Genomic DNA, 81,069 nt, shown 5'->3' on the forward strand with positions numbered 1-81,069 from the left:
CACACCTTCCTCATTTAAGCTATTCTTCATCATTGGCACATTCTCTTTCATTCATACATATTTTGCTTTTTTCACACATACATTTAGTAGCAACTTGTCCAAGGCGGAGGGGTAACATGAGGTTGATGCGTTACTTGTTTTTTTTCATGATCGTAGCTCTGGCATTGTATGTCATTTCAAACGTATTCCATCGCCCAGCACGCGAAAGCATAATGTTTTTTCCAATCGATCCAGCCGTACAATTTACTCAAGCAAAAACAGAGTTATCGTTGCAGTCTAAAAAAAACGATGATCGCTATATAATCGATTGGCTCGTTACTTCAAACCTAGACCGTCCCGCATATTTGCGCCAAGATATTTCGCTTTTATTTGCGAACGGACGATTGCTTGCTACTCAATCGAAATGGAAAGAAAACGGGCAAATGTTAATTCAAGAAAAAAAGATCGAACAAAAAGACAGCCGCTTATTTCAAGCGATTTCTTACCACCAAGGGGAATTGCACAATAACAATGACATTCGCAGCAGCCAAAAAATGAGCGGAGATCGACTGTATGTGATCGATTCTCCCTTTATGCCGCTTCAATCATTTCGCACGCCACGATCACCAAGCGAAAAAGAATGGGAGCAAACGTTAAATAAAACAACAAAATCGCTTCTTGAATATACAACGAAAAAAGCGAGCGATCATTTTTCGTTGCAAAAAGATCAATACTATCACCTGTACTTGCCGGAGCTCATTGCTTATAATGAGCAGCCGTTTATGGATTTAACATTAGAACAAACCGAAAGAATGATCGGAAACCTTTGGGAAGGTCTTTATAAAAATTATTTCTTAGGCATAAAAAAAAGGAACGGTACGACCGTTTCCCCGATTGGCAGCACCATTCCGCTTATTTTAATAAGTAAAGATTATCGTTATTTACTTGTCATCACTGAAACAGCAGATGGCGAGCCGATTCGATTAATCCAATTGCTCCAATTCCCGCAATAACCGCTGATAGCTTTTATTGTTCGGTTCTAAGCGCGCTGCACGGCTCGCCGCCTCTTTGGCTTGCTCATAATTTTTCTCTTCTAAATAAAGAAGCGCTAAATTATAAAACGCCTCATGAAATTGCGGATTTTTTTTGATCGCTAGCCGCAAATGTTTTTTTGCTGCTTCATATTCCTTGCGTTGGATTTCAATATAAGAGCGCAGAAAATAGCTTTCTGCAGCAAACGCATCATCCACATCAATGAATTTTAACAATTCATAGGCACGATCATATTGTTTCTGCTCAATGTATTGTTGTGATAGGGCAACAAGAAGTTTTGGATCTTCCGAAAACGGGCGGTGAAAACCGATGTACAAACAAAGCGCTGTCAATAAAGCTGTCACACCAAAAGACAATAGCCGTAATTTGTGCCATCGTTGCTTAGGGAGATGAACAACGCCCGATGCCAAAAATCCGCCAATGAGCCCACCAATGTGTCCAGCATTATCAATTCCCGGAACGACCAAACCGAATAAAAGGTTAATGCCAATAACCGTCAAAATATTGACGCCGATCGTTCGAAAAAAAAGGGGAGGATGGACAATTCCAAAATAAAGCAAAGCGCCAAAACAGCCAAAGATCGCACCCGATGCACCAGCCGAAACAGAAGAAGTAAATAAAAAGCTAGCAAGCGAACCAAAAAAGCCAGCGAATAAGTAAATGAATAAAAAGCGCAATGGTCCGTAAAGTTTCTCAACCATCGGCCCTAAATAATATAAAGCGAGCGTGTTCATAAACAAATGAGCAAATCCAATATGTAAAACGATCGGCGTAAAAAAGCGCCACCATTCTCCTTCTAAAATGAGCGGATTAAATTTCGCTCCATATTGAATTAAAGTAAGCGTATTTGTACTCCCGCCCTTCCACTCTAAAAAAAAGAACATTGCGATTTGTGCAGCCATAAATAGATATGTAAAGAACGGTTTGCCGTGTTCAAATATCTTTTTCTCTCTTTCCAATTGTTCTTCGGCAAACGACAATGTCTTTTGCTTTAGCCATTCCAGTTCATACTCTATATAAGGAGACTCTTCTGGAAGCTGGATCGAAAAAGAATGTTGAAATAGATGGCTTAATTGTTGAAGCATCGCGTCCATATTTTGATGGTGAATGACCATCGTTTGCATGACGATGCGTCGCTCACCTGCGACGATTGGCCGAGCGATTCGAAACGTCCAATCATCCACTGGCGGATAAGTGGTTATGTATATGTTCAGCACGTCCATCCTTCTGCGAAACTGCTTTTTACGAAGCTGTTCCGCGGCATGTGCCGCATATTCCATATCTCGCTGCAACCAAGAACTCCAATCGATATCGTAACGAACGAGCCGGATGACGGGAGCTTTTCGATTTCGTGTCGACTCCAGCCAAACTTCATGGTCATGATTGGCCATGCGAATGATTTGATAATGTTGGTGGAGAAACTGGAGAATCAATTGCCAATAAACAAAATCAAATCGAATGTTCAAATTTCCCTCTCCCTTCGTTTTGACGCAAAAACACCATGTTACCCTTCTTTTATCACACTATTGAAATGATCGCAACTATTTATACCTGCTGGAGAACAGCTGTACAACCATTCGTTGACGAACAAAAGGAATCCCCATCACCATGCCAACCAATGTTTTTCGCATCGATTCATTTCGCAACAAACAGTTCAACAACCGGTAGCGAAAATAGTACATGATCAAAGCAATGCCAAAACTAACCCAAACCGATCTTTTCATCAATCTTGCCACCTCCTCTTTTTATTACATTTCCCTTTTTCGAGGCAATTATAGAAAAAAGGTTGCCTCTTTATGAGACAACCTTGCCATTTTATAGACCGACGCGTTTCATCACGTCTTTTAACACAGATGCTGAATGATTGAATTTCTCTTTTTCCTCATCATTTAATTTCAATTCAACCACTTCGCGAATGCCGTTACGATTCACAACCGCTGGAACGCCGATATAAATATCGTTTTGACCGTAATGGCCATCCAGATAAGCTGAAACCGTTAAAATGCTATTTTCATCTTGCAAAATCGCTTTTGTCAGACGGGCTAATCCCATTGCAATTCCGTAATACGTCGCCCCTTTACGTTGAATAATATGGTAAGCGGCATCGCGCACATTAATAAACAATTGATCTAAATCCTCTTGTTTATATTCTGAATTTTCTTTCATAACGTCTGAAATTGGACGGCAACCGATGAAAGCATGGCTCCAAACCGGCAATTCTGTATCGCCATGCTCACCAATAATATAAGCATGAACATTGCGTGTATCGACATTGAAATATTCGCCCAATAAATAGCGGAAACGTGCTGTGTCTAAAATCGTTCCTGAACCGATGACTCGCTCTTTTGGTAAACCAGAGAATTTCCAAGTTGCATATGTTAAAATATCAACCGGATTCGCAGCGACTAAGAAAATGCCATTAAATCCGTTCTCCATGACTTGATCAACAATTCCTTTGAAAATCTTTGTATTCTTTTCGACTAAATCCAATCGTGTCTCACCAGGTTTTTGGTTCGCTCCTGCTGTTAGCACGACAATGTCGGCATCTTTACAATCGCTGTAATCACCAAACCAAATTTTTGTCCGCGATGGAGCAAAAGGCAAACCATGGTTTAAATCCATCGCGTCCCCTTCGGATTTCTCTTTGTTAATATCAATTAATACAAGCTCCTCTGTAATTCCTTGGTTTAAGAGAGCGAACGCATAGCTAGAGCCGACGAATCCTGTTCCAACTAAAACGACTCTATTTACTTTATTTTTCATAAACATTCCACCTTTCACCATATATGTATTTTTTAACATAAAAACTGTTTCTTTATTGTTAATCTTTTACACAATTAAATTGTACACTATTTCACAAACTTTTAGAGCGATCAATTATTAAAATTTTGTTAAACATACATCCAGAAAATGTTATATTCCCATTAAAAGTAAAAAAACTATAAACGACATCATTTATTTTGCTAATTGTTCGCATTTTTTATGCATTTTTTATGCATTTCCGCAAATGATCACTTCTTCATTCGCAATAATCATTTGCACAGGCAAATCATGTTCTTCGATTGGTAACGACGAAACAAGCTGCAAAGAATAAGCAAGAGATAGCGTTTGATTTTTGAAATCTTTCAAATAACGATCATAATATCCGCCGCCGTAACCGAGGCGATATCCTAATCGTGTAAATGCGATTCCCGGAACAATAAGAAGGTCGATATCGGCTTTCGCAACTTCTTCAGTCCATTCTTCAATGGGTTCATATAAATCAAGATATGTACAGTGTAGCTGATCAAAAGAATGAATGATGCGAAAGGTCATCGTTTTCGTAGATGGGTGACATTTTGGGACAGCAACCTTTTTATTCTCTGACCACGCCCTCTTTATAATGGAAATGGTATCGACTTCCCATTTCCTTGAAACGGTAATCCCAATGGTCTTTGCTTCCTTCCAAAACGATTGAGCATACAATGTGTTTGCAATGGCTTCATTTTGCCGGTTTCTTATTTCATCTGTCATATTGGCAATGATCATTTTCATTTCATGACGAAGCGCTTTTTTATCCATTTTTTCTCCCCCCCTAATAAAAAAGCAGCAGGAAATCGACTCCTACTGCTTACTTTGTTTCACGATGAAGAGTTGCTTTTCTATCTCTTGGGCAATATTTTTTTAGCTCCAGACGATCTGGATTGTTGCGCTTATTTTTTGTTGTAATATAGTTGCGTTCGCCGCATTCTGTGCATGCTAACGTAATATTTACACGCATGTTCTTTTCCCTCCAAACAATATTATATTGTAATCAGACCATTCTATGATACCATTTTTCTAAGGCAATTTCCATATTAAATTTTAGGCATTTTGATATTGACGAATTTTCTTTATATAATATTTTGCCGTTTCCTTTGCTTTTTGTAAATCGGCTGCTTGCGAATAAATGGTTAATACAGGTTCATCTAATTCCGGCAAAATCAATGTCCACCCTCCATCTTCATGATATACCTTAATTCCATCGATGAAGTCAATTTTTCGCTCATGCATTTCCGAAATTAATTTTCGCATGACCATTCCTCGTTCGCTCCATGGACAAGGAACGTGATGGCGCAGCAAATGAATGTTTGGAAGCAAAGCAATAAACGAGGACAGCGAGCATCGCTCAATCGATAAAAGCTGAATCATTTGTACACACGCATATAAGGCATCGAAACAAAAGTGAAAAGGATGTGAATTCATCTTCAACATGTCTCGTCGCGTTTCGTTTACATAAACCACTTGACCGTTCAAACGCTCCGCCAATAGTTCCAACGCAGAAGAAGCATAAGAAGGAACAGCCACAACCCTATTCATGTTTACAAGCAATGAAGCAATGACATACAGAGATAATTTCTCCTCCGGCGTTATTTTGTTCCCTTGATCATCAAAAAGGTCAAAACTTTCCCCGTTTTTACAAAAAATAACAGCGAAATCTGCTTGTACTTCTTTCATTTTTCGTGCGATTTGCTCATCGCTTTCCTGTTCCATAAAAACAACGTCACAATTTAATCGGTTTAACGTGTTTACAATTACTTCTTTCATTGCAAAATGGCTGCAAACAAGCGCCTTAAACCTCTTATAAGGGGAGAGATCAACCTGTTTGATCAAAGCGCGAACATACTCTTCATCCGTCTCAAATCCATCCACACATGTTCCGATTCTCTCAAGAGATATGCGTCGAATATTTTCTTGAGCGAGCATATTCTCTAATTTTTTTTCCGTTGTTGAATCGATTGGATATCCGTTCTCGTCATAAAAATCAATAATCACTTCGTTTTCTCGTTCGTTTGTAAAAAGAAATACTCCTCCTCGATAATTTTTTTTTGCTAACGTATAACGAAACGCTGGTAATAGCGTAGAACCATATTCATTTGTATCAATTCCGCATGCATGCATCGCTTGGGTAAATACCGTTTGAAGCAGTCTCGAAAATGGATGATGATCCGAACCAATAAGCACTTGATCTCCAACATCGTGCATACTTCCATAAGCGGAAGCGATTTTGGCAACAAACTCGGGAGTCATTTCAATATTGGCGCTTCCCTTTATCCCAAATTTTCCAAACAGTGAAGGTTTAAATTTTTTTCCCCACATGAGTGATTGGTTAACGGTTGCCCCTTTCGTCAATAATTTTCCCGGCCAAATTTTAACGGATGGCTTTACTTTTACCTTATCGTTTAATTTGCATTGCGTTCCAATCACGGTATCATCTAAAATTTCGCTATTTTTTCCGATGTACACTTTGTCCGCAACAATTGTACCTCTCAATTCGCTATTTCGATCCACATACACATTTGGCCAAAGAACGCTTCGCTTGACGGAAGCATGTTCGCCAATGACCGAACGAGGACCAATCACCGTACAAGGTTCAATTTTTGCATGTTTGTGAATGACCACATCATCGCCAATGAAAACAGGCCCATTGATCGTTGCTCCCTCTTCAATATAAACGTTGTTCCCCACCCATACGTTGGGAGCAATCTCTTTTCCGCTCAACGGAATACAAATTTTTCCTTGAAAAACATCAAGGTGTGTTTGATGATATTGTTCAATGGCGCCAATGTCCGACCAATATCCATTACCAAGAAAACCATATAGGTTTTCTCCGCTTTCGAGTAAAGTCGGGAATAAATGTTGACCAAAATCATAGTGGATGGCTTCTTCCATATATTCAAAAATCTTCTGTTCAAAAATGTAAATTCCCGTATTCACCGTATCACTATATACTTCATTCCATTTAGGTTTTTCAACAAAACGCTGGATTTTTCCGTTTTGATCTGTGATGATTCCACCGTACGAAAGAGGATATGCTTCATGGTGCATTAAAATTGTGGCGATTGATTTTTTGGAGAAATGAAAGTGGATGGCTTCTGCTAGGTTAAAGTCGGTAATGGTATCTGCACTAATGACAACAAACGTGTCATCTAAAAAAGATTGGGCGTGTTTCACACTCCCTGCTGTGCCAAGCGGCGTCGTTTCTTCAAAATAATAAAGATGCACACCAAAGCGGCTTCCGTCCCCGAAATAATGCTGAATTTTGTCGCTTAAATATTGAACCGTTACAGCAATTTCGGTAATGCCAAATTTTTTTAACCACTCGATGCTATATTCCATAACGGGTTTATTCATAACCGGTACCATTGGCTTTGGAACATGACAGGTAAGCGGGCGCAGTCGCGTTCCTCTCCCTCCCGCCATAATGACCGCTTTCACTAAAAATCCCCTCCCACGATCCGTCATCTTGCGGTTTAGCATTTGTTTCATCATATCATTGTTCCAAAAGTCGAACAATATATGAAAATTGTCGATTGAAAAACAAAATGGTGCAACGTTACATTACTTATATGTATAATGGAATGGGGTGGAAATATGAACAGTATGATGGAATATACAATCTTTGCGCTCATTGGCTTTTCCATTATTCTTTTATTCGTTTCTTTTTTTCGAAAAGACCGTGTGAAAGAAATTGAAGAGCAATTGGATCAGCTCACGTTATCGACCATGCAAGAAATATATCAAATCAAAAAACGATTAAAAGCGTTAGAAGAAGAATTATTGATGAGCGAAGAGGATTGGATCAAACCAACTCACACGTATTCCAAACAAGAAAAAATTTTTTTACTGTACAAGCAAGGGCTGTCTAATGAACAAATTGCTCGACAAATTGGATTGCCAATTGAAGAAGTGAACATGATCATTCAACGAATGATGGCGAGGAATGAGAAATGAACAAAACAACCATTCGTGCGTTTGCTGCCGGGATTTTATTTGCGACAACCGCGATCGGAACCGTTCAATATTATGTGAAACCCAGTTCGATCAATGAAAAGAAAACGAACGATCAGCTTGTAACCATCAAAAAAGAAGAATACGAAAAGTTGCTAAGGATAAAGGAAGCAAGTGAAAAACACCCGAAACCGTCCGAACAAAAAACAACCTATGTGTACACGTTAATCATTAAAAAAGGGGAAGCGAGCCGCGAGATCGCTCATCGGCTTGAACAAGCAAAAATCATTCAAAACGCAAAATCGTTTCTCACCTATTTAGAACATAAACATTTAACGCGAAAAATTCGCCCTGGTACATATACAGTAATAAGCGAAATGACGTATGAAGAGATTGAAAAACTCATTACAAAATAACCGAGCTGCCTTTTATTGCGAAGGCAGCTCGGCATCTTGGTTAGTCATTTAAATCGTAATGTCTTCCTTTCACCAAATAAAACACATTTTCCGCAACGTTTGTTGCATGGTCTGCTACACGTTCAATATAGCGAGCAACGAACGATAATTGTGTAATTTGTGACATTGCATCTGGATGAACTTGTGTCCGCTCAAGCAATTCGCGAATCGTTTCACCGTACAATCGATCGACTTCATCGTCCATATCCGCCACTTTTTTCGCTGATACAACATCTTCTTCATAATACGCTTTTAACGAAAGAGAAAGCATTTCCACGGCAATACGATGCATCTCCTCAATTTTTTCCAACGAAATAATAAACGGTTGTTCACCGATGCGAATCGCTGATTTTGCAATATTGACGGCAAAATCGGCCATCCGTTCAACATCGGTTGAAATTTTAATGGCAACAATGATTCTCCGTAAATCAATTGCCACTGGCTGTTGCTTTGCAATAAGCAAAATCGCAAAATCGTTAATCTCTTCATCAAGCAAGTCTATTTTCGAGTCGTTGTCTAACACTTGCAAGGCTAAATCGATATTTTTTGTTTGCAAAGCCTCAAACGATTGGCTTAACGCAATTTCCGCCAAACTCCCAATTTCCAATAACTTTTCTCGCAACGTATTTAAATCATAATGAAATTTTTCACGTACAGCCATCAAGCTCCCTCCTGTAAAATAGTTTTGAAAAAATCGTGCGAATGGCTCGCACGATTTTTTATCCGAATCGTCCTGTAATATAATCTTCTGTTCGTTTGTCAGATGGATTGGAGAACAATTTGTCTGTGTCGCTATACTCAATGACTTCTCCGTTTAAGAAGAACGCTGTTTTGTCAGAAATACGTGCCGCCTGCTGCATGTTATGTGTAACAATGATGATGCTGTAGTTTTTCTTCAACTCTTGAACTAGCTCTTCTACTTTCAGCGTCGAAATTGGGTCGAGCGCTGATGTCGGCTCATCCATTAAAATAACATCCGGCTCAATGGCTAAACAGCGCGCAATGCATAAACGCTGTTGCTGTCCACCTGATAAGCTGTAAGCGTTGGCATGAAGACGATCTTTCACCTCATCCCAAATCGCTGCCCCACGTAGGCTACGCTCAACGATTTCATCTAAAATTTTCTTATCGCGAATTCCATGAATACGCGGACCGTAAGCGACGTTATCGTAAATAGATTTTGGGAATGGATTTGGCTTTTGGAATACCATCCCTACTTGTGTGCGCAATTCTTCAACACGGTAAGACTTATCAAAAATGTTGCGCCCGCGGTACGTAATCTCTCCTGATATGCGCACATTTGGAACTAACTCAATCATTCGATTTAACGTTTTAATGTACGTTGATTTTCCGCAACCGGAAGGACCGATGATCGCTGTCACTTCATTTTCGTAAATATCTAAATCAATATTTTTTAACGCATGATGTTCACCATACCATAAGTTTAAGTTTTTCGTACGATATACAATATTTTTTTCGCATTTTTCCTCTTCCGTCTTCTTGTTCTTTCTTTCTTTCGCAACCGCTAATTCCATCAATAAAGTCCCCTTTCATTTCACCCAAGGATTAATAACGCTTTTGAAACTTATTGCGAATGAACACGGCAATGGAGTTCATAAAAATTAACACGACAAGCAACACGACAATCCCCGCTGCGGCAACATGTTGAAACTCTTCCTGCGGTCTTCCTGTCCAGTTATAAATTTGCATTGGCATAACCGTAAACGTATCAAGAATTCCGTTTGGCAAGTAAGCAATGAACGTCGGAATTCCCAATACAACAAGAGGCGCTGTTTCACCAATGGCACGGGATAATGCTAAAATACTGCCCGTTAAAATCCCTGGAATGGCTGCAGGTAATACAATTCGATAAATCGTTTGCCATTTTGTCGCTCCCATTCCATATGAAGCTTCGCGCAATTGATTCGGCACCGCACGAATCGCTTCTTGTGCCGCTACGACGATGACAGGAAGAACCAACAAGCTCATTGTCAAACCAGCGGCAAGAACGCTACGACCAAGTCCTAGTTCACGAACAAAAATCGTTAACCCTAACAACCCAAAAACGATTGACGGAACACCGGCTAAGTTCGAAATATTGGTTTGAATAAAATCCGTAAAACGATTTTTCTTCGCATACTCTTCTAAATAAATGGCTGTACCCACGCCTAAAATTAAAGAAACCGGAGCAACGATCACCATCAACCAAAGAGAGCCAACCAATCCCGCTTTAATTCCCGCTCGCTCCGGTCGACGGGAAGGGAAATTCTGCAAAAAGTCAGCATCGAGCCAGCCAATTGCTTGAGTGAATATCCGATATAGAAGTACGACTAAGACGATCAGTCCAAACAATGTCGAAAGAAAGAAAATAAATTTAAAAAAGTTGTTTTTTATGATCCGACCCATCATGTTTTGAACAACTTTTTGTTTATCCACTAACTTTTCCATGATTAATATTCCTCCCTAAAGCGACGAGAAATATATTGCGCAAGCAAGTTCATCAACAACGTAAAGACAAACAACGTCATCCCTACCGCATAAATGCTGTAATACACTGTTGTACCGTAACCCGCATCACCTGTCGTCACTTGCACGATATAAGCGGTTAACGTTTGAATCGATTGCGTGACGTCAAACGTAAACACCGGAGATGAACCGCCTGCGACTGCGACGATCATCGTTTCACCAACAGCGCGTGAAATCGCCAGCATGAATGATGCCGCAATACCTGAAGTCGCTGCAGGAAGGACCACTTTAAGCGCTACTTCCAATTTGGTTGAACCAAGTCCAAGCGCTCCTTCGCGAATGGCATTTGGTACCGAACTCATCGCATCTTCTGATAATGACGCAACCATTGGAATAATCATAATTCCCATGACAATTCCCGGACTTAATGCATTAAAAATCCCTAAATCCGGAATAAATTTTTGCAACAGCGGTGTAACAAACGTTAACGCAAAAAATCCGTATACAATCGTCGGAATTCCAGCTAGTACTTCTAATATCGGTTTAATGATCCGCCGCGACTTCTCAGATGCATATTCACTCAAGTAAATCGCTGACGCTAAGCCAACTGGGATGGCGACAATCATCGCAATTCCCGTCGTTAACAGCGTACCTGTTACGAGCGGAGCAATTCCAAACGAACCTTCTTCCTCATTCCATGGCAACCACTCTTTGCTTGTCAAAAATTCGACGATCGATACACGCTCAAAAAAGATGAATGTTTCAAATAAAAGCGTAAATAAAATACCAAGAGTTGTTAAAATCGAAACGATCGCCGTCAACAACAATAATTTGGGCATTAACCATTCAACAAACTGCTGTCCGCCTTGTTTTTTTTTATTCTCTTTAATCATTTCACGGACAGAATACGAACGATGATCATCTGTCATAGCCATTTAGTGAAAACCCCTTTCCATTTCATGGCAAGATGAGAAGCAATACGATATTGCTTCTCATCTTTTACAACTTAATTATTTTAATCCTTCAAGCTTTTTCAATTGTTCTTGATATTGTTCTTCAGGAAGAGCAACATAACCAACTTCTTCCGCAAACTCTGCACCGTTTTCTAAAATAAATTTAGCAAAATCATACACTTGTGCTTTTTCTTTTAACGATTTGACGTTCACATATGTGAACAATGGACGAGAAAGTGGCGTATATTTACCGCTTTGAATCGTTTCATGTGTCGGCTCAACAGGTCCGTTTCCAGCATCGATTGGAACGACTTTTAATTTATCTTTATTTTCAAGATAGTAAGCAAAACCGAAGAAGCCGATTGCGTTTTTATCGCCTGCGACACCTTGAACAAGAACGTTATCGTCTTCCGATAACTGCGCTGTTTTATTTAATGGTTTTTCTTCAAGAATAACTTCATTAAAATAGTCAAATGTACCAGAGTCATGTCCTGGAGAGAAGAACTTAATTTCTTCATCTGGCCACCCTTCGCGAATGTCTGACCATTTTACTTTGTCATTGCCGCTTACTGCGCCAGATGTCCACATTTTCTTTAATTCCTCTACTGTTAAATGATCAACCCAATCGTTCTCTTTGTTCACAACAATAGAAATACCATCGAACGCAACTTTGAACTCTTCAAACTCGATCCCATTGTCTTGTGCTGCCTTTTTCTCTTCGTCTTTAATCGGACGAGAAGCGTTGCTGAAATCTGTTTCGCCTTTTGTAAACTTTTCAAAGCCGCCGCCTGTACCAGATACACCGACAGAAACTTGTACATTTGGTTGCTCGATCATATATTCTTCTGCGATTGCTTCCATAATAGGGAATACTGTTGAAGAGCCATCCATTGCGACATTCCCTTGAAGTTGTTTTTGATCCGCTGCCCCTTCATCTTTTCCTGCATCTTGGCCGCCTCCACATGCCGCCGTAAATGCCATCACCGTGCTCGTCATTGCTGAAAGTGCTAAAAACTTAAATTTTTTCATCGACAAATTCCCCCTAATTTCTCTGCGTTTTGTCCCACGAGTTTTAGCATAAAGGAAGCGTATTAAATCCGTTTTAATCAAATGTTAAGCTTTTGTAAATTTAAACTCCCTATGTTTAGATTGCCTATCACGATTCAATGTTATTCTATTCTTGTTCATGGTCTGTTTGTGAAGGTTGCTCTACCTTCTCAGCTTGGCGTTTTTCTTTCAATTCAAAATAAGCGTCTAAAATTTTTCTGCCAATGTACTTGTTAATCGGAGAATTTGAATCTTGAACCCATGGGACAACAACAGAGAAAGCAACTTCAGGATCGTCATAAGGAGCATATCCAACCAACGTTAAGTTATAAGTAGGGGTCATTCGTTTTGATTTAATTGGACCGTCATAAAACGATTGGGCTGTTCCTGTTTTGCCGGCTGGTTTATATGGAGCATTCGCAAAAAAGGCTCTTGCCGTTCCGTTTGCTCCTTGCATCACCCGGCGAAATCCTTCTTGCACGCGCTCGATATATTCCGTTTTCATATCGACGCGATTTAACACTTTCGGCTCAAAGGAATAAATGATGTTCCCTAGTTCATCTTTATCGTTATTCGGTTCACGAATTTCTTTCACAATCTGCGGTTTCATTCGATATCCACCGTTCGCAATGGTGGACACATACTGCGCCATCTGCAGCGGCGTATACGTATCAAACTGACCGATCGCCAAGTCAAGCAAATGCCCTGGCAACGTGCTGTTTCCTGGCCACCCGATAATTTCGCCAGGCAAATCAATTCCCGTCTTCACGCCGAGCCCAAATTGGCTGAAATAATTGCGGAAAATCGAAAAAGCTTCCGGATTAATCGGTAACGATTGATACGGTCGATACTTCGTGCCGGCAATAGCAATCGCTGTTTTAAACATATAGACGTTTGACGACATTTCCAATGCTTTTAAATCATTAATCGCACCCATTGTTTTATATGATTTTTTTTCTGGTGTCCCTTTAATATGCAGCGGTTCGTCAATCAGTACGGTTCCCGGCTTAATCACTCCTGTTTGAAACCCTGTTAGGACTGTCGCGCCTTTTACAGCCGATCCCATCGCATAAGCAGAAGTCATTGTGCCAAGCGCATAGTCTTTTAATTGTACTTTGCCATTTTCATCTTTCGTATACTGCTTTCCAGCCATCGATAAAATTTCGCCTGTTTTCGGATTCATCATGACGACAAACGCGCGGTCTAACAATTCTCCTCCGCCACGCCGCTTCGCCGCCATTAATTCTTCCTCAATAATCTGTTCGACGCGTTGCTGCAGCTCCATATCGATCGTTAACACAATATCTTTTCCGCGCTGTCCTTTTGATACTTCGATTGTTTCAATGATGTTCCCGGCTTTATCCGTTATATTCTTAATTTTCGCTTTTTTTCCACGAAGCACATCTTCGTATTGTGCTTCAATATAGCTTTTGCCAACCCGATCGTTTCGGCTATAGTCCCGAGATAAATAATAATCGAGTTTTTCACGCGGTAAGCCTTCTTCAGAAGAAGTAATGTTGCCAAGGACCGTGCGCAATGTATTTCCATAAGCATAATGTCGATTCCAATCGGTTGTGACATCGACTCCCGGCAATTCTTCCAAATGTTCGCTTACAATCGCATATTCATCATTGGTGACTCCTTCATTTTTAATCATTTGCGGCGTCAATGCATATCCGCTATTCATTTCTCGAAAAATCGCTACCACTTCTAATTCATCCGAAGTGATTTCTTTTAAATCTTCATCCGTAATTCGTCTCAATTGTCGTTGATAAATATCTTTATCCGTCAATTCTTTATTTTTAAACTGTTTCCATTCTTTTTTCGTAATTTTTGCTTTTGCTTTTTCTTCTCTTGTTAAAATCCAGTAATCTTTTAAATCCCGTTCCGTTACTCGGTCTGTCGGTTTATCAATATATTTCGCCAACTTTCGTGCAACATCCAACATCTCATCCGGTTTTGTTGTTTGCGTTCGGGTATACGTAATCGCATTGAGCGGTTCGTTATCAACGATAATTTGATGGTTTCGATCATAAATTTTTCCGCGAGGAGCAGGGGTATTGACCGTCACATTTTCCGTTCGCTCAACCTCTTTTCGATATTGTTCTCCATAGACAATTTGTACGACACCTAATCGTAAAATGAGAGCAGAAAACAATAAAAAGACGACGAAGAAAAGAATATTTAATCGAAACGGAATTTGCGCTTTTTTCTTTTTCTTCTTCAATTGAGGAAGCACCTCCTTACTTGTCATCTTCCTCATTGTAAAAGAAACCCCACTAAATTTCTACCTTGAAACTCGAATGTTTCGTACAAAAAAATAAATGATCAAATGACCTGCGCCGACAATCAACATTAAAACGGGAATGCTTTTTTCAGGCTGAAATAACATAACCGCCAACAAAAACAGAACGACTGAAACGGCTCTCCCTCCGTTTAAAAATAGTTCCCGTACAACAATGTACTCCACGCGTTGCGTTTTTGCATGTGCGCTTTGACCAATCACATCAAATGTAAGTGATAAATATGGAACAAGTAAAATTGGATAACCAATCGCAATCAAAACACCATACAGTAACAACCTTATGTAAGAAGGGTCAAAAAATAATAAAAAAACAGAACTATACAGCAACAAACCGCCGAATAAAACCGCTTTCATTCGCCATTCTTTTTTAATCAATCTAGATGCCATGTAATAAACAACGAAAGAGGTCAGTGAATTAATAAATCCGAATACTCCTAATGATTTTTCGCTCCCTGTCGTAATAAAAATAAGGACGGAAACAACAAATACAAATGTCCCTTCGCGAATTCCTTGAAAAAAATGAGCGGTTGTAATCGCTCGCCAATTTCGATTCTCTTTTCGTTCTTGCAAAACGGATTTAAGTGAAAAATGCCCCGAAGATGGACGGCGATGTAAAAAAAAGCTAAATGCCACTGCAACAATAAATAAACAGAGGGAAATTACAAAAATAACCATATACCCTTTAAATTGCTCTCTTGAAGAAATGATCCATCCTGCTAGAGGTGGTCCAATCATTCCCGCAACAGATGTCAGCACTCCTAAAAATCCGTTAAAAAAATCGCGCGTATCCGGCTCGGTAATTTCAAAGGTTAGCACATTAAAAGCAAGCCAATAAAACCCGTAACCGATGCCAAGCAATCCGCCAAGCAAAAACAAATAATGCATCGCGTGATCACCGGTAAACAAAACCGTCAGAAAGAAAAGCGCTAGAAATGACACGCCAAAACGTAAAACGATCACGCGGTCGACTTTTTTGGCGATTCGTCCGGCAATCATAAAAGCAAGCGGTTGAAATGTAACCACCGCTAAGTTGTATAAGCCAAGCGCTTGAAAATCATTCGATTTTTTCCATAAGTACACATTGACAAAGGTGTTCGATAAGGCAATGCTCAATGAATAAAATCCCCCTATAAACAACAAAAGAAGTAAATCACGATTAACGCTTACATCACCAATTAACTTTTTCCATACACTCATAGCAAACTCTCCTTTATTCTTAAAAGGTAGTTTGCCACTTCATGCTTTTTCATATACGAAATAAAAAGAGCTCGACAAATGTCGAGCCCTTTTCGATTACTTCGCCTCGTTGTAGCGTCTTGCAACTTCTTCCCAGTTTACAACATTCCAGAACGCCGCAATATAGTCTGGACGGCGGTTTTGATATTTTAAGTAGTATGCATGCTCCCAAACATCTAAACCAAGAATTGGTGTTTTTCCTTCCATAAGCGGTGTATCTTGGTTTGGTGTGCTTGTAATTTCTAATTCACCGTTATTCACAACAAGCCAAGCCCAACCAGAACCGAAACGAGTTGCAGCTGCTTTTGAAAATTCTTCTTTAAATTTTTCAAAGCTGCCAAACTTTTTATTAATCGCTTCTGCTAATTCACCTGTTGGTTCGCCGCCGCCATTTGGTGAAAGAATCGTCCAGAAAAGAGAGTGGTTCGCATGTCCGCCTCCGTTGTTGCGAACAGCCGTGCGAATATTTTCAGGAACTGCATCTAAATTCGCCAATAACTCTTCAATTGTTTTATTTTGTAACTCTTCATGTCCCTCTAATGCCGCGTTTAAATTTGTCACATACGTATTATGATGTTTTGTGTGGTGAATGTTCATCGTTTCTTTGTCAATATACGGCTCCAATGCGTCATACGCGTAAGGCAATTGTGGTAATTCAAATGCCATACCAATTCCTCCTTTTAAAAATTTATGTAGTCGCTCGCTTACGAAACCGTTTTTCATCATTAAGAAACAGGAATGTTTCGTAAGTTGGCTTAATTTAAGAGTACCAAAATTGCTAGAATGTTTCAATTTATTTGCAAAAAAACCTCGCTGTAAAAACAGCGAGGTTCATGATGGACCCTGCAGGACTCGAACCTGCGACCAGACGGTTATGAGCCGTCCGCTCTAACCAGCTGAGCTAAGGGTCCATAATTTTTATTATGTTTTTTCTTACCTCTTAAACGTTCGTCCCAATCTCGGTATGTTTACTCAAGCTACGGCTCGATGGTACGCTGATGCTCTTCCTTTGCAGCTTATTCGGACACGCTCTGACCAGCTCAGGGAGCGATTTTCCGTTGCTAATTTTAACAAAAAATTGATGAGGCGTCAACGCACTTCACTTAAAGACAAAACTATTGTACGATTAGCATCAAAAGCAGTAGAATGAACATGGATGATTGTAAAAGGGTGTGTGAATCGATGACAATGTTTAAGCAACTGTTTGTAAGCCTCTATTCTCCTGTACATATCGCACGTTTTCGCTTTCAAAAAATCGGAAAAGCCATCGGATATGTTTTCTTTTTAACCTTTATTGCTGCGCTTCCAATGGGTGCTTACTTTGCTGTCAGTTTAAATAAAACGATTGTCAATGCAAGTGAACTGCTAAAGGATGAATTGCCTCCTTTTGAAATTATCGATGGCAAACTCGTCTCTTCTGCTACAGAACCCATTGAAATTTTTAAACCCGGACTGACGATCGTCTTTGATAGTACAGGAACATTAACAAAGGATGACGTGGAGCGATATCCAAATGCGATTGGCTTATTGCAAAAAGAAGCTGTTCTCGTCGCCAATACACATGCTCAATACTACAGTTATGCCATGTTGCAAGATAGGCAAATAAATGCTGAAGACATTCACGCCTTTATTCGCACCGTACAGTCGCTTTTACCAGTTATTATTCCGGTGTCATTTCTCGTTTTATATCTTTTTACAAGCGCCACGAAATTTGTTCATATTACCATTTTAGCTTTTATCGGCCTCATTTTGAAAGGCACTCTCAATAAACGAGGAAACTATCGGCAAATGTGGACACTATCGGCCTACTCCATTACGTTATCGACCGTTTTTTTCACCATTATGGAATCGCTGCAAATTGTCGTTCCGTATGCTGTGGCACTCGACTGGTTTGTATCCATCACGGTTTTGTTGCTCGTTATTAAAGAACTTCCATCGCTAAAGCAATAAGCAGGCTTCGCAAAAAAGCCTGCTTATTTTTATAACCGAAACGATTTTGTTAAATCAGACAACGATTGTGATAACGCATTTAATTTTAAACCAATTTCATATGTACCTTTCATTTGTTCCATTTGATGCTCAGAAAACGAAAGCATTTGCTCCGCGCTTGCTAATGTTTGTTGCGCGACCGATGCAAACTCAAGCGTCGCTTTCTCCATCATCGGCAGTGAGTCGCTGAATATTTTTAACTCTTCTTTCATTTTCGCTAAGTTCCTGCTGACGCGAGAAATTTCGTTCATTAAATGATCAAATGACTGTTTGGCTCCATTCGCATTCGTTAAATGAGCATAAAGATTGGTTGCCATTTCTTCAAACTGTGAAGTTGCTTTTCCCGCAACCTCTTCCATTGCAAAAATCGATGTTGTAATTTCTTCTGTTGCGGTTGCTGATTGCTCGGCCAGTTTTCGCACTTCATTCGCCACGACAGCAAACCCTTTTCCTGCTTCACCTGCTCTAGCCGCTTCGATCGCCGCGTTCAATGCAAGCAATTTTGTTTGTTCGGCAATTTGACGAATTAAATCCACAATTTTCGTAATGGAAATCGAATGTTGTTTGACTCCCTCAATCGTTATTTTCATTTTTTGAAAATCGTCAGCAAACTCATGAATTCCCTCAATTAAATTCTCCATTCTCTTTTCGCCATCAATAGCAGATACATCCATATCTTTGGCGCTACCAGAAATTTTATCCATACTTTTCCACACAACATTCATCCGCTCTTTCATCTGCTGAAAATGATGAACGCTTTCATCGGATGATGCTGCCGTTTCTTCCGCTCCGTGCCTGACCATTGAAATCGCATTCATTAGCTGATCATTGGACTTCAGTGCATACTCTGAAGTTTGTTTCAATTCATCGCCTGTTTCGGAAAGCTGTAAAGTCGTCTGGCCAATTTCTACAATGATTTTTTTCATGCTTGTTAGCATTCGATTAAAGCTTCTCACAAGCGACTCAATTTCAGGAGTCGTTGAATAAATATTCTCCGTAACGCTTAAGTCTCCCCTTGACAATTTACTCATCGCTGCGCGCAATCGGGAAAGCGGATTGGTCAAGCTGCTTACTAACCATTTAATCATAAGAGCTGATACAATCATGCTGACAATAATTGTCGTAATGGTTAATCTCGATAATTCATAAATCGGTTTCATAAATAATTCATCTGGAACAACAATAATGTATGTACCCTTGAGCTCTTGAATCGCTTTGTAAGCAAACGTATAGTTTTTACCATTCACTTGAAAATGGGATACGCCATTTTTTTGTTTACGGATGGTATCGATCATTTCTTTCGTAAATGAAAATGTTGTTTTTTTATTTGCCTCAAACGGTTGAACTCCCTTTTCATCTAATAAAAAAAATTCTGCCGCCAAACCATCTTGCATTAATTCTGACTTTTGTTGATTAACGCTAAAGTTAAATTTTTTTTGAAAAAGCGTTTGATCTCCTGCGTGAATGTACATTAAGCTGCGAGCAATTTCGTACATCATCGTTGCTTCGCGCTCTAAACGATTTTCTATTGCGCTTGTGATCGCTTGTTTCGCTTTATCATATGCAATAAACCCGACCACACTAATCGAAACAATGAGCGAGCCCAAAAATAAAACAAACAATCGATTTTGCAAGCTAACTTTTAACAGCGACTGTTTTACGTTGATGATTCGCCCCTTCACTCCAATTCCTCCTTTTCGACAATCACAGACAAATTGTACCAACGAAATGTTAACGCCATGTTAAGGTTGTTTAAATTTTCAAGCGCATATTTTCGTTGGACGGGCCATAAACATGAACCAAATCGTTTTCTTTGGGGGATTGTGGTGTGAAAAAACTATTGCTTTTGCTCACAATATGTTTTATTTTCTATATCGTTTATCACGATTTAACGAAAGGGACGCTCCCAGTTGCAACAACCGCAGCAACGCCACCGAAGGAAAACATTCCTGTTCCATATAAAATCGTCAAGGTGAACGCAGGGGATACGCTTCTATCCATTGTTGAGGAAGAATTGAATCAATCTCTTCCTGTTTCCATTGATCGTCTGATCCGAGATTTTCACTCGTTAAATCCGGGAGCGAAAGCCGAGTCATTGCAAATCGGGAAGAAATACCGAATCCCAATCTACACAAAATAATTGTCAATTTCACAAAAACATTGTTACAATAATTCAGAAAGAAAATTTGAGCCATATTTTCTTGGCATGAACGAATATGTATGATAAAAGATGTCGGAAACTCAACTTTAATTTATCCCGATTTCAAAGGAGAGAATCATGCGTGAGTGAAATCATTCATCGTTCCAAAACCCGCCCTGTTCGTGTTGGTAACATTACAATCGGCGGAAATAACGAAGTCATTATTCAAAGCATGACAACAACGAAAACACACGACGTTGAAGCAACGGTTGCTCAAATAAAACGTTTGGAAGAAGCCGGATGTCAAATCGTCCGCGTCGCTTGCCCGGATGAACGCGCAGCAAACGCGATTGCTGAAATAAAAAAGCGCATCAACATTCCGCTTGTCGTCGATATTCATTTTGATTATCGTCTCGCTCTAAAAGCGATCGAAAACGGTGCGGATAAAATTCGGATCAATCCAGGAAATATCGGACGCCGCGAAAAAGTGGAGGCGGTTGTAAAAGCGGCAAAAGAACGCGGTGTTCCAATTCGGATTGGCGTAAACGCCGGTTCGCTTGAAAAGCGAATTTTAGACAAATATGGCTATCCGACGGCTGATGGAATGGTTGAAAGCGCATTGCACCATATTCGCATTTTAGAGGAACTCGATTTCCATGATATTATCGTTTCCTTAAAGGCTTCCGACGTTCGTTTGGCGATTGAAGCATACGAAAAAGCAGCAAGAACGTTTGATTATCCGCTTCACCTCGGCATTACCGAATCGGGGACATTGTTTGCCGGAACAGTGAAAAGCGCGGCTGGTCTTGGCGCCATTTTAAGCAAAGGAATCGGCAATACGATTCGCGTTTCACTGAGCGCGGATCCTGTTGAAGAAGTAAAAGTGGCTCGCGAGCTGCTCAAAGCATTTGGCCTTGCTTCCAATGCGGCCACGCTGATTTCTTGTCCAACATGCGGCCGAATTGAAATTGACCTGATTCGCATCGCAAATGAAATTGAGGAATATATTGCAAAAATTAAAGCGCCAATTAAAGTAGCTGTTCTCGGTTGTGCTGTTAACGGTCCGGGGGAAGCGCGTGAAGCTGATATTGGAATCGCTGGGGCGCGCGGTGAAGGATTGCTTTTCCGTCACGGAAAAATTGTACGCAAAGTACCAGAAGAAACAATGGTCGAAGAATTGAAAAAAGAAATCGACAAATTAGCAGAAGAATACTACGCTAAACAAAAATAAGAGGGGAAAACTCCCCTCTTTTTTCACTAAAATATATTTACCAAAATCTAAAAAAGAAACTTAAAATGATGGAAACTGCTCCTATCCCGATCGCCCACGATCCTAACGTTTCTGCTCCTCTTCTTCGAGCGATGAAACCGAAGATAATTCCTGCAGCTCCCATAATTATTGGCATAATGAAAAGTGAAACAACAGATAAAGCAAGCGCTAGCCAACCAAATCCTCGGCCGTTTTCTGTCTCTTCCGCATATTGACGCCTTTCACCGAATCGAATCGGTTCTGATACCTCTCCCGCCGTTTCTTCCATAAAATCTGCTTCCATGTTTGGCACTGTATCGGCTTGAACTGAACTTTCGTTATACTGATTACGCTCATTCGCCATCATTGTTCCCTCGCTTTCGTTAAATGAGGAGCAATATTAGTATGAAACGATCAAAGCGGAATTATAGATGCTACTTTATGTAAGTGCTATAATAGCATGAGAAACATGATGGAGAGGAAGTGTAGTAATTTTGCGAAAACGACGACTAGGCATTGACATCGATGGAACCGTGACATGTCCGAGCACATTTATTCCGTATTTAAATGAATCATTTAATAAAAATTTAACGCTTGAGGATATTACTGACTACGATTTGCTTCCATTTTTAGAAACAACCGAAGAAGAACTCAATCGTTGGATGGAAGAATATGAACCAATCATTTATAGCCGGGCTCCTTTAGCTCAACATGCACTCGATGTCATTAATGAGTGGAAAAATGAGTATGAATTATATTATATTAGCGCCCGAGGAAAACATTTATACGAAATTACAGAGAAATGGTTTAAAGAGAATAACGTTCATTACCATCATATTGAATTGATCGGTTCACATGATAAAGTGGACGCAGTAAAAAAGTACAAAATTGATGCTTTTTTTGAAGATAAGTACGATAACGCTTGTGCCATCGCTGAGCAATGCAACATTCCGGTTATTTTATTTGATACTCCGTACAATCGAGGACCGCTTCCAAACGGTGTCATTCGGGTTTATAACTGGCTTGAAGCCAAAAAACATATCGAGCATTTTTTTGAAAAAACAAAGCTGACTTGAACTGTTGTTCAGTCAGCTTTTTCCATTACATAACAGGACGGGCATTTTCCGTATATTTCAAATTTATGTCCGGATATTTCATATCCTTGCAAATCCTCTAACAATTGATCCATTGGACAAGTAATGATTTCTTTCGTTTTCCCGCACGTCATACAAATAAAGTGATGATGATGGTGAGTATCGCATTTAAAACGAAAATGTTTTTCCCCTGAAAGCTCGGTCATTTCCAATATTCCCAATTCCACAAATACCGATAAATTCCGATAAACCGTATCGAAACTTAACCCAGGATAACGTTCCTTCATTACATCAAGCACATCTTTTGCCGTTAAATATTTATCCGTTTGTGCAAATAATTCAAGCATCTCTTCGCGTTTTCCCGTATGCTTAAACCCTTTCTCTTTCATAAGCCGAATGGCTTCAGCAACGTTCACGCTTTTCATCCTCTCTTCCATTTTTTCCATCCTATTGAACCCATTAAAATAAGAACGGCCAATAACACAATTGTTCCGCCGGGTGCTAAATCTAAATAGTAAGAAAGCATGAGCCCGGCAATGACCGCAACTTCGCCAAACAACACAGACAGCCACATCGCTTGCTTGAATCCGCGCGCTAGGCGAATGCTTGCAGCAACAGGAAGCGTCATGAGCGAAGAAACGAGCAAAATGCCAACGATACGCATCGATGCGGCAATGACTAAAGCGACAAGCACAATAAAAATGAAATGAAGCGCCTTCACTCTCACTCCAGAAGCTTGTGCATATTCTTCGTCAAAAGAAAGAAGAAAAAGTTCCTTATACAGCGCCATAATAACCATGATCACTAAAAGCGAAATGAGTAAAATCGTCCAAACATCTTCTCGGCTTACCGCGCTAACACTTCCAAACAAATATGAAAATAAATCCGTATTAAACCCGTCCGCCAGCGAAATAAAAATAACGCTTAACCCGATTCCTCCTGATAAAATAATCGGAATCGCTAATTCTTGATAATGTTTATACACGGTGCGCAGTTTTTCAATGAACAATGAACCCGCTACTGAAAACGCCATGCCGATATATAGAGGATTAACGGTTGAAAAAGCAAATACCTTTTTCTGTAATAAAAGGCTTGCGGCGATCCCCGATAACGTCACATGGCTAAGCGCATCAGCGATGAGCGACAAGCGGCGGACGACAATAAACACTCCTAATAACGGAGCAATCAAACCGATTAAAATACCGGCTAAAAAAGCATTTTGTAAAAATTGATATTGAAACAGCGCCTCGATCATTCACAGTCCCCCTCTTATGCATGATCATGCGTCAGCAAATGGAGATGATGCCCATAAAACATCGATAAATCTTCCGTTTTTAATTTTGCAAACTCGCTGACGCTGCCATGGAAATGTAAATGCTTGTTTAAACAAGCAACGTGTGTCACTTTTTCTGTGATCGTTCCGATATCATGCGTCACAAGCAAGAGGGTTATGTTCAACTGTTTATTTAAACGCTCTAACATATTATAAAAATTTTGAACGTGATGAACATCTACCCCAACCGTCGGTTCATCTAAAATAAGAAATTCAGGTTGGGAAACGATCGCACGAGCGATAAACACACGTTGTTGTTGCCCGCCAGAAAGCTCACCAATATTCCGATGAACAAAATCGCTCATCCCGACCGCTTCGATCGCCTCAAACACAGCTTCTTTATCCTTTTTTTTCAATGAGCGAAACAAACCGATTTTTCCTGTTAAACCGCTGGCGACTACTTCATAAACCGTCGCCGGAAATCCTGTATTGAAGCTGTTCGCTTTTTGCGAAACGAACCCAATTTTGTGCCACTCTTTAAATTGGGCAATCGGCGTTTCAAACAAAAAGATTTCTCCCTCTTGTGGCTTTAATAATCGTAAAATGCACTTTAATAATGTCGATTTTCCTGATCCGTTTGGACCGACTAAGCCAACAAAAGCACCTTTTGGAATCGACAAGTTAATGTCTTGTAGCACATACTCGTCATCATAACGGAAAGACAAATGGCGAATTTGTAAAATAGATTGTTCGTTCATCTCCGAATCACCTAAATTAAGAATGGTTACGATTTAACTACAAACGTAGTATACATGAGCGTGGTCTGTTTGTAAATAAAACGGTTTCGATTAATGAACAGCCGATTTAAAATTCCCGTTTCCTTTCTATAATATGATAAGCTTAATTTTCCAACATGAACAAGCTTTTCTGCCACTCCCCAGAACGAAAACGCCATCAGACAAATGAATTTGTCTGCTATGCGTTTCACGTTCGGGATCGGCATGCTAGAAGCATGCCGAGGCGGCAAGAAAAATCTTGCCGCCTATGGCAGAAAAGCGGTCTTCTATTCATGATGAAATATGTCGGAAACTCAACTTAAATCTATACATGCTGTCCGCTGTATAACATCTTCCCCCATTGTTTTTTTCGTTATACCACGACAAAAATGGGCGCACGCCTTCTCTTTCTTTTCATATCGTGAAGAAGAGGAGGGGAAAGCATGAACATTTATCACAAAATTGTTCAACAAAAAATAAAATCGCTCACGGCGGACGAGTTAATGACATATGGGAAAGAATATGGCATCACGCTTTCTAAAGAAGAGGCGATAAAAATCATTGAACTCATTCGCAAAGAGACGATCGATGTCTTTAATGCAGAGGAGCGAATCAAATGGATTCGAGAATTAGCAAAACTGACATCGCCACAAATTGCCAAACAAGCAAATGAGCTATTGCGCCAATTCGTAAAGTAAAAGGCTGTCCGCTTCGACAGCCTTCGATTATTCCATCATTATTTTTTCTCGGAAATCCGGGTCAAATTGTTGAGCGCGCAACATGGCAATTTCGAATTTATATGGCGGCTTTTGTGAGTTTTTATCTTCGCCTACATATGGCGTTTCTAAAATTTTTGGAATGTGTGTGAGCTGTGGATGATGAACGATATAATTTAAAGCAGCAAAACCGATATGACCAAAGCCGATGTTTTCATGCCGGTCTTTTCGGCTGCCGCACGGATTTTTACTATCATTAATGTGCAACACTTTTAAACGATCGAGACCAATAATTCGGTCAAATTGTTCTAATACACCGTCAAAATCATTTACGATGTCATAGCCGGCATCATGTGTATGGCACGTATCAAAGCAAACCGATAGCTTGTCATTATGGGTCACGCCGTCAATAATTTTCGCTAATTCTTCAAAGCGACTGCCGCATTCAGATCCTTTTCCTGCCATCGTTTCAAGGGCAATTTGCACATTTTGATCACGCGTTAACACTTCATTTAACCCTTCAATAATTTTCTGTAATCCCGCCTCAATTCCAGCACCGACATGGGCTCCTGGGTGGAGAACAAGCTGTTTGGCTCCAATCGCTTCTGTTCGCTCAATTTCCGAGCGCAAAAATGAAACACCGAGCGAAAACGTATCTGCATTGACCGTGTTTCCGATGTTAATAATGTATGGAGCATGAACAACAATTTCTTCAATGCCATGCTCTTTCATATGGGCGAGTCCAGCGGGAATGTTTAATTCTTCAATCGGTTTTCGACGCGTGTTTTGCGGTGCACCTGTGTAAATCATAAACGTATTCGCACCATAAGAAACGGCTTCTTCACTCGCCGCAAGCAACATTTTCTTCCCGCTCATCGATACATGAGAACCAATTTTTAACACTTTCTTCTCTCCCTTATTTTATTTCTTTTTTCATCCCTTACCTTATTTCTTTTTCATTCGAAGCAATCGTTTTCTCTGTTTTTCTAATTGTTCACGCAATTTTTTCTTATAACCAGGTTTTACTTTTTTCTGCTTCTTCGCTAATTTTTCTACAAGCTCCTCTACTTCATCTTGTTTCTTTTCTTTTTTTCGACCGTTCCATGCATCTAGCTCTACCCATTCGCCATCGCGAAGATCGCGATGAAGGAAGTGGATTCCTTTTTTCTCTAATTTCACTAACGTATGCTGATCAGATGGTTCATAAATTGTTGCCGCAATACCCGAATAGCCGGCGCGCGCTGTTCGACCGACGCGATGAACGTAAAAATCAAGGTCGGTTGGCAACTCATAGTTAATAACATGGCTTACACCTTCAATATCAATTCCACGTGCGGCTAAATCGGTCGCCACAATATATTGAAACTCCAAATCACGAATTTGTTTCATCATTTTTTTGCGCTCACGCGGTGTTAAATCACCGTGCAACACGCCCACTTTCAACCCTTTTTCAATAAGCTGATTCGCCACTTCATCCGCCATTTTCCGCGTATTGACAAACACGATCGCTAAATACGGATTGTAAGCAAGCAATACGTCGTGTAAAAGCTGCAAACGATCACGATGACGCAACGGAATCAAAACATGTTCAATGTTTGCGGCGGTTACTTGCTTTGGTGCGACATGAACATATTTTGGATTTTCCATATACTTTTTCAAAAACGGTTTTAGCTTTTCTGGAATCGTTGCGGAAAAGACAAGCATTTGCAGTTTTTCAGGCATTCTTCCTGCAATTTGGTCGACATCGACAATAAATCCCATATCGAGCATTAAATCTGCTTCATCGACAACCAATGTATGTGCTGTATGCACAAATAACGCTTGCTCGCGAACGAGATCGTTAATTCTTCCTGGCGTGCCGATGACAAGATGAGGTTGTGTTTTTAATTTTTCAATGGTGCGCAATTTATCCGTTCCACCGACAAAACAACGCACTTTTATTTCTTGGCCTGATGGACAAAATTTTGTAATTTTTAACGCTTCATGATAAATCTGTGTTGCTAGCTCTCGCGTCGGAGCAGTAATGACCGCCTGCACTTCCGCTACATTTGGATCGATGTTATGAAGAATGGGCAATAAATATGCGTGCGTTTTTCCTGTCCCTGTTTGAGACTGACCGACCACGCTTTCCCCGCGCATAACAGCAGGAATGACGCGCTCTTGAATTTCGGTCGGTTTATAAAACTGTAAACTTTTAATCGCCTCTATGATAAACGGTTGAAACGCAAAACGCTCAAACAATGTTTTTTCCATGTTTTTCAACTCCTTTCCGATCCTTTTTCACGGAAAAAACGAACCAATTAAATATTATATAGGATTGCGAATCGCTCATTCAACTCTATAGACAGTTGCGCATATTGTGTAGGTAGAAATAAAAGAAAGGAGGGATCGATTTGCGACATCCTTTTATGCCCCCGTTTCCACCGCGAATGACACCGATGTTTCCGCAACCAATGATGCGGCAGCCAATGTTTCCGCAACCAAGAATGGGCGGAATGTTTGCGCGATTGTTTGGCAGCCAAACACCTCTTCAAGGGATCGGCGGAGGTGCTGGCGTAACCAATATTGAGACAATGCTCGCAAACGTACAAAAGATGTTAAACATGGTTCAGACGGTTGGCCCAATGGTACAACAATACGGCCCATTAGTCAAAAGCTTGCCATCCATGATGAAATTGTTTCGCGAATTAAAAACGAATGATGAGAGTGAGAAAAAAGAAACAGAACAAAAAGAAACGGAAAAATCAAATAAAACGGAAGAAAACAAAAAACGTGACATTCCAAAACGAGAACAAGAAAGAAAAACAGAAGAAAAAGGAATATCCAAACCAAAACTTTATATTTGATGACATCGTTTCTTTGTATTCTTGCTTCTTCTCTTATATAATAAAGAAGATTACAAGAGTTACGCGAGAAGGAGCGATGAAATAGAGATGGAAGTCATTAAAATTACACCTCGTGGATATTGCTACGGGGTCGTCGATGCGATGGTGATTGCTCGCAACGCTGCTTTAGACCCAACGTTGCCAAGACCGATCTACATTTTAGGGATGATCGTTCATAATAAACATGTGACCGACGCCTTTGCTGAAGAGGGAATTATTACGCTCGATGGCCCGAATCGCCTGGAAATTTTGGAGAAAATTGATAAAGGAACCGTTATTTTTACGGCGCATGGCGTTTCACCCGAAGTAAAACGCCGCGCGCGCGAAAAAGGTCTTGTAACCATCGATGCAACTTGCCCAGATGTGACAAAGACACACAATTTAATTCGTGAGAAAGTCGCTGACGGATACGAAGTCATTTATATCGGAAAAAAAGGACACCCTGAGCCAGAAGGAGCGATCGGGGTTGCTCCGCATGCCGTTCATTTAGTCGAAACGATCGAGGACGTGGAACGATTAACCATTCAAAGCGATAAAATTATTGTCACGAATCAAACGACGATGAGCCAGTGGGATGTCGCTCACATTATGGAAAAAGTGAAAGAGAAATATCCACAAGTCGAAATGCATCGCGAAATTTGTTTAGCGACTCAAATTCGTCAAGAAGCAGTAGCTGAGCAAGCGAAAGAGGCAGATGTGACCATTGTCGTCGGCGACCCTCGCAGCAATAATTCGAACCGACTTGCTCAAGTGTCTGAAGAAATCGCGGGAACAAAAGCGTATCGCGTTGCCGATGTAACCGAAATTGAAATCGAGTGGATTAAAGACGCCAAAAAAGTAGCGGTCACCGCCGGAGCTTCAACCCCAACACCAATAACGAAAGAAGTCATTGATTTCCTTGAACAATTCGACCCGAACAATCCAGAAACATGGAAACGAGAACGAAAAGTGCCGTTATCAAAAATTTTACCAAAAGTAAAACAAAAAAGAGGCGAATAGCAATCGCCTCTTTTTTAAATAAACGTAAACGGCTCTGTGTTTACTTCTGATTCATATACGTCCACTGCAAAACGCTGCTTTGCAAATTGTGTTCTCAATACTTCAGCTAATCCTTTTTTCATCACTTTCTCGACATTATGTCCCGGATCGACAATATTGATCCCTAACATCATCGCATCGTGAGCAACATGATAATAAAGATCGCCTGTTACATAAACATCCGCACCGCTCATTTTCGCTTGATGGATATATTTATTTCCATCACCGCCGATGACCGCTACTTTTCGAACACGGCTTGATCTGTCGCCAACCACGCGAACAGCAGGAACTTCGAATGATTTTTTGACATGTTCAGCAAACTGCTCTAACGTCATCTCTTCTTTTAACTTTCCTATTCGTCCAAGGCCAAATACATGCCCTTCGTTGTCTAATGGATAAATATCATAAGCGACTTCTTCATATGGATGGGCCTTCAGCATGGCTTGAATGACTTTGCGTTGAATCGATGCTGGAAAAATCGTTTCAATTCGCACTTCCTCAACCATCTCTAGCTTTCCTTTTTCACCGATAAACGGATTCGCTCCTTCTTCCGGCAAAAATGTGCCAATGCCGCGACTATTAAAGGTGCAATGACTGTAATTACCAATATGTCCTGCACCCGCATCACCAATGGCTGCACGAACGGCGTCCGCATGCGTTTCCGGCACGTAAACGACCAGCTTCTTCAATTTTTCTTCATATGTTGGGACAAGCACTTGAACATCTTCTAATTGAAGCGCTTCCGCTAACCAATCATTTACGCCGCCTTCAGCGATATCTAGGTTCGTATGGGCAGCATAAATCGCAATGTCATGTTTGATGCATTTTTCAATCATTCGACCATATGGCTGATCGGTAACAATTTGTTTAAGCGGACGGAAAATGGGCGGATGATGCGCAATAATTAAATCAATCTTCTTTTCAATTGCCTCATCGATCACTTCCTCCAAAACATCCAAAGCGATCATCATCCGCTGAATCGGTTTATTTAACGTGCCAATTTGCAAGCCGATTTTATCCCCTTCCATCGCTAAATGCTTCGGCGCAAATTGTTCAAGTAATTGAATAATTTCATATCCATTTGGCGTTTTCACCGCAATGCCTCCTCAACCATCTTTAATTTTCGTGTTAGCTCGCGTTTTTTCTCATCCGCTTCTTTCGTTGTTGCATGTTTCAACTGCTCAATAATTTTTCGCCACTGATTCATTTCCATCGTCCATTTTTTTCGAAACGCTTCGTTTTGTTCTTTTATTAAAAATGGTCCGAGCAATAATTCTACTTCTAATTGTTCATACGGCTTTTTTCCGTCACCTTTTTCAGCGACTAATACTTCATAAATTCTCCCGTCTTCTTCTAAAATTCGTTCAGTGATGAGCTCCCAATCGTGTTCAAGCAGCCAGCGTCGAACGATATGGGCACCGACATTTGGCTGTAAAATAAGCCGCTTGACACCAATCAATTTTTCTTTCCCGGCATCTAAAATATTGGTGATTAACGTTCCACCCATACCGGCAATCGTAATGCAATCGACTTCATTCGGCTCAATTACTTGCAAGCCATCCCCTTTACGAACGGAAATGACATGCGCTAAACCCGATTTTTTTACTTGTTCTTGTGCAGAACGAAGCGGACCGTCTGCCACCTCTCCAGCAATCGCTCCCTTAACATACCCATGCAAATAGGCATAACAAGGCAAGTACGCATGGTCAGATCCAATATCCGCCAACATGCATCCTTTCGGAATAAAAGAGGCGACCGTTTCTAGCCGTTTCGAAAGCTGTAATTCATTCATGACGTTCACCACTCTATTTTTTCTCAGTTTAACATATTTTTTATGGAAAAGGAAAAAGCCCTTCACCGAAGTAGGGCTTTTACCGTTTCATTATTTTAACTCAGCAAGCCATTTTGCCATTTCTTCCGCTTTGTCAGCAGGAACTAAACCCGCTGGCATGTTGCCGCGTCCGTTTACTAAAACGTCTTTAATTTGGTCTGGAGATAGACGATCACCAACACCTTTTAATGCTGGACCTACGCCGCCTTCATAGTTTGCTCCATGACAGCCAACACAGCTTTGTTTGTAAATATCCTCTGGATTTGCCGCCGCTGCTTCTTCTGTCTTTGCTCCGCCTTCTTTCTCAGCAGCAAGCTCTTTCATATCCCCTAATCCTTTGAAGGACAAGAAAAAAATTAGGCCGATCCCAAACACCATAATAAGAGCGAATGGGATTAACGGATTTCGGTTCATATCCTTACCTCCCTTATGTATAAAGCATACTTTCCAAAATGAAAACGTTATAAACAACTTTATTTTACTGTAAATTGTCGAGAAGGAAAAGCCCTACACCTCAAAATTTTTCAAAGAAAGAATGAGAAGAGAACAAGAAAAAGCCCCAGAGCTCCGGAAATAGAAAAATATAAAAATTTTAACCGCCACCCAACAAAAAGCCACAACAAACAGTTGAGCGTAATCGCAAGGCGCAACACCATCGTTTCTCCTGGAAAATACCATTCGCATATTCGAACGGAAAGAAGAAGTAAAATAAGCGCTCCGATCATTAGCGGAATATGGATGAATGCGCGCTGCTTTGCAAAAAAAAGTACGGCACTCAAACAAATTATGACAAAAAGTGACAAAAGGAGCATTTGCAAAACGAAAGACAATTCAGTAAAATAAATGACAAGTAAAGTAATCGGTACCAACAGACAAATCGTTACAAGAAGTGATAAGCGCAGTAAACGCATAAAATTTTTGTTTCTTTTCTCTTTTTTTGTATATTCATGCTCGTTTCCTTCCGTATATAACGCTAATAAATAATCGCAATATTGTTCTGGTAAAAGGCGCGTCTGTTTCCAATACTTAATTTCATTGATGATAATTTCTTTACGCTTTTGTTCCATTGAATGCGCATTCCTTCCTAAAAAAAGAAATAGCTTACTTCTATTGTAAGAAGTAAACTATTTCTTGTAAATGTTTATTCTAAAAAGTCTTTCAGGCGCTTGCTTCGGCTCGGATGACGCAATTTTCGCAACGCTTTTGCTTCAATTTGGCGAATGCGCTCACGCGTCACGCCAAATACTTTTCCAACTTCTTCAAGCGTCCGCGTCCGTCCGTCATCTAATCCGAAGCGAAGACGAAGAACATTTTCTTCACGATCTGTTAACGTATCAAGCACATCTTCTAACTGTTCTTTTAACAGTTCATAAGCTGCATGTTCAGCAGGAGAAGTTGTATCTTGGTCTTCAATGAAATCGCCTAAGTGAGAGTCGTCCTCTTCACCAATTGGGGTTTCAAGTGAAACAGGTTCTTGAGCGATTTTCAAAATTTCGCGAACTTTCTCTGGCGTTAAATCCATTTCTTCCGCAATTTCTTCTGGAGTTGGTTCGCGGCCAAGATCTTGCAACAATTGACGCTGAACGCGAATAAGCTTGTTAATGGTTTCAACCATATGAACAGGGATGCGAATTGTCCGCGCTTGGTCAGCAATCGCTCGCGTAATCGCTTGACGGATCCACCAAGTGGCATACGTACTAAATTTATATCCTTTGCGGTAGTCAAACTTTTCAACAGCTTTAATTAAGCCCATATTTCCTTCTTGGATAAGGTCTAAAAAGAGCATTCCGCGACCGACATAGCGTTTTGCAATGCTTACAACAAGGCGAAGGTTTGCTTCTGCCAAACGACGTTTCGCTTCTTCATCGCCTTGTTCGATTCGCTTCGCTAATTCAATTTCTTCTTCAGCAGACAACAACGGAACTCGACCGATTTCTTTTAAATACATGCGGACAGGGTCATTAATTTTTACACCTGGCGGAACACTTAAATCATTTAAGTCAAACTCTTCTTCATCTTTCACGAGATCATCTAAATCAGAATCGTCTAAATCAGGGTCATCTAAATCAGATTCACCGACCACTTCAATTCCTTGTTCATTTAAATATTCGTAATATTCATCCATTTGGTCAGAATCTAATTCAAATGGGGATAATCGTTCAGCAATTTCTTCGTACGTGAGAACACCGCGTTTTTTTCCTAATTCAACTAATTGCTCTTTTACTTGCTCTAACGTTAATTCGGAATGTGTTGACTTTTCAGCCATCGATTCCCCTCCTTCCAAAACTTGAAGAAATAGAATGTAATGATTTTTTAATCATTAAAATTTCGCTGGCAATCATCGCTGCTTGCTTGTAGTCCTTTTGTCTTTCTGCTTCGCGCAACTGCTCCTCTTTTTGTTTGAGCATTTGCCATTTCGGATAATTTAATACACATTGAATGTAGTCTCGCAACTCTGCTTCGGACACATGTTCATTGATCAATAACATCGATAATTCCGTGGCAACTCCCTTTAAGTGCGAATCCGGCAACCGCTCGATAAATGAACTAACATCCGGTTCGTTTCCTTCTTCGTAAAAAGCGTATAAATAAGCGACAATCGCCCGATGCTCTTCAATATTAAAAGCGCCTTGGATCGCATTTTGAACCGTTAAAGCAATTTCCTTATCGCGCAACATGTGCGCAATCAACATTCTTTCCGCATTGTGGAAAGCGGGGAGCAATTTCGTATTAGCTACAGGCCGCGGAATTTCAATCTTTTTTTGCGCCTTTTTTCGAGTGCGCTCATACGATTTGATTTGTTCGCGTAACACATCAAACGAAATGGAAAATTCGTTTGCTAATTGGCGCAAATAATGATCAACTTCAATCGCATTGTTTAATTGACTAATCTCTTTCACAGCGTCTTCTATATAGCGAAGGCGTTCGCTCTCATCTTGAAGATTCCGACCTTTTTTCAAGTAATTTAGCTTAAACGCCGTTAATGAGATACTTGCGTCAATTACGTCCGCTTTGAAGCGTTCAGGACCATATTGACGAACATAGTCATCCGGATCTAGCCCTTCCGGCATTGTAGCAACTTTAACATAACATCCGGCTTCTGCAAGCATTTCCGCTGCTCGAAGCGTGGCATCTACACCTGCTCGATCTCCGTCGTAGCAAATAATAACAGACTCTGCATTGCGACGAATCGTCCTCGCTTGTTCTTCTGATAATGCGGTTCCCATCGTGGCAACTGCATGATGGATTCCTGCACGTACAGCGGCAATGACGTCAGCAAATCCTTCAAACAAAACCGCTTGTTGTTTTTGCCGAATATGTAGCCGTGCTTCATGAAAATGATAGAGAATTTTTCTTTTATTGAAAATAGAAGTTTCTGGGCTATTTACATATTTCGGCTCACCGCTACCAACAATTCTTCCTGAAAAAGCAACCGTTTCGCCTTGGTGATTATGAATCGGAAACATAATGCGGTTGCGAAAACGGTCAAAGTAAGAACCATCTTCCTCTTTTTTACTAACAAGACCAGCTTTCTCCATTAGCTGCAACGAAAAACCTTTGCTTGCCAAAAATTTCGTTGCTGCATCCCATGAATTCAACGCATAACCAATTTCAAACTGATCGATGATTTCACGGGTGAAGCCGCGGCTCAACAAATAATCAAGGGCAACTTGCCCTTCTTTCGTATGAATAAGCAAATGATGATAAAATTTTTTCAGAAGATTATGCGCTGCAATCATTGCAGCCGTCTCTGTTCCATTTGCAGTTGGGCGATCATCAATATGCGACAGATCGATGTTCGCTTTTGGGGCTAAACGCTTGACCGCCTCGATAAAAGTGAGGCCTTCCATCTCCATCAGGAAAGAAAAAACGTTGCCGCCTGCCCCGCAACCAAAGCAATGGTAAATTTGTTTTTCTGGTGACACGGAAAACGACGGTGTTTTTTCGCCATGGAAAGGACATAGTCCAAAGTAGTTTCTTCCTTGTTTTTTTAACTGAACATATTCGCTGACGATTTCAACAATATCGACGGAACGACGAATGGATTCAATCGTTTCCTCAGGAATGCGATATCCCATGGCTTACAACAGCTCCACGATTTTGACATATTTTTTCATTTTTCGACATGATCGCTTCTTATAACAGAAGGGTCACCTTTGTTTAACAACCGTGCTTTCTTTATTCTACACGGTCGAAAAGAATCCTTCTTTTTTTCAAAAAATCTTGTCGAAAATTCCGATGCATCGTTACTTGACAATCAGCTATAAATAGTTTATTCGTCCTATCTTAAGTCTAAACCTATTTTATCACAATTTTTTATTATAATATAAAAAATTGAACTTGGCTATAGAAAAATAAATAGCACATCTCACCTTTTGCGATGTGCTACAACAATGAACGCTTACTTTCGTCGCTTTTCTATAATGTTCATAATGACATTGGCTGTTTCTTCCACTGCCTTATTTGTCACATCGATCACATCACAGCCAATTTTAGCTACAATTTCATCAAAATAGTTTAACTCCTCTTTAATGCGATCAATGTTGGCATAAATAGCTCCATCATCTAAACCAAGCGACTTCAAGCGTTCTCTCCGAATATGGTTAAGCTTTTCAGGGCTAATTTTTAAACCGAAACATTTTTTTGGAGAAACTTTAAACAGTTCTTCTGGCGGTTCAACTTCTGGAACAATTGGTACGTTAGCGACTTTAAAACGTTTATGTGCCAAATATTGCGAAAGCGGTGTTTTTGAAGTACGCGATACGCCGATTAACACAATATCGGCACGCAAAATTCCACGAGGGTCGCGACCGTCATCATATTTGACAGCGAACTCGATTGCTTCGATTTTTTTGAAATAGTCTTCATCAAGAACGCGAACAGGCCCCGGCTCGCAACGTGGCGTCATTCCAAATCGATCTTGCATTTTTTCAATAAGAGGACCGATGATATCATAAACTTCTACTCCTTCGCGGGCCGCTTCGGTCAAAAGAAACTCACGCATTTCTGGAACGACCAGCGTGAAGGCGATAATCGCTCGATTCATTTTGGCCAAAGCAACGACTTCGGCAAGCGTTTCTTTATCCTCTACATACGGGATGCGTTTAAACTGAATCGATGCAGCATTAAATTGGCTCGCTGCCGCCTTTACGACAAGCTCGGCCGTCTCTCCGACTGAATCGGATACGACGTACACTAAATGATTCATTTTATTCCCCCTCTAAAGCACATCTTCTTTTGCTAGTGCAACTAATACTTTCGTCATATTCGTTTTCGTAATTCGCCCCACCACTTCGTAGCCTTTGTCCGTTTTTTTCACAACGGGCATCGCATCAATTTGTTTTTCAATGAGCTTTTGTGCGACATCGATTAACAAATCATCTTTTTCACAAAATGTAATATTCGGCATTCTTGTCATAATGATATTAACAGGAATGGACGTTAATTCTTGTTTTCCAATACTTGCACGAAGCAAATCTTTGCGCGAAAGCACCCCGACGAGTAACGAATCATCATCAACAACAAACAAAGTACCAACATCTTCCAAAAACATCGTGACGATCGCATCATACACACTGACATTTTCATTAACGACAACAGGAATGGATTGATAATCGCTCACTTTAATTTTTTTTATTTTATCAGCTAACAGTTGTGAGCCTGTTTTTCCTGTATAAAAATAACCAACGCGCGGCCTTGCTTCTAAATAACCGGCCATCGTTAAAATCGCCAAATCCGGACGCAACGTTGCCCTCGTTAAATTTAACTTCTCAGCGATATGCTCTCCAGTAATCGGTCCGTGATCTTTGACGATTTGCAAAATTTGTTCTTGGCGTTTGTTCAGTTCGATTGTCGCTCACCACCTTCAAATAGGTTATACTTATAAGACAATAGTATATCTCAATTATGTATTTTGCAAACAAAAGTCGCAAGCGGACGAAGTGGTTTGTCCGCTTGTTTCATTGTGCTATTTCCATGTTTGCTTCAAAGAATCGATTTGTTGCAAAAACCGCTTCGTCTTCAACGTGAGTCCAGAGTATTCATCATAATATGCCGAGATGATTTGATTTAGTTCTCGTTTTGTTTCTTCCTTCACGTTGATTTTGCCGAGACGCGATAAATCAAAATAATAAAATAGACGAAGCAGCTTTAATGTGTGAACAGACATCGGCAGACGGTGTGGATCATGCTCGAAGCAACGATGGCAAAGAAATCCTCCTTCTTTTAAGGAAAAAGCAAACGTCCCTTCCGTACTTCCGCAAAGGGCACATCCATCCAATTTCGGATATAACCCTAGCACATTTAACATTTTCATTTCATAAATATACGTTAATATTTCGGCATCTAACCCTTCATTGATGTACGTTAATGTTTGTAGAAGAAGTTCAAACAAATACGGATCTGGACGTTTTTCTTCTACCGCTTTGTCCGTTAGTTCAACAATGTAAGAGGCATAAGCCGTTAAAAAAATATCTTCGCGAATGTTGCGCATCGTTGCAATCATTTCGCCTTGTTGTAAACTTCCTATTCCGCGGCTTTTTTGAATGAGAAAATATCCATATGTAAACAGCTGTGTGACAGCGGAAAGGCGGCTGTTTGGCTTTTTTGCCCCTCGAGCCATCACAGCCACCTTTCCCCACTGCCTTGTCAAAAGCGTCACAATTTTATTGGTTTCACCGTAATCGATCGTTCGAATCACAATTCCTTCACACTTTTCAAACATCGCCACATAACCTTCCGTTTAACAGCTTAAAAAACCGGATAATCCGCTTGTGTCAATGTCTGTTCTTCATCATCCAATTTCTCCTGCTTTTCCCGCTCCAACTCCTTAAAAAGGAGATACGTATCAATATTGCCTGTTTGGCTAAAAAGTTTCCAGGTGAAATCGAGCATCGAACCACACCTTTCCGCCGTAAAGGCATATGATTGAATCCATTATCTATGGTGAGTAAACCGCTCAAACTTATTTTACCCTCGTATACTCACAACGATGTTGCATAAAATTTAACAGCTCAATATTGATCTTCTCGATAACCGAGATCCCGAAGTTGCGATAACTTGTTGCGCCAATCTTTTTGAACCTTTACCCACAGTTCTAAAAACACTTTCGAACCTAAAAGAGCTTCAATATCCATTCGCGCGCGCTGACCAATTTCTTTCAACATTTGCCCGCGCTTACCAATAATAATTCCTTTTTGTGAATCACGCTCGACAATAATCGTCGCTGCCACATAGACCGTATCGCTGTTTTCGCGGCGCTCAATTGACTCAACGACGACAGCAACCGAATGCGGCACTTCTTCGCGCGTCAAGTGAAGCACTTTTTCACGAATTAATTCCGCAATAATAAATCGTTCTGGATGATCTGTCACTTGATCTGCTGGATAATATTGCGGTCCTTCTGGTAAATATTTTTTAATTTGCTCTAACAATGTTTCAACGTTGTTTCCTTGGAGAGCAGAGATCGGAACCACTTCTGCAAACGAGTGGCGTGAACGGTATTGGTCAATAAGCGGCAACAGATCATCTGGATGCACTTCGTCGATTTTATTGATGACTAGAAAAACAGGAGTATCCACCTGTTTCAAGCGCTCCATAATAAATTCATCGCCACGTCCAAGTCCTTCGACTGCATCGACCATAAATAAAATCAAATCAACCTCTTGAAGGGCGCTTTGAGCGACCTTCACCATAAAATCACCAAGCTTATGCTTTGGTTTATGAATACCTGGCGTATCAATAAAAATGATTTGTGTATCATCCGTTGTATAAACACCTTGAATTTTATTGCGCGTCGTTTGTGGTTTATCGCTCATGATCGCAATTTTTTGCCCAATGACTCGATTTAAAAACGTCGATTTTCCTACGTTCGGTCGTCCGATAATCGCTACAAATCCTGATTTATATCCTTCCTTAATCATGGAACCCTCCATCGATTGATTTATTTCGCTGTATTATTTATTTTATCAAAAAATGAACGCGATTTCATCATTATCACCAAAAATGTAAAGAATATTTAAAAAAATGAACAAGGTGCGGAATAAAAATAACGACTCCAATGATGATCGAAATGAAAGCAAAAAGGAAGACAGCTCCTGCTGCTATATCTTTCGCAGCTTTCGCAAGCGGATGATATTCATCAGTTGCTAAATCAACCACTCGCTCAATCGCTGTATTGATCATTTCTAAACTAAGCACAATTCCAATTGTGATGAGCAAAATGAGCCATTCGATTTTTGAGATTTTGAAAATGATGGCTGCTATGACAACGATCGCCGCCATCAGCACATGAATTCGCATATTTCGTTCCGCTTGAATGGCCGCTTTCACACCCGACCATGCGTGCGAAAAACTTTTGCGCAATCGCTCCCGTTTTCGCATCATTTCTCATCTTTTCAATCCATATTTTTGAAGAATTTCTTCTTGCTTCGCAAACATGACTTTCTCTTCTTCTTCCGTCTCATGATCGTAACCAAGCAAGTGTAAAAAGCCATGAACAGCTAAAAAACCAAGCTCTCGCATAAAGGAGTGCCCATACTCTTCTGCTTGCTGCCGCGCTTTCGGTACCGAAATAATGATATCGCCTAAAACAGGGGGCAAATCGACACCGACCACCTCAATTTCTCCTTCCCCCATTTCCTCAAGGGCAAACGAAATCACATCTGTCGGTTGATCTTTTCCGCGATAATCGCGATTAATTTCGCGAATTTTTTCGTTATCAACAAAGGTAATGCTCACTTCGGCACCGTCACGGACATTTTCTCCATCCGCTGCCGTATTTAACAATTGCTCAAGCAAGTCCATTTGCTCCTCTGTAATTTCGTTTGTTTCATCAATAAAGTCAATAATAAGACCCATTTTTTCATCTCCTTTTAATGTGATGAATATTCAATGAACGAATGAAAGTAACGCATAAAGCATAAATCATTGTTAGGACAAGTGCAAGCGACGGAGCCGCTCCCTTAAACAACATGCTTTCAATCATTAAAATGACAAATTTCGTAAATGATCATACCGATCGATCTAAAGCAAATTGAAGCACAAAAATGACCCATGCTATAAAGATGGGTCATTTTTTAAATTCCTGCATTTTCATATGCATCAATAATTTTTCCGACGAGCGGATGACGTACAACATCCGTTTGTTCTAGAAAAACGAATGAAATTCCGCTGACATTGACCAAAATTTCTTTGGCAACGGCTAAACCTGATTGAACTCCTTTCGGTAAGTCCACTTGTGAAATGTCCCCGGTAATGACCATTTTTGATCCAAAGCCGAGTCGCGTTAAAAACATTTTCATTTGAGATGGAGTTGTATTTTGCGCCTCATCCAAAATCACGAACGCATCATCTAATGTTCGTCCACGCATATAAGCGAGCGGAGCAATTTCAATGGTTCCGCGTTCAATTAAACGCTGTGTATGATCTTGTCCAAGCACATCGTGAAGCGCATCGTATAACGGTCTTAAATACGGATCGACTTTTTCTTTTAAATCTCCCGGCAAAAATCCCAGATTTTCTCCAGCTTCAACAGCTGGACGCGTTAAAATAATCCGTTTAATTTGTCCGTTCTTCAATGCTTGTACAGCCATCACAACCGCTAAATACGTTTTTCCTGTTCCAGCTGGTCCAATACCAAAAATCAAATCATGATTTTTAATCGCAGAAACGTACTGCCGTTGACCGAGCGTTTTGACGCGGATCGATTTACCTTTTGCATTTTTTGCAATTTCTTCATCATATAATTCCGGAAAGTAAGCAATCGTTCCGTTTTTTGCCATTTTAATCGCATAAAGCACATCTCGTTCTCCGATTGAAACTCCTTTGCGAATCACAGCTAATAAATGGCGAAAAAGCTCATCCACAAGTTGAACGTGTTGTTCGCTTCCTGAAACGCTCACGGACTCCCCGCGGGTCACAATTGATACGTTCAATTCTTGTTCGATTCGTTTTAAGTGAACATCGTGAATGCCAAAAAGAGCAATCGCTTCATTTAAGTTTTGGATGTGCTGATTGATCGTTACAAATTCCTGCGACATTCTTCAGTCTCCTTGAATAATTGGTTGTGGTGTAGCAATATTTTCAATGATTTGATAGTGCATTTCTATTTTTACTTTACCATTCTCTTTCGTTTGGTGCAAAACTTTTTCACCTTTAATAACAGCATCATCAGGAAGTTTCCTTTTTAGTTCTTTTCGCGCAGCCTCTTTTGCCGCACGAAACGCCTCTTCTACAGAATAATGGCGAACAACCTCTTCTTTTTCGCGCCATACAACCTTTTCATAAGACAACGGCAAGGTCCAATGAAGAAAACGAAAATGTCTTTGCGTCGTTTCTTTTTCATAGCTAGAGAAACCATTTTTATTTTTCCACCAAATTGGAATTTGCAGCTGACCGATTCGTAAATAATGCGTTTCTTTATAGTTTCCCGTCAATACATAAAATGTTGTTTGCAACGGAAGGACGACCGTAGACTTGTACCATGTTTCTCCTAAAATTTTGCCGCGCGCTGGCACGGTCTTCGTTTGACCTTCCTTACCGATAATTCCTGACACTAAAAGTTGGCCTCGAACAACGTGATCATGCACAGTGACGATCGGCTGTCCTTCTTCGACAAAGAGATGCGTAATGACCGCTTTCTTCTTTGCAACGAGATGTTGCGGAGATAATGGTTCAATACGTTTCGGTTCTTTTTTTTCAACGACTTGAAAATGAAGCGTCGTTCCTTGTTGTTCGACGCCGATCCACGTAATCGCTTCAATGTTATTGGTTAATTTTCGCTGAATCGTTTCAACATCATCAAGCTTAAATTGGAGAGCCCCACGTTCAATTCCCATTTTTTTCAGTTCTTGACGCAAACGATGCTCTGTTTCTGGCTTGGCACCATCAATTTGAATACTCCATATAACATTGGAAAGAAGAAAAATAATCATCAAAAAAGAGAGCGTTCCAAAGAGAATTCCGACATTTCGCCATGTTTTTTTCAACAAAAACGGAACGCCATTTTTTTCGATAAAATAAAGCTTACATTCAGATTTTCGCATAAGAACGCGCACTTTTTTCACATCGCTTAAAAGAATAAAAAATGAGGCAACGGTTGCTTCTTCCTTTTGAACATTCCAAATGTAAACACCATTGCGTATCAATGTATTGAGAAAACGTTCAACACCTTTTCCATGCACGCGAACACGAACGCTGCCCGACAAATAGTTTAACCATTGATTTTTCACGATCTCCCCCCTATTCGTTCAAATAAACAACTTGATCAATTTTTCCCTCAAGTAAAATTTCTTCAGGCAAAATCGTTTTAATGACAAATGCCTCCCCTTTGACAAGGAGTTGGCCTTGCTTTAATAAAAGCCGCAATTCATGATCTGTAAACACAAGCAATCCACGGTGATTCTCTATATAAATATGAATTTGTCCAATCATTGTGATTCTTGGAAGATCCATCAACACATCTGCGGGCAGTTCCATTTTGTTTGTCAACCAATTTCGCATTTTGCTTTTCCATCTTCTCATCATAAAAAAGAACCCCCTTTCATCTCATATGTATGAGTTGAAAGGGGATTGTAGCACTTTTTTTAAATCGCTAAAAACGATCGGAACGAAACGGCTTTTTCGCTCGAGGCGGTCCAATGATTTCGGAAAAAATAATTCCTTGAATGATCGCTTTTGAATGAACAGACACCTTCGGCTTTTCACTTTCCTTTGAGATGGGTACAGCTGCTTCTTTACTTTTTTCTTCGCGAACAAGTAAAGGCTCTACCTTTTCTTCTTCATGTTTGTCATTGATTTGAACTTGAATGGACGGCGATTGTTTTTCTTCTCTCGTTTTTTGATTGAATTGATTCATCCATTTAAATACGCTTGATATAAACGCAATCACAACAAATACTACAAATAGGTTGCTAAACACCCATTCCATTATCGCCATTTTTCAATCCTCACTTATGTTCATCTTCGTTTTGTTCTGTCAATTTTCCAATGGAGTTGCGCATATTTGTATCCGCCATAATATTTTTTAAGTTCATGTAATCCATCACACCAAGCTTGCCAGAACGAAGGGCTTCCGCCATCGCAAGCGGCACTTGCGCTTCAGCTTCGACAACCTTTGCACGCATTTCTTGAACGCGGGCCTTCATTTCTTGTTCAAGCGCGACCGCCATCGCACGGCGTTCTTCTGCTTTCGCTTGGGCAATCTTTTTGTCCGCCTCCGCTTGATCCGCTTGCAACACGGCACCGATGTTTTTACCGATGTCAATGTCGGCAATATCAATCGAAAGAATTTCAAACGCTGTTCCAGAGTCCAATCCTTTGGCTAATACCGTTTGCGAAATCATATCTGGGTTTTCAAGCACTTTTTTATGATCATTTTGCGAACCGATCGTGGAAACAATCCCTTCGCCGACACGAGCAATAATCGTTTCCTCACCTGCACCTCCGACTAAGCGATCAATGTTTGCGCGAACGGTGATTCTTGCTTTTGCTTTCACTTCAATTCCATCCATCGCCACTCCTGAAATGAACGGTGTTTCAATCACCTTCGGATTGACGCTCATTTGTACCGCTTCCAGTACATTTCGGCCCGCTAAGTCAATTGCTGCACAACGTTCAAACGAGAGCTCGATATTGGCGCGTTGAGCGGCAATGAGAGCATTCACAACGCGATCGACATTTCCTCCGGCTAAATAGTGGCTTTCCAATTGATTCGTGCTAACGTTTAATCCCGCTTTTACCGCTTTAATAAGCGGATTGATCACTCGTGACGGGATCACGCGGCGCAACCGCATGCCGATCAGCGTAAAAATGCTAATGCGCACACCGGAAGCGAGCGCAGAAATCCAGAGCATAACCGGAACAAATGAAAAGAAAATCGCAAGCAATACAAGTCCTAAACCAATGGCAATAATGAGTAAAATTTGATCAGGTGTCATTAGATTACCTCCTCATGTTCTATTGCTTTATTTCGCGAACGACAACTTTCAAGCCGTCTACTCGAACAACTTCAAGCGGACGGTTTCGTTCAATGTATTCTCCTTCTGTCACGACATCTACCCGTTCATTTTCAATCCATGCTGTTCCGGAAGGGCGCAACACCGTTAATGCATATCCTCTTTTGCCAACTAAATCGAAACGAACAGCATGAGAAACATATCCTTTTTCATTCGATTGTCTGTCAGTGAGAACGATTTTTTGAAATAAAACCATCCGTTTTTTAAACACTTTGTTAAGCAATAACATCGTAATCAAAGCACTCGCAATCGCAACAGCGAGAGAAAGAGTAATAAAAGGAGAATGTTTTGCTGTCAAAAAAATGCTAGCAACCAATGTGCCGAGTCCGACGAATCCGATAATTCCCCCCGGTACAAACAGCTCGATCGTTAATAAAATTAAGCCGATCGCAAATAAAATAAAAGCACCTATTCCCGTTAACCCTGCCGCTAAATGTGTGGAAAAGAATAGTAAAAAACAAAGAAAACTAATCGTCCCTTTCCAACTAAAGCGGGCATCATATAGTTGCCAAACAAATGTGACGCTTCCGACAATAAGCAAAAAAGCGACAACCCACGCATTCGTCAAGGCTATGATGAGTCCGTCCACACAAGAAAACCTCCTTTCTTGTTTTATTATTACGTAACACCGCTTGAAAAGTTTCGCAAAACAAAAAACACCTTACGAAGACGTAAGGTGTTTTAAGACAAATGTTGTTGCACTAACTTATTGACAAGGGAGCCGTCTGCCTTTCCTCTTACTTTCGGCATGATTGCACCCATCACTTTTCCCATATCAGCTTTAGAGGAAGCGCCTACTTCTGCAATCGTTTCTTTAACGATTTGCACAAGCTCTTCTTCGCTTAGCTGTTTTGGCATATACAATTCAATGACAGCGATTTCTGCTTTTACTTTATCGACAAGGTCTGAGCGACCAGCCTTTTCGAATTCTTGGAGGGAGTCTTTACGTTGCTTTAATTCTCGAGAAAGTACTGTTAACTCTTCATCTTCGGACAATTCTTTACCTAGCTTAATGGCCTCGTTTTGCAATGCGGACTTGACCATTCGAATGACCGAAAGTTTGTCTTTCTCTTTATTTTTCATCGCTTGCTTCATATCATTATTCAAACGTTCGAGAAGACTCATAAATACACCCTCTTTTAATATTTGCGCTTTCTAGCCGCTTCAGACTTTTTCTTGCGTCTTACGCTTGGCTTTTCATAGAATTCGCGCTTTCTTGCCTCTTGTAACGTACCTGTTTTAGAAACAGCACGTTTGAAGCGACGAAGAGCATCTTCAAGCGACTCGTTTTTACGAACGATCGTTTTTGACATCCTACTTCCCTCCCTCCGAGCAAAACCGCTAACAATTTCCTGTGCACATGTTAAACATGTACTTCCAAAGTATAATATAACCAGCGTTACAAGTCAACCGCTTTTTTTAATAGCTGGCCGTTCCTGTTTTTCCTTGAACAATGGCAACGCCAGAGCTTGTTCCGATTCGCGTAGCTCCCGCATCGATCATCGCCTGTGCTGTTTGCGCATCACGCACGCCACCAGATGCTTTCACACCGATTTCTGGGCCAACCGTTTTGCGCATCAACGCAACATCCTCAACAGTCGCTCCGCCTGTTGAAAAGCCTGTTGATGTTTTCACAAAATCCGCTCCAGCTTTGACCGCTAATTCGCATGCGCGCACTTTTTCTTCTTCTGTCAACAAGCATGTTTCAATAATCACTTTGACAAGCGCTTTTCCTTTTGCAGCTTCCACAACCGCACGAATGTCTTTTTCAACTAACTCATCATCTCCGCTTTTTAACGCGCCGATATTGATGACCATATCGACTTCTGTTGCACCGTTTTCAATCGCATTTTTCGTTTCAAATGCTTTCACTTCTGGTGTATTCGCTCCTAATGGAAACCCGATCACCGTACATACTTTCACATCGCTGCCTTTGAGCAGCTCAGCTGCTGTTGCCACCCATGTCGGATTCACGCAGACAGAAGCAAAGTTGTATTGTTTTGCTTCTTCGCAAAGCTTCACAATTTGTTCTTTTGTTGTCTCTGGTTTTAATAATGTGTGATCAATCATTTTTGCAATGTTATTCATACAAACATACTCCTTTCCGAAGAGGTCTGACATCTATCATCATACCATTTTTTTTGTGCATGTACACTATCTATTGTATACAAATGATGAAAAGAAAAAACTCGGTTGTTTCTCAACCGAGCTTTTTATGAACTTATTTTCATCTCGTCGACTGCGTCATCAAGAACGCGGACAAATTCTCCTTCATTGTATGGATAGCCCGCTTTTGTAATTTTTACTTTCACCAATTTTCCAACCATTTCTTCTGTTGCTGGGAATTTCACTTTTAAGTAGTTATCTGTATAACCGACATATAATCCGCTGTTTGGCTCTTCTTTATATGGCTCTTCCGGAATCACTTCAAGCACTTCCCCTTCAAATTGGGATGCATACTCTTTCGCTAATTGATCAGATAAGGCGATTAAGCGATGAACTCGCTCATTTTTTACCTCTTCAGCTACTTGATTTGGCATTCTTGCCGCTGGCGTACCTGTTCGTTTTGAATAAGGGAACACATGCAGTTCAGAGAAACGCTGTTCGCGAATAAAATTGTATGTTTCCATAAATTCTTCTTCTGTTTCTCCCGGGAAACCAACGATGACATCCGATGTTACCGCCAATTGCGGAAACACTTCTCGCAAACGCTGAAGACGTTCAGCAAAAAATTCGGTTGTATATTTACGACGCATTCGTTTCAGCACGCTATTCGAGCCAGACTGAAGCGGAATGTGTAAATGACGAACAATTTTATCCGAATTTCTTAACACCTCAATCACTTCATCCGTGATTTGACTTGCCTCAATGGAAGAAATGCGAAGACGCTTTAATCCAACTACTTGTTCGTCAATGTCGCGTAATAACATCGCAAAATTGTAATCTTTCATGTCTTCGCCATAACCGCCTGTATGAATGCCTGTCAAAACAATTTCTTTATAGCCTGCATCAACTAATTGTTGCGCTTGACGAATGACTTCTTTCGGATCGCGCGAACGCATAAGGCCACGCGCCCAAGGGATAATACAGAACGTGCAAAAGTTGTTGCAGCCTTCTTGAATCTTTAGTGATGCACGCGTACGATCGGTAAAAGCAGGCACATCTAATTCTTCGTATACACGGGTTTTCATAATGTTTCTTACACCGTTAATCGGCTGCCGTTGTTGTTTAAACTGTTCAATATACTCAAGAATTTTCCCACGATCTTGCGTTCCAATGACAATATCCACACCAGGAATCGCCATCACTTCGGCTGGAGATGTTTGCGCATAGCAACCTGTAACGCAAATGACCGCATCCGGATTTCGGCGAACGGCGCGTCGAATCACTTGACGGCTTTTTTTATCGCCTGTATTCGTGACGGTACATGTATTAATGACATAAACGTCCGCAATACTGTCAAAGTCTTTTCGTTCATATCCAGCTTGTTTAAATAGCTGCCAAATTGCTTCTGTCTCATAATGATTCACTTTGCATCCTAAAGTATGAAAAGCAACAGATGGCATGTTTCTCACCTCACTTAAATTCCAATTCATACGAAACAGCTGAAAGAAAATAAAGCGGAGCCGTTTCTGCTCGTAAAATACGCGGACCGAGACTGCAAGAAATAAAACCATTTTCTTTTAACATAGCCACTTCCTGCTCAGAAAAGCCTCCCTCAGGACCGAACACAGCGACAATGGACTGTCCACGTTGCAGTTGTCGCAATATGTTCTTTAATTGCTTCCGTTCTCCTCGCTTTGCTTCTTCTTCATACGCAATGATTTTATAGTCAACGTCGCGAGACCATTCAATCAATTGTTCGATCGAAAGAGGAGAAAAAATCGATGGGATGCGCGTGCGATGCGATTGTTCCGCCGCTTCCTTCGCAATTTTTTGCCATCGCTCGATCTTTTTGTCACCTTTTTTCTCATCCCACTTTACAACAGAACGTGCCGCTTTCAATGGAATGAACGAAAATGCACCAAGTTCCGTTCCTTTTTGGATGACAAGTTCAAATTTGTCTCCTTTCAATAACCCGTTTGCGATATACACATGGGCAGGAAGCTCAACATCAACTTGAATCCATTCTATAATACGACAACGAACAAAATCATTGGAAATTTCTTCTATTTTACAGAGAGCGGTTTGTCCATCTTCGTTACAACAAAGAAGACGATCGCCGGTGTTCATTCTCATCACACGCGCAATGTGATGAACATCATCGCCGCGAATATCAAGGCGATCGCCATAAATCTGCTCATTTGAAATAAAATACTGCTGCAAACGAACACCCTCTTTTATCCTTTTCTTGCGATGAAGGCAACCCAGTCTTCCATCGTTAACGTCTCCTCAATCGTAAAGCCGGCACGAATTAATCCTTCTTTTACTTCTTGTTTTTTCGTCTGGATAATTCCAGACGTAATGAATAAGCCTCCGCTGTTTAAAAGGCGATAAGCATCATCAACAAAACGCAGAATAATTTCCGCCAAAATGTTGGCAACAATAATATCGGCAGACCCTTCAATACGATCAAGTAAATTATTTTGCGATACAGTCACAATATGCTGCACTTTATTTAATTTCACATTCAACTTCGCGCTGTCTACCGCAATCGGATCTAAATCAAGCGCTCTTACTTCTTTTGCCCCAAGCATCGCTGCAGCAATGCTTAAAATGCCTGAACCCGTACCAACATCAATGACCGTATCACCTTTTTTCACCGTTTTTTCTAGCGCTTGAATGCACATCACCGTCGTCGGGTGCGTACCTGTCCCAAACGCCATACCAGGATCCAATTCAATGATTAATTCATCGCTCGAAACAGGTTCGTACGTTTCCCAAGTTGGAACGATCGTAAACTTTTCAGAAACTTTGACCGGATTATAATATTTTTTCCAAGCGGTTGCCCATTCTTCTTCGTTTACTTCGCTAATCGTGATCGAATTTTTCCCTAAGTCAATATCGTACAACATTAAATTGTTAATCGCTTGCTTAATTTCTTCAATCGTTTCTCCTAAAAAACTATTCACTGGAAAGTACGCTTTAATGATGACGCCTTCTTCGGGGTAATCATCAGGATTGAGTTGGTAGATTTCCCCGTAGGAAGTATCATGCTCCTTTATAAGATCAAATGGATCTTCAATGACAACCCCGCCGGCACCCGCTTCATGCAAAATATTTGAAATTGCCTCAATCGCTTCGTGTGTCGTATGAATACTGATTTCCGTCCATTTCATCATCTACCAACTCCATTCCTAAGATTACTCTCCTTTAAACGCTCTTTTTACTTTTGAAAAAAAGCTATCTTCATGCTGATGTCCTTGACTTATCTGCTCAAATTCACGCAGCAATTGTTTTTGTCTTTCGGTTAATTTCGTAGGCGTAACAACACGAACGCGAATATGCTGATCGCCTTGTCCGTAGCCGCGCACATTCGGCACTCCTTTTCCTTTTAAACGGAATTTTGTTCCTGTTTGCGTACCAGCTGGAATTTTTAATTTTACTTTTCCATACAGCGTTGGCACTTCAATCTCGCCACCTAACGCTGCTTGTGTAAATGTGATTGGCATTTCGCAATAAATATCGTCGCCATCTCGTTCAAAAAACTCGTGCGGCTCAACATGGAACACAATATATAAATCGCCTGGAGGACCTCCGTTGATACCCGGTTCACCTTGACCAGCGAGGCGCAATTGTTGTCCATCATCAACACCTGCTGGAATCTTCACATGGATCTTCTTCCGCTTCTTCACGCGGCCAGTTCCGCGACATGTTGCACATTTTTCTTTAATAAATTGCCCTGTCCCACCGCAATAATGGCAAGTTCGGCTGTTAACAATTCGCCCAAACGGTGTGGCTTGTTCGACTGTGATTTGCCCTGTGCCGTGGCAATGTGCACACGTTTCTTTTCGCGTTCCTGGTTTTGCACCTGAACCGTGACAAGTACCACAAGTTTCCTCACGAGGAATTTCAATCTCTGTCTCTTTTCCAAAAACAGCTTCTTCAAACGTTAATCGCATCGTATACTGCAAGTCTGCTCCTGCGCGCGGAGCGTTTGGATTCCGACGGCGACTGCCGCCAAAAAAGCTGTTGAAAATATCTTCAAAACCGCCGAAGCCGCCGAAATCAAAATCAACATTGCTTCCAAATCCGCCGAAGTTTTGGTTTGGATCGGTATGTCCGAATTGATCATAATGCGCCCGTTTTTGATCATCGATCAACACTTCATACGCTTCTTTAATCTCTTTAAATTTTTCGGCCGCATCGGGTTCTTTATTCACGTCTGGATGATACTTTTTCGATAGCTTTCGATATGCCTTCTTGATTTCATCTTTTGTGGCATTTCTGCTGACACCGAGAACTTCATAGTAATCTCGTTTGCTCATGATCACCCACTCCCGATTCACTCACATGAACGTAATTTTATCATTGTCTTATCTTTTCATGCAATATATTTAATGTTCGTCATAGCAAAAAAGTCAAAGCCAAGACAGGCCTGACTTTGACTTTTTCGACTTCTTTTACTTATCGTCTTTTACTTCTTCGAATTCCGCATCAACAACGTTGTCATCTTTTTTCGTCGCGCCGTCTGTTTGTGCGCTTTGCTGTGCTTGCGCTTGTTTTGCCGCTTGTTCATACAGCTTGACAGAGAGCTGTTGAACGATTTCTTGAAGCGCATTTTTCTTCGCGCGAATTTCTTCGATATCCTTTTTCTCTAAAGCGGCTTTCAATGCATCTTTCGCTTCTTGCGCTTTTTTCAGTTCTGCTTCGTCTACTTTGCCTTCAAATTCTTTCAATGTTTTTTCTGTCGTAAAGACGAGATGGTCTGCTTCGTTGCGAAGTTCCGCTTCTTCTTTACGCTTGCGGTCTGCTTCAGCATTTTCTTCCGCTTCTTTAATCATGCGTTGAATTTCCTCTTCAGAAAGGCCTGAAGAAGATTTAATTGTAATGGATTGTTCTTTATTTGTTCCTAAATCTTTCGCGCGAACATGAACGATTCCGTTTGCGTCAATATCGAACGTTACTTCAATTTGCGGTACGCCGCGTGGAGCAGGAGGAATATCCGTCAATTGGAAACGACCGAGCGTTTTGTTATCGGCTGCCATCGGACGTTCCCCTTGCAAGACATGAATTTCAACCGATGTTTGGTTATCGGCAGCTGTTGTGAAAATTTGTGATTTGCTTGTTGGAATGGTCGTATTGCGCTCAATCAATTTTGTAAAGACGCCACCCATCGTTTCGATACCGAGAGAAAGCGGTGTTACGTCAAGAAGAACAACGTCTTTCACATCACCCGCAATGACGCCGCCTTGGATCGCAGCACCGATCGCTACAACTTCATCTGGGTTAACCCCTTTATGCGGCTCTTTACCGATTTCTCTCTTAATTGCTTCTTGTACAGCAGGAATGCGTGTTGAACCACCGACAAGAATGACTTTATCGATATCAGCTGGCGTTAATCCGGCATCTTTCAACGCTTGACGCACAGGTCCCATTGTACGTTCAACAAGATGGGCAGATAATTCTTCAAATTTTGCACGTGTCAACGTCATTTCTAAATGAAGCGGACCGTTTTCGTTCGCGCTGATAAACGGCAAGGAAATTTGTGTTTGCATTACGCCGGAAAGTTCTTTTTTCGCTTTTTCCGCAGCATCTTTTAAGCGCTGTAATGCCATTTTATCTTTCGTTAAGTCGATGCCGTGTTCTTTTTTGAACTCTTCTACTAAATAGTCAATGATTACTTGGTCAAAGTCGTCACCGCCGAGATGGTTATCTCCAGCTGTTGCTTTTACTTCGAATACACCGTCTCCCAATTCAAGAATCGATACGTCAAACGTACCGCCACCAAGGTCATAAACGAGAATCGTTTGATCTTCTTCCATTTTGTCCAAACCATAAGCCAATGCAGCAGCTGTCGGCTCGTTGATGATGCGTTTAACATCTAATCCTGCGATGCGGCCAGCGTCTTTTGTCGCTTGACGTTGTGCATCGTTAAAGTAAGCAGGAACAGTAATAACCGCTTCTGTAACTGGTTCTCCTAAATATTCTTCTGCATAAGATTTTAAATATTGTAAAATCATTGCTGAGATTTCTTGCGGTGTATATTTCTTTCCTTCAATTTCAACTTTGTAATCCGTACCCATGTGACGTTTAATAGAAATGATTGTATTAGGGTTTGTAATAGCTTGGCGTTTAGCAACTTCCCCTATTAGACGCTCACCGTTTTTGAACGCAACAACAGAAGGAGTTGTACGGTTTCCTTCTGGGTTCGGAATAACTTTTGGTTCACCGCCTTCTAAAACGGCTACGCAAGAGTTTGTTGTACCTAAGTCAATACCGATAATTTTGCCCATTCATAATCCCTCCCGTACTTTATTGATTTACTTTGACCATTGATGGACGAATCACACGGTCTTTTAGTTTATATCCTTTTTGAAGTTCTTCAACGACCGTATTCGGTTCATAGTTGCTGTCTTCTACTTGCATAACTGCTTGATGAACATGTGGATCAAACGGTTTTCCAACCGCTTCGATCACTTCGACCCCTTCTTTTTTCAGAGCTTCCATAAGGGATCGATAAACCATTTCCATTCCTTGTAAAAGAGATTTTGCTTTTTCATCTTCTACTTCTATCTTCAACGCGCGCTCAAAATTATCTAAAGCTGGTAAAATATCAGTTACTAAACTTTGCGCACGATATTTCTCCGCTGCCTCCAATTCTAAACGCATGCGCCGACGGAAATTTTCAAAATCGGCATGCAAACGCAATAAACGGTTTTCCGTTTCAGCCAATTTTCCTTCTAATTCAGCGATTTTTTCGTAAGCAGCTGTCAATTCATCTTTCTCATTTTCTGCTTTTTCAGCCTCTTCTGCTTTCTCTTCTTGCTTCATTGTTTCTGCTTGATTTTCTTCTGAAACGATTTCTTCAGTTTTTGTTTCAGTTGGTTGTGCATATGTATTTTGTTCTTTTTCTTTCTCCATTGTTTCTCACCTCCCTTAAAAGCCTTAAAATTGGATGGGGATGCATAGGATGCATACCCCATCCATCATTAACATAATATTGACACTGCTAATACTTTTGATACCATTGGGTCAAGACGTTTGATAAATCAGAGGCGACCCGATTTAAAATGGAAATCACGCGTGAATATTCCATTCGTGTCGGACCGAGAACGGCAATCGTTCCTAGTTTTTCATCGCCAACCGAGTATGTGGCTGTAATTAAGCTACAATCTTCCATTCCTTTTACTTCGTTTTCTTTCCCGATTTTCACTTGAATTCCCTGCTGTTGGTGTTTGCGCAACAAACGGTAAAATTCTTTTTCTTGTTCGATAATGTTCATAAGAGAACGTACTTTTTCAATATCGCTAAACTCTGGTTGACGAAGCATGTTCATCTTTCCGCCGAAAAACATTTGGGCGGGAGCGTTTAAATCTAAATCTAAAGAAGCAGAAATCGTTTTTAAAATGCTATCGTAGCTTTGAATGTGCGCACGAAGCACATCGGCTACTTCCGTATATATTTTTTCATTGAGATCAATCAACGGAACGCCAATTAGACGTTCATTTAAAATGTTAACCATTTTTTCCAAATCTGATGGATGAATCGTCGGTGGAATTGTAATCACATGTTTTTCAACATGCCCTGTATCTGTAACGATAATAGCGACTGCCGTCTCTTTATTCAAAGGAACGATTTGAATCGTTTTCAGCTTATGATCCTTGACAGAAGGACCTAAAACAACCGTCGTATAGTTTGTTAAATCCGATAAAATTTGCGCTGATTTTTGAACAATTTTTTCAAGTTCATATATTTGCTCGTTAAAGATGGATTGAATCTTCGCTAAATCTTCTTTCGTTAAACGGACAGGCGGCAATAAATGGTCAACATAGTAACGATACCCTTTTTGCGATGGAACTCGCCCTGAGGAAATATGCGTTTTTTCAATATATCCCAACTCTTCTAAATCAGCCATTTCATTACGAATGGTCGCAGAGCTAAACGCAATTTTATCCTTTTTTGATAACGTTCTTGAGCCAACTGGCTGAGCGGATCGAATAAAATCATCAATAATCACTTGTAAAATTAATAGTTGGCGATCTGTTAGCAAAGCTCATCACCTCTGTTAGCACTCTCATTAACCGAGTGCTAAATCTATTATTAAAGTATCAGATCGTTTATGAGATGTCAAGGTTTGTTTCATTGTCGATCGCACCGATAAACGCTTGAAACACTTCGTTTCCAAGCAATTTCCCGCGGTGTGTGAGCCGAATATAATCGTTCGTTTCCTCAAGCAATCCGTTTTGTTTTTGTTCTTCAATTTGCTTTCCAAATACATCCTCCATCGAGCAAGCATATTTTTTCTCAAATACTTTTTTGCATACTCCTTCTGTTTTTCGCAATCCGAGAAACATTTCTTCTTCCATTTGCTCGACACGTGTGACCATGTGGCTTTCTATATAAGGAAGGCCGTTCTCTTCAACAAGTTCGATATATTTTTTTATTGGACCTGCGTTGGCATTTCTTCTCCCCGCTACATAACTATGGGCACCAGCGCCGATTCCGTAGTATTGTTCATTATTCCAATACGTCAAATTATGACGGCTTTCAAACCCTTTTTTTGCATAATTGCTTAATTCGTATTGATGATATCCGTTTCGCTCCATTTGTTCCATGATTTCTTCATACATTTCAGCCTCTTCTTCCTGACTTGGTAAAGAAAGTTGCTTTTTTTTCATTAAATTATAAAACACCGTTTTCGGCTCAATGATGAGTGAGTAAGCAGAAAAATGTTGAACATCAAGCGAAAAAGCAATGTCTAACGTTTCCTTGAGCTGCTGAAACGTTTGCGTCGGCAGTCCATACATCAAATCAATGTTAATATTTTCAAAACCGATCTTTTTGGCTAGTTCAATCGTTTGAATCGCTTCTTTCTTCGTATGCGAGCGTCCAATCCGTTTCAATAAATCATCATCAAATGTTTGCACCCCAAAGCTGAGGCGGTTGACCCCCGCTTCTTTCAACAGCCGCAATTTCTCTTCGCTGACGTTGTCTGGATTGGCTTCAAATGTAAATTCAACATCTTCTGCAAGTGAAAAATAACGATGAATGCTTGATAAAAAATATTCAAGCTGATTCATTTCTAAAACCGTTGGCGTTCCCCCGCCGACAAATACGGTGCGGAGTTCGTTCATTTGAAACGTTTCGACTGTATGCTTCATTTCTTTTTCCATCGCTTGCAAATATTCATCAACAGGCTGATTTTGAAAAAAGACTTTATTGAAATCGCAATAATGACAAATTTGTGCACAAAACGGGATATGAAAATAAGCTGCTTGAATCATCGTATTTCACACCTTTTTGGTTTAATAAAAAACCGCAGAAAAATCTGCGGTCATTTTTTATCGTCCATTTTTAATACAGCCATAAACGCTTCTTGCGGCACTTCAACAGAACCGACTTGCTTCATTCGTTTCTTTCCTTCTTTTTGTCTTTCAAGCAATTTACGCTTGCGGGAGACGTCTCCACCGTAACATTTTGCTAATACGTTTTTACGAAGCGCTTTAATGGTAGATCGGGCGATAATTTTGTTGCCAATCGCCGCTTGAACAGGTACTTCGAACTGTTGGCGCGGAATTAAGTCTTTCAATTTTTCAACAATCGCTTTTCCGCGCTCATACGCGGAGTCACGGTGAACAATAAACGATAATGCATCGACTTTTTCGCCGTTTAGTAAAATATCCATTTTCACTAATTTCGATGGTTTATAGCCAATGAGTTCATAATCGAATGAAGCATATCCTTTTGTGCTTGATTTTAAAGTATCGAAGAAGTCATAAACAATTTCGGACAACGGAATTTCGTAAATTAGGCTAACGCGCTTTTCATCTAAATACTGCATATCGCCGAAAACGCCGCGCTTATTTTGACAAAGTTCCATCACCGCACCGACGTAATCATTAGGCACCATAATCGTCGCCCGCACATACGGTTCTTCGATGCGGTCAATTTTTTGCGGATCAGGCATGTTGGATGGGTTATCGACAGATACTTCTGTTCCATCGGTCAAGTATACTTTATAAACAACGCTCGGTGCAGTTGTTATGATTTCGATATTAAATTCGCGTTCAATCCGCTCTTGAATAATTTCCATATGAAGCAATCCTAAAAAGCCGCATCGGAAACCAAATCCAAGCGCTTGCGACGTTTCTGGTTCAAATTGCAATGCCGCATCGTTTAATTGAAGCTTTTCAAGCGCTTCACGCAAATCGTTGTAGCGCGCCGTATCGATCGGATACATGCCGCAAAAGACCATCGGGTTTAAGCGGCGATATCCTGGCAGCGGTTCTGTTGCTGGATTGTCCGCATCGGTAATCGTATCCCCGACACGCGTATCGCTTACATTTTTAATCGATGCCGTCAAATAACCTACGTCGCCGACGGTCAGCTCATCGACAACTTTTGGTTTTGGCGTAAAGACGCCAACCTCAACGACTTCAAATTCTTTTCCTGTCGACATCATTTTAATTTTTTGTCCTGGTTTGACCGTTCCATCGACAACGCGAATGTATGCAACAACCCCGCGATAGGAATCATACAATGAATCAAAAATAAGCGCTCTCAATGGTGCATCAGGATCGCCTGTTGGAGCAGGGATTTTTTTCACAATTTGCTCTAAAATTTCATCGATACCAATTCCTACTTTCGCCGAAGCTAATACGGCTTCTGACGCATCTAAACCGATCACATCTTCAATTTCTTGACGCACTCGTTCTGGTTCAGCGCTTGGTAAATCAATTTTGTTGATAACCGGTAAAATTTCCAGGTTATTATCCAACGCCAAGTACACATTTGCTAACGTTTGCGCTTCAATTCCTTGCGCAGCATCAACGACAAGGATCGCCCCTTCACAAGCGGCTAAACTGCGCGATACTTCATACGTAAAATCGACGTGCCCTGGCGTATCGATTAAGTGCAAAATGTATTCTTCGCCATCTTTTGCTTTATACTTCAGTTGAACAGCATTCAACTTAATCGTAATTCCGCGTTCACGCTCAAGTTCCATCGAATCGAGCGCCTGTTCTTTCATTTCGCGTTCTGACAAAGCACCTGTTTTCTCAAGAATGCGATCCGCCAACGTCGACTTACCATGGTCAATATGAGCAATAATCGAAAAGTTACGAATGCGATCTCTTCTCTTTAATCTTTCCTCACGATTCATCTTTTTCACTCCTACTATACATGCCGGACTACACTAGATTTGATTATAGCAACATCAATACAAAGATTCAATGCATACAAAAACAAAGTGTGAATCTAGTTTTTTAGTTTTTGTGAAAGATCCTTCCCCATTCGTTTTCTGCCACGGTCTGCCAAAAAACTCCCTTTCCACAAACATTTTGCTCAGTCAAAAACAAAAAAGCCGGGGAAGCACTCCCGACTTGATCGAGCAACGAAAACATTTGTTGCACAACGGAATGAACGAAAAAGGCTAATTTTTTCCCGAACTCCGAAAAAATATTCAATGTTTCCATCCGTTGCAACTGCTCCTTTTTTTCTTCAATCGACTGCCCAAATAGAACCGTTTCTTCTTTCGAAATATGAAAAACTTCTTGAAAATCCGGATCTTTGTATCCCTTCATTTTCATCATTCCTTCATTTGCTTGTTGCATCCCTAGCAAAACACCGAACAAAAAAATCACAAGCGTTAATAAAAATTGAATCGTAAATTTAATCATCCTCGTTCACCCATTACTGCTTTTGTGCTGGAGTGTTCGCATTCACTTTTTCTGCTTGCCAATAATATTCGCTAAATACATCCGCGACTGCGGCAGCCGTTCGATACAGCTCATTAAAATTGTTATCAACGCCGCCAAACTCAATTAAAATCGCATTTTCCGATAAATCTTGATTGAATTTTCCATTTGTCCCTACTCCCTTTTTCTCAAACGTGCCTCGACTTAAACCCGGATATTTTTTTTCAAGCAACTGATGCAATTCCGTCACGACTTGCAAATTTTTTTGATATTTCGCGTTTTCTCCTCCGATAATAAAGGATACCCTTGCATAATCGACTCCGTTAATCGTGACCGTCGTAGCATTGCGCCGTCTAGAGTCGCGATGAATATCGATTAAGTACTTGACATCGCGATGGGTAGCCATCGCTTGAACCACGGCATTTCTTGAAACATCGTAAGCTTGATAGTATTCCATCTTATTTTTCAACAACTTGCTAATAAAGTCTGTTGTGTCAACAACGGCGCCAATCCCTCTTTTTTCCAATTCTTCCGCTAATTTTTTCCCGACTTTTGTTACGTTCATCGTTGGGTGATGAGCAAAATTCGGATTGGTTACGCTCTTTAAAGCAGGCAAATACGATTCTTGCGTATGGGTGTGATAAATATAAACAACTTTTTTCCCGTTTGTTGTCAGCGATGGCGGAGCAGATGGAGCTTCCTCCTCTTCTAAATTTTCGGATGCCGCTTCGCGTTCGGCTAATAACACTTCAAGCGGCGGTGAAGATTCATAAGGAATGTTTGTATAGTTTGTTCCTTCTCCAGCTAAAATAATTTCACTATCGTACAACGAAAATCCGGGAAGCTCTCTGCCAAGCAAACTGCGCGGATCATTTGGATTAATGCTTGTTAACATTTCAAAAAAATAATTTGAATATTTCAATGTTTTTCGATCCTCTGGCAATATTTGCTTAAAATAGTGATTCTCAAACGCAAGCAAATGAACAAGCGACTCGGTTGAAAAATGGTTCGTTACATGATGAATCGAAGAAGAAGAAATGCGATACTCCGGTTTTAACGATGTCATCATGGCAACCATAGTCAATGTGACCATAAAAATAAATAACAATAATAAAATCATTTTTTTTAAACTTGTCCCATTTACGGTCACGATCATTTGCCGAGAACGAATCGATTTCATCGTCTCACCCTTTCAAAGCTTGTCTACCTAATGTAACAATATGACGAAGCTTTGAAACATAGAACTCATTAGTGTGTATACGCCCCTGTGTTATATTGATCAATTTGGTGATGAAGCGCAGCGTTTAATCCGCTCGCAAGAAGGTTGGCCATATCTTCAATAAATACGTCCACTTCTTTCGGCGTCACCATTAAATTATGGCCAAGAGGGGCGAGAACTTCGTGAATTAAGCGTCGCTTTTCATCATCGCTCAACGTTCCAATCATTCCTAAAAAAACCGATCGTTGCGACTCCGACGGTAAATCTTCTTCCGTTAATTTCTTTTTCTTTCCAAACACGAAGCTAGAAGGGGCGAGAGCGCTTGCCGGCTTTTTTCCTTCTCTCATTTCTCTTCCAAAATGCTTTAATAAAAAGTCAATCGTATCGCTTGTAATCGAAACGGCATCAACAACGGTCGGTACCCCAATCGCAATGACAGGGATTCCAAGCGTATCTTTACTTAATTCCTTTCGCTTATTTCCTACACCTGAACCCGGGTGAATGCCCGTGTCCGAAATTTGAATGGTCGCATTGACACGCTCGATCGATCGAGCCGCTAGCGCATCGATCGCAATAATGAAATCGGGCTTTGTTTTTTCGATAATCCCATGAATAATGTCGCTCGTTTCAATGCCCGTCATCCCCATGACTCCTGGAGCAATCGCGCTCACTGGACGAAATCCTTCTTGAACGCTTTCAGGCTGCAGATGAAATAAGTGACGTGTGACAACTAAATTTGAGATCGCAATAGGTCCAAGCGCATCTGGAGTCACTTGTGCGTTTCCTAATCCGACAACGAGACAACTCGCATCTTCACGAATTTGAAGCTTTTGCAAAAATGCATAAAATTCTTTCGCGAATAACGCTTCCACTTTTTGTTGCAATTGCGTATCTTGCTCTCGAATTCCTTGCGCTTCAATCGTCAAATATTTTCCTGCCTTTTTGCCGATCGATTGTGCACCTTTTTCGGTTACTTCAACATAAGAAAGGCGAATGCCATCTTGCTCTCGGTCTTGAATAATGACTCCTTCGATTTCAGAGGATGTTTGTTTTTTTTGTTGTAAACGTTCTTCTAATGCAATTTCGTGCGCTTCAATTGCTAAATCGGTCCGAATCGAATACGGGCGCAAATCTAACGGTTGTTCCATTTCTTTATACCCTCCAACTTGTTTTATTATTGGTTTTCCCATCTTTTTCCCTTTCCATACCATTCATGCTTTTATGGAGTAAAATGGTTATGGGAAGGTGTTTTTTTGGCAGACCGTGTCAGAAAAACGAAGGGGGAAGGATCTCTAAAAACTTGACTCACACTTTTATGCCGCGAACTATTGCATAATTAAGTTCTGTTTGGTAGAATATCACTTGTTCTCATTGTTCATTGAACTGTCGCATATTGAACGTATATATTTCCGATGGTTTGACGGAGGTGAAAAGGATGCCAAATATTAAATCTGCGATTAAACGTGTAAAAACAAGCAATAAACGTCGCGCACAAAACGCATCAATGAAATCTGCAATGCGTACAGCGATTAAAAAATTTGAAGCGCTTGTTGAATTAAAAGATGTCGAAAAAGCACAAGAAGCGTTCATTTTAGCTTCTAAAAAAATCGACAAAGCTGCTAGCAAAGGTTTAATTCATAAAAATACAGCTAGCCGCTACAAATCTCGCTTAGCGAAAAAATTAAACAGCATTACTGCGTAACATCCAAAAATAAAAAAGAGGCTCAAGCCTCTTTTTTATTTTGCAACTTCATAAAAAATAACTCTAAAATCAATTGTTTGTCTATTCCGCTGCTTTTCATTCGGTAATCCGCTTCCGCCAATTCATTCATAATATCCATAAGCTCATTTTCTGAAAATCCTTTCGCATATCCCGCTGCTACTTTCACACGAAACGGATGAACTTTTAACATTGAAGCAATCTGTTGTTGTCCGTACCCTTTTTTCATTAATTCCTTCACTTGATAAATAAGGCGAAATTGGCTTGCAAGCAGCGCTAAAATTTTAATCGGTTCTTCATTTTGGCGCAATAAATCGTAGAGCGTGCGCAACGCCGCAGATAAATCGCGAGCAACAACTTGTTCAATTAAAACAAATATATTTTGCTCTAACGACCGGGCAACAAGGGAATAGACATCTTTGGCTGTAATCGTGCGGTCACCGACAAATAGTGTCAGTTTTTCAATTTCATTCGCTAATGTCATCAAGTCCGTACCAGCCAGCTTTAAAAGAGCCTCCACTCCTTCATCGTCAATGCGGCAACTCCCCCGAATCCATTCTTTCAATTCTTTTTCGTTTAACGGATTAGCAACGAATACGTTGGCCGTTTTTAACAGCATTTTCGTTATTTTTTTTCGCTCATCCAATTTATCGTAAAAGCCAACAAAAATAACAACAGAAAAAGGAGATGGCTGCTCAATATATGCCTCTAATTTTTTTAAGTCATGTTCCACTTTCTCTTTTCCTTTTTCTGCGGTAAGAAAAAAAGGGTTTTTAATGAGCACCACTTTTCGTTCTCCGAAGAAAGGAAGCGTTTCAGCGTCTTCCAACGCCAATTCGATCGGCGTTTCTTCACAATCGTATGTACATAAATTAAACTCCCTTTCTTCTTCCGATAACGCCTTTTTGATTAATCGTTCATACGCTTCTTTTATTAAAAAATGTTCCGTTCCATACAATAAATATAATGGTTCCATTTTTCTCGTCTCCATTCTTTGTTCGACCAGCTTCCATAAAGAACATACAATGTTTTTATATATTTTACAAGGGAATCGGTCGACGAGAAAAACCGACTCCCATTTATTTAAACGTTGGACAATAAGTCCTAGGAGCCTTATTGTCTAACGGTATCTTTATGTTTTCCCGTACGATGCGAACTATTTGTGACAACTCTTGTCAACAATAACAAAGCAATATAGATTTTTTCTCCTTTTTCCCTTATACTAAAAGTGAAAAAATAGGAGGGATGGTCATGAACGAATTTGAAAAAAACATCCAATGTAATCGAAACGATGCAGTCGATTCAGCAGTTGGCTTTATCGTATCGTTCGGTTTTTTTGCAACGATGTTCATCATTGCTACGCTCGTTAAATTTTTTGGCGCGTAATCGTTTACATAACGCCAATGAAAGAGATTGCCGCGTGCAGTCTCTTTTTTATTTGCTGTATTTTATGGCGGAAACGTCGTAAAGGTGCTTATCTTTTTTCTGTAACGAATTTGAATGGCTCCATGCTCGTCGGTACGAAAAATCGTTACACGTTTTTGTTGCAACCGCTCAATAACATCGCCGTGAGGATGATGATAACGATTATTTCGCCCAACCGAAATCAGAGCCACCGTTGGATGAATATGCGTTAAAAATGGTTGTGAAGTCGATGTTCGACTTCCGTGATGCCCCACTTTTAAAATATCGACCGGTAAAGCTGAAAAAGTTGAAGTAATGCGCTGCTCTCCTCCCTCCTCTAAATCACCCGTAAATAGCCAACGAGCTCCCCCCATTTGCACATAAAGAACAATGGAACCATCATTCGTCCCTTTTTCTTCTCCATTCGGAGAAAGAACGTAAAAGATGGCATCGTTCACTTTCCAACGATCTCCTCTCCCCACTTCTCGAACGAGGATGTTTTGTTTTTTCGCTTGCTTCACAATTTGTTGTTCAAGTTCATTTCGTTCGTTTCGTTTTCCGACAACCAGTTCGCGGACATTCAACGAATGAAGAACTGTTTCTGCCGCCCCTACATGATCGTAGTCGCCATGCGTCAAAATGAGCTTATCAAGCGTTCGCACTCCTTTTGCCTTCAAAAACGGAACAACGACATCTTCCCCAATATCAAATTCATTTTGACGTTTTTTCCATTTTTCTTCAGAAAACAAAAACGTCCCGCCTGTATCAATTAAATAAACAGCCTTCCTGTACGGAAGCTCGATATAAATGCAATCGCCTTGCCCAACATCAAGCATGACCACTTCCCCAACTGGGTTAAGAAAAGGAAACGCGAAATGAAGAAAAGTGACAAAGCCAAACGCATACCAATGCAAACGATGACGAACCTTTTTTTCAAGACAAACGAAAAAAAAGAAAATCACAACATAGTAAAAAACAACTAACCATACAGGCGGTCGGCCTAACGACAATGTAAACCATTCAATGGTTGAAATCATTTCTACCACATCGTTTGTTATATTTAATATCTTTGTTAGCAAGAAAATGATCCATAAACCCGCTTTCGGAAGTAATAAATGAATAAAAAAGGAGAAAAGAGAAAGAGGCAAAATCAGCAATGAATAAAGCGGAACAAACAATACATTAAGCGGGATGGATAAAAGAGAAATTTCATAAAAGTGGTACAATAAAAGCGGCCATGCGCTCAGTTGGGAAATGAGCGATGTAAGAAAAAGCTGCTTAAACGTCGAATTTTCTTTTGAAATGATGGAGGAAGATAAAATAAGCGAAGCGGATACAATAAACGAAAGCTGAAAGCCAATATGAAATAGCGTATAAGGATCTTTTGCAAGCATCACTAAACATGCGAGACTGACAGCATCAAGCGCGCTTAACGAAAAATTTCTTTTCATCGCTATTAACACGAATAACCCCATTAATGAAGCGCGCACAACAGAGGGAGCTCCTCCTGCAACAACAACATAAAATGGCAGAAGAACAATCAAAATCGTTCCTGCTCGTTCCCTTGTTACTCCCAGACGAATCAAAATATAAAAACATCCGCCTGTTAACAGCGTAATATGCAACCCCGAAATCGCCAACAGATGAATAAGCCCTAACGTTTGATAATCACTCATCAACGACGGGTCGATATCACGCCTTTCTCCATAAATAAGCGCTTGAACAAATCCAGATGCTTCGTTAGGAAAATGCGCGCGAATATAATCAATTCCTTTTTGTCGAGCCACTTGCAGTTGTTCGATCAACGAAAGGGGCGATCGGTGACAATGCGCCATATCAAGATGATTGGGCTTAACGAGCCAATGGATTCGCTGCCGATATAAATATTGCTGATAATCAAACGCATACGGATTCGTTGCGCGCTTCGGTTTTTCCAACTGCCCTGTAAACGAACAATTCATGCCAATGGACAGTCGTTGCCATTGCGCCTGTTCATGTTCAGACGATAGTCGATAAATGAGTTGAAGCTTCTCTCGGCCGGAGCGAACAGTTGTCTTTAGCTGATCTCCATCGATTTGAACAGGGGAAATGATGCGGACATAAAAAGAGGTTTGGTTTGAAGAGAAGGAAGTGACATTTCGTTGTTCAGCAACGAAACTGAGCGCGAAAAAAACAATGAATACAAGCGTGCAAAAAGGAAAAATGTTTCTTTTTCGCAAAATGATAAACAATCCATACAAACACGAACCGATTCCCGCTAGCCATGCCGTCTCAGCCAGTAAAGAGGCGATCCCACAAATCGCTGCGAAAGCGAAATACAAACCATTTCCCTTTATTTTCACCCACCTCATTTCACGAAAGCGGCTGTTGAGAAAGCAGCCGCTTATCGCTTCTGTAAAAATAAATAAATGTTTTCAATATCAAACGGAACTTGTTTCACAAGCACGTTCGCTTGTTGAAACAACTCGAGCGCAAACGGGTGGTTTTTGTAATCTTGCGCATAGTATACCGCTTTAATGCCGCTTTGAATGATCGCCTTGCAACAATGCAAACACGGGAAATGAGTGACATAGATTTCTGCACCTTCTGTCGGAATTCCAAATTTCGCGCATTGTAAAATCGCATTCATTTCTGCATGAATGGTACGCATACAATGATTGTCAATAACGTAACATCCTTCATCGGTGCAATGAGCCCCGCCTGCGATCGAGCCGTTATATCCGCCTGCAATAATTCGTTTATCGCGCACAATCGTCGCACCAACCGCCAGGCGTGTACATGTGCTGCGCAGCGCAAGCAAATGGCTTTGCGCCATGAAATATTGATCCCATGTAATCCGTTCCATCCTCATCGCTCCTCTCCCCAGATTTGTCCAATATGCTTTTAGTTTAGCGAGGATGCAAAGCATTCGTCAATTTCATTTCACGATAATTTGCTCTTTGATCTTCTCCAGCGATTTTTCGCCAATCCCGCTCACATTTAGTAGATCTTCTATTTTTTGAAACGGACCATTTTCTTCCCGATAAGCGATAATCGCATCCGCTTTTGCTGGACCGATTCCCGATAACGTTTGCAATTCTTCGGCTGTTGCTGTATTAATATTCACTTTTTTCTCATTTCCAGCAGCGGTCGTTTGTTCACTCATGACCGTCGGCGTTTCTTCTCCTTTCTTTGGGACATAAACCATCATTTCGTCTTGAACTTTCGCAGCTAAATTCACTTTCGTACGGTCGGCCTCTTCCGTAAATCCTCCTGCCAATTGAATGACATCTTTTATTCGGCTCGATTCATCCACTTCATAAACTCCTTCGTGTACAACTGCTCCTTTGACATCAACAAAAACCGTTAACGGCTTCGCTTCCGCTTCAACTGATTCAGCCGTTTCATTCTCAATCGGCGGAGAAATCATTTCTTTTTCGCTGTCCTTGTTGATCCAGAAAAAAATGAACGCTGTTAGCACCATTCCGCCTATATATAGCCATCGTTCATATTTTTTTATCCACTTCATTCTCTTCATCCTTTCATAAACGAATGAATAAAAGCATACATATGATTTATAGGAAACAGTGCTTACATAAGGAGGGACTTATGCATTGAATATAGGGTTCATTGGAACAGGAAACATGGGGAGAATTTTGATTGAAGCGTTTATTGGCGTAAACGCTGTTCAACCGAATCAGTTCATCATTACAAACCGAACGCTTTCCAAAGCTTATGACATACAGAAACAATATAAAGAATTAACCGTTGTGCCAACAAACGAAGAGGTTGTAAAAAAAGCAAACATCATTTTTATTTGCATCAAGCCTTTAGACATTTACCCTGTTTTAAGCCAGCTTTCTTCTCATTTGACAGAAAGTCATTGCATCGTCTCGATTACAAGTCCCATTACGGTCGAACAGCTTGAATCGCTCGTTCATTGCCATGTCATTCGGGTTATCCCAAGCATTACAAATCGAGCGCTTGCCGGCAGTTCATTAATCACTGTCGGAAAAAGATGTACAGAACGATATCGTTCGTTCGTTGAGACCTTGTTTGCCCAAATCTCTCGTCCTATTCATATAGACGAGCCTATCACAAGAGTTGCTTCCGACTTAACAAGCTGCGGTCCTGCATTTTTCAGCTACCTATTGCAAAAGTTTATCGATGCCGCCGTGCAGGAAACAGCGATTACAAGAGAACAAGCAACGATCATGGCTAGCGAAATGATGATTGGATTCGGAGAACTTTTGCAGAAAAGACTGTACACGCTTCCGTCCTTGCAAGAAAAAGTATGCGTAAAAGGCGGAATTACAGGCGCAGGAATTGAAGTGCTTGAGAGGGAGATTGGCGACTTATTTGTGCACGTGTTTCAAAAAACGCACGAAAAGTTTTATGAAGAGGTGCAGAAGGTGAAAATCCAATTTGATGATACGATTCGCTAAAAAAGGCAAAATCCCTTCTATTTAAGCGATAAAAAATAGCGGACATGAAAATGTCCGCTATTTCTTTGCTATGAAAAAAATTCGCTCTGAACGTTCAGAAGGAGGCTCGTTTTTAAAATCGGCACAAATCTCTAACAGGTGAAATCCAGCCTCCTCAAGCCACTTCCTATATTGGTCAATTTCGTACGTCCGCTGCACATGGCATTCGTCATAGCGTTCGTACGTTCCATTTTCATTTTTCACAAAAAACGTTAAATCATGCTCAACACTATGCTTCCATTCGCCAGGGAAGCAATTCCATATATAACTCACCTGTTCATCATTGCTAGCAAATGTCCCTTGCCCCAAGAAAAGGTGATCGATTTTAAAAGGCGAATGAACGTCGAATAAGAACAGTCCTCCATCTTTTAAATGAGCATATACACGTTGAAAAGTTTCGAATACATCTTTTTCCGTTTGCAAATAGTTAAGGGAATCACAAAAGCACACAATGTGGTCAAACGGTGAAAATCCGTTTAATTCACGCATATCTTGCTGAAAAAACGGAATCGTTAAACCGATCTCTTCCGCTTTTGCTTGCGCCACGGCTAACATATGCTCAGATAAATCAATTCCCGTTACAGCAAACCCTTTTTGCGCAAGACGAATCGATAATTCTCCCGTTCCGCACCCAAGATCAAGCAACGACTTCCCTTTTCCGTACTTTGCAACTTTTTCTTCGACAAACGTACACCATTCATCGTATGGCGCGTCGCTCATTAAGTAATCGTACCAATTGGCAAATTGCTCATATGTCATGCGCCTAGATCACTCTCTAAATTTTCAAGCGGCGCATCGCCCCAAAGTCGCTCTAAATCATAATATTCGCGGTCGTCTTTATGAAAGACATGAGCGACGACATCGCCCAAATCAACCAAAATCCATTTCGCCTCGTCAAATCCTTCTAGGCGCTTGACAGGAATTTGATGCTCTTCCGCCTTTTCTTTAATTTCTCGAGCGATGGCTTGCACTTGTTTTTCTGAGTTTCCGTGGCAAATCATAAAATAATCCGCCACAAGCGAGATCCCTTGCATGTTTAGAGCGACAATATTTTCCGCCTTTTTTTCATCCGCCGCTTTTACAGCGACACTCAAAATGTCACGTCCCGTCATTCAACAACTCTCCTCCTTTAATTTTTTTTGCTAAATCATTATATGTGTAAAACGTATCAGGATAAATCGCCTCATTTTTTTTCATTAGAAAGCTGATCGTATTTTGCAAGGCTTTCAATAAAGCGAGATCTAAATTTTGTTGAGCAAGCTCGCGCACTTCATCTACGCCAGGAAACGCCCTTCCCGGCTCAATATAATCTGCTAAATAAACGACTTTTTCGAGCACGGTCATGTTGGCCCGGCCTGACGTATGATAACGAATGGCGTCTAAAATGTCCACATCATCAATGCCTACTTCCGTCTTCACTAAATATGCGCCAACCGGAGCATGCCAAAGCTCTGCATTATATTGTAACAAATCGCTTGGCATATTTTGTTCAATAATGATTCGCTTCATCTCTTCTTTTGGCCGAAATTTTGCGTAATCATGAAAAATAGCGGCTAACTCTGCCTTTTTTACATCGGCTCCATACTTTTTAGCGAGCTCAATGGCCGTCTCCATCACGCCAATCGTATGTTGATAGCGATGTTCCGTTAGTTGTTTGCGCACAATCGCTAACGCTTCATGACGCTCCATATAATCCCTTCTCCTCAATATAAGATTGAACCGCCTCTGGCAACAAATATTTAACGCTCTTTCCCCTCTTTATTCGTTCTCGAATAAGAGAAGAGGAAACAGAAAATGTAGGTACTTCCACTTCAATAAGCGGATAAATGGTACAAAGCGAATAACCGGGGCGTTTCACCCCGACAAATTGAACAAATGCAATCAGCTCATCGATTTTGTACCATTTTGGCAAATATTCAACCATGTCTGCTCCAATAATAAAATAAAATTGAACATGCGGATATCGTTCTTTGAGCATTTTCATCGTTTCATACGTATAGGACGGCCCTTGCCGCTCTAACTCAATCGTTTCAAGGCGAAACTGCGAATGATCGGCAATCGCCAGCTCAATCATGGCGACACGATGGCGGCTGTCCGTCACCGCCTTTTGTTTATGAGGCGGAATGTTGTTTGGCATAAACCATATTTCATCTAACTGAAGCTCCGTTAACACTTCATTGGCAATTAATAAATGACCGTAATGCGGCGGATCAAACGTCCCGCCCAAGATTCCAACCTTTTTCACCGTTCATCCCCATTTTAGTTCGGCAAAATGATTTGTTTATTTTCGCGCGATTCTTTATATAAAACGATCGTCTTTCCAATAATTTGAACAAGTTCTGCTTTTGCCCCTTTTGCAAGCAAATCAGCAACAACTTCTTTGTCTTGCTCACAATTTTGAAGCACGCTTACTTTAATTAACTCACGCGCTTCAAGGGCATCGGCAATTTGTTTTATCATATTTTCATTAACTCCTCCTTTTCCAACTTGGAAAATCGGAGTTAAATGATGCGCTTTTGCGCGTAAAAAACGTTTTTGCTTACCCGTTAACATATTTTTCCTCCTAACTGTTTAAGTACGATTTGTTCCATTCTTTTTACATCTGGAAAGATTCCTGTCCATTTTTCAAATGCTAATGCACCTTGATACACAAACATCCCGACTCCATTTTGAACGAGCGCCCCTCTTGCCTTCGCTTCTTGCAGCCATTTTGTTTCAAGCGGATTATAAATAATGTCGCTCACGATCGTCCCCTTTTGTAAATTGTGTAGGGAAATCGGCATCTCTTCGATATTTGGAGTCATGCCGACGGATGTCGTATTGATAATGATATCATAGTTTTCCAATCGCTCCTCTGCTTCTTGAAGAGAATAGGCTGTCGATGAAACATCACTTTTCGCCTCAGCAATCACTTGGACCGCCTTTTCCACTGTCCGATTGCAAATGTCTATTTGCGAAACCCCTTGCCTTGTTAAAGCAAAATAAATTCCGCGAGCCGCTCCTCCTGCGCCAACAAGTAAAATTCGTTTTCCCGAAAGCGAGATCTTCATTTGTTCACACAATGCGCGAACAAATCCTTCACCATCGGTATTATAACCGATGAGCCTTCCGTTTTCATTCACAACCGTGTTGACGGCTCCCATCTCTCGAGCGGTCTCATCCACATCATCTAAAAAAGGAATAATCGCTGTCTTATGAGGAATCGTCACATTAAATCCCGCCACTTGGAGCGCCTTTAAACCAAAGACCGCTTCCTTTAATTGCTCACGCTCGACATGGAAAGCGTGGTAATAGGCGTCAATTCCCAATGACTGCAATGCATCGTTATGCATGAGCGGCGATAATGAATGATGAACAGGACAGCCGATTAACGCAAATAATTTTTTCAATTCCTCTCCCCTGCCTTTGTTAAATCAGTGAGCGCCTCAACATCACAGCGACGCCTTTTGGCGCATAAGCAACAATTTGTGCGCCTTGATCATGACATGTGACCCATCCGAGCCCCGAAAAGACGATATCTGTTTTTGGTTCTTTCAGTGTAAAATGGTGCGCAACAAGCGGCGGCAGCTTCTCGCTGTAACTGCTTCGCGGCGGTTGCAATAAATCGCCAAGATGCTTTTTATACAATTCATCCGCATTCTCGAGCTTCGTTCGATGAATATGCAATTCATTCGACATATAACATACAAACGGACGACGTCCGCCTTTCACATAATCTAAACGGGCAAGTCCACCAAAAAATAATGTTTGCTTTTCGTTTAATTGGTACACTTTTGGCTTAATTTCTTTTTTTGGCGTAATGATTTTTAAATCCTTTTTGTCTACATAATGAGCCATTTGATGATGATTAATAATTCCCGGCGTATCGTATATCGCCGCTCCATCTTCGAGCGGAATTTCAATCATATCAAGCGTTGTTCCTGGAAAATACGAAGTCGTAATGACATTTCCTTCGCCGGTCACTTCTTTAATAATCCGATTGATAAACGTTGATTTCCCGACGTTTGTACATCCAACGACATACACATCTTTTCCTTCGCGATATTGTTCGATCGCTTCCATTACCTCCCGCATTCCATGCCCTTTCGATGCGCTCACTAAAAAGATGTCGACCGGTCTTAAACCAAGCTCTTTCGATGATTGTTTCATCCAATGAATTAATTTTTCATGTTTAACGGATTTCGGTAACAAATCGACTTTATTTCCGACTAACAATACTTTGTTTTTCCCAACGAAACGATGAAGACCTGGCAGCCAGCTTCCGTTAAAATCGAAAATATCAACAATTTTAACAACCAGTCCTTCAGCATTGCCAATTCCATTTAAAATTTTAAGAAAATCATCGTCTGTCAACGCCACATCTTGCACTTCGTTGTAATGCTTCAAGCGAAAGCAACGTTGGCAAATAATCGTTTCTTTTTCTAATGCCGACGGCGGAGCATAGCCGACTTTTGTTTCATCCTCTGTTTGAATTTTTACACCGCAACCGATACAGATCATTGTCTTTTCTTCCATATCATTATCCCTCCCAATGAATCATTCCTTTTTTGCGCATAACATCTAAAATTCTCCGTTCAATTTTCCGATTAATCCGCGTTACCCAGCCATCTGTCTCAGAAACAGGTACGACTAAAATCGTATGTAACCCAAGGAGATTGCCTCCGAATATATCGGTTAACAGCTGATCGCCAATAACAACCACTTCTTCTTTTTTTAGCTTCATATCGCGAATGGCTTGTTGAAACGCTCGGGTCAACGGTTTTCTCGCCTCGAAAATGAACGGGATCTTGAGCGGATCGGCAAAGGCTTTGACTCTTTTTTCGTTATTGTTTGAAACAATGGTAACTTGAATACCACTCGCTTTCATTTGCTCAAACCAGCGCACAAGCTCCGGCGTAGCAAGCGGCCGGTCCCACTCAACAAGCGTATTATCCAAATCCGTTATAATTCCTTTAACTCCTTTTTGCAGCAAACTTTCTGGCGTAATCTCAAAAATACTTTTAGCATGTTGATTTGGCAAAAAATATTTTAGCATACATCTCTCACCCTTTTGTTTCATTTTGAAGCCAAAACATCAAACAACAAATTGTAAAATTTTTCGACAAATCCAGCCTTTTTTCACATCTTGTGGATAAGTTTATTCACATTTTCCACTTTGTTCTTATTTGACTTTTAACATTTATAAACAATTCATCCACAATTTATCCACCGATACATGTGGATAACTAGAACAATTGTTCTCTTTTTAAATTTATGGTAAAGTTTTCTTAAACCTAACATTATATGTATACAACACCATTTGTATACGAAAGGAGGAAAAATAATTTGAGGTGTTTACCCGATCAGTTGTTGATTGAATCCTACCATAAGGCAAAAGAATTGGAATTAAGCCCTGATTTTATCAAGCTGATTGAACTAGAAATTTTTCGTCGTTCGTTAAGCCACAAAATTAAAGTATCATCTTAAGCGATGAGCCCTATTGGCTCTTTTTTCTTTTTTGTAAAAAACCGAGCCGCTGCCCCATTTTCACTTCCAATGGCGGGACAATTTGTTCATCCAGCGCAAACACTCCCGATTCAAACAAAAGAACAACGGTGGAGCCAAAAGAAAAATAAGCGATTTCCTCTCCTTTAACAACCTGCTCATGTTTGTGGGTTAGCTCGATGCTATTGACAAACATCGCTCCCACTTTCACAATGGCTGTATAGATTCCATCTGCGCAAAGTTCTGTAATCATTCGGTAATTTTTTGAAAGAGGAGCTTTGCCATACTTTAATCCTAAGCGATTGACAGGGTATGATTTATTTCCTAGCGACCATTGGTTCACAACTTGTCCAGATATTGGACTGTGGATACGATGATAATGGCTAGGGCTTAAATACAAAATAATAAACGTTCCATTTAAATATTTGTTCGCTATTTCATCGTTGCCAAGCATCTCGCGAATCGAATACGTCTTTCCTTTAACCATTATTTCCTTTGTGTCTGTAATGATTCCAATCTCTTCAACCACCGCATCAACTGGGCTAATGACACTGTCTGGATGGTCATCGATCGGCCGAATCCCTTTTTTTAATGTACGGATAAATAATTGTTGCAATGTTTTGTACTCATGTAAACTTTTTTCCATCTCTTCTTGATTTACTTTATAAATTTTTGCATAAGATGGAATAAACAAACGACTCCATTTGGAACGAGTAAATGATGCAATCCATTTCGAAGTCAACGAATGATTCGTCAATTCAATAAAAAAACGATAAAGCCATTTTAACAACGATTTTCCCTCCTGAAGCAAAGAATATCCTTTACTAGTTTACATATTATAAATAAAATATTAGTAATTGAAGTATGTTTTTTTCGCAAGTAGCCCGCCACGATCCATTAATTAAGGAGTGAAAAAAATGTTTTTATCCGATTATTTCGATCATACCATTAAAAAATTGAAAGCGCACACGGCAAACGTATTAACATTAACAAACCTTAGCTTAGGGGGATTCTCCATTTTATTCGCAACAAAGGGACAGTTAAATGTCAGCGTATTGCTTATTTTCTTGGCGGCACTTGCCGATCGCTTTGATGGAACGGTCGCTCGAAAATTAAACATCGAATCAGAGCTCGGAAAACAATTGGACTCAATGAGTGATATTATATCATTTGGAGTGGCGCCAGCACTATTACTTTATCAAGGATTGTTGTACGAATTTGGCGCTCCAGGCTTTTTCTTCACCATTTTTTATATCGGATGCGGAGCGTTTCGTCTAGCGAAATTCAATATTTCTGAAAACAATGGCTATTTTACCGGTTTGCCAATTACAGCCGCTGGATGTTTGCTCACGCTGAGCTACTTGACGATTCATTACTTCCCGCCGCACTTTTTCATCTTTCTCATATTTACTTTGTCGCTGCTAATGGTTGGAACATTTAAATTGAAAAAAATTTGATGCGGCCAGCTCCCTTGAAGCTCAAAGCTTCAAGGGATTTTTTTCGTACAAATTTCCCTTTTCAAACATTCTTATCCATTATATGATAGGTTTGGACTCGTTTTTAAATATTAGAAAATCTAGAGGTGATAACATGGATCGTACATCCGTTATCGGATTAATTCTCGGAATTATCGCCGTCGGCCTCGGAATGTATTTTAAAGGAGTCACTCCGGAAGTGTTAATCAACCCTGCGGCGATTTTAATCATTCTTTTAGGAACAGCGGCGGCTGTCACAATCGCCTTTCCAACAAGCGAGATTAAAAAGGTCCCAAAATTATTTGGTGTAATATTTAAGGAGTCCAAAACCCCAACAATCGAAGAGCTTATTCCTCTTTTTGTTGAATGGGCAAACGTCGCTCGTCGCGAAGGATTGCTTGCGTTAGAAACAAAAATTCCCGAAGTTGAAGACCCTTTTTTACGCAACGGATTAATGTTAGCGATTGATGGACAATCGCAAGAATTTATTCGCGATGTTATGACGGAAGAGATTCAAGCGATGGAAGAGCGGCACCAAGCAAATGCCGCCATTTTTACACAAGCAGGAACCTATGCACCAACACTTGGAGTTCTTGGGGCGGTTGTCGGTTTGATCTCAGCACTCAAAAATATGGAAGATATTAATCAATTGGGATATGCCATTAGTTCTGCATTCGTCGCTACACTAATGGGAATTTTCACTGGATACGTCCTTTGGCATCCATTTGCCAACAAACTAAAACGCAAATCGAGAGAAGAAGCAAAGGTCCGTCAAGTGATGATTGAAGGGGTTTTGTCCATTATTGAAGGGCAATCACCGCGAGCGATTGAACAAAAACTCGCTTCCTATCTTCCATCGAGCGAACGCCAAAAAATTTTAGCGCAAGGAGATCAAAGAGATGTCGAAAAAGCGTAAGCATCGTCACGATGACCACATTGATGAGAGTTGGTTAATTCCGTACGCTGACTTGTTGACGCTTCTATTAGCTTTATTTATCGTTTTATTCGCAAGCAGTCAAATAGATGCGCAGAAATTTCAACAAATTGCTCGTTCCTTTAACAGCGCTCTAACCGGTGGAACAGGGGTGCTTGAATATCCTAGTCCGATTGAGAAAGAACAGCTTGAATCGCTATTAAAAGAGGACCAAAACAATAAGCCACATCCCAAAATGTCGCTGAAAGAATACGAACAATTAAAAGAAATTCAAGAAAAATTCAACACATACATAAACAAAAATCATTTAAGCGGAGAGTTATCAACTGCACTGACCGAAGAAGGATTACTTGTTACCGTCGCTAACGATGTTCTTTTCGATTCTGGAAGCGCGGATGTGAAGCCGGAATATCGACAAATCGCTCAAAAAATTTCCAACTTGTTGGTGATGAGTCCGCCGCGCAGCATCGTCGTTAGCGGTCATACCGATAACGTTCCGATTCACAACGCAAAATTTGCTTCAAACTGGGAATTGAGCGTCATGCGTGCGGTTAATTTTATGAAGCTGCTGTTAGAAAATAAAAAATTGGATCCTCGTCTCTTTAGTGCGAAAGGATATGGGGAATTCAAACCGGTCGCTTCAAACTCTACACCAGAAGGACGAATGAAAAACCGCCGTGTGGAAATCTTAATCATGCCTAATGAACCTGCCCAAACAAATTAAAGGGTTGTCCTCTTTCTTCGGACAACCCTTTTCCGTTATCACCCCGTGATCACATCTCCTTCCGGGTAACGAATATTCATCTTTTCAGGTTTCGAAATGGAATAAACAAGTGTCAATGGTCCCATTTTTCCCAGAAACATAATAAAAATAATGATCACTTTTCCTGCAAACGAAAGATGAGGAGTGAAATTCATCGACAATCCGACCGTTCCAAACGCTGAAACAACCTCAAATAAAATCGGCATCAATCCCGCTTCTTCCGTCAATGTCAAAAGCATTGTCGCAATAAAAATAAACAGGACGCTAACCGATAAAATGGCGAGCGAACGCAAAATCGTTGTATTGCGAATCGTCCGCTTAAGGATCACCGTTTCCTCTTTCCCTTTTAAAAAGTTCATCACCGCAAAAATAATGACGATAAAGGTCGTTAATTTAATTCCGCCACCTGTGGATGCACTTCCAGCCCCAACGAACATCAATAAAACAATGAGCATTAATGTCGGCTGTTCAAGCGCGCCAATATCAATCGTATTAAACCCAGCTGTCCGCGGCGTAATTCCTTGGAAATAAGCAGCCCACATTTTTTCAGACATCGTCAATTTTCCTAGCGTATTCGGATTGTGATATTCAAAGAGAAAAATGGATACAATCGCAATCATATTCACAATTAATGTACTAATCAGCATAATTTTCGAATGAAGCGATAACTTTTTAAAACGACGTTGATAGTAGAGATCAAAAATAACCGTAAATCCGATCCCACCGATCATGATTAAAAACGTGATCACAAGATTCACAAGCGGATCGCCGACGAATTGCGATAAATTATCGGGCCATAACGCAAACCCTGCATTGTTAAACGCCGCAATCGTATGGAATAAACTGTAATAGATCCCTTTACCTAATCCCATTTCCGGTACCCAACGAATCGATAATAAAATAACTCCTATCAATTCCGTCAAAAACGAAAAAATAAAAATATTGCGGGCAAGGCGAATGACTCCGCCGATTGATGGCTGATTCAATGCCTCTTGCATTAACAGCCGCTGCTTAATTCCGATTTTTTTTCCCATCATAATAACGACAAGCACCGCAAACGTCATCACACCGAGACCGCCGACTTGAATTAAAAACATTATCACGATTTCTCCAAAGAGCGTAAATGTCGAACCCGGGTCAACGGAAGTTAATCCCGTAACGGTTGCTGCCGATGTGGAAATGAAAAAAGCATCGATCCAACTAATTTCATGTTCAGTGGCAATCGGTAACTTCAACAAAATGCCTCCAACCATCACAAGAGAGAGAAAAATAAGCGCAAGAAATTGCGGTGGTGTCAGTTTAATCGGTTTATACATCGCTCTTTTCATCGTGCTTTCTTCCTTCCTTCATTGTTGGAAATGTACCTTATTTATTTTTCCGCAATCGATAAAGCACGTATAACGCAGTTAAAACAATAGCACCAACAATGATTGGTTTTAAATACGGACGAGCCATTTCATCGATTTGTTGCCAATTCGACCCGAGCTTTTCACCTAAATAAATAAAGAAAATCGACCATGGAATGACCGCACATGTTGTATAAAAGGTAAATCGCGTCCACGACATTTTCGCAATGCCTGCCGGAATCGAAATCGCATGACGGACAACCGGGATAAAACGCGCTGTAAAAATGACGCCAGTTCCATACTTTCGAAACCATTCTTCCGCCAAATCCAAATGTTTTTGATGAATCAACAAATACTTTCCGTATTTATCTAAAAACGGCCTTCCCCCATAGTACCCCATCCAATAAAGGAACAACTGCGCCAACGTTCCGCCGATCGTTCCAGCAATGACTGCGCCGATGAATGAAATTTCTCCCCTTGATACCAAATATCCCGCATACGACAAAACAATTTCGCTTGGAATGACCTCAATCATAAGCGCCAATGCCACTCCAACATACCCTAAGTCCGCCAGAAATGTAAAAATGGTTTGAATCCATTCGTTCATATGTATCCCTCCATACCACACCATTATATACCATATAACAAAATCGGACGAGTCATTCCCTCTCTCCACATTATACTCATGAAAATAAAAGATATATGTCCAAACACAAACAAGTTTTCATTCGCATATATATACGTTTATAGGTAACTACCTAAATGAGCATCCGCGAGGTGAAAGGCCATGAGTAGTATTTTATCAGCATTTGCTTTATTTGTAAAAGAGCTTATCTTCCTAGTGTCGTATGTGAAAAACAACGCCTTCCCCCAACCTTTAAATGCGAAAGAAGAGGAAAAATATTTACAATTAATGGCGAAAGGTGACGAATCCGCCCGCAACAAACTCATCGAACATAATTTACGCCTTGTCGCCCACATCGTCAAAAAATTTGAAAACACCGGAGAAGAGCCCGAAGATTTAATCTCAATTGGAACAATCGGGCTAATTAAGGCGATCGAAAGCTACTCCCCTGGAAAAGGGACGAAGCTCGCTACGTATGCGGCCCGGTGTATTGAAAACGAAATCCTTATGCATTTGCGCTCATTGAAGAAAACAAAAAAAGATGTATCTTTGCACGATCCGATCGGGCAAGATCGCGACGGGAACGAAATTAGCCTAATCGACATTTTGAAATCCGAAGGCGATGATGTGGCGGAAATGACTGAACTCAACATGGAACTCGAAAAAATTAAAAAATATTTGGACGTATTGGACGGCCGCGAAAAAGAAGTCATCGTCAGCCGTTTTGGACTCAACATGCAAAAAGAAAAGACGCAGCGCGAAATCGCCAAAGAGCTCGGCATCTCCCGCAGCTACGTCTCCCGCATCGAAAAACGCGCGCTCATGAAAATGTTTCACGAATTTTACCGGAATGAAAAAAAACAAAAGGACTAGCGAGAGCTAGTCCTAGTTTATTTCATACCACTACGTTTAGATAAAACTTGCTCGTTATGAGTCCGAGTTTGGCGACAGTCGCAACTTTATATCCCACTACGTTCAGATAAAACATCGTTGTAATCAATCCAACCACACCCCTACAAACATCTTTATATCCCACTACGTTCAGATAAAACTTGTTCACCTCTTCTCGCTTTCTATGAAACTCCCGTTCGTCTTTATATCCCACTACGTTCAGATAAAACTGTCCCGCCCAATTTGTAGCTTCAGTTGTGATTGCGCCTTTATATCCCACTACGTTCAGATAAAACTCGCTATTCAGACGACATTGTGAACGACATTGTGGTCTTTATATCCCACTACGTTCAGATAAAACATGAACAATACGGAGAAGGGGCGGCTGTTCCATTCAACTTTATATCCCACTACGTTCAGATAAAACTAATAGGAAGTGAAGTCCGACAGACCAACAGACTTCAACTTTATATCCCACTACGTTCAGATAAAACGCAAATACTACGGAGGCGAAACATCATGAACATTCAACAACTTTATATCCCACTACGTTCAGATAAAACTTTGACGCGCTTGTTTGTGAGTTGCTCGATGAGTGATCTTTATATCCCACTACGTTCAGATAAAACTTGAACGAAGAAGGAAAGCCAGCATTTTGGGTGGATCTTTATATCCCACTACGTTCAGATAAAACTGAGGTGAAATGATACGAGAAAGCAAGGGAGTTAAAAAGCTTTATATCCCACTACGTTCAGATAAAACTCAGCATGTAATTCCTGCTACACGAGTAAAAGATGAACCTTTATATCCCACTACGTTTAGATAAAACGCGTTTGATACTTTTTTCAATTGTGCGGTTTTAACAGCTTTATATCCCACTACGTTCAGATAAAACCCAACCGATAATCCAGCGAGGTCATTTTTCATACCTCTTTATATCCCACTACGTTCAGATAAAACGGGAGCTTTCCCTTATCCAAGTAAACGTGCCGCCAATTCCTTTATATCCCACTACGTTCAGATAAAACACACAAACGCCGCGGAAAAAGACAACACCGGAAGAAACAACTTTATATCCCACTACGTTCAGATAAAACACTGAGAGCGTGTCGATCGGAAGAGATGCCTTTTTCTTTATATCCCACTACGTTCAGATAAAACCCCCCTGTTGAAAAGTAGGGGGGGTAGGGGGGGCATCTTTATATCCCACTACGTTCAGATAAAACTATTCATTTGATTTCATCTTCTCAAAGATTTATTTTTGACTTTATATCCCACTACGTTCAGATAAAACGTTAAATTGTCGAATAGTTCCAATTTGACAAAACCGCTTTATATCCCACTACGTTCAGATAAAACGTAGATGGAATGATCGATACTTTGTGAACAGAATGATCTTTATATCCCACTACGTTCAGATAAAACTCGAATGACAACCATTAAAGTAGTTGATTCCATCACTTTATATCCCACTACGTTCAGATAAAACTTAACAAATTTCACTACATTAATACACGTATTGCCGACAACTTTATATCCCACTACGTTCAGATAAAACATAGTTTTGGATTTTTTATTCAGCATACTTTTTCTTCCTTTATATCCCACTACGTTCAGATAAAACCGTAGACTTTGAACACAGACGTAAAGATGGCTTATATCTCTTTATATCCCACTACGTTCAGATAAAACCTGTCCTGTCTGTGAATCTTCTCGCGTTTTTCTTGACTTTATATCCCACTACGTTCAGATAAAACGGTCTAACAGAATAAAAAGCGTCTCTCCAAGCTACCTTTATATCCCACTACGTTCAGATAAAACTTTCGGTTAGCGCCGTAATAATCATGTCGTATAATGTTCTTTATATCCCACTACGTTCAGATAAAACGAAGCTACAAGAGAAAATCGAAAAAGCCGACAACGCAACTTTATATCCCACTACGTTCAGATAAAACGCAGAGAAAGTATTTTAAATTATGTCGGTTTATTCTTTATATCCCACTACGTTCAGATAAAACAAATGCTTCTTTCATTTCAGGAGTGAATGAACGGTGCAACTTTATATCCCACTACGTTCAGATAAAACCGGTGTGCGACGTTCCGGTTCCGCCTTTGTTATCGCCTTTATATCCCACTACGTTCAGATAAAACCCAGCGTAAAATAAGCTTCGTCAACTATTAGAATTTTCTTTATATCCCACTACGTTCAGATAAAACGACCGTACCGCGTGCGCCGCCTTTAATTTGTGCGACTTTATATCCCACTACGTTCAGATAAAACCGGAAAGTTATGAACGAAATTAAGAAAATGGATTTACCGCCTTTATATCCCACTACGTTCAGATAAAACTTACGCGGAAGAAGTCGAGCCTGTTATTGATCGATTATCTTTATATCCCACTACGTTCAGATAAAACGTTGAATTTATTACAATTTTAAAGGAGCATTCCTGTAATGAGGAAAAATGAGGTTTGAAACAAAAAAAGTCCCCTTGGTATGATACAGGGTGTCAAGGACTTGACCCCTAACTAATAAACCAAGGAGGACCTGATATGAATTATAACCGAAATTCGAAAATTAGGCAAATCACTGAACACACGTTAATCATTGGCGTTGATATCGCGAAACACAAACACGTGGCAAGAGCTCAAGATTACCGGGGATTCGATCTATCGAAGGCCGTTATAGTTGAAAA

General features: G+C 40.5%; 89 protein-coding genes, 1 tRNA gene, 1 pseudogene and 1 CRISPR repeat array. Of the genes and pseudogenes, 19 read left to right on the plus strand and 72 right to left on the minus strand.

The window, feature by feature from the left end:
* Nucleotides 1-125: 125 nt before the first annotated feature.
* The gene (locus EDD69_RS08900) at nucleotides 126-992 is read left to right on the plus strand and encodes a hypothetical protein (protein ID WP_132948700.1); all 867 of its coding nucleotides are present in this window, start codon (nucleotides 126-128) and stop codon (nucleotides 990-992) included.
* Here the strand turns inward: EDD69_RS08900 and EDD69_RS08905 are convergent.
* From EDD69_RS08905 to EDD69_RS08930, 6 genes are all read right to left on the minus strand, one after another.
* Nucleotides 963-2,498: a rhomboid family protein gene (locus EDD69_RS08905; RefSeq protein ID WP_132948613.1), complete on the minus strand. Its 1,536-nt coding sequence runs from the start codon at nucleotides 2,496-2,498 to the stop codon at nucleotides 963-965. The two genes, EDD69_RS08900 and EDD69_RS08905, sit on opposite strands and share 30 nt — an antisense overlap.
* A 75-nt stretch (nucleotides 2,499-2,573) precedes the next feature.
* Nucleotides 2,574-2,756, minus strand: a complete 183-nt coding sequence (locus tag EDD69_RS08910; protein ID WP_132948614.1) for a hypothetical protein — start codon at nucleotides 2,754-2,756, stop codon at nucleotides 2,574-2,576.
* Nucleotides 2,757-2,847: 91 nt separating this feature from the next.
* Nucleotides 2,848-3,795 (minus strand): L-lactate dehydrogenase, encoded by a 948-nt coding sequence (locus EDD69_RS08915; protein ID WP_132948615.1) that lies wholly within the window; start codon nucleotides 3,793-3,795, stop codon nucleotides 2,848-2,850.
* A 228-nt stretch (nucleotides 3,796-4,023) separates the two neighbouring features.
* A complete protein-coding gene (locus EDD69_RS08920) occupies nucleotides 4,024-4,593 on the minus strand; it encodes a 5-formyltetrahydrofolate cyclo-ligase (RefSeq protein ID WP_132948616.1) in 570 nt (189 codons plus the stop codon).
* Between the two features lie 49 nt (nucleotides 4,594-4,642).
* Nucleotides 4,643-4,792: a 50S ribosomal protein L33 gene (rpmG, locus tag EDD69_RS08925; RefSeq protein ID WP_132948617.1), complete on the minus strand. Its 150-nt coding sequence runs from the start codon at nucleotides 4,790-4,792 to the stop codon at nucleotides 4,643-4,645.
* A gap of 83 nt (nucleotides 4,793-4,875) precedes the next feature.
* Nucleotides 4,876-7,269: a sugar phosphate nucleotidyltransferase gene (locus tag EDD69_RS08930; protein WP_132948618.1), complete on the minus strand. Its 2,394-nt coding sequence runs from the start codon at nucleotides 7,267-7,269 to the stop codon at nucleotides 4,876-4,878.
* A 165-nt stretch (nucleotides 7,270-7,434) separates the two neighbouring features.
* Between EDD69_RS08930 and EDD69_RS08935 the strand changes: the two genes are divergently transcribed.
* Both EDD69_RS08935 and EDD69_RS08940 read left to right on the plus strand, forming a co-directional pair.
* Nucleotides 7,435-7,785: a DUF6115 domain-containing protein gene (locus EDD69_RS08935; RefSeq protein ID WP_132948701.1), complete on the plus strand. Its 351-nt coding sequence runs from the start codon at nucleotides 7,435-7,437 to the stop codon at nucleotides 7,783-7,785.
* Nucleotides 7,782-8,198 carry an endolytic transglycosylase MltG gene (locus tag EDD69_RS08940; protein WP_132948619.1) on the plus strand — a complete coding sequence of 139 codons (417 nt, stop codon included), beginning with the start codon at nucleotides 7,782-7,784 and terminating at the stop codon, nucleotides 8,196-8,198. Before EDD69_RS08935 ends, EDD69_RS08940 begins: the two co-directional genes overlap by 4 nt.
* 40 nt (nucleotides 8,199-8,238) lie before the next feature.
* Here EDD69_RS08940 and phoU read toward each other — a convergent pair whose 3' ends face one another.
* The 9 genes from phoU to EDD69_RS08985 form a co-directional block, all read right to left on the minus strand.
* Entirely contained in the window at nucleotides 8,239-8,898 is a 660-nt protein-coding gene (gene phoU / locus EDD69_RS08945) for a phosphate signaling complex protein PhoU (protein ID WP_132948620.1), read from the minus strand.
* 58 nt (nucleotides 8,899-8,956) lie between these two features.
* Nucleotides 8,957-9,772, minus strand: coding sequence for a phosphate ABC transporter ATP-binding protein PstB (pstB, locus tag EDD69_RS08950; RefSeq protein ID WP_132948621.1), 816 nt, complete (start codon nucleotides 9,770-9,772; stop codon nucleotides 8,957-8,959).
* A 31-nt stretch (nucleotides 9,773-9,803) separates the two neighbouring features.
* Nucleotides 9,804-10,685: a phosphate ABC transporter permease PstA gene (gene pstA / locus EDD69_RS08955; RefSeq protein WP_132948622.1), complete on the minus strand. Its 882-nt coding sequence runs from the start codon at nucleotides 10,683-10,685 to the stop codon at nucleotides 9,804-9,806.
* Between the two features lie 2 nt (nucleotides 10,686-10,687).
* On the minus strand, nucleotides 10,688-11,638 hold the full coding sequence (gene pstC, locus EDD69_RS08960) for a phosphate ABC transporter permease subunit PstC (RefSeq protein WP_132948623.1): 951 nt from the start codon (nucleotides 11,636-11,638) through the stop codon (nucleotides 10,688-10,690).
* Nucleotides 11,639-11,713: 75 nt separating this feature from the next.
* Complete coding sequence (locus EDD69_RS08965; RefSeq protein ID WP_132948624.1) at nucleotides 11,714-12,685, minus strand: PstS family phosphate ABC transporter substrate-binding protein; 972 nt, start codon at nucleotides 12,683-12,685, stop codon at nucleotides 11,714-11,716.
* Nucleotides 12,686-12,830: 145 nt separating this feature from the next.
* Entirely contained in the window at nucleotides 12,831-14,957 is a 2,127-nt protein-coding gene (locus tag EDD69_RS08970; protein WP_132948625.1) for a peptidoglycan D,D-transpeptidase FtsI family protein, read from the minus strand.
* Nucleotides 14,958-14,990: 33 nt separating this feature from the next.
* Nucleotides 14,991-16,205, minus strand: coding sequence for an MFS transporter (locus EDD69_RS08975; protein ID WP_132948626.1), 1,215 nt, complete (start codon nucleotides 16,203-16,205; stop codon nucleotides 14,991-14,993).
* Nucleotides 16,206-16,301: 96 nt separating this feature from the next.
* The gene (gene sodA, locus EDD69_RS08980) at nucleotides 16,302-16,910 is read right to left on the minus strand and encodes a superoxide dismutase SodA (protein ID WP_132948627.1); all 609 of its coding nucleotides are present in this window, start codon (nucleotides 16,908-16,910) and stop codon (nucleotides 16,302-16,304) included.
* Nucleotides 16,911-17,081: 171 nt separating this feature from the next.
* Nucleotides 17,082-17,155, minus strand: a tRNA-Ile gene (locus EDD69_RS08985).
* 271 nt (nucleotides 17,156-17,426) lie between these two features.
* On the opposite strand from EDD69_RS08985, the gene EDD69_RS08990 reads away from it, so the two are divergent.
* Entirely contained in the window at nucleotides 17,427-18,194 is a 768-nt protein-coding gene (locus EDD69_RS08990) for a DUF1189 domain-containing protein (protein WP_132948628.1), read from the plus strand.
* Between the two features lie 29 nt (nucleotides 18,195-18,223).
* On the opposite strand, the gene EDD69_RS08995 is transcribed toward EDD69_RS08990, so the two are convergent.
* Complete coding sequence (locus EDD69_RS08995; protein ID WP_243643083.1) at nucleotides 18,224-19,915, minus strand: methyl-accepting chemotaxis protein; 1,692 nt, start codon at nucleotides 19,913-19,915, stop codon at nucleotides 18,224-18,226.
* 146 nt (nucleotides 19,916-20,061) lie between these two features.
* On the opposite strand from EDD69_RS08995, the gene EDD69_RS09000 reads away from it, so the two are divergent.
* Both EDD69_RS09000 and ispG read left to right on the plus strand, forming a co-directional pair.
* A complete protein-coding gene (locus EDD69_RS09000) occupies nucleotides 20,062-20,373 on the plus strand; it encodes a hypothetical protein (RefSeq protein ID WP_132948630.1) in 312 nt (103 codons plus the stop codon).
* A 142-nt stretch (nucleotides 20,374-20,515) separates the two neighbouring features.
* Nucleotides 20,516-21,604 (plus strand): flavodoxin-dependent (E)-4-hydroxy-3-methylbut-2-enyl-diphosphate synthase, encoded by a 1,089-nt coding sequence (ispG, locus tag EDD69_RS09005; RefSeq protein ID WP_132948631.1) that lies wholly within the window; start codon nucleotides 20,516-20,518, stop codon nucleotides 21,602-21,604.
* A gap of 37 nt (nucleotides 21,605-21,641) precedes the next feature.
* Here ispG and EDD69_RS09010 read toward each other — a convergent pair whose 3' ends face one another.
* Nucleotides 21,642-21,986, minus strand: coding sequence for a DUF4190 domain-containing protein (locus EDD69_RS09010; RefSeq protein ID WP_132948632.1), 345 nt, complete (start codon nucleotides 21,984-21,986; stop codon nucleotides 21,642-21,644).
* Nucleotides 21,987-22,116: 130 nt separating this feature from the next.
* On the opposite strand from EDD69_RS09010, the gene EDD69_RS09015 reads away from it, so the two are divergent.
* Nucleotides 22,117-22,698: a 5' nucleotidase, NT5C type gene (locus EDD69_RS09015; protein ID WP_132948633.1), complete on the plus strand. Its 582-nt coding sequence runs from the start codon at nucleotides 22,117-22,119 to the stop codon at nucleotides 22,696-22,698.
* An 8-nt stretch (nucleotides 22,699-22,706) separates the two neighbouring features.
* On the opposite strand, the gene zur is transcribed toward EDD69_RS09015, so the two are convergent.
* The 4 genes from zur to EDD69_RS09035 are packed head-to-tail and all read right to left on the minus strand — an operon-like array spanning nucleotide 22,707 to nucleotide 25,016.
* Nucleotides 22,707-23,132, minus strand: coding sequence for a zinc uptake transcriptional repressor Zur (gene zur, locus EDD69_RS09020; protein ID WP_132948702.1), 426 nt, complete (start codon nucleotides 23,130-23,132; stop codon nucleotides 22,707-22,709).
* A gap of 5 nt (nucleotides 23,133-23,137) precedes the next feature.
* Nucleotides 23,138-23,971 carry a metal ABC transporter permease gene (locus EDD69_RS09025; protein WP_132948634.1) on the minus strand — a complete coding sequence of 278 codons (834 nt, stop codon included), beginning with the start codon at nucleotides 23,969-23,971 and terminating at the stop codon, nucleotides 23,138-23,140.
* Between the two features lie 14 nt (nucleotides 23,972-23,985).
* On the minus strand, nucleotides 23,986-24,747 hold the full coding sequence (locus EDD69_RS09030; protein WP_132948635.1) for a metal ABC transporter ATP-binding protein: 762 nt from the start codon (nucleotides 24,745-24,747) through the stop codon (nucleotides 23,986-23,988).
* A gap of 26 nt (nucleotides 24,748-24,773) precedes the next feature.
* Nucleotides 24,774-25,016 (minus strand): hypothetical protein, encoded by a 243-nt coding sequence (locus EDD69_RS09035; RefSeq protein ID WP_132948636.1) that lies wholly within the window; start codon nucleotides 25,014-25,016, stop codon nucleotides 24,774-24,776.
* Between the two features lie 192 nt (nucleotides 25,017-25,208).
* On the opposite strand from EDD69_RS09035, the gene EDD69_RS09040 reads away from it, so the two are divergent.
* Nucleotides 25,209-25,463 (plus strand): DUF2624 domain-containing protein, encoded by a 255-nt coding sequence (locus EDD69_RS09040; RefSeq protein WP_132948637.1) that lies wholly within the window; start codon nucleotides 25,209-25,211, stop codon nucleotides 25,461-25,463.
* A 27-nt stretch (nucleotides 25,464-25,490) separates the two neighbouring features.
* On the opposite strand, the gene EDD69_RS09045 is transcribed toward EDD69_RS09040, so the two are convergent.
* The gene (locus EDD69_RS09045) at nucleotides 25,491-26,384 is read right to left on the minus strand and encodes a deoxyribonuclease IV (protein ID WP_132948638.1); all 894 of its coding nucleotides are present in this window, start codon (nucleotides 26,382-26,384) and stop codon (nucleotides 25,491-25,493) included.
* A 42-nt stretch (nucleotides 26,385-26,426) separates the two neighbouring features.
* Nucleotides 26,427-27,734: a DEAD/DEAH box helicase gene (locus EDD69_RS09050; protein ID WP_132948639.1), complete on the minus strand. Its 1,308-nt coding sequence runs from the start codon at nucleotides 27,732-27,734 to the stop codon at nucleotides 26,427-26,429.
* Nucleotides 27,735-27,874: 140 nt separating this feature from the next.
* On the opposite strand from EDD69_RS09050, the gene vrrA reads away from it, so the two are divergent.
* Together vrrA and EDD69_RS09060 are read left to right on the plus strand one after the other, a co-directional pair.
* A complete protein-coding gene (vrrA, locus tag EDD69_RS09055; protein WP_132948640.1) occupies nucleotides 27,875-28,327 on the plus strand; it encodes a VrrA/YqfQ family protein in 453 nt (150 codons plus the stop codon).
* 87 nt (nucleotides 28,328-28,414) lie between these two features.
* On the plus strand, nucleotides 28,415-29,365 hold the full coding sequence (locus EDD69_RS09060) for a 4-hydroxy-3-methylbut-2-enyl diphosphate reductase (protein ID WP_132948641.1): 951 nt from the start codon (nucleotides 28,415-28,417) through the stop codon (nucleotides 29,363-29,365).
* Nucleotides 29,366-29,379: 14 nt separating this feature from the next.
* Here EDD69_RS09060 and EDD69_RS09065 read toward each other — a convergent pair whose 3' ends face one another.
* The 34 genes from EDD69_RS09065 to gpr form a co-directional block, all read right to left on the minus strand.
* Nucleotides 29,380-30,498 (minus strand): Nif3-like dinuclear metal center hexameric protein, encoded by a 1,119-nt coding sequence (locus EDD69_RS09065; protein WP_132948642.1) that lies wholly within the window; start codon nucleotides 30,496-30,498, stop codon nucleotides 29,380-29,382.
* Nucleotides 30,495-31,196 (minus strand): tRNA (adenine(22)-N(1))-methyltransferase, encoded by a 702-nt coding sequence (locus EDD69_RS09070; protein WP_132948643.1) that lies wholly within the window; start codon nucleotides 31,194-31,196, stop codon nucleotides 30,495-30,497. Before EDD69_RS09070 ends, EDD69_RS09065 begins: the two co-directional genes overlap by 4 nt.
* A 90-nt stretch (nucleotides 31,197-31,286) precedes the next feature.
* Nucleotides 31,287-31,649, minus strand: coding sequence for a cytochrome c550 (cccA, locus tag EDD69_RS09075; RefSeq protein ID WP_132948644.1), 363 nt, complete (start codon nucleotides 31,647-31,649; stop codon nucleotides 31,287-31,289).
* Nucleotides 31,650-31,759: 110 nt separating this feature from the next.
* The gene (locus EDD69_RS09080) at nucleotides 31,760-32,302 is read right to left on the minus strand and encodes a hypothetical protein (RefSeq protein ID WP_132948645.1); all 543 of its coding nucleotides are present in this window, start codon (nucleotides 32,300-32,302) and stop codon (nucleotides 31,760-31,762) included.
* 74 nt (nucleotides 32,303-32,376) lie between these two features.
* The gene (gene rpoD / locus EDD69_RS09085; RefSeq protein WP_132948646.1) at nucleotides 32,377-33,501 is read right to left on the minus strand and encodes an RNA polymerase sigma factor RpoD; all 1,125 of its coding nucleotides are present in this window, start codon (nucleotides 33,499-33,501) and stop codon (nucleotides 32,377-32,379) included.
* Complete coding sequence (gene dnaG, locus EDD69_RS09090) at nucleotides 33,494-35,314, minus strand: DNA primase (RefSeq protein WP_132948647.1); 1,821 nt, start codon at nucleotides 35,312-35,314, stop codon at nucleotides 33,494-33,496. Before dnaG ends, rpoD begins: the two co-directional genes overlap by 8 nt.
* 323 nt (nucleotides 35,315-35,637) lie before the next feature.
* The gene (locus EDD69_RS09095) at nucleotides 35,638-36,444 is read right to left on the minus strand and encodes a pyruvate, water dikinase regulatory protein (protein ID WP_132948648.1); all 807 of its coding nucleotides are present in this window, start codon (nucleotides 36,442-36,444) and stop codon (nucleotides 35,638-35,640) included.
* 12 nt (nucleotides 36,445-36,456) lie between these two features.
* Entirely contained in the window at nucleotides 36,457-37,086 is a 630-nt protein-coding gene (gene ccpN / locus EDD69_RS09100) for a transcriptional regulator CcpN (protein WP_424565349.1), read from the minus strand.
* 117 nt (nucleotides 37,087-37,203) lie between these two features.
* Nucleotides 37,204-37,959, minus strand: coding sequence for a DNA repair protein RecO (recO, locus tag EDD69_RS09105; RefSeq protein WP_132948650.1), 756 nt, complete (start codon nucleotides 37,957-37,959; stop codon nucleotides 37,204-37,206).
* Nucleotides 37,960-37,985: 26 nt separating this feature from the next.
* The gene (locus EDD69_RS09110; RefSeq protein WP_132948651.1) at nucleotides 37,986-38,129 is read right to left on the minus strand and encodes a YqzL family protein; all 144 of its coding nucleotides are present in this window, start codon (nucleotides 38,127-38,129) and stop codon (nucleotides 37,986-37,988) included.
* Between the two features lie 119 nt (nucleotides 38,130-38,248).
* Entirely contained in the window at nucleotides 38,249-39,157 is a 909-nt protein-coding gene (gene era, locus EDD69_RS09115; RefSeq protein ID WP_132948652.1) for a GTPase Era, read from the minus strand.
* A gap of 73 nt (nucleotides 39,158-39,230) precedes the next feature.
* Nucleotides 39,231-39,617, minus strand: a complete 387-nt coding sequence (locus tag EDD69_RS09120) for a diacylglycerol kinase family protein (RefSeq protein WP_424565348.1) — start codon at nucleotides 39,615-39,617, stop codon at nucleotides 39,231-39,233.
* Nucleotides 39,618-39,623: 6 nt separating this feature from the next.
* Nucleotides 39,624-40,094 (minus strand): rRNA maturation RNase YbeY, encoded by a 471-nt coding sequence (ybeY, locus tag EDD69_RS09125; RefSeq protein ID WP_132948654.1) that lies wholly within the window; start codon nucleotides 40,092-40,094, stop codon nucleotides 39,624-39,626.
* Nucleotides 40,095-40,312: 218 nt separating this feature from the next.
* Nucleotides 40,313-41,275, minus strand: coding sequence for a PhoH family protein (locus EDD69_RS09130; protein WP_132948655.1), 963 nt, complete (start codon nucleotides 41,273-41,275; stop codon nucleotides 40,313-40,315).
* A 3-nt stretch (nucleotides 41,276-41,278) separates the two neighbouring features.
* Nucleotides 41,279-42,466: a sporulation protein YqfD gene (yqfD, locus tag EDD69_RS09135; RefSeq protein ID WP_132948656.1), complete on the minus strand. Its 1,188-nt coding sequence runs from the start codon at nucleotides 42,464-42,466 to the stop codon at nucleotides 41,279-41,281.
* A gap of 10 nt (nucleotides 42,467-42,476) precedes the next feature.
* Nucleotides 42,477-42,761 carry a sporulation protein YqfC gene (gene yqfC / locus EDD69_RS09140; RefSeq protein WP_132948657.1) on the minus strand — a complete coding sequence of 95 codons (285 nt, stop codon included), beginning with the start codon at nucleotides 42,759-42,761 and terminating at the stop codon, nucleotides 42,477-42,479.
* Nucleotides 42,762-42,828: 67 nt separating this feature from the next.
* Complete coding sequence (locus tag EDD69_RS09145) at nucleotides 42,829-43,173, minus strand: hypothetical protein (RefSeq protein WP_132948658.1); 345 nt, start codon at nucleotides 43,171-43,173, stop codon at nucleotides 42,829-42,831.
* A gap of 10 nt (nucleotides 43,174-43,183) precedes the next feature.
* Nucleotides 43,184-44,173 carry a flotillin-like protein FloA gene (floA, locus tag EDD69_RS09150; RefSeq protein ID WP_132948659.1) on the minus strand — a complete coding sequence of 330 codons (990 nt, stop codon included), beginning with the start codon at nucleotides 44,171-44,173 and terminating at the stop codon, nucleotides 43,184-43,186.
* Nucleotides 44,174-44,192: 19 nt separating this feature from the next.
* Nucleotides 44,193-44,840, minus strand: coding sequence for an NfeD family protein (locus EDD69_RS09155; RefSeq protein ID WP_132948660.1), 648 nt, complete (start codon nucleotides 44,838-44,840; stop codon nucleotides 44,193-44,195).
* Between the two features lie 92 nt (nucleotides 44,841-44,932).
* Complete coding sequence (locus tag EDD69_RS09160) at nucleotides 44,933-45,376, minus strand: GatB/YqeY domain-containing protein (protein WP_132948661.1); 444 nt, start codon at nucleotides 45,374-45,376, stop codon at nucleotides 44,933-44,935.
* Nucleotides 45,377-45,390: 14 nt separating this feature from the next.
* Nucleotides 45,391-45,564, minus strand: coding sequence for a 30S ribosomal protein S21 (rpsU, locus tag EDD69_RS09165; RefSeq protein ID WP_003393897.1), 174 nt, complete (start codon nucleotides 45,562-45,564; stop codon nucleotides 45,391-45,393).
* Nucleotides 45,565-45,670: 106 nt separating this feature from the next.
* On the minus strand, nucleotides 45,671-46,339 hold the full coding sequence (gene deoC, locus EDD69_RS09170) for a deoxyribose-phosphate aldolase (protein ID WP_132948662.1): 669 nt from the start codon (nucleotides 46,337-46,339) through the stop codon (nucleotides 45,671-45,673).
* A 125-nt stretch (nucleotides 46,340-46,464) separates the two neighbouring features.
* A complete protein-coding gene (gene mtaB, locus EDD69_RS09175) occupies nucleotides 46,465-47,817 on the minus strand; it encodes a tRNA (N(6)-L-threonylcarbamoyladenosine(37)-C(2))-methylthiotransferase MtaB (RefSeq protein WP_132948663.1) in 1,353 nt (450 codons plus the stop codon).
* A gap of 10 nt (nucleotides 47,818-47,827) precedes the next feature.
* On the minus strand, nucleotides 47,828-48,577 hold the full coding sequence (locus EDD69_RS09180) for a 16S rRNA (uracil(1498)-N(3))-methyltransferase (RefSeq protein ID WP_132948664.1): 750 nt from the start codon (nucleotides 48,575-48,577) through the stop codon (nucleotides 47,828-47,830).
* Between the two features lie 14 nt (nucleotides 48,578-48,591).
* The gene (gene prmA / locus EDD69_RS09185) at nucleotides 48,592-49,530 is read right to left on the minus strand and encodes a 50S ribosomal protein L11 methyltransferase (RefSeq protein WP_132948703.1); all 939 of its coding nucleotides are present in this window, start codon (nucleotides 49,528-49,530) and stop codon (nucleotides 48,592-48,594) included.
* A 24-nt stretch (nucleotides 49,531-49,554) separates the two neighbouring features.
* Nucleotides 49,555-50,679, minus strand: coding sequence for a molecular chaperone DnaJ (dnaJ, locus tag EDD69_RS09190; protein WP_132948665.1), 1,125 nt, complete (start codon nucleotides 50,677-50,679; stop codon nucleotides 49,555-49,557).
* A 135-nt stretch (nucleotides 50,680-50,814) separates the two neighbouring features.
* Nucleotides 50,815-52,647 carry a molecular chaperone DnaK gene (gene dnaK, locus EDD69_RS09195; RefSeq protein WP_132948666.1) on the minus strand — a complete coding sequence of 611 codons (1,833 nt, stop codon included), beginning with the start codon at nucleotides 52,645-52,647 and terminating at the stop codon, nucleotides 50,815-50,817.
* A 19-nt stretch (nucleotides 52,648-52,666) separates the two neighbouring features.
* Nucleotides 52,667-53,275 (minus strand): nucleotide exchange factor GrpE, encoded by a 609-nt coding sequence (gene grpE / locus EDD69_RS09200; RefSeq protein ID WP_132948667.1) that lies wholly within the window; start codon nucleotides 53,273-53,275, stop codon nucleotides 52,667-52,669.
* Nucleotides 53,276-53,363: 88 nt separating this feature from the next.
* Nucleotides 53,364-54,404: a heat-inducible transcriptional repressor HrcA gene (gene hrcA / locus EDD69_RS09205; RefSeq protein WP_132948668.1), complete on the minus strand. Its 1,041-nt coding sequence runs from the start codon at nucleotides 54,402-54,404 to the stop codon at nucleotides 53,364-53,366.
* Nucleotides 54,405-54,471: 67 nt separating this feature from the next.
* On the minus strand, nucleotides 54,472-55,638 hold the full coding sequence (gene hemW, locus EDD69_RS09210) for a radical SAM family heme chaperone HemW (RefSeq protein ID WP_132948669.1): 1,167 nt from the start codon (nucleotides 55,636-55,638) through the stop codon (nucleotides 54,472-54,474).
* Nucleotides 55,639-55,688: 50 nt separating this feature from the next.
* Nucleotides 55,689-57,515 carry a translation elongation factor 4 gene (gene lepA / locus EDD69_RS09215; protein ID WP_132948670.1) on the minus strand — a complete coding sequence of 609 codons (1,827 nt, stop codon included), beginning with the start codon at nucleotides 57,513-57,515 and terminating at the stop codon, nucleotides 55,689-55,691.
* 103 nt (nucleotides 57,516-57,618) lie between these two features.
* Complete coding sequence (locus tag EDD69_RS09220) at nucleotides 57,619-58,032, minus strand: YqxA family protein (protein WP_132948671.1); 414 nt, start codon at nucleotides 58,030-58,032, stop codon at nucleotides 57,619-57,621.
* 13 nt (nucleotides 58,033-58,045) lie between these two features.
* On the minus strand, nucleotides 58,046-59,230 hold the full coding sequence (gene spoIIP / locus EDD69_RS09225; protein ID WP_132948672.1) for a stage II sporulation protein P: 1,185 nt from the start codon (nucleotides 59,228-59,230) through the stop codon (nucleotides 58,046-58,048).
* A gap of 68 nt (nucleotides 59,231-59,298) precedes the next feature.
* Nucleotides 59,299-60,417, minus strand: coding sequence for a GPR endopeptidase (gene gpr / locus EDD69_RS09230; RefSeq protein WP_132948673.1), 1,119 nt, complete (start codon nucleotides 60,415-60,417; stop codon nucleotides 59,299-59,301).
* A gap of 287 nt (nucleotides 60,418-60,704) precedes the next feature.
* Here gpr and rpsT point away from each other — a divergent pair, with 287 nt between their 5' ends.
* Entirely contained in the window at nucleotides 60,705-60,971 is a 267-nt protein-coding gene (gene rpsT / locus EDD69_RS09235; RefSeq protein WP_132948674.1) for a 30S ribosomal protein S20, read from the plus strand.
* A 22-nt stretch (nucleotides 60,972-60,993) separates the two neighbouring features.
* On the opposite strand, the gene holA is transcribed toward rpsT, so the two are convergent.
* The gene (holA, locus tag EDD69_RS09240) at nucleotides 60,994-61,965 is read right to left on the minus strand and encodes a DNA polymerase III subunit delta (protein WP_243643084.1); all 972 of its coding nucleotides are present in this window, start codon (nucleotides 61,963-61,965) and stop codon (nucleotides 60,994-60,996) included.
* Nucleotides 61,966-62,240: 275 nt separating this feature from the next.
* Between holA and EDD69_RS09245 the strand changes: the two genes are divergently transcribed.
* The gene (locus tag EDD69_RS09245; RefSeq protein WP_132948676.1) at nucleotides 62,241-62,375 is read left to right on the plus strand and encodes a YqzM family protein; all 135 of its coding nucleotides are present in this window, start codon (nucleotides 62,241-62,243) and stop codon (nucleotides 62,373-62,375) included.
* Between the two features lie 62 nt (nucleotides 62,376-62,437).
* Here the strand turns inward: EDD69_RS09245 and EDD69_RS09250 are convergent, their stop codons facing one another.
* From EDD69_RS09250 to EDD69_RS09260, 3 genes are all read right to left on the minus strand, one after another.
* Nucleotides 62,438-64,735, minus strand: coding sequence for a DNA internalization-related competence protein ComEC/Rec2 (locus EDD69_RS09250; RefSeq protein WP_243643085.1), 2,298 nt, complete (start codon nucleotides 64,733-64,735; stop codon nucleotides 62,438-62,440).
* 41 nt (nucleotides 64,736-64,776) lie between these two features.
* Nucleotides 64,777-65,238, minus strand: a complete 462-nt coding sequence (locus tag EDD69_RS09255) for a ComE operon protein 2 (RefSeq protein ID WP_132948678.1) — start codon at nucleotides 65,236-65,238, stop codon at nucleotides 64,777-64,779.
* A 72-nt stretch (nucleotides 65,239-65,310) separates the two neighbouring features.
* Nucleotides 65,311-65,901 carry a helix-hairpin-helix domain-containing protein gene (locus EDD69_RS09260; protein ID WP_132948679.1) on the minus strand — a complete coding sequence of 197 codons (591 nt, stop codon included), beginning with the start codon at nucleotides 65,899-65,901 and terminating at the stop codon, nucleotides 65,311-65,313.
* Nucleotides 65,902-65,986: 85 nt separating this feature from the next.
* Between EDD69_RS09260 and comER the strand changes: the two genes are divergently transcribed.
* Complete coding sequence (gene comER, locus EDD69_RS09265) at nucleotides 65,987-66,817, plus strand: late competence protein ComER (protein ID WP_132948680.1); 831 nt, start codon at nucleotides 65,987-65,989, stop codon at nucleotides 66,815-66,817.
* A 57-nt stretch (nucleotides 66,818-66,874) separates the two neighbouring features.
* Here comER and EDD69_RS09270 read toward each other — a convergent pair whose 3' ends face one another.
* Genes EDD69_RS09270 through EDD69_RS09305 form a run of 8 tightly spaced genes read right to left on the minus strand, consistent with a single transcriptional unit; the run spans nucleotide 66,875 to nucleotide 71,891 of the window.
* Entirely contained in the window at nucleotides 66,875-67,615 is a 741-nt protein-coding gene (locus tag EDD69_RS09270) for a class I SAM-dependent DNA methyltransferase (protein WP_132948681.1), read from the minus strand.
* Nucleotides 67,612-67,968 (minus strand): ribosome silencing factor, encoded by a 357-nt coding sequence (gene rsfS / locus EDD69_RS09275; protein ID WP_132948682.1) that lies wholly within the window; start codon nucleotides 67,966-67,968, stop codon nucleotides 67,612-67,614. Before rsfS ends, EDD69_RS09270 begins: the two co-directional genes overlap by 4 nt.
* Nucleotides 67,955-68,545 (minus strand): bis(5'-nucleosyl)-tetraphosphatase (symmetrical) YqeK, encoded by a 591-nt coding sequence (gene yqeK / locus EDD69_RS09280; RefSeq protein WP_132948683.1) that lies wholly within the window; start codon nucleotides 68,543-68,545, stop codon nucleotides 67,955-67,957. Before yqeK ends, rsfS begins: the two co-directional genes overlap by 14 nt.
* Nucleotides 68,532-69,101 carry a nicotinate-nucleotide adenylyltransferase gene (locus EDD69_RS09285; RefSeq protein ID WP_132948684.1) on the minus strand — a complete coding sequence of 190 codons (570 nt, stop codon included), beginning with the start codon at nucleotides 69,099-69,101 and terminating at the stop codon, nucleotides 68,532-68,534. Before EDD69_RS09285 ends, yqeK begins: the two co-directional genes overlap by 14 nt.
* Before the next feature lie 14 nt (nucleotides 69,102-69,115).
* Nucleotides 69,116-69,409: a ribosome assembly RNA-binding protein YhbY gene (gene yhbY / locus EDD69_RS09290; protein ID WP_132948685.1), complete on the minus strand. Its 294-nt coding sequence runs from the start codon at nucleotides 69,407-69,409 to the stop codon at nucleotides 69,116-69,118.
* Nucleotides 69,403-70,245 carry a shikimate dehydrogenase gene (aroE, locus tag EDD69_RS09295; protein ID WP_132948686.1) on the minus strand — a complete coding sequence of 281 codons (843 nt, stop codon included), beginning with the start codon at nucleotides 70,243-70,245 and terminating at the stop codon, nucleotides 69,403-69,405. The genes yhbY and aroE overlap by 7 nt, the downstream gene beginning before the upstream one ends.
* A 19-nt stretch (nucleotides 70,246-70,264) precedes the next feature.
* Nucleotides 70,265-71,371, minus strand: a complete 1,107-nt coding sequence (gene yqeH / locus EDD69_RS09300) for a ribosome biogenesis GTPase YqeH (protein ID WP_132948687.1) — start codon at nucleotides 71,369-71,371, stop codon at nucleotides 70,265-70,267.
* 4 nt (nucleotides 71,372-71,375) lie between these two features.
* Nucleotides 71,376-71,891, minus strand: coding sequence for a YqeG family HAD IIIA-type phosphatase (locus tag EDD69_RS09305; protein WP_132948688.1), 516 nt, complete (start codon nucleotides 71,889-71,891; stop codon nucleotides 71,376-71,378).
* A gap of 290 nt (nucleotides 71,892-72,181) precedes the next feature.
* Here EDD69_RS09305 and EDD69_RS09310 point away from each other — a divergent pair, with 290 nt between their 5' ends.
* The gene (locus EDD69_RS09310) at nucleotides 72,182-72,322 is read left to right on the plus strand and encodes a sporulation histidine kinase inhibitor Sda (RefSeq protein WP_132948689.1); all 141 of its coding nucleotides are present in this window, start codon (nucleotides 72,182-72,184) and stop codon (nucleotides 72,320-72,322) included.
* Between the two features lie 10 nt (nucleotides 72,323-72,332).
* Here EDD69_RS09310 and EDD69_RS09315 read toward each other — a convergent pair whose 3' ends face one another.
* Nucleotides 72,333-73,130, minus strand: coding sequence for a phosphatidylserine decarboxylase (locus EDD69_RS09315; RefSeq protein ID WP_132948690.1), 798 nt, complete (start codon nucleotides 73,128-73,130; stop codon nucleotides 72,333-72,335).
* Between the two features lie 127 nt (nucleotides 73,131-73,257).
* On the opposite strand from EDD69_RS09315, the gene pssA reads away from it, so the two are divergent.
* From pssA to motB, 3 genes are all read left to right on the plus strand, one after another.
* Nucleotides 73,258-73,797: a CDP-diacylglycerol--serine O-phosphatidyltransferase gene (pssA, locus tag EDD69_RS09320; RefSeq protein WP_132948691.1), complete on the plus strand. Its 540-nt coding sequence runs from the start codon at nucleotides 73,258-73,260 to the stop codon at nucleotides 73,795-73,797.
* Between the two features lie 133 nt (nucleotides 73,798-73,930).
* Nucleotides 73,931-74,731, plus strand: coding sequence for a flagellar motor stator protein MotA (gene motA, locus EDD69_RS09325; protein ID WP_132948692.1), 801 nt, complete (start codon nucleotides 73,931-73,933; stop codon nucleotides 74,729-74,731).
* The gene (gene motB, locus EDD69_RS09330; RefSeq protein WP_132948693.1) at nucleotides 74,715-75,473 is read left to right on the plus strand and encodes a flagellar motor protein MotB; all 759 of its coding nucleotides are present in this window, start codon (nucleotides 74,715-74,717) and stop codon (nucleotides 75,471-75,473) included. Before motA ends, motB begins: the two co-directional genes overlap by 17 nt.
* 38 nt (nucleotides 75,474-75,511) lie before the next feature.
* Here motB and EDD69_RS09335 read toward each other — a convergent pair whose 3' ends face one another.
* Nucleotides 75,512-76,840, minus strand: coding sequence for a TrkH family potassium uptake protein (locus EDD69_RS09335; protein WP_132948694.1), 1,329 nt, complete (start codon nucleotides 76,838-76,840; stop codon nucleotides 75,512-75,514).
* Nucleotides 76,841-76,877: 37 nt separating this feature from the next.
* The gene (uptA, locus tag EDD69_RS09340) at nucleotides 76,878-77,465 is read right to left on the minus strand and encodes an undecaprenyl phosphate transporter UptA (RefSeq protein ID WP_132948695.1); all 588 of its coding nucleotides are present in this window, start codon (nucleotides 77,463-77,465) and stop codon (nucleotides 76,878-76,880) included.
* A 180-nt stretch (nucleotides 77,466-77,645) separates the two neighbouring features.
* Between uptA and sigK the strand changes: the two genes are divergently transcribed.
* Both sigK and EDD69_RS15560 read left to right on the plus strand, forming a co-directional pair.
* Nucleotides 77,646-78,356, plus strand: coding sequence for an RNA polymerase sporulation sigma factor SigK (sigK, locus tag EDD69_RS09345; RefSeq protein ID WP_132948696.1), 711 nt, complete (start codon nucleotides 77,646-77,648; stop codon nucleotides 78,354-78,356).
* Nucleotides 78,357-78,440: 84 nt separating this feature from the next.
* A CRISPR array of direct repeats spans nucleotides 78,441-80,791; the repeat unit is 29 nt; unit sequence CTTTATATCCCACTACGTTCAGATAAAAC.
* A 135-nt stretch (nucleotides 80,792-80,926) separates the two neighbouring features.
* Nucleotides 80,927-81,069: pseudogene (locus tag EDD69_RS15560) on the plus strand (IS110 family transposase); the annotation flags it as partial.

Origin of the sequence: Thermolongibacillus altinsuensis (genome assembly GCF_004341205.1) — a bacterium.
GTDB lineage: Bacteria > Bacillota > Bacilli > Bacillales > Anoxybacillaceae > Thermolongibacillus > Thermolongibacillus altinsuensis.

Bases quoted from the DNA above. Each gene is read 5' to 3' on its own strand.
- EDD69_RS08900 (WP_132948700.1), top strand. From the start codon at position 126: ATGCGTTACTTGTTTTTTTTCATGATCGTAGCTCTGGCATTGTATGTC.
- EDD69_RS08910 (WP_132948614.1), bottom strand. From the start codon at position 2,756: ATGAAAAGATCGGTTTGGGTTAGTTTTGGCATTGCTTTGATCATGTAC.
- EDD69_RS08915 (WP_132948615.1), bottom strand. From the start codon at position 3,795: ATGAAAAATAAAGTAAATAGAGTCGTTTTAGTTGGAACAGGATTCGTC.
- EDD69_RS08920 (WP_132948616.1), bottom strand. From the start codon at position 4,593: ATGGATAAAAAAGCGCTTCGTCATGAAATGAAAATGATCATTGCCAAT.
- rpmG (WP_132948617.1), bottom strand. From the start codon at position 4,792: ATGCGTGTAAATATTACGTTAGCATGCACAGAATGCGGCGAACGCAAC.
- EDD69_RS08935 (WP_132948701.1), top strand. From the start codon at position 7,435: ATGATGGAATATACAATCTTTGCGCTCATTGGCTTTTCCATTATTCTT.
- EDD69_RS08940 (WP_132948619.1), top strand. From the start codon at position 7,782: ATGAACAAAACAACCATTCGTGCGTTTGCTGCCGGGATTTTATTTGCG.
- phoU (WP_132948620.1), bottom strand. From the start codon at position 8,898: ATGGCTGTACGTGAAAAATTTCATTATGATTTAAATACGTTGCGAGAA.
- pstB (WP_132948621.1), bottom strand. From the start codon at position 9,772: ATGGAATTAGCGGTTGCGAAAGAAAGAAAGAACAAGAAGACGGAAGAG.
- pstA (WP_132948622.1), bottom strand. From the start codon at position 10,685: ATGGAAAAGTTAGTGGATAAACAAAAAGTTGTTCAAAACATGATGGGT.
- pstC (WP_132948623.1), bottom strand. From the start codon at position 11,638: ATGGCTATGACAGATGATCATCGTTCGTATTCTGTCCGTGAAATGATT.
- EDD69_RS08965 (WP_132948624.1), bottom strand. From the start codon at position 12,685: ATGAAAAAATTTAAGTTTTTAGCACTTTCAGCAATGACGAGCACGGTG.
- EDD69_RS08970 (WP_132948625.1), bottom strand. From the start codon at position 14,957: ATGACAAGTAAGGAGGTGCTTCCTCAATTGAAGAAGAAAAAGAAAAAA.
- EDD69_RS08975 (WP_132948626.1), bottom strand. From the start codon at position 16,205: ATGAGTGTATGGAAAAAGTTAATTGGTGATGTAAGCGTTAATCGTGAT.
- sodA (WP_132948627.1), bottom strand. From the start codon at position 16,910: ATGGCATTTGAATTACCACAATTGCCTTACGCGTATGACGCATTGGAG.
- EDD69_RS08990 (WP_132948628.1), top strand. From the start codon at position 17,427: ATGACAATGTTTAAGCAACTGTTTGTAAGCCTCTATTCTCCTGTACAT.
- EDD69_RS09010 (WP_132948632.1), bottom strand. From the start codon at position 21,986: ATGGCGAATGAGCGTAATCAGTATAACGAAAGTTCAGTTCAAGCCGAT.
- EDD69_RS09025 (WP_132948634.1), bottom strand. From the start codon at position 23,971: ATGATCGAGGCGCTGTTTCAATATCAATTTTTACAAAATGCTTTTTTA.
- EDD69_RS09030 (WP_132948635.1), bottom strand. From the start codon at position 24,747: ATGAACGAACAATCTATTTTACAAATTCGCCATTTGTCTTTCCGTTAT.
- EDD69_RS09040 (WP_132948637.1), top strand. From the start codon at position 25,209: ATGAACATTTATCACAAAATTGTTCAACAAAAAATAAAATCGCTCACG.
- EDD69_RS09050 (WP_132948639.1), bottom strand. From the start codon at position 27,734: ATGGAAAAAACATTGTTTGAGCGTTTTGCGTTTCAACCGTTTATCATA.
- EDD69_RS09060 (WP_132948641.1), top strand. From the start codon at position 28,415: ATGGAAGTCATTAAAATTACACCTCGTGGATATTGCTACGGGGTCGTC.
- EDD69_RS09070 (WP_132948643.1), bottom strand. From the start codon at position 31,196: ATGAATGAATTACAGCTTTCGAAACGGCTAGAAACGGTCGCCTCTTTT.
- cccA (WP_132948644.1), bottom strand. From the start codon at position 31,649: ATGAACCGAAATCCGTTAATCCCATTCGCTCTTATTATGGTGTTTGGG.
- EDD69_RS09080 (WP_132948645.1), bottom strand. From the start codon at position 32,302: ATGGAACAAAAGCGTAAAGAAATTATCATCAATGAAATTAAGTATTGG.
- rpoD (WP_132948646.1), bottom strand. From the start codon at position 33,501: ATGGCTGAAAAGTCAACACATTCCGAATTAACGTTAGAGCAAGTAAAA.
- dnaG (WP_132948647.1), bottom strand. From the start codon at position 35,314: ATGGGATATCGCATTCCTGAGGAAACGATTGAATCCATTCGTCGTTCC.
- EDD69_RS09095 (WP_132948648.1), bottom strand. From the start codon at position 36,444: ATGAATCATTTAGTGTACGTCGTATCCGATTCAGTCGGAGAGACGGCC.
- recO (WP_132948650.1), bottom strand. From the start codon at position 37,959: ATGTTTGAAAAGTGTGAAGGAATTGTGATTCGAACGATCGATTACGGT.
- EDD69_RS09110 (WP_132948651.1), bottom strand. From the start codon at position 38,129: ATGCTCGATTTCACCTGGAAACTTTTTAGCCAAACAGGCAATATTGAT.
- era (WP_132948652.1), bottom strand. From the start codon at position 39,157: ATGATTAAGGAAGGATATAAATCAGGATTTGTAGCGATTATCGGACGA.
- EDD69_RS09120 (WP_424565348.1), bottom strand. From the start codon at position 39,617: ATGCGAAAACGGGAGCGATTGCGCAAAAGTTTTTCGCACGCATGGTCG.
- ybeY (WP_132948654.1), bottom strand. From the start codon at position 40,094: ATGGGTCTTATTATTGACTTTATTGATGAAACAAACGAAATTACAGAG.
- EDD69_RS09130 (WP_132948655.1), bottom strand. From the start codon at position 41,275: ATGTCGCAGGAATTTGTAACGATCAATCAGCACATCCAAAACTTAAAT.
- yqfC (WP_132948657.1), bottom strand. From the start codon at position 42,761: ATGATGAGAAGATGGAAAAGCAAAATGCGAAATTGGTTGACAAACAAA.
- EDD69_RS09145 (WP_132948658.1), bottom strand. From the start codon at position 43,173: ATGGCGATAATGGAATGGGTGTTTAGCAACCTATTTGTAGTATTTGTT.
- floA (WP_132948659.1), bottom strand. From the start codon at position 44,173: ATGACACCTGATCAAATTTTACTCATTATTGCCATTGGTTTAGGACTT.
- EDD69_RS09160 (WP_132948661.1), bottom strand. From the start codon at position 45,376: ATGAGTCTTCTCGAACGTTTGAATAATGATATGAAGCAAGCGATGAAA.
- rpsU (WP_003393897.1), bottom strand. From the start codon at position 45,564: ATGTCAAAAACGATCGTTCGTAAAAACGAGTCGCTTGAAGATGCTCTT.
- deoC (WP_132948662.1), bottom strand. From the start codon at position 46,339: ATGAATAACATTGCAAAAATGATTGATCACACATTATTAAAACCAGAG.
- mtaB (WP_132948663.1), bottom strand. From the start codon at position 47,817: ATGCCATCTGTTGCTTTTCATACTTTAGGATGCAAAGTGAATCATTAT.
- prmA (WP_132948703.1), bottom strand. From the start codon at position 49,530: ATGAAATGGACGGAAATCAGTATTCATACGACACACGAAGCGATTGAG.
- dnaJ (WP_132948665.1), bottom strand. From the start codon at position 50,679: ATGAGCAAACGAGATTACTATGAAGTTCTCGGTGTCAGCAGAAATGCC.
- dnaK (WP_132948666.1), bottom strand. From the start codon at position 52,647: ATGGGCAAAATTATCGGTATTGACTTAGGTACAACAAACTCTTGCGTA.
- grpE (WP_132948667.1), bottom strand. From the start codon at position 53,275: ATGGAGAAAGAAAAAGAACAAAATACATATGCACAACCAACTGAAACA.
- hemW (WP_132948669.1), bottom strand. From the start codon at position 55,638: ATGATTCAAGCAGCTTATTTTCATATCCCGTTTTGTGCACAAATTTGT.
- lepA (WP_132948670.1), bottom strand. From the start codon at position 57,515: ATGAATCGTGAGGAAAGATTAAAGAGAAGAGATCGCATTCGTAACTTT.
- EDD69_RS09220 (WP_132948671.1), bottom strand. From the start codon at position 58,032: ATGATTAAATTTACGATTCAATTTTTATTAACGCTTGTGATTTTTTTG.
- spoIIP (WP_132948672.1), bottom strand. From the start codon at position 59,230: ATGAAATCGATTCGTTCTCGGCAAATGATCGTGACCGTAAATGGGACA.
- gpr (WP_132948673.1), bottom strand. From the start codon at position 60,417: ATGGAACAACCGTTAGATTTGCGCCCGTATTCGATTCGGACCGATTTA.
- rpsT (WP_132948674.1), top strand. From the start codon at position 60,705: ATGCCAAATATTAAATCTGCGATTAAACGTGTAAAAACAAGCAATAAA.
- holA (WP_243643084.1), bottom strand. From the start codon at position 61,965: ATGGAACCATTATATTTATTGTATGGAACGGAACATTTTTTAATAAAA.
- EDD69_RS09245 (WP_132948676.1), top strand. From the start codon at position 62,241: ATGAACGAATTTGAAAAAAACATCCAATGTAATCGAAACGATGCAGTC.
- EDD69_RS09255 (WP_132948678.1), bottom strand. From the start codon at position 65,238: ATGGAACGGATTACATGGGATCAATATTTCATGGCGCAAAGCCATTTG.
- EDD69_RS09260 (WP_132948679.1), bottom strand. From the start codon at position 65,901: ATGAAGTGGATAAAAAAATATGAACGATGGCTATATATAGGCGGAATG.
- EDD69_RS09270 (WP_132948681.1), bottom strand. From the start codon at position 67,615: ATGACATATGAGCAATTTGCCAATTGGTACGATTACTTAATGAGCGAC.
- rsfS (WP_132948682.1), bottom strand. From the start codon at position 67,968: ATGACGGGACGTGACATTTTGAGTGTCGCTGTAAAAGCGGCGGATGAA.
- yqeK (WP_132948683.1), bottom strand. From the start codon at position 68,545: ATGGAGCGTCATGAAGCGTTAGCGATTGTGCGCAAACAACTAACGGAA.
- yhbY (WP_132948685.1), bottom strand. From the start codon at position 69,409: ATGTTAACGGGTAAGCAAAAACGTTTTTTACGCGCAAAAGCGCATCAT.
- yqeH (WP_132948687.1), bottom strand. From the start codon at position 71,371: ATGGAAGAAAAGACAATGATCTGTATCGGTTGCGGTGTAAAAATTCAA.
- EDD69_RS09305 (WP_132948688.1), bottom strand. From the start codon at position 71,891: ATGCTAAAATATTTTTTGCCAAATCAACATGCTAAAAGTATTTTTGAG.
- pssA (WP_132948691.1), top strand. From the start codon at position 73,258: ATGTTTTTATCCGATTATTTCGATCATACCATTAAAAAATTGAAAGCG.
- motA (WP_132948692.1), top strand. From the start codon at position 73,931: ATGGATCGTACATCCGTTATCGGATTAATTCTCGGAATTATCGCCGTC.
- motB (WP_132948693.1), top strand. From the start codon at position 74,715: ATGTCGAAAAAGCGTAAGCATCGTCACGATGACCACATTGATGAGAGT.
- EDD69_RS09335 (WP_132948694.1), bottom strand. From the start codon at position 76,840: ATGAAAAGAGCGATGTATAAACCGATTAAACTGACACCACCGCAATTT.
- uptA (WP_132948695.1), bottom strand. From the start codon at position 77,465: ATGAACGAATGGATTCAAACCATTTTTACATTTCTGGCGGACTTAGGG.
- sigK (WP_132948696.1), top strand. From the start codon at position 77,646: ATGAGTAGTATTTTATCAGCATTTGCTTTATTTGTAAAAGAGCTTATC.